General features: G+C 67.0%; 109 protein-coding genes, 1 tRNA gene and 1 pseudogene (1 of these 111 only partly in view). 60 read left to right on the top strand and 51 right to left on the bottom strand.

Going from position 1 to position 115,343, the window contains the following annotated elements; genetic code table 11:
* Positions 1-66, bottom strand: partial view of a dolichyl-phosphate-mannose--protein mannosyltransferase gene (locus ON32_RS18020; protein ID WP_040792109.1) — the 5' end (the start) only. The gene continues 1,548 nt to the left of window position 1, outside the view; 66 of the gene's 1,614 nt are visible here — the first part of the coding sequence; its start codon is at positions 64-66; its stop codon lies beyond the left edge, outside the window.
* A 373-nt stretch (positions 67-439) separates the two neighbouring features.
* Here ON32_RS18020 and rsmI point away from each other — a divergent pair, with 373 nt between their 5' ends.
* A complete protein-coding gene (gene rsmI / locus ON32_RS18015) occupies positions 440-1,324 on the top strand; it encodes a 16S rRNA (cytidine(1402)-2'-O)-methyltransferase (RefSeq protein WP_281032239.1) in 885 nt (294 codons plus the stop codon).
* Here rsmI and metG read toward each other — a convergent pair.
* Positions 1,303-2,886, bottom strand: coding sequence for a methionine--tRNA ligase (metG, locus tag ON32_RS18010; RefSeq protein WP_040792108.1), 1,584 nt, complete (start codon positions 2,884-2,886; stop codon positions 1,303-1,305). The genes rsmI and metG overlap by 22 nt on opposite strands.
* A 152-nt stretch (positions 2,887-3,038) precedes the next feature.
* On the opposite strand from metG, the gene ON32_RS18005 reads away from it, so the two are divergent.
* The 3 genes from ON32_RS18005 to rsmA all read left to right on the top strand — a co-directional run bounded on the left by ON32_RS18005 (position 3,039) and on the right by rsmA (position 5,194).
* Positions 3,039-3,866, top strand: a complete 828-nt coding sequence (locus ON32_RS18005; protein ID WP_040792107.1) for a TatD family hydrolase — start codon at positions 3,039-3,041, stop codon at positions 3,864-3,866.
* Positions 3,867-4,065: 199 nt separating this feature from the next.
* Positions 4,066-4,257, top strand: a complete 192-nt coding sequence (locus tag ON32_RS30855) for a hypothetical protein (RefSeq protein ID WP_040792106.1) — start codon at positions 4,066-4,068, stop codon at positions 4,255-4,257.
* 70 nt (positions 4,258-4,327) lie between these two features.
* Entirely contained in the window at positions 4,328-5,194 is an 867-nt protein-coding gene (rsmA, locus tag ON32_RS17995; protein ID WP_373284323.1) for a 16S rRNA (adenine(1518)-N(6)/adenine(1519)-N(6))-dimethyltransferase RsmA, read from the top strand.
* A gap of 66 nt (positions 5,195-5,260) precedes the next feature.
* Here the strand turns inward: rsmA and ON32_RS17990 are convergent, their stop codons facing one another.
* On the bottom strand, positions 5,261-5,467 hold the full coding sequence (locus ON32_RS17990) for a heavy-metal-associated domain-containing protein (protein WP_040792104.1): 207 nt from the start codon (positions 5,465-5,467) through the stop codon (positions 5,261-5,263).
* Positions 5,468-5,669: 202 nt separating this feature from the next.
* Here ON32_RS17990 and ON32_RS17985 point away from each other — a divergent pair, with 202 nt between their 5' ends.
* Positions 5,670-6,635 (top strand): 4-(cytidine 5'-diphospho)-2-C-methyl-D-erythritol kinase, encoded by a 966-nt coding sequence (locus tag ON32_RS17985; protein ID WP_040792103.1) that lies wholly within the window; start codon positions 5,670-5,672, stop codon positions 6,633-6,635.
* 142 nt (positions 6,636-6,777) lie between these two features.
* Positions 6,778-8,592: an ABC-F family ATP-binding cassette domain-containing protein gene (locus tag ON32_RS17980; RefSeq protein WP_040792190.1), complete on the top strand. Its 1,815-nt coding sequence runs from the start codon at positions 6,778-6,780 to the stop codon at positions 8,590-8,592.
* A 12-nt stretch (positions 8,593-8,604) separates the two neighbouring features.
* On the opposite strand, the gene ON32_RS17975 is transcribed toward ON32_RS17980, so the two are convergent.
* Positions 8,605-9,927, bottom strand: coding sequence for a hypothetical protein (locus tag ON32_RS17975; RefSeq protein ID WP_083874606.1), 1,323 nt, complete (start codon positions 9,925-9,927; stop codon positions 8,605-8,607).
* A 213-nt stretch (positions 9,928-10,140) separates the two neighbouring features.
* Between ON32_RS17975 and ON32_RS30130 the strand changes: the two genes are divergently transcribed.
* Both ON32_RS30130 and ON32_RS17965 read left to right on the top strand, forming a co-directional pair.
* Positions 10,141-11,040, top strand: coding sequence for an Abi-alpha family protein (locus ON32_RS30130; RefSeq protein WP_040792102.1), 900 nt, complete (start codon positions 10,141-10,143; stop codon positions 11,038-11,040).
* A 302-nt stretch (positions 11,041-11,342) separates the two neighbouring features.
* Positions 11,343-11,951: a nuclear transport factor 2 family protein gene (locus ON32_RS17965; protein WP_083874605.1), complete on the top strand. Its 609-nt coding sequence runs from the start codon at positions 11,343-11,345 to the stop codon at positions 11,949-11,951.
* A 52-nt stretch (positions 11,952-12,003) separates the two neighbouring features.
* Here the strand turns inward: ON32_RS17965 and ON32_RS17960 are convergent, their stop codons facing one another.
* Positions 12,004-13,647, bottom strand: coding sequence for a peptide chain release factor 3 (locus ON32_RS17960; RefSeq protein WP_051133388.1), 1,644 nt, complete (start codon positions 13,645-13,647; stop codon positions 12,004-12,006).
* 296 nt (positions 13,648-13,943) lie between these two features.
* On the opposite strand from ON32_RS17960, the gene ON32_RS17955 reads away from it, so the two are divergent.
* On the top strand, positions 13,944-14,534 hold the full coding sequence (locus ON32_RS17955) for a 50S ribosomal protein L25/general stress protein Ctc (RefSeq protein ID WP_040792100.1): 591 nt from the start codon (positions 13,944-13,946) through the stop codon (positions 14,532-14,534).
* Between the two features lie 15 nt (positions 14,535-14,549).
* A complete protein-coding gene (pth, locus tag ON32_RS17950; protein ID WP_040792099.1) occupies positions 14,550-15,125 on the top strand; it encodes an aminoacyl-tRNA hydrolase in 576 nt (191 codons plus the stop codon).
* Between the two features lie 46 nt (positions 15,126-15,171).
* Here pth and ON32_RS17945 read toward each other — a convergent pair whose 3' ends face one another.
* The 5 genes and pseudogenes from ON32_RS17945 to ON32_RS17925 form a co-directional block, all read right to left on the bottom strand.
* On the bottom strand, positions 15,172-15,549 hold the full coding sequence (locus ON32_RS17945) for a hypothetical protein (RefSeq protein ID WP_040792098.1): 378 nt from the start codon (positions 15,547-15,549) through the stop codon (positions 15,172-15,174).
* Positions 15,550-15,774: 225 nt separating this feature from the next.
* Positions 15,775-16,527 (bottom strand): nucleoside triphosphate pyrophosphohydrolase, encoded by a 753-nt coding sequence (locus ON32_RS17940; protein WP_083874604.1) that lies wholly within the window; start codon positions 16,525-16,527, stop codon positions 15,775-15,777.
* Positions 16,524-20,138, bottom strand: coding sequence for a transcription-repair coupling factor (gene mfd / locus ON32_RS17935; protein ID WP_040792097.1), 3,615 nt, complete (start codon positions 20,136-20,138; stop codon positions 16,524-16,526). Before mfd ends, ON32_RS17940 begins: the two co-directional genes overlap by 4 nt.
* Before the next feature lie 154 nt (positions 20,139-20,292).
* Positions 20,293-20,941, bottom strand: a pseudogene (locus ON32_RS17930) (ScbR family autoregulator-binding transcription factor).
* A gap of 215 nt (positions 20,942-21,156) precedes the next feature.
* The gene (locus ON32_RS17925; RefSeq protein ID WP_051133400.1) at positions 21,157-21,768 is read right to left on the bottom strand and encodes a TetR/AcrR family transcriptional regulator; all 612 of its coding nucleotides are present in this window, start codon (positions 21,766-21,768) and stop codon (positions 21,157-21,159) included.
* Between the two features lie 325 nt (positions 21,769-22,093).
* Here ON32_RS17925 and ON32_RS17920 point away from each other — a divergent pair.
* The 4 genes from ON32_RS17920 to ON32_RS27175 all read left to right on the top strand — a co-directional run bounded on the left by ON32_RS17920 (position 22,094) and on the right by ON32_RS27175 (position 26,054).
* Positions 22,094-22,164: transfer RNA gene (locus ON32_RS17920), tRNA-Gln, on the top strand.
* 40 nt (positions 22,165-22,204) lie between these two features.
* Positions 22,205-23,692, top strand: coding sequence for a bifunctional UDP-N-acetylglucosamine diphosphorylase/glucosamine-1-phosphate N-acetyltransferase GlmU (gene glmU / locus ON32_RS17915; RefSeq protein ID WP_040792095.1), 1,488 nt, complete (start codon positions 22,205-22,207; stop codon positions 23,690-23,692).
* A complete protein-coding gene (locus tag ON32_RS17910; RefSeq protein ID WP_040792094.1) occupies positions 23,692-24,672 on the top strand; it encodes a ribose-phosphate diphosphokinase in 981 nt (326 codons plus the stop codon). Before glmU ends, ON32_RS17910 begins: the two co-directional genes overlap by 1 nt.
* A 197-nt stretch (positions 24,673-24,869) precedes the next feature.
* Positions 24,870-26,054 (top strand): DUF4190 domain-containing protein, encoded by a 1,185-nt coding sequence (locus ON32_RS27175; RefSeq protein ID WP_051133387.1) that lies wholly within the window; start codon positions 24,870-24,872, stop codon positions 26,052-26,054.
* 15 nt (positions 26,055-26,069) lie between these two features.
* Here ON32_RS27175 and ON32_RS17900 read toward each other — a convergent pair whose 3' ends face one another.
* Together ON32_RS17900 and ON32_RS17895 are read right to left on the bottom strand one after the other, a co-directional pair.
* Entirely contained in the window at positions 26,070-27,722 is a 1,653-nt protein-coding gene (locus ON32_RS17900) for a fatty acyl-AMP ligase (protein ID WP_040792185.1), read from the bottom strand.
* 130 nt (positions 27,723-27,852) lie between these two features.
* Positions 27,853-29,025, bottom strand: coding sequence for an aminotransferase class V-fold PLP-dependent enzyme (locus tag ON32_RS17895; protein ID WP_040792093.1), 1,173 nt, complete (start codon positions 29,023-29,025; stop codon positions 27,853-27,855).
* 281 nt (positions 29,026-29,306) lie between these two features.
* On the opposite strand from ON32_RS17895, the gene egtA reads away from it, so the two are divergent.
* The 4 genes from egtA to egtD all read left to right on the top strand — a co-directional run bounded on the left by egtA (position 29,307) and on the right by egtD (position 33,938).
* Positions 29,307-30,611 carry an ergothioneine biosynthesis glutamate--cysteine ligase EgtA gene (egtA, locus tag ON32_RS17890; RefSeq protein WP_051133386.1) on the top strand — a complete coding sequence of 435 codons (1,305 nt, stop codon included), beginning with the start codon at positions 29,307-29,309 and terminating at the stop codon, positions 30,609-30,611.
* Between the two features lie 67 nt (positions 30,612-30,678).
* On the top strand, positions 30,679-32,019 hold the full coding sequence (gene egtB, locus ON32_RS17885; RefSeq protein ID WP_040792092.1) for an ergothioneine biosynthesis protein EgtB: 1,341 nt from the start codon (positions 30,679-30,681) through the stop codon (positions 32,017-32,019).
* Between the two features lie 54 nt (positions 32,020-32,073).
* Entirely contained in the window at positions 32,074-32,970 is an 897-nt protein-coding gene (gene egtC / locus ON32_RS17880) for an ergothioneine biosynthesis protein EgtC (RefSeq protein ID WP_051133399.1), read from the top strand.
* On the top strand, positions 32,967-33,938 hold the full coding sequence (gene egtD / locus ON32_RS17875; RefSeq protein WP_040792091.1) for an L-histidine N(alpha)-methyltransferase: 972 nt from the start codon (positions 32,967-32,969) through the stop codon (positions 33,936-33,938). Before egtC ends, egtD begins: the two co-directional genes overlap by 4 nt.
* Positions 33,939-33,949: 11 nt before the next feature.
* Here the strand turns inward: egtD and ON32_RS17870 are convergent, their stop codons facing one another.
* The 10 genes from ON32_RS17870 to ON32_RS17825 all read right to left on the bottom strand — a co-directional run bounded on the left by ON32_RS17870 (position 33,950) and on the right by ON32_RS17825 (position 43,827).
* Positions 33,950-34,237: a winged helix-turn-helix transcriptional regulator gene (locus tag ON32_RS17870; RefSeq protein WP_051133385.1), complete on the bottom strand. Its 288-nt coding sequence runs from the start codon at positions 34,235-34,237 to the stop codon at positions 33,950-33,952.
* A gap of 75 nt (positions 34,238-34,312) precedes the next feature.
* Positions 34,313-34,888 carry a TerD family protein gene (locus tag ON32_RS17865; RefSeq protein WP_040792090.1) on the bottom strand — a complete coding sequence of 192 codons (576 nt, stop codon included), beginning with the start codon at positions 34,886-34,888 and terminating at the stop codon, positions 34,313-34,315.
* A 35-nt stretch (positions 34,889-34,923) separates the two neighbouring features.
* A complete protein-coding gene (locus ON32_RS17860; protein ID WP_040792089.1) occupies positions 34,924-35,409 on the bottom strand; it encodes a pyridoxamine 5'-phosphate oxidase family protein in 486 nt (161 codons plus the stop codon).
* Between the two features lie 240 nt (positions 35,410-35,649).
* The gene (locus ON32_RS17855; RefSeq protein WP_040792088.1) at positions 35,650-36,108 is read right to left on the bottom strand and encodes a flavodoxin domain-containing protein; all 459 of its coding nucleotides are present in this window, start codon (positions 36,106-36,108) and stop codon (positions 35,650-35,652) included.
* Positions 36,109-36,216: 108 nt separating this feature from the next.
* Positions 36,217-37,623, bottom strand: coding sequence for an MATE family efflux transporter (locus ON32_RS17850; RefSeq protein WP_083874619.1), 1,407 nt, complete (start codon positions 37,621-37,623; stop codon positions 36,217-36,219).
* Positions 37,623-38,666, bottom strand: coding sequence for a PLP-dependent cysteine synthase family protein (locus ON32_RS17845; RefSeq protein ID WP_040792087.1), 1,044 nt, complete (start codon positions 38,664-38,666; stop codon positions 37,623-37,625). Before ON32_RS17845 ends, ON32_RS17850 begins: the two co-directional genes overlap by 1 nt.
* Before the next feature lie 51 nt (positions 38,667-38,717).
* Positions 38,718-40,157: an alanine racemase gene (locus ON32_RS17840; protein WP_373284319.1), complete on the bottom strand. Its 1,440-nt coding sequence runs from the start codon at positions 40,155-40,157 to the stop codon at positions 38,718-38,720.
* Positions 40,148-41,158 (bottom strand): ornithine cyclodeaminase family protein, encoded by a 1,011-nt coding sequence (locus ON32_RS17835; RefSeq protein WP_174361647.1) that lies wholly within the window; start codon positions 41,156-41,158, stop codon positions 40,148-40,150. The genes ON32_RS17840 and ON32_RS17835 overlap by 10 nt, the downstream gene beginning before the upstream one ends.
* The gene (locus ON32_RS17830) at positions 41,130-42,293 is read right to left on the bottom strand and encodes a TauD/TfdA family dioxygenase (protein ID WP_040792178.1); all 1,164 of its coding nucleotides are present in this window, start codon (positions 42,291-42,293) and stop codon (positions 41,130-41,132) included. Before ON32_RS17830 ends, ON32_RS17835 begins: the two co-directional genes overlap by 29 nt.
* A 328-nt stretch (positions 42,294-42,621) precedes the next feature.
* On the bottom strand, positions 42,622-43,827 hold the full coding sequence (locus ON32_RS17825) for a DUF7373 family lipoprotein (protein ID WP_040792086.1): 1,206 nt from the start codon (positions 43,825-43,827) through the stop codon (positions 42,622-42,624).
* Positions 43,828-43,969: 142 nt separating this feature from the next.
* On the opposite strand from ON32_RS17825, the gene ON32_RS17820 reads away from it, so the two are divergent.
* Positions 43,970-45,322: an FHA domain-containing protein gene (locus ON32_RS17820; protein WP_040792085.1), complete on the top strand. Its 1,353-nt coding sequence runs from the start codon at positions 43,970-43,972 to the stop codon at positions 45,320-45,322.
* Between the two features lie 29 nt (positions 45,323-45,351).
* Here ON32_RS17820 and ON32_RS17815 read toward each other — a convergent pair whose 3' ends face one another.
* Positions 45,352-46,794, bottom strand: coding sequence for a neutral zinc metallopeptidase (locus tag ON32_RS17815; protein WP_040792084.1), 1,443 nt, complete (start codon positions 46,792-46,794; stop codon positions 45,352-45,354).
* A gap of 187 nt (positions 46,795-46,981) precedes the next feature.
* Here ON32_RS17815 and ON32_RS17810 point away from each other — a divergent pair, with 187 nt between their 5' ends.
* The 10 genes from ON32_RS17810 to ON32_RS17765 all read left to right on the top strand — a co-directional run bounded on the left by ON32_RS17810 (position 46,982) and on the right by ON32_RS17765 (position 57,345).
* The gene (locus ON32_RS17810; protein ID WP_040792083.1) at positions 46,982-49,597 is read left to right on the top strand and encodes an FHA domain-containing protein; all 2,616 of its coding nucleotides are present in this window, start codon (positions 46,982-46,984) and stop codon (positions 49,595-49,597) included.
* 82 nt (positions 49,598-49,679) lie between these two features.
* A complete protein-coding gene (locus ON32_RS17805) occupies positions 49,680-51,272 on the top strand; it encodes a hypothetical protein (RefSeq protein ID WP_051133382.1) in 1,593 nt (530 codons plus the stop codon).
* A 211-nt stretch (positions 51,273-51,483) separates the two neighbouring features.
* Positions 51,484-51,927 carry a 50S ribosomal protein L13 gene (gene rplM, locus ON32_RS17800; protein ID WP_040792081.1) on the top strand — a complete coding sequence of 148 codons (444 nt, stop codon included), beginning with the start codon at positions 51,484-51,486 and terminating at the stop codon, positions 51,925-51,927.
* Positions 51,924-52,430 (top strand): 30S ribosomal protein S9, encoded by a 507-nt coding sequence (rpsI, locus tag ON32_RS17795; protein WP_040792080.1) that lies wholly within the window; start codon positions 51,924-51,926, stop codon positions 52,428-52,430. The genes rplM and rpsI overlap by 4 nt, the downstream gene beginning before the upstream one ends.
* A gap of 200 nt (positions 52,431-52,630) precedes the next feature.
* Positions 52,631-54,016, top strand: coding sequence for a phosphoglucosamine mutase (glmM, locus tag ON32_RS17790; RefSeq protein WP_040792079.1), 1,386 nt, complete (start codon positions 52,631-52,633; stop codon positions 54,014-54,016).
* A 149-nt stretch (positions 54,017-54,165) separates the two neighbouring features.
* Positions 54,166-54,360: a PspC domain-containing protein gene (locus tag ON32_RS17785; protein ID WP_040792078.1), complete on the top strand. Its 195-nt coding sequence runs from the start codon at positions 54,166-54,168 to the stop codon at positions 54,358-54,360.
* Positions 54,361-54,453: 93 nt separating this feature from the next.
* Complete coding sequence (locus tag ON32_RS17780) at positions 54,454-54,762, top strand: DUF6802 family protein (RefSeq protein WP_040792077.1); 309 nt, start codon at positions 54,454-54,456, stop codon at positions 54,760-54,762.
* A 138-nt stretch (positions 54,763-54,900) separates the two neighbouring features.
* Positions 54,901-55,215: a hypothetical protein gene (locus ON32_RS17775; protein WP_157224229.1), complete on the top strand. Its 315-nt coding sequence runs from the start codon at positions 54,901-54,903 to the stop codon at positions 55,213-55,215.
* Positions 55,216-55,250: 35 nt separating this feature from the next.
* Positions 55,251-56,894: a hypothetical protein gene (locus ON32_RS17770; RefSeq protein ID WP_157224228.1), complete on the top strand. Its 1,644-nt coding sequence runs from the start codon at positions 55,251-55,253 to the stop codon at positions 56,892-56,894.
* Between the two features lie 43 nt (positions 56,895-56,937).
* A complete protein-coding gene (locus ON32_RS17765; RefSeq protein ID WP_040792074.1) occupies positions 56,938-57,345 on the top strand; it encodes a hypothetical protein in 408 nt (135 codons plus the stop codon).
* A gap of 6 nt (positions 57,346-57,351) precedes the next feature.
* Here the strand turns inward: ON32_RS17765 and ON32_RS17760 are convergent, their stop codons facing one another.
* Entirely contained in the window at positions 57,352-58,227 is an 876-nt protein-coding gene (locus tag ON32_RS17760; protein WP_051133381.1) for a poly(ethylene terephthalate) hydrolase family protein, read from the bottom strand.
* Between the two features lie 36 nt (positions 58,228-58,263).
* On the opposite strand from ON32_RS17760, the gene glmS reads away from it, so the two are divergent.
* A complete protein-coding gene (glmS, locus tag ON32_RS17755; protein WP_040792073.1) occupies positions 58,264-60,147 on the top strand; it encodes a glutamine--fructose-6-phosphate transaminase (isomerizing) in 1,884 nt (627 codons plus the stop codon).
* A gap of 38 nt (positions 60,148-60,185) precedes the next feature.
* On the opposite strand, the gene ON32_RS17750 is transcribed toward glmS, so the two are convergent.
* Positions 60,186-60,602: a plastocyanin/azurin family copper-binding protein gene (locus ON32_RS17750; protein ID WP_040792072.1), complete on the bottom strand. Its 417-nt coding sequence runs from the start codon at positions 60,600-60,602 to the stop codon at positions 60,186-60,188.
* Between the two features lie 56 nt (positions 60,603-60,658).
* Here ON32_RS17750 and ON32_RS17745 point away from each other — a divergent pair, with 56 nt between their 5' ends.
* The 7 genes from ON32_RS17745 (at position 60,659) to tsaD (ending at position 67,280) form a co-directional block, all read left to right on the top strand.
* Complete coding sequence (locus tag ON32_RS17745; RefSeq protein ID WP_040792071.1) at positions 60,659-62,107, top strand: NAD(P)H-hydrate dehydratase; 1,449 nt, start codon at positions 60,659-60,661, stop codon at positions 62,105-62,107.
* 81 nt (positions 62,108-62,188) lie between these two features.
* Complete coding sequence (gene alr / locus ON32_RS17740; protein ID WP_083874617.1) at positions 62,189-63,337, top strand: alanine racemase; 1,149 nt, start codon at positions 62,189-62,191, stop codon at positions 63,335-63,337.
* Positions 63,334-64,413, top strand: coding sequence for an alpha/beta fold hydrolase (locus ON32_RS17735; protein ID WP_051133380.1), 1,080 nt, complete (start codon positions 63,334-63,336; stop codon positions 64,411-64,413). The genes alr and ON32_RS17735 overlap by 4 nt, the downstream gene beginning before the upstream one ends.
* A complete protein-coding gene (gene tsaE / locus ON32_RS17730) occupies positions 64,406-64,897 on the top strand; it encodes a tRNA (adenosine(37)-N6)-threonylcarbamoyltransferase complex ATPase subunit type 1 TsaE (protein ID WP_083874602.1) in 492 nt (163 codons plus the stop codon). Before ON32_RS17735 ends, tsaE begins: the two co-directional genes overlap by 8 nt.
* 111 nt (positions 64,898-65,008) lie before the next feature.
* Positions 65,009-65,737 carry a tRNA (adenosine(37)-N6)-threonylcarbamoyltransferase complex dimerization subunit type 1 TsaB gene (gene tsaB, locus ON32_RS17725; RefSeq protein ID WP_040792174.1) on the top strand — a complete coding sequence of 243 codons (729 nt, stop codon included), beginning with the start codon at positions 65,009-65,011 and terminating at the stop codon, positions 65,735-65,737.
* Positions 65,737-66,243: a ribosomal protein S18-alanine N-acetyltransferase gene (gene rimI / locus ON32_RS17720; protein ID WP_040792069.1), complete on the top strand. Its 507-nt coding sequence runs from the start codon at positions 65,737-65,739 to the stop codon at positions 66,241-66,243. The genes tsaB and rimI overlap by 1 nt, the downstream gene beginning before the upstream one ends.
* Positions 66,240-67,280, top strand: a complete 1,041-nt coding sequence (gene tsaD / locus ON32_RS17715) for a tRNA (adenosine(37)-N6)-threonylcarbamoyltransferase complex transferase subunit TsaD (RefSeq protein WP_040792068.1) — start codon at positions 66,240-66,242, stop codon at positions 67,278-67,280. Before rimI ends, tsaD begins: the two co-directional genes overlap by 4 nt.
* A gap of 31 nt (positions 67,281-67,311) precedes the next feature.
* Here the strand turns inward: tsaD and ON32_RS17710 are convergent, their stop codons facing one another.
* Positions 67,312-68,763 (bottom strand): DUF7159 family protein, encoded by a 1,452-nt coding sequence (locus ON32_RS17710; protein ID WP_051133379.1) that lies wholly within the window; start codon positions 68,761-68,763, stop codon positions 67,312-67,314.
* A gap of 498 nt (positions 68,764-69,261) precedes the next feature.
* Here ON32_RS17710 and groES point away from each other — a divergent pair, with 498 nt between their 5' ends.
* Both groES and groL read left to right on the top strand, forming a co-directional pair.
* Positions 69,262-69,564, top strand: a complete 303-nt coding sequence (gene groES, locus ON32_RS17705) for a co-chaperone GroES (protein WP_040792067.1) — start codon at positions 69,262-69,264, stop codon at positions 69,562-69,564.
* Between the two features lie 152 nt (positions 69,565-69,716).
* On the top strand, positions 69,717-71,321 hold the full coding sequence (gene groL / locus ON32_RS17700) for a chaperonin GroEL (RefSeq protein WP_040792066.1): 1,605 nt from the start codon (positions 69,717-69,719) through the stop codon (positions 71,319-71,321).
* Between the two features lie 125 nt (positions 71,322-71,446).
* On the opposite strand, the gene ON32_RS17695 is transcribed toward groL, so the two are convergent.
* The 3 genes from ON32_RS17695 to ON32_RS17685 all read right to left on the bottom strand — a co-directional run bounded on the left by ON32_RS17695 (position 71,447) and on the right by ON32_RS17685 (position 72,953).
* The gene (locus tag ON32_RS17695; RefSeq protein ID WP_040792065.1) at positions 71,447-71,698 is read right to left on the bottom strand and encodes an RskA family anti-sigma factor; all 252 of its coding nucleotides are present in this window, start codon (positions 71,696-71,698) and stop codon (positions 71,447-71,449) included.
* A gap of 1 nt (position 71,699) precedes the next feature.
* Positions 71,700-72,275, bottom strand: coding sequence for a sigma-70 family RNA polymerase sigma factor (locus ON32_RS17690; protein ID WP_040792064.1), 576 nt, complete (start codon positions 72,273-72,275; stop codon positions 71,700-71,702).
* A 384-nt stretch (positions 72,276-72,659) separates the two neighbouring features.
* Entirely contained in the window at positions 72,660-72,953 is a 294-nt protein-coding gene (locus ON32_RS17685) for a WhiB family transcriptional regulator (RefSeq protein ID WP_040792172.1), read from the bottom strand.
* 648 nt (positions 72,954-73,601) lie between these two features.
* Here ON32_RS17685 and ON32_RS17680 point away from each other — a divergent pair.
* From ON32_RS17680 to ON32_RS29630, 3 genes are all read left to right on the top strand, one after another.
* Positions 73,602-74,495 carry a hypothetical protein gene (locus ON32_RS17680; protein WP_040792063.1) on the top strand — a complete coding sequence of 298 codons (894 nt, stop codon included), beginning with the start codon at positions 73,602-73,604 and terminating at the stop codon, positions 74,493-74,495.
* Between the two features lie 121 nt (positions 74,496-74,616).
* Positions 74,617-75,195 (top strand): sigma-70 family RNA polymerase sigma factor, encoded by a 579-nt coding sequence (locus tag ON32_RS17675; RefSeq protein WP_040792062.1) that lies wholly within the window; start codon positions 74,617-74,619, stop codon positions 75,193-75,195.
* Complete coding sequence (locus ON32_RS29630; RefSeq protein ID WP_040792061.1) at positions 75,188-76,393, top strand: anti-sigma-D factor RsdA; 1,206 nt, start codon at positions 75,188-75,190, stop codon at positions 76,391-76,393. Before ON32_RS17675 ends, ON32_RS29630 begins: the two co-directional genes overlap by 8 nt.
* 219 nt (positions 76,394-76,612) lie before the next feature.
* Here the strand turns inward: ON32_RS29630 and ON32_RS17665 are convergent, their stop codons facing one another.
* Complete coding sequence (locus ON32_RS17665) at positions 76,613-77,017, bottom strand: DUF5319 domain-containing protein (protein WP_040792060.1); 405 nt, start codon at positions 77,015-77,017, stop codon at positions 76,613-76,615.
* Positions 77,018-77,263: 246 nt separating this feature from the next.
* Here ON32_RS17665 and guaB point away from each other — a divergent pair, with 246 nt between their 5' ends.
* Positions 77,264-78,808, top strand: coding sequence for an IMP dehydrogenase (guaB, locus tag ON32_RS17660; RefSeq protein ID WP_083874601.1), 1,545 nt, complete (start codon positions 77,264-77,266; stop codon positions 78,806-78,808).
* Between the two features lie 454 nt (positions 78,809-79,262).
* Positions 79,263-80,429, top strand: a complete 1,167-nt coding sequence (locus tag ON32_RS17655) for a GuaB3 family IMP dehydrogenase-related protein (RefSeq protein WP_040792171.1) — start codon at positions 79,263-79,265, stop codon at positions 80,427-80,429.
* Here ON32_RS17655 and ON32_RS17650 read toward each other — a convergent pair.
* Entirely contained in the window at positions 80,413-81,204 is a 792-nt protein-coding gene (locus ON32_RS17650) for an alpha/beta fold hydrolase (protein ID WP_040792058.1), read from the bottom strand. The two genes, ON32_RS17655 and ON32_RS17650, sit on opposite strands and share 17 nt — an antisense overlap.
* A 77-nt stretch (positions 81,205-81,281) precedes the next feature.
* Here ON32_RS17650 and guaA point away from each other — a divergent pair, with 77 nt between their 5' ends.
* A complete protein-coding gene (gene guaA / locus ON32_RS17645) occupies positions 81,282-82,856 on the top strand; it encodes a glutamine-hydrolyzing GMP synthase (RefSeq protein WP_040792057.1) in 1,575 nt (524 codons plus the stop codon).
* An 81-nt stretch (positions 82,857-82,937) separates the two neighbouring features.
* Here guaA and ON32_RS17640 read toward each other — a convergent pair whose 3' ends face one another.
* A complete protein-coding gene (locus tag ON32_RS17640; RefSeq protein ID WP_245551122.1) occupies positions 82,938-83,213 on the bottom strand; it encodes a hypothetical protein in 276 nt (91 codons plus the stop codon).
* Positions 83,206-84,831, bottom strand: coding sequence for a PspC domain-containing protein (locus ON32_RS17635; RefSeq protein WP_245551121.1), 1,626 nt, complete (start codon positions 84,829-84,831; stop codon positions 83,206-83,208). Before ON32_RS17635 ends, ON32_RS17640 begins: the two co-directional genes overlap by 8 nt.
* Before the next feature lie 232 nt (positions 84,832-85,063).
* Here ON32_RS17635 and ON32_RS17630 point away from each other — a divergent pair, with 232 nt between their 5' ends.
* Together ON32_RS17630 and ON32_RS17625 are read left to right on the top strand one after the other, a co-directional pair.
* A complete protein-coding gene (locus tag ON32_RS17630) occupies positions 85,064-86,428 on the top strand; it encodes an ATP-binding protein (protein WP_083874600.1) in 1,365 nt (454 codons plus the stop codon).
* A 76-nt stretch (positions 86,429-86,504) separates the two neighbouring features.
* Entirely contained in the window at positions 86,505-87,140 is a 636-nt protein-coding gene (locus ON32_RS17625) for a response regulator (RefSeq protein WP_040792168.1), read from the top strand.
* 9 nt (positions 87,141-87,149) lie between these two features.
* Here ON32_RS17625 and ON32_RS17620 read toward each other — a convergent pair whose 3' ends face one another.
* From ON32_RS17620 to ON32_RS17610, 3 genes are all read right to left on the bottom strand, one after another.
* Entirely contained in the window at positions 87,150-88,277 is a 1,128-nt protein-coding gene (locus ON32_RS17620; protein ID WP_040792055.1) for a serine/threonine-protein kinase, read from the bottom strand.
* Positions 88,278-88,338: 61 nt separating this feature from the next.
* Positions 88,339-88,869, bottom strand: coding sequence for an Rv2240c family protein (locus ON32_RS17615; RefSeq protein ID WP_040792054.1), 531 nt, complete (start codon positions 88,867-88,869; stop codon positions 88,339-88,341).
* Positions 88,870-89,034: 165 nt separating this feature from the next.
* A complete protein-coding gene (locus ON32_RS17610) occupies positions 89,035-89,598 on the bottom strand; it encodes an AMIN-like domain-containing (lipo)protein (RefSeq protein WP_040792053.1) in 564 nt (187 codons plus the stop codon).
* Positions 89,599-89,711: 113 nt separating this feature from the next.
* On the opposite strand from ON32_RS17610, the gene ON32_RS17605 reads away from it, so the two are divergent.
* From ON32_RS17605 to ON32_RS17585, 4 genes are all read left to right on the top strand, one after another.
* A complete protein-coding gene (locus ON32_RS17605) occupies positions 89,712-90,863 on the top strand; it encodes a class I SAM-dependent methyltransferase (RefSeq protein ID WP_040792052.1) in 1,152 nt (383 codons plus the stop codon).
* A 195-nt stretch (positions 90,864-91,058) separates the two neighbouring features.
* Positions 91,059-91,433: a hypothetical protein gene (locus ON32_RS17595; protein ID WP_051133376.1), complete on the top strand. Its 375-nt coding sequence runs from the start codon at positions 91,059-91,061 to the stop codon at positions 91,431-91,433.
* A gap of 65 nt (positions 91,434-91,498) precedes the next feature.
* Positions 91,499-91,762, top strand: a complete 264-nt coding sequence (locus ON32_RS17590; protein ID WP_040792050.1) for a hypothetical protein — start codon at positions 91,499-91,501, stop codon at positions 91,760-91,762.
* Complete coding sequence (locus ON32_RS17585) at positions 91,755-92,288, top strand: hypothetical protein (RefSeq protein ID WP_040792049.1); 534 nt, start codon at positions 91,755-91,757, stop codon at positions 92,286-92,288. Before ON32_RS17590 ends, ON32_RS17585 begins: the two co-directional genes overlap by 8 nt.
* An 876-nt stretch (positions 92,289-93,164) precedes the next feature.
* Here ON32_RS17585 and ON32_RS27170 read toward each other — a convergent pair.
* The 6 genes from ON32_RS27170 to ON32_RS17565 form a co-directional block, all read right to left on the bottom strand.
* The gene (locus ON32_RS27170) at positions 93,165-93,728 is read right to left on the bottom strand and encodes an MmpS family transport accessory protein (RefSeq protein WP_157224227.1); all 564 of its coding nucleotides are present in this window, start codon (positions 93,726-93,728) and stop codon (positions 93,165-93,167) included.
* A 334-nt stretch (positions 93,729-94,062) separates the two neighbouring features.
* On the bottom strand, positions 94,063-94,443 hold the full coding sequence (locus ON32_RS17570) for a hypothetical protein (RefSeq protein WP_040792047.1): 381 nt from the start codon (positions 94,441-94,443) through the stop codon (positions 94,063-94,065).
* Complete coding sequence (locus tag ON32_RS30560) at positions 94,440-94,571, bottom strand: hypothetical protein (protein ID WP_281032238.1); 132 nt, start codon at positions 94,569-94,571, stop codon at positions 94,440-94,442. The genes ON32_RS17570 and ON32_RS30560 overlap by 4 nt, the downstream gene beginning before the upstream one ends.
* Entirely contained in the window at positions 94,568-94,720 is a 153-nt protein-coding gene (locus tag ON32_RS28925) for a hypothetical protein (protein WP_157224226.1), read from the bottom strand. Before ON32_RS28925 ends, ON32_RS30560 begins: the two co-directional genes overlap by 4 nt.
* Positions 94,720-94,890 (bottom strand): hypothetical protein, encoded by a 171-nt coding sequence (locus ON32_RS28920; protein ID WP_157224225.1) that lies wholly within the window; start codon positions 94,888-94,890, stop codon positions 94,720-94,722. Before ON32_RS28920 ends, ON32_RS28925 begins: the two co-directional genes overlap by 1 nt.
* Positions 94,887-95,111 carry a hypothetical protein gene (locus ON32_RS17565; RefSeq protein WP_040792046.1) on the bottom strand — a complete coding sequence of 75 codons (225 nt, stop codon included), beginning with the start codon at positions 95,109-95,111 and terminating at the stop codon, positions 94,887-94,889. The genes ON32_RS28920 and ON32_RS17565 overlap by 4 nt, the downstream gene beginning before the upstream one ends.
* A gap of 197 nt (positions 95,112-95,308) precedes the next feature.
* Here ON32_RS17565 and ON32_RS17560 point away from each other — a divergent pair, with 197 nt between their 5' ends.
* Positions 95,309-96,676 (top strand): helix-turn-helix domain-containing protein, encoded by a 1,368-nt coding sequence (locus ON32_RS17560; protein WP_217998074.1) that lies wholly within the window; start codon positions 95,309-95,311, stop codon positions 96,674-96,676.
* A 10-nt stretch (positions 96,677-96,686) separates the two neighbouring features.
* Positions 96,687-97,157 carry a hypothetical protein gene (locus tag ON32_RS17555; RefSeq protein WP_174361644.1) on the top strand — a complete coding sequence of 157 codons (471 nt, stop codon included), beginning with the start codon at positions 96,687-96,689 and terminating at the stop codon, positions 97,155-97,157.
* Positions 97,158-97,692: 535 nt separating this feature from the next.
* On the opposite strand, the gene ON32_RS17550 is transcribed toward ON32_RS17555, so the two are convergent.
* Complete coding sequence (locus ON32_RS17550; protein WP_157224224.1) at positions 97,693-98,391, bottom strand: DUF732 domain-containing protein; 699 nt, start codon at positions 98,389-98,391, stop codon at positions 97,693-97,695.
* A gap of 176 nt (positions 98,392-98,567) precedes the next feature.
* Between ON32_RS17550 and ON32_RS17545 the strand changes: the two genes are divergently transcribed.
* Entirely contained in the window at positions 98,568-99,425 is an 858-nt protein-coding gene (locus ON32_RS17545) for a Bax inhibitor-1/YccA family protein (protein WP_174361650.1), read from the top strand.
* A 156-nt stretch (positions 99,426-99,581) separates the two neighbouring features.
* Here the strand turns inward: ON32_RS17545 and ON32_RS17540 are convergent, their stop codons facing one another.
* Positions 99,582-100,799, bottom strand: a complete 1,218-nt coding sequence (locus ON32_RS17540; RefSeq protein WP_040792043.1) for an acetyl-CoA C-acetyltransferase — start codon at positions 100,797-100,799, stop codon at positions 99,582-99,584.
* A gap of 134 nt (positions 100,800-100,933) precedes the next feature.
* A complete protein-coding gene (locus ON32_RS17535) occupies positions 100,934-101,404 on the bottom strand; it encodes a hypothetical protein (RefSeq protein ID WP_040792042.1) in 471 nt (156 codons plus the stop codon).
* 117 nt (positions 101,405-101,521) lie between these two features.
* Here ON32_RS17535 and ON32_RS17530 point away from each other — a divergent pair, with 117 nt between their 5' ends.
* From ON32_RS17530 to ON32_RS17520, 3 genes are all read left to right on the top strand, one after another.
* Positions 101,522-102,913 (top strand): cystathionine beta-synthase, encoded by a 1,392-nt coding sequence (locus ON32_RS17530; protein WP_040792041.1) that lies wholly within the window; start codon positions 101,522-101,524, stop codon positions 102,911-102,913.
* Between the two features lie 207 nt (positions 102,914-103,120).
* Complete coding sequence (locus ON32_RS17525; protein WP_040792040.1) at positions 103,121-104,062, top strand: mechanosensitive ion channel family protein; 942 nt, start codon at positions 103,121-103,123, stop codon at positions 104,060-104,062.
* 202 nt (positions 104,063-104,264) lie between these two features.
* Positions 104,265-105,407: a cystathionine gamma-synthase gene (locus ON32_RS17520; protein WP_040792039.1), complete on the top strand. Its 1,143-nt coding sequence runs from the start codon at positions 104,265-104,267 to the stop codon at positions 105,405-105,407.
* A gap of 82 nt (positions 105,408-105,489) precedes the next feature.
* Here the strand turns inward: ON32_RS17520 and greA are convergent, their stop codons facing one another.
* Entirely contained in the window at positions 105,490-105,984 is a 495-nt protein-coding gene (gene greA, locus ON32_RS17515) for a transcription elongation factor GreA (RefSeq protein ID WP_040792038.1), read from the bottom strand.
* A 299-nt stretch (positions 105,985-106,283) separates the two neighbouring features.
* On the bottom strand, positions 106,284-106,790 hold the full coding sequence (locus tag ON32_RS17510; RefSeq protein WP_051133374.1) for a DUF4307 domain-containing protein: 507 nt from the start codon (positions 106,788-106,790) through the stop codon (positions 106,284-106,286).
* Between the two features lie 103 nt (positions 106,791-106,893).
* Between ON32_RS17510 and mca the strand changes: the two genes are divergently transcribed.
* Both mca and ON32_RS17500 read left to right on the top strand, forming a co-directional pair.
* Entirely contained in the window at positions 106,894-107,778 is an 885-nt protein-coding gene (gene mca / locus ON32_RS17505; protein ID WP_174361643.1) for a mycothiol conjugate amidase Mca, read from the top strand.
* On the top strand, positions 107,778-108,080 hold the full coding sequence (locus ON32_RS17500; RefSeq protein WP_051133373.1) for a hypothetical protein: 303 nt from the start codon (positions 107,778-107,780) through the stop codon (positions 108,078-108,080). Before mca ends, ON32_RS17500 begins: the two co-directional genes overlap by 1 nt.
* A gap of 13 nt (positions 108,081-108,093) precedes the next feature.
* Here the strand turns inward: ON32_RS17500 and ON32_RS17495 are convergent, their stop codons facing one another.
* Positions 108,094-108,492 (bottom strand): NUDIX hydrolase, encoded by a 399-nt coding sequence (locus ON32_RS17495; RefSeq protein ID WP_040792036.1) that lies wholly within the window; start codon positions 108,490-108,492, stop codon positions 108,094-108,096.
* A gap of 143 nt (positions 108,493-108,635) precedes the next feature.
* Entirely contained in the window at positions 108,636-109,211 is a 576-nt protein-coding gene (locus tag ON32_RS28915) for a hypothetical protein (RefSeq protein ID WP_040792035.1), read from the bottom strand.
* Between the two features lie 1,579 nt (positions 109,212-110,790).
* On the opposite strand from ON32_RS28915, the gene ON32_RS17480 reads away from it, so the two are divergent.
* Positions 110,791-112,845, top strand: a complete 2,055-nt coding sequence (locus ON32_RS17480; RefSeq protein ID WP_245551120.1) for a thioredoxin domain-containing protein — start codon at positions 110,791-110,793, stop codon at positions 112,843-112,845.
* 27 nt (positions 112,846-112,872) lie between these two features.
* On the opposite strand, the gene ON32_RS17475 is transcribed toward ON32_RS17480, so the two are convergent.
* Entirely contained in the window at positions 112,873-114,426 is a 1,554-nt protein-coding gene (locus tag ON32_RS17475) for an adenylate/guanylate cyclase domain-containing protein (RefSeq protein WP_245551119.1), read from the bottom strand.
* 106 nt (positions 114,427-114,532) lie between these two features.
* Positions 114,533-115,204: a PAQR family membrane homeostasis protein TrhA gene (trhA, locus tag ON32_RS17470; protein WP_373284322.1), complete on the bottom strand. Its 672-nt coding sequence runs from the start codon at positions 115,202-115,204 to the stop codon at positions 114,533-114,535.
* Positions 115,205-115,343: the final 139 nt, after the last annotated feature.

The following is a 115,343-nucleotide window of genomic DNA, read 5'->3' as shown; positions in this document are numbered from 1 at the left end:
GGGGCTCGACCAGGGCCGCGGTGGCCGCGCGGGCGCAATGGGGCGCTGATCGGTCAGCTGGGTCACGACCCTGATCGTAAGCTGTGCCCGCCCACACCCTTGTGTCCGGTCGAACAGCCCGCTCCGTTGGTCAGGTGACCATCGGCCGTATCACCCGTTTCGAGGGTCGGTCGTCGACGCCGCGTCGAGGGCCTGGAAAACCTCGGCGGTCCGTCCCCCATAATGGTCGGGCCCGGCTCGACCGGAGTGAGTTCGTGTCGGTGGATTCACATGAAACATGTGATGATTCGGGGACCGAAATCCCGCGATCCACACGAGGGTGCGGTTCGATACGTGAAACGTGGGGCCGACGTGCGGGTCCCGGGCATCGAAACGGGGGCCCCACCGGGGCCCGCGACCTCGCCCCGGCCCAGGCCGAGGCCGGAAACACAGGAGTGCGGTGACAGAAGAACTCGGGTCGCTGATACTGGCCGCCACACCGATGGGTGATATCGGTGACGCCTCGCAACGTCTGCGCACCGCCCTGGCCGAGGCCGATGTCCTCGCCGCCGAGGACACCCGCCGTACCCGTGCCCTGGCCAAGGCGCTGGGTGTGGAGATCCGCGGTCGGGTGGTGAGTTTCTACGACCATGTGGAGGCGGCCCGGATTCCCGGCCTGCTCGCGGAGATCGAGGCCGGCCGCACCGTCGTACTGGTCACCGATGCGGGTATGCCGTCGGTGAGCGACCCCGGATATCGGTTGGTGGCCGCCTGTGCGGAACGCGGTCTACCGGTGACCTGCCTGCCCGGTCCCTCGGCGGTGACCACCGCATTGGCATTGTCGGCGCTGCCGGTGGACCGCTTCTGTTTCGACGGTTTCGCGCCGCGTAAGGCGGGCCCGCGGCGGGAATGGTTGCGCACACTGGTTGCCGAGCCACGCGCCTGCGTGTTCTTCGAGGCGCCGCACCGATTGGCCGAATGTCTGGCCGACGCTGTGGCGATCCTGGGCCCCGAGCGACGGGCCGCGGTGTGCCGAGAGCTCACCAAAACCTACGAGGAGGTAGTGCGCGGCACCGTGGCCGAACTGGCCGAGTGGGCGGTCGACGGCGCGCGCGGGGAGATCACCGTGGTGCTGGAAGGCGCACGTCGAGCGGCTGCCGATCCGGCCGACCTGGTGGCGCAGGTGGAGGAGCGCGCGGCGGCCGGACTGCGGTTGAAGGACGCCAGCGCCGAGATCGCGGAGATCTCCGGGGTCTCGCGCCGCGAACTCTATGATGCCGTGCTCGCCGCCCGCCGAGCCGCCGCGGACCGTGCCGGGGGTGGTCAGTCCTTCGGCTCCACGTAGCGCGGGAACACCGGTTCCGGGGCGGGCAGCGGGGTGCCGGGCACGAGCGGGGTGGCGATATCGGCGAAGGTTCGGTGCTGCTGGCCGAGCAGGTCCAACAGTTTGCCCGCGGAGGTGGGCATCACCGGCTGCACCAGGATGGCGACGATGCGCACCACCTCGAGCGTGACGTAGAGGACGGTCGCCATCCGGGCCAGGTCTTCGGGGGTGCCGGATTTGCGTAGCGTCCACGGTGCCTGCGCGGAGAAATACCGGTTGGTCTCGCCCAGGGTCAGCCAGATGGCCTCCAGCGCCAGGTGCATCTGCTGGACGTCGAACTCGGCCCGGCAGCGTTCCAGCAGCCCGTTCGCCCGGTCGAGCAGCGCCCGATCCTCGTCGGTGAACTCGCCCGGCGTCGGTACGGCAGCGCCGCAGTTCTTGGCGACCATGGTCAGGCTGCGCTGCGCCAGATTGCCGAACTCGTTGGCCAGGTCGGCGTTGATCCGGGAGACGATGGCCTCGTGGCTGTAGCTGCCGTCCTGGCCGTAGGAGATCTCGCGGAGCAGGAAGAAGCGCACCGCATCGAGACCGTAGGTGTCGACGAGGTCGATGGGGTCGACCACATTGCCGACCGACTTCGACATCTTCTCGCCCTTGTTGTACAAGAAGCCGTGTACGAAGACCCGCTGCGGAAGTTCGATACCGGCCGACATCAGGAATGCCGGCCAGTAGACCGTGTGGAAGCGGGTGATGTCCTTGCCGATGATGTGCACATTCGCCGGCCAGTAGCGCAGGAACGACTCGCTGTCGGTGTTCGGGAAGCCGACGCCGGTGAGGTAGTTGGTGAGCGCGTCCACCCACACGTACATGACGTGCTCGGGGTGGTCGGGGACCGGTACGCCCCAGTCGAAGGTGGTGCGGGAGATGGACAGGTCCTTCAGACCGGCCTTGACGTAGCTGACGATCTCGTTGCGCCGGGTGGCGGGCGCGATGAAATCGGGGTGCTCGTCATAGAGCGCGAGCAGTTTGTCCTGGTAGGCAGACAGCCGGAAGAAGTAGTTGGATTCCTCGGTCCAGGTGACCGGGGTCCGGGTTTCGGTGGAGATCCGGGTGCCGTCGTCGAGGAGAGTGGTCTCCTCCTCGGTGTAGAACGCCTCGTCGCGCACCGAGTACCACCCGGAGTAGTTGTCCAGGTAGATATCGCCGTTGTCCATCATCCGCCGCCAGATCGCGACGCAGGCCTCGTGGTGGTCGGCGTCGGTGGTGCGGATGAAGCGGTCATAGGAGATATCGAGTCGTTTGTCCAGCGCCTCGAAAACATCCGAATTGCGGGCGGCGAGTTCCCGGACGGGCACCCCTTCGGCATTCGCGGTCTGCTGCATCTTCTGACCGTGCTCGTCGGTGCCGGTCATGAAGAACACGTCGTACCCGTCGAGCCGCTTGAACCGGGCGAGGGCATCGGCGGAGATGTATTCGTAGGCGTGCCCGATATGCGGCGCACCGTTCGGGTAGGCGATGGCCGTGGTGAGGTAGAAGGCTGGTGCCTCGGCTCCGTGTGGTGCTGTGCGGTCGGCTGCGCTCATGGTGTGTCTACTCTAATGTGCGTGCCCGTCCTCGCTTGCGTGAATATCCCTTACCGGGCCGGCGGCGATATTCACGCAAGCGTTTTCCGCGCCCCGACCGCCGGACGCGCCGGGGGTATCGGGTCGGCGATCCGGTCGAAGGGAGCCCGTCGATGAATGCCAAACGCCCCGCTCCGCCACCGCCGGAGCCGCTGTCACCGCTGGTGGACGCGCATACGCATCTGGATGCCTGTGGGGCGAGTGATGCGGAGTCGGTCGCGGTCGTGGTGGACCGGGCGGCCGCGGCGGGGGTCGGGAAGGTCGTCACCGTGGCCGACGATCTGGCGGCGGCGCACTGGGCGGTGTCGGCGGCGCACTGGGACGAGCGGGTGTTCGCGGCGGTGGCGCTGCATCCCACTCGGGCGAATGCGCTGGACGAGCAGGCGCGGTCGGAGCTGGAGAAATTGGCCGCGGATCCGCGGGTGGTCGCGATCGGGGAGACCGGCCTGGATTACTACTGGCCCGGCAAACTCGACGGATGCGCCGATATCGAAACCCAGATCGAGGCCTTTCGCTGGCATATCGATCTGGCCAAACGGATCGGTAAGCCGCTCATGATCCACAATCGCGAGGCCGATCACGATCTGTTGACGGTGCTGCTGGACGAGGGCGCGCCCGAGACGGTGATCTTCCACTGTTTTTCCTCGGATACGAATATGGCGATGGCCTGTGTGGAAGCGGGGTATGTGCTCAGTTTCTCGGGGACGGTCAGTTTCACCAATGCCCATCGATTGCGGGAGGCGGTGCAGGTGGTCCCGGACCATCTGTTGCTGGTCGAGACCGATGCGCCGTATCTGACCCCGCATCCCTACCGCGGCGCGCCGAACGAGCCGTACTGCCTGCCCTACACAGTGCGTGCGCTGGCCGAACTCCGCGGTCGGGATCCGATCGAATTGGCGGAGATCAGCAGCGCCAACGCGCGTCGGGTTTACGGCATATGACCCGAATATGAGTAATTCGGCATACATGTGATCAAAATCACATAACACGCCGAGGGTATTTGCTACCTGCATTCTCTTCCGCAGCCTGGGTCTCGGTGGACGGTCTCGGTATATCGTCTCGGTTGTCGCGGATCACAACCTTCGTTATCGTCCCGTGACCATGTCGCCTTTTACGAGGATCAATTCCTCACGTTCGCCATTGCTGTACGCGGCGATCGCGGCACTGCTGCTGATATTGATCGTCGGTGCGGGCATGGCCATCGCGAACCACGAGAAGATCGCCGGCGGCGATTTCTCCTCCGATACGGATCGGGCCGTCGTGGAGCACGCGGACCCGTCCGATGCGGCGCCCGTGCTTCGCGCGGTCGTGGTCCACAAGGGCCACGAATAGCCCATTTCGCGTACGGGGTGTCCGGGCCGGTCGCATCCGTTGGTAGGTTTTGCCGGTGTCGGATGCCGAGATGATCGCGCGCGGTAGCGCCGAGTTGCTGGGACCCGTCCAGGTGCGGGAGTTGGCCGAACGGCTGGGGGTGCGACCGACCAAACAGCTCGGGCAGAACTTCGTCCACGACGCCAATACCGTGCGGCGGATCGTGACCGCGGCGGGAGTGGGGCGCGCCGATACCGTGCTCGAGGTCGGACCGGGGCTCGGCTCTTTGACCCTTGCCCTCCTGGATGTGGTGGACGCGGTGATCGCCGTCGAGATCGATCCTGTCCTCGCCGCCCGTCTTCCGGTGACGGTGGTGGAACGGGCCGCCGCATTGGCCGAGCGGTTGACCGTGGTGGAGGCCGACGCGCTGCGGGTCCGGGCCGGTGATCTGCCCGGCTCGCCGACCGCGCTGGTGGCGAATCTGCCCTATAACGTGGCGGTGCCGGTGCTGCTGCATCTATTGGCCGAGTTTCCCGGCATCGTCACCACATTGGTGATGGTGCAGGCCGAGGTCGCCGACCGGTTGGCGGCGCGTCCCGGCGGTCGGGTGTATGGGGCGCCGAGTGTGAAGGCGGGATTCTTCGGGTCGGTGCGGCGGGCCGGCTCCGTGGGGCGCCAGGTGTTCTGGCCGGTACCACAGGTGGAATCGGGGCTCGTGCGCATCGACCGGCATATAGACCCGCCGTGGCCGACCGATGACGAATTCCGGCGGCGGGTGTTCGAGGTGATCGATGCGGCCTTCGCGCAACGCCGTAAGACCTTGCGTGCCGCTCTGGCCGGTTGGGCGGGTGGTCCCGTCGAATCCGAGCGGCGGCTCCTCGCCGCCGGTATCGACCCCACTGCGCGGGGTGAGACCTTGGATACGGCCGCTTTCGTTCGGCTCGCCGAACAGGGGTGAATCCGGGCGGCCGCCCGGATATCGGCCGCCCGGATATCGGCCGGCGTTCGAGCCGGCCGGTTCGCGTCACTCGGTGAGTGCGTAGCCCGCCTCGTCGACGGCCGCGGCAACCGCATCGGCCGGGACGGGCGCCGTGCTCTCGACGGTGACGCGGCCGGATGCCAGGTCGACGTCCACGCCGGTGACGCCGTCGATCTTGCCGATCTCGCTCTGCACGGACTGGACGCAGTGCCCGCAGGTCATACCCGTGACCGTGTAGGTGGCTGTGGACATCTCGACTCCTTGGTCTCGCTACGGGTGTTCTCCATCGGGCGCGTGGCCCGACTCCAACATACCCCCGGGGGGTAATAGTGGCAAGCGACCCGGCGGTTGCTGCCGCCCGTGGGACGGCAACCGTTTCGCCGGCAGCGGGCGTAGTCCATGGGTCCACGACAGAAGCCGCGCCCCACGGCCGCGGCGGTTAGGCTAGGGCACCGTGCTGTCCGTTGTGCCCAGTCCCGTCACCGTGCGGGCGCCGTCGAAGGTGAACCTCCATCTCGGGGTCGGTGATATACGCGCGGACGGCTACCACGAGCTCACCACGGTATTCCAGGCGCTGTCACTGGCGGATGATGTGCGGATCACCCCGGCGTCCTCCCTCACCATTCGGGTCAGCGGCGAGAACGCGATCGAGGTGCCCACCGACCGGACCAATCTGGTGTGGCAGGCCGCGGTCCGCCTGGGACATCTGGCCGGACGGGCGCCGCTGGTGGAGATCGCCATCAACAAGGGGATCCCGGTGGCCGGTGGAATGGCGGGCGGCAGCGCCGATGCCGCGGCCACCCTGGTCGGACTGAACGAGCTGTGGGAACTGGGTCTGGGCCGGGACGAGCTCTCGGCGGTGGCCGCCGAACTCGGCAGCGATGTCCCCTTCTCTCTGCACGGTGGCACCGCCCTCGGCACCGGACGCGGTGAGCGCTTGCTCCCGGTGCTGTCCCGCAACACCTTTCACTGGGTGCTCGCCCTCGCCAAGGGCGGGCTGTCCACCCCGGCGGTGTTCACCGAACTGGATCGGTTGCGGGTCCAGGGCGACCCGCCGCGACTCGGCGAACCGCAGGAGCTCATGCAGGCGCTGGCCGCCGGCGACCCTGGACAACTCGCGCCCCTGCTCGGCAACGATCTACAGGCCGCGGCACTGTCCCTGCGTCCAGAACTGCGGCGTACCCTGCGCGCCGGTATCGATGCGGGTGCCCTGGCCGGATTGGTGTCCGGTTCCGGTCCTACCTGCGCCTTCCTCTGCGAATCCGCCGAGGCGGCGGTCGCGGTGGCGGCGGAACTGGCCGGGGCGGGCGTCAGCCGCAGTGTGCGCACCGCAACAGGTCCGGCCCACGGAGCCCGTGTCCTCGGCTCCGATGAGCCACCCCGATCCCATCCCGACGGCCCGGGACAGCGCCGCGCCTGATCTCGCGTTGCCCTGCCATGCCCCGGGGTCGGTGAGTTCGTTCCGTCCCCGGGTGATGCAATACAAGACGTTCACGGCCCGTCCCGGGCCCGACCGGCGCGATTTCACGTCAGCGGATTCGCGATCGACCACGGAGGATTCCATGGCCAACCTGATCAACCTCGAACAGGTCAGCAAGAGCTTCGGTATCACCCCGCTGCTCGACGGTGTCTCGCTGGGTGTGCACGCGGGTGACCGGATCGGGGTGGTGGGCCTCAACGGCGGCGGCAAGACCACCCTGCTGGAGGTGCTCACCGGTATCGAGCAGCCCGACAGCGGCCGGGTCAGCACCTTGGGCGGGTTGCGAATGGCGGTGGTGACCCAGCGTGGGACCCTGCCCGAGGGTGCCACCGTGGGGTCGGCCGTATTCGCGGGATTGACCGAGGACTCCTCCGGCGGGGTGCTCGCCGAGCACGAATGGGCGGCCGATCCGCGGATCCGTGCGGTGCTCGATGGGATCGGGATCGCCGCGCTCGGTCTGGACACGCCCGTCACCGCTCTCTCCGGTGGTGAACGCCGCCGGGTCGCGCTGGCCGCCGCGCTGGTCCGGGATCTCGATCTGCTGGTGTTGGACGAACCCACCAACCACCTCGACGTCGAGGGCGTGCAATGGCTGGCGCAGCATCTGCTCCAACGGCGGAGCGCCCTGGTGGTGGTCACCCACGACCGTTGGTTCCTCGACACCGTCGCCACGCGAACCTGGGAGGTCGTCGGGGGCCGGGTGGAAACCTATGAGGGCGGTTACGGCGACTGGATCTTCGCGCGCGCCGAACGCGCCCGCCAGGCCGACGCCATGGAGGCCCGGCGGCGGAATCTGGCCCGCAAGGAACTGGCCTGGCTTCGGCGCGGTCCGCAGGCCCGCACGTCGAAGCCGCGGTATCGGGTGGAGGCGGCCGAGGCGCTCATCGCCGATGTGCCGCCGCCCCGCGACACCGTTTCGCTCACTGCCTTCGCCCGGAAACGGTTGGGGCGGGTGGTGGTCGAACTCGAGAACACCACGCTGGCCACCCCGGACGGACGCACCCTCGTTCATGACCTGACCTGGCGGCTGGGGCCGGGGGAACGGGTCGGTCTGGTGGGGGTGAACGGTTCCGGCAAGACCACGCTGCTGCGTGCGCTGGCCGGTGATGTCGACCCGATCACGGGCCGGCGGATACAGGGTCAAACGGTGCGGATCGGCTGGTTGCGGCAGGAACTGGACGACCTACCGGGCGATATGCGGGTACTGGAGGCCGTTCAGGAAGTGGCCATGCGAATAACCCTGGGCGAAGGCAGCAAGGCGCTCGAACTGTCGGCGGGCCAGTTGGCCGAGCGGCTCGGGTTCAATGCGGCCCGGCAGCGCACACCCGTGCGGGATCTGTCCGGTGGGGAGCGGCGCCGGCTGCAGCTCACCCGCATTCTCATGTCCGAACCGAACGTCCTGCTGCTGGACGAGCCGACCAACGACCTGGACATCGATACGCTGCAGCAGCTGGAAGACCTCCTGGACAACTGGGCGGGCACCCTGGTGGTGATCAGCCACGACCGCTACCTGATCGAGCGGATCTGCGACTCCACCTGGGCCCTGTTCGGCGATGGGAAACTCACCAATCTGCCCGGTGGGATCGAGGAGTATCTGCGTCGCCGCGGCGAGCTCGCCGCCGGCGGGGGCAAACCGACCGGACGGGCCGAAACGGAGCGCTCCGGGACCGCGGCTCCGAGCGATTCCGCCGCCTACCGCGCGGCCCGCAAGGAATTGGCCCGACTGGAGCGCACCATCGACAAACTCACCGAACGTGAGGCGAAACTGCATGCGAGTCTCGCCGATGCCGCCACCGACCCGGAACGGCTCATGACCCTCGGGGCGGAGCTCGAACAGGTGCAGGCCGAGAAGGAAACGGCCGAGGAACGCTGGATGGAACTCGCCGATCAGGTCTGAGGCACTCCCGGCCTACATCCAGGTGGTGGCCACGGTGGTGCCGAAAACCAGGATGTGCGCGTACCCCGCGAAGAGCCCGAGTACGCCACCGTGCACGAACAACAGCCATTCGTCCTGTTTGATGGCGGCGCGCAGCATATCGACGAAGTCGTGTGGTGACAGCGCCGCCATCTGTTTGGCGATGTAGTTGTTGATCTGTTTGCCCTGGCGCAGGTTGAAGTCGGGGTCGGCGAAGGCGATCGGGGCGATGGCCATGGCCTCGTTGGTGAATGTTGTCTGCAGGGCGTCGTACTCACGGCTGCCCAGCACCAGTTTGACCGCGCCGCGCGCCGGACCCAGCGCCCGATCGGCGGCCGGACGCAGGGTGTCCTCCAGCATTTGCAGGGTGCGGTCCGAACGGGGACCGTTGAGCAATTCGTCGCCGATATTGGCCACCGTCATCACCTGGGTGGACACCAATTCCGCATAACCGGCGGTGATCTCGGGCTGCCGTTTGATCAGCAGACCCTGCCGCCACGGGCACCACCATTTCGGTTCGGCGGGAGCGAAGATCAGGTTGATACCCACCCAGTTGACCACCCAGCCGATGATCACTCCGCCGATGGGCAGAACCGCCAGTGTCGGCCAGCTGGTCAGATGCAGAACGGCGACCAGCACCAGGCCCATCGGGGCGCCGAAATAGAAGCCGAAGTTCTGCATGAACCGCAATTCCTTGGCTCCGAGAACCTGGAACAGTTGATTGAGCAGTTGGGGCCGGGCCTGGAAGTAGCGGATGACCATCTGCTTGACGTCCAGCAATTGATCGATATTGGCGCCGAGTTCATGGGTGAGTTCGCGCAGAATGGTGGGCAATTGCTGGCGCACCCGCTGATGCACCATTTCCCGAACCGGGGCGGGCAGGTTGTACCAGAGCTGTGGATGCTCGCGGCGCAGAATCTCCTCGACGATATCGCGGATCTGGGCCTCGGCGGTGACCGCCAGGTGCTCTGCCAGAGCGTCGGGCTCCAGCTCACGATAGAAATCGGCCACACTGCCGAGTTTCGAAAGTCCTTTGTCCACAGCGATACTGGCCATCTTGTCCGCCCGCGACGGAACGATGCCCTGCCAGCCGATACGGCCGTCGTAGCTCAACAGTGGCAGCACCTGGATCCGCTTGGGTAGATACGGATACACCATGCGCAGCCCGGGGAGCGAAACGCCGTGGAAGGCGATCGGACGGAACAACATCAGCACACCGGTCCAATTGGTGATGTACCCGATAACGCCGGTGAAGAGGGGTATCGTGACCAGTTCGAGGAGGATCGTCGGGTGTACCCCGAACACACTCTCCAACACGACACCCTCCTGTCCCGGTGATCGTCGACTCACCGGAACCTCAAATTAGCACCCTGATCATCACTTCTTCGCGGGGCGTCGACCGCTGCGTCGGGCGGTGCTGCGTTAGTGTCTTGAGACGTCGGCGCGAGTCACGACCAACCCCTGCGGATCGTGATCGGTGGGCGATAATCGGTGAGCGTACTCGTTCACCTGGCGATATCGGAGTAGGACGTGGCAGACGACAGGACCGGACACGAGATCACCCGGCCCGGTTCCCGCGCCGTGGAGCGCAGCGCGGACGCCGAGCGGCGCCAGATCAGCAACGAGGCCCGGCTGATTCGGGGATTCTTCCGAGCGGCCGGTATGGCGGCGGGCAGCGTGGTGCGCGGTGGGCAGTGGGCGGTGTCCACCTCTTACGAAGTGACCAGGGAGATCACCCAGGCCGCACTCGAGGGCGAGTCCTCGGCCGAGATCGCCGAACGCACCGGCAACGCATTGCGCTCCATCGCCCGCAGCGCGCTCGGGGTCACCGAGGGGTCGGTACGCGAGATCGTCAGCTATGTGCCGACCGGGCACGGCGATGTACCCCCTGGACGGCAGGCGCTGTCCGTCGGATCCTATCGACACTCGGCGACGGTGGCGGAGCTGCGCAAACGCGGTGACGCCCTACTGGCGCGGTCGGCCGATGTGTACTTCACCGAGGAGGTGCACCCCGCCTACGACCGGATTCTGGACGAACTCGCCCCCGACGAGGCGCGCATTCTGCGTTACATGGCGCTCAACGGACCGCAGCCCACGGTCGACGTGCGCACCAATCGGCCGCTCGGTATCGGTTCCGAACTGGTGGCCGGGGATCTGACCTCGGTACCGGAACAGGCGGGGGTCCGATACCCGGACCGGGCTCGTTCCTACCTGATCAACCTCAATCGGCTGGGGCTCACCATGACCTCCGACGATCCGGTGGTATTGAGCCGGTACATGGTGCTGGAGGTACAACCCGCGGTGGAGGCCGCGCTGAAGAAAGCGGGCCGGGCCCCCAAGATCGTGCGCAAGAGCCTACGGCTGACGGAGTTCGGCGAGGACTTCTGTCGCACCTGTTTCACCATAGGCAACGGGCAGCAATCCTCCTAGACCATCGATCTTCCTGGACCATCGATCTTCCTGGGCCATCGATCCTCCTGGCCATCGATATTGGTCGCGATCTGATACAGATCTGGTCAACCCCGCTGAATGCCCGTTTTCGGTGGGATGGTGGATGTATGGAGCAGGGCCATGAAGACAGGGACCGCACACAGCGGGTAGCAGGGTTCCCGCGTCACGCGGGGCAGAGTAGTGAAGCGATCACCGCCTCCGGCTCCGCACTCGCCGCCGCGCTGGGAGGAGGGACGGATATCCCGATACCACCACGACTGGACCAGGGGCCGGAACCGCCGATGACCGCGGGTCCGCGGGCACCCAACGTCAGGCGGGCCGGACCGAGGTCGGAGACCGCGCCGACCGATGACGTCTTCGCCATCGGGCGGCTCAAATTCCGGTATCTGCGAAGTCTGGATACCAAGCAGTGGGACGAACTCGTCGACACGATGATTCCGGAGGCGACCGCCACCTACAGCGAATATCTGCAATTCGAGTCCCGGGACGCGTTCCTGACCTTCGTACGCAACACCCTGGGACCCCATGTCATCACCGAACATCACTGTGATCACCCCGAGATCGATGTCGATGGCGATACCGCCACCGGCACCTGGTATCTCTCCGATACGGCGCTCATCCCGGAGCACAATATGCTGCTGCACGGCGCCGCCTTCTATTCCGACCGCTATGTGCGCTGCGATGACGGCCGGTGGCGGATCGCGCACACCGGCTACGAACGCACCTACGAAGTGGTGCTGTCACTCGACGATCTGCCCAGTCTGCGGTTGACCTCGAATCGGCTGGGGCTGATCGTCCGGGATTCCAGGGTCGAGCCCGCGGAACGGCAGCCGGGGGAAAACCTGGAAGCGGAGCCCGTCGAGGTGCAGCAGCAGCGCGAGGCCGGATAGCGGACAGACCCACTCGATCCCGGTGGGCTCGCCGCCGCCGGGGCGACCCCGGCTAGTCCGCCGCAGCGACCAATGGCTCCAGGGTGAGGTTCGGCAGTTCCTTCTCGATGTACTGCAGCCGCCATTTATCGCTGAACAGGGCCAGTATCGCCCCGTCGCTGCGGGTGAACACCTCCACCCCGCGCTGACGGTCCAGCTCCGGTGCCGATGTCGCATCGGTGCGGCGCGCCACCGTGTACCCGAGGTGCTCGAGGTGGGTCTCGACCCCGAACTCGGTCTGCATTCGGGCGGTCACCACCTCGAACTGCATCGGCCCCACGGCCGCCAGCACCGGGGAGGCGTCGCCGCGCGCATCGTTGCGCAACACCTGCACCACGCCCTCGGAGTCGAGCTGGTCGATGGCCTTGCGGAACTGTTTGTACTTGCCCGCGCTCGCCGCGCGCAGCACCGCGAAATGTTCCGGCGCGAAGGACGGGATCGGCGGGTATTCCACCTTCTTGTCCACGTACAACGTGTGGCCCGGGGCCAATGCGGTGGCATTGACCAGACCCACCACATCCCCCGGATAGGCGGTGTCCACGGTGGTTCGGTCGCGACCGAACACGGTCAGCGCGTATTTGGTGGCGAATGGTCGACCGGTCTGGGCGTGCGTGACCACCATGCCCCGTTCGAACTCGCCCGACACGATTCGCATGAAGGCCAATCGGTCGCGGTGCGCGGCATCCATACCGGCCTGCACCTTGAACACCACCGCGCTGAACGGCTCCTCGGGAGCGCGCGGATTGCCGGCAACATCGATGCGCGGGCCGGGCGGGGGCGCCAGCTCGACCAGCGTTTCCAACAGTTGGCGCACCCCGAAGTTCAACATGGCGGAGGCATAGATCACCGGGGAGGTCTGCCCTGCCAGGAACAGTTCCTGATCGTGGATCTGCCCGGTGGCCGCGAGCAGTTCGCTCTCCTCGGCCGCGGTGGTCCAGGCCGCGCCCTCGCGAGCCTCGGCGGCATCCGGGCTCAGCGATTCCTCCGGGGCAATGGTGGCGCCGCCCGCGGTGCGGGTGAAGTGGATGTATTCGGTCGCCAGACCATCGGGACCGCGGCGCAGCAGACCGCGGAAATCACCGGCGATACCGACCGGCAGGAACAGCGGCGTGGGGGTCAGGCCGATGCGTTCGTCGATCTCGTCCAGCAGTTCCAGCGGGGCGCGGCCGGGCCGGTCCCATTTGTTGATCACGGTGATGACCGGGATACCGCGGTGGCGACACACCTGGAACAGCTTCAATGTCTGAGGTTCCAGGCCCTTGGCCGCGTCGATGAGCATTACCGCGGCGTCCACGGCGGTGAGCACCCGATAGGTGTCCTCGGAGAAATCCGAGTGACCGGGGGTGTCGACCAGGTTGATCACATGGTCGATATCGGAGCCGGCCGCCCGGTAGTCGAATTGCAGCGCGGTCGAACTCACCGAGATACCGCGCGCCTTCTCCATTTCCATCCAGTCCGAGACCGTCGACTTGCGACCGGCCTTGCCGTGGATGGCGCCCGCCTCGGAGATCTTGCGGGCATGCAGCGCCAACGCTTCGGTGAGTGTCGACTTGCCCGCGTCCGGGTGGGAGATCACGGCGAAGGTGCGACGCCGCGACACCTCCGCGGCCAACCCGCGGGCGGCGGGTGCGACGGAGCCCTCGGTGGAGGCGGTCAACGGTAACAACCTTTCGGCGGGTGAGCGGTGGCAACCTGTCCAGGGTACGCGACCCCGCGAATCGCCCGGAGTCGGTGCCCTGACCACCCGATTCCTGTGCGGGCGACCGGCTGCGCTACAGTGTCCGGGTTGTCTCGGCGAGGGTGTCCGCAGACTTGCGGCACCGTAATCGACGCGGCGCGGCTCCCGGCCGCCTCCGCGCGGTTGTCGCGTGACGAGCAGACCATCGTCAGGGCGCACGATCCCTGGCGTACCAGTCCATCAGCCCGGAAGAGCCGTAGGAGTAGTTCCGTACCATGTCCGACGTCAATCTTCTCGAAGCGACCATCCGCACCGAGTTCGGCAAGGGCGCCGCCCGGCGCACCCGCCGCGCGGGCAATGTCCCGGCGGTGCTGTACGGCCACCAGGCCGAACCGCAGCACCTGGCGCTGAACGCCCAGGAATTCGCTGCCATCCTGCGCCGGCACGGCACCAATGCGGTGCTCAACCTGAACATCGAGGGCAAGAAGCAGCTGGCGCTGACCAAGTCCGTGACGGTGCACCCGATCCGCCGCTACATCGAGCACGCCGACCTGCTGATCGTGCAGCGCGGCGAGCAGGTCACCGCGGAGGTTCCGATCACCCTGACCGGAGAGGCCGGCCCGGGCACCCTGGTGACCCAGGAAGTCACCGTCGTGTCCGTCTCCGCCGAGGCGCTGAACCTGCCGGAAACCATCGAGGTATCCATCGAAGGTGCCGAGGCCGGCACCCAGATCACCGCCGGATCGCTGGAGCTGCCCAAGGGAGTTGGCCTGGTCGACGATCCCGAGACCCTGATCGTGAACGTGCTCGAGGCCAAGACCGTGGCGCCGGCCGAGGAAGGCGCCGAGGGCGAAGCGGCCGAATAAGCGTCCCCGCACCCGATGCCCGAAACCGCACCGGCGCTCGTCGTCGGGCTGGGTAATCCCGGACCCGGCTACGAGCGCACTCGGCACAATGTGGGCTTTCTGGTCGCCGACACGCTCGCCGAGCGGGTCGGCGACCGGTTCACCGTGCACAAGAAGTCCGGGGCCGATCTGCTGACGGCCCGGCTGGACGGCCGGCGGGTGTTGATCGCCAAACCACGGTCGTATATGAACCTGTCCGGTCGCCCGGTCGCGGCATTGGTGAAATTCTTCTCGGTGCCGTTGGGCGAGGTGATCGTCGTACACGACGAACTGGATCTGCCATTCGGCACGATCCGACTCAAGCGTGGCGGCGGTGAGGGCGGACACAATGGTCTGCGCTCGGTGTCCAACGCACTGACCACCAAGGATTATCTGCGCGTCCGTATCGGGATCGGTCGTCCGCCCGGGCGGCAGGACCCGGCGGATTTCGTGCTCAAACCGTTCTCGGCGGCCGAGCGCAAAGAAGTGCCGGTCATCGTCGAACAGGCCGCGGACGCGGTCGAACTACTGCTGCGCGTAGGGCTCGAGGCCGCGCAGAACCGATTGCACTGAGCCGGATTTCCCGGCGGTCACCTCTCGAAATATCCTCGAGTGGGCGTCACCCGTGACGGAACCCGACTCCCACCTTGTTCTCATGTGGTGGTGTCGATACCGTCTGCACGGCCACCGAGGTCGGCCGCCACTGCGCTCCGTCGAAGCGCAGGAATACCTTCCGGGCACCGAACGATTGTCGGTAGGTTGTTCCCGAACCACCGTGATAGTCGAGTTGCACCCTCGGATCGGGCATCGGGATGGTGGTCAACTTCTCCCACTGGAACTCGGGCCGGGTGCGGTACCCGCTCCAGCGTTGGCTTTCGGCTTCGAATTCCTTGGCCAGTTCGTGCCGAGCCGTGACCCGCAATGTCTTCACCGGCTCGGCCACGGTCGGAAAGTGCCGCAGGAATTCGTGGACAATCTGTTGGCCACCTGCTGCCACATCGCCCGCGTATGCATGCTCGGTCCCTGAGTCACGGTCGATATTCTGTCGCGTTTCGCCGAATCCTCGGTCGGGTCACCGTGCGAGTAGGTGCTATGCGAGTCGGCGTGGCCCGATGACCGGTGCGTGACGAACAGCGCAGAGGGTCTCTGCCCTGTCAGGGTATTTCAGAAACACCTGGGGAAAACCGGGATTGCCCCGATACGTCACGGTGGAGTGGAGTTGTCAGCCCCGTGGCCAGTATTCGAACCAGTCCTGCCGGGTCAGTGGTGCGCGGGCGCCGCGGGCGGCCTCGGCGGCGTCCTCGGCCGCCCGGATGTCCTCGGCAAAGGCCAGTGTCGCCTTGCGGAGTCGTCCCTCCGCGCTTTCCGGCCCGCCCAGGTGGACGACGCGCAGGGCGTCGGGGACGAGTTCGTCCGGCAGGCCCGCCTTGGCGCTGCGGGCGCGTACCTTCTCCGCCAAGGCCAGCGCGGGTTGGGCCATGGCTATGCCGTCGAGACAGGACCGGCGGGATTTCTCCGCGGATTTCCGTTCCTCCCAGGCCTTTTCCTGGGCGGCGATCTTCTCCTGCATCGACGCGTCCGGATCGATTTCCGCGGTCACCAGATGCGGGCTGCGGTTCACGAGCTTGGTGACCAACGCCGCGGCGACATCGTCGACCGTGAATTCGCCCGCCGCCTCGGCGATCCGGGAATGGAACAGCACCTGGAGCAGCAGATCGCCGAGCTCCTCTTTGATGGTCTCGGCGTCGCCGTGCCCGATGGCGTCGAGCAGTTCGTAGGTCTCCTCCAGGAGATACGGGCGCAGCGAATCGTGGGTCTGCGTGACCTCCCATCCGCCGAACCGCCACAGCCGGTCCATGATCTGCACCGCCTCGGTGAGCCCGGCGGCCACCGTGGCGGTGTCGGTGGCCAGGGTGGGCGGCGGGGGATCACCGGCGTGGAAGCGAGCGGGGTCGGGCGCGGTGTTTGGACTCATCGGAGCGCCATCACCTCGGTGGCCACGGTGAGGTCGACCGATCCGGCGGCCTTGCCGTCCAGGGCGAGCAGTAGGTCGGCGATGTACTGGAGCAGCGCCACATCACGCAGTCGGTCGGCGCCGACACTGTCCTGCACGCGCGGCAACGGCAGCTGCACCACCCCGCTGGCGGCGCGGTAGCCGGCGGCGGGGTAGATCCGCTTGAGCCGAAGCTGTTTGGAATCCGGAAGATTCAGCGGCGAGATCTTCACCGTCGTTCCGGTGACGGCGATTTCCGTCACACCGTATTCGCGGGCCAGCAGCCGCAACCGGGCCACCGACACCAGCCGCCCGACCTCCACCGGCAGCGGTCCGTACCGGTCCACCAGCTCTTCGGTCACCTCGTTCAGCGCGGCGTCGTCCTGTGCGGTGGCGAGTTTGCGGTAGGCCTCCAGACGCAGCCGATCGCTGGCGACGTAGTCGGGCGGGATATGCGCGTCCACCGGAAGATCGATGCGCACCTCCTTGGGCTCCTCCATGGTGATCGGTTTGCCGTCGGCGGCGGCCCGATAGGCCTCGACCGCCTCCCCGACCAGCCGCACATACAGGTCGAACCCGACCCCGGCCACATGCCCGGACTGTTCGGCGCCCAGCACATTGCCGGCCCCGCGGATCTCCAGGTCCTTCATGGCCACGGCCATCCCGGCGCCCAGATCGGAGTTCTGCGCGATGGTGGCCAGCCGGTCGTAGGCGGTTTCGGTGAGCGGTTTCTCCGGGGGATACAGGAAATATGCGTAACCGCGTTCCCGGCTGCGCCCGACCCGGCCGCGCAGCTGATGCAGTTGCGACAGGCCCAGGGTGTCGGCGCGCTCCACGATCAGGGTGTTGGCGTTGGAGATGTCCAAACCGGTTTCGATGATGGTGGTACACACCAGCACGTCGTATTCGCGCTGCCAGAAACCCTGCACCGTGCGTTCCAGGGCGTCCTCGTTCATCTGACCGTGCGCCACCGCCACCCGCGCCTCGGGCACCAGGTCGCGAATCCGTTTGGCCGCCTTCTCGATCGAGGACACCCGGTTGTGCACGTAGAACACCTGGCCGTCGCGCAGCAGTTCGCGTCGGATCGCGGCGGTGACCTGTTTGTCGTTGTAGGCCCCCACATAGGTGAGCACCGGGTGTCGTTCCTCGGGTGGGGTGAGGATGGTCGACATCTCCCGGATGCCGGCCAGGCTCATCTCCAGGGTGCGCGGGATCGGGGTGGCCGACATGGTGAGCACGTCCACATGGGTGCGCAGGGCCTTGATGTGTTCCTTGTGCTCCACCCCGAACCGCTGCTCCTCGTCCACGATCACCAGGCCGAGGTCCTTCCACCGCACCCCCGTCTGCAGCAGCCGGTGGGTGCCGACGACGATATCGACCTCCCCCGAGGCCATCCCCTCGAGCACCTCTCGCGATTCCGCGGGGTCGGTGAACCGGGACAGCCCCTTCACCGTGACCGGGAATCCGGCGACCCGTTCGGTGAACGTCTGCAGATGCTGTTGGGCCAGCAGGGTGGTCGGTACCAGCACCACCACCTGTTTCCCGTCCTGCACCGCCTTGAAGGCCGCCCGCACGGCGATCTCGGTTTTGCCGTAGCCGACATCGCCGCACACCACGCGGTCCATCGGCACCGGCTTCTCCATATCCGCTTTCACATCGGAGATGGCGGTGAGCTGGTCGACGGTCTCGGTGAACGCGAACGCGTCCTCCATCTCCCGCTGCCACGGGGTGTCCGGACCGAAGGCGTGGCCGGGCGCGGCCTGTCGGGCGGCGTAGAGCTGGACCAGCTCGCCCGCGATCTCGCGGACCGCCTTACGAGCCTTGCGTTTGGTGTTCGCCCAGTCGGCGCCACCCAGTTTCGACAGGCTGGGCATTTCCCCGCCCACGTACCGGGACAGTTGATCGAGCGATTCCATGGGTACGTAGAGCCGGTCGCCGGGCCGGCCGCGTTTGCTGGGCGCGTATTCGATCACGAGGTATTCGCGCCGGGCACCGCCGACCGTGCGTTCGATCATCTCCAGGAATCGACCGATGCCGTGTTGATCGTGGACCACCAGGTCCCCGGCGTTCAGCGCCAGCGGGTCGACCTGATTACGGCGTTTGGCGGGCAGCCGTTTGCCCTCGCCGGGCGCGGTGACCCGGTTGCCGGTGAGGTCGGATTCCGCGACGATCACCAGTCCGGCGTCGCCGAGGATCAGGCCGTCGTGCAGGGAACCGCACAGCACCCCCACCACCCCTGGCTTCGGTTCCGCGCCCGGGGTCAGTTCCGCGGCCGGTACCTCGGCGTCGCCGAGTCGTTCCAGGGTGCGCTGGGCGGTGCCGTGCCCGGTTACCACGATGACGGCGCGCCCGCCGCTCGCGACGTGCGCGCGGAGCGAGGCGAAGATCGTCGCGACGAGCTCGTCGGAGCCGCGGGCGGTGGGGCCGGCCTGCACCGGAAGCACCACTTCGGTCGACTCGCCCGCGGACAGGGGGCTCAGGGTCCACCAGGGCAGGCCGTGGCGGTCGGCGTCCTCCCGGACCACCGGCAGCGGTCGGTACGCCGATGCGGCCAGATCGAGGCCGCCTGCGCCCAGTGGGGCGTCGCCCCCGAAGGACGCCGCGGTCCACGAGGCCTCCAGGAACTCCTCCCCGGTGCGCACCAGATCGGCCGCGCGGGTGCGCACCTTCTCCGGATCGCAGATCACCATGTGCGTGCCTGACGGCAGGATCTCGGTGAGCAGCCGCATTTGTCCCGGTTGCAGTACCGGCATGAGGGCTTCCATCCCGTCGACCGGGATGCCTTCGGACAATTTGCCCAGCATATCGACGAGAGCGGCATCGGCGGGATTGGCCGCCGCGACCTCGGCGGCCCGCTCCCGCACCGCGGCGGTGAGCAATAGCTCCCGGCACGGTGGGGCGAGGACCGTATCGATGGTGGTTTCCGGCAGTGAACGCTGGTCGGCGATGGAGAAGGCGCGTAGTTCGGTGATCTCCTCGCCCCAGAACTCCACCCGCACCGGATGGGCGGCGGTGGGTGGGAAGAGGTCGAGGATACCGCCGCGCACGGCGAACTCACCGCGTTTGCCGACCATGTCGACACGTGTGTAGGCGAACTCGACCAGCCGCTCGAGCAGTTCGTCGAAGTCCCATTCCGCCCCGCGTCGCAGCACGATCGGCTCGATATCCCCGAGCCCGCTCGCCATCGGCTGCATCAGCGAGCGAACGGTGGTCACCACCACCCGCAGCGGCTCGGGGAACACCGGATCCTCCGGATGCGCCAGCCGCCGCAACACCTCGAGCCGGCGCCCGACGGTATCGGCCCCGGGCGAGAGTCGCTCGTGCGGCAGCGTCTCCCAGGACGGGAACTGCGCCACCGCCGCGCCCAGCATTTCGGTGAGCTCGACGGTCAGATCGTCGGCCTCCCGTCCGGTGGCGGTCACCATCACCACCGGACGTTCCGCGGCAATGGTCGCTGCCACGAACGCCCGCACCGCACTCGGCGCGACGAATTCCACCGACGATTTCCCGAGCAACCCGGAAACGGTCCGCAGTGCGGCATCGGTTCCGGCCACCGCGGCCAGTCCCGCCAGAGGTGGACGAGGGGCAGACATGGGAATCTCCTGAACGCAGACGAGCGAATTCGACCGGCTCGCCGAGTCTAAATCCCCACCCCGATCCCTTTTCCGCCCGCACCCCCGCCACCAGCACCGTCCCCGCCGGCGGTCGCGTCGTCGCGAATACGCCGCGCCGAAGGTATGGCCATGGTTACGGCACGTAGCGGCGGAGGCGGCGAGCGGCGAATTCGCGGAAGTAGGAGAGTTTGTCTTCCGGGACGATCGAGGGGAGTAGGAAGTACCAGGCACGTTCCATCCGGGTCGCCATCTGGTCCACGGTTTCGGTGCCGACCGCGACGATATGCACCCCGGTGGTGAGTTCGTGCAGTAGCCGCCCGATCACTTCCGGGTCGAGGTCGGGTAGTAGGTCCCCCTGCGCGATCGCCCGTTCGGTGAGAACCCGGTAGGTCTCCCCCCCAGGTTTTGGAGATGTTCTCCCCGTTCGCGCCGCGATAGTCGCCGATCTGGTGGGTGAGTTTGAGCATGGCCCCCACCATGGGGTCGTTCATGGACAGATCGGCGACCACATAGGTGATTCCGATACATGCCTCCAGGGCGGGCACCCGAGAGTCGAAGAATCCTTGGCAGGAGCTGACCAAACGCTCATGGCCCTGGTCGACCACGGCGCGGGCGAGTTCTTCCTTCGAGCCGAAGTGGAAGTACAAGGCGCCCTTGGTCACATTGGATTGCGCGATGATCTCGCTGAGGCTCGCGTTGGCGTAGCCCAAACGTAGAAAGACATCGGCAGCTCCGGCCAGAACGGAATCGCGGGTGATCTCCGCACGCGCTTGCCTAGCCATCAGATCCGCCTGTCATCCCAATAACCAGCCATCCTGAAGTAGACCGACATCCCGAAGTAGACCGACTTACCGCTCGAACAGCACCCAAAGGATGGGTGAACCGTACCATCAGCGCGCGGTCGGTCCATTGATTCGAGCGCAGGAACGAACACCGCGGACAATTCACCGGCTACGCTTTCCGCCCTCGCGCGGTCGGGTGGTCGTTCGCGCGACACTCATCCGGCACCGGAGGGCCACTCCGAGCTGAGTTGCGGGTCGGCCTCTAGGTGGCTGAGCCCGTTCCAGCAGAGGTTGACCAGGTGCGCGGCGACGACTTCTTTCGACGGGGAGCGCACGTCCAGCCACCAGGTAGCGGCGGTGGACACCATACCCACCAGGGCCTGCGCGTACAGCGTGGCCAGGCTGGTGTCGAAGCCGCGGCGGTCGAAATCGCCGGCGAGTATGTGCGCGACCTGGTTGACGGCCTCGTTGAGCAGGCTGGAGTAGCGGCCGTCGCCGGAAGAGGCCGGTTGGTCGCGGACCAGGATCCGGAAGCCGTCGGTGCGCTGCTCGATGTAGGTGAGCAATGCCAACGCCACCTGCTCGAGCCGTACCCGGGATCGGTTCTGGGTGAGCGAGGAGGTGATCATGTCGAGTAGCATCGACATCTCCCGGTCCACGACGACGGCGTAGAGCCCTTCCTTGCCGCCGAAGTGTTCGTACACCACCGGCTTGGACACCTGGGCGCGTTGGGAGATCTCCTCGATGGAGGTGGCGTCGTATCCGCGTTCGGCGAACAGCGCCCGGCCGATCTCGATCAGCTGCTGTCGGCGTTGGGTGCCGGTCATGCGCGGTCGGTGTGCCCGCCCGGTCTCCCCACCGTTCTTGTGTTCGGTCACCTATCGCACCGCCCCCGCGGGTTTCGATTCGTCGGCCGACCTGGCTCCATCCACTGACACCGCTTTTGCCTCCCTGGCTCCGGGGTCGCCTGCGCTGTCCCCTTGCCACAGCGACCACCACCGTCGACCGTCAACTGTTCCAGACGGCCCCTCGCCGGGGGGCAGTCGGGCGCGCCGTTGCGGTGGGCGGTTCGACGGACGGCGGGTCGGCATGCGAGTATCTTTGCCGTGCCGGGACGCAGTGGTGGGTTTGCGTGACCCGCCGGTGTGACAATCCGCCGTAGTGTAATGGCAGCACCTCTGATTTTGGTTCAGATAGTTCAGGTTCGAGTCCTGGCGGCGGAGCTCGCGAGCACTGTGACCGATGTCGGCCCGAGGGAGATCCATGCCACAGCAGACCGCCGTTGTCGTGCTCGCAGCGGGAGCCGGGACGCGAATGCGGTCGAAGACCCCCAAGGTTCTGCATTCGCTGGCCGGACGCAGCATGCTGGCACATGCGCTGTATGCCGCGAACGATATCGATCCCGCCTATCTGGTGACCGTGGTCGGTCACGACCGGGAGCAGGTGGGCGCCGCAGTGGCCGCGGTGGCGAGCGAGATGAGTCGCGAGATCATTCCCGCGGTGCAGGAGCAGCAGCTGGGCACCGGGCATGCGGTGCAGTGCGGGTTGAGCGCGTTGCCGGATGATTTCACCGGCGATGTGCTGGTGACCTCCGCCGATGTTCCACTGCTGGACGGACACACCCTGTCGGCGCTGCTGGACGAGCATCGAAGTTATACCGATCGGCCCGCCGTGACCGTGTTGACCTTCGTTCCGCCGGACCCGAATGGTTACGGTCGGATCGTGCGTGATGCCGACGGCCAGGTCACCGAGATCGTCGAACATGCCGACGCCACCCCGGAGCAGGCGCAGATCACCGAGGTCAACTCCGGTGTGTACGCCTTCGACGTCACCGTGCTGCGCACCATGTTGGGCCGCTTGTCCACGGCGAACGCCCAGCACGAGCTGTATCTGACGGATGTGCTGCGGTTGGCCCGGGAGGCGGGACATCCGGTGCAGGGGGCCCGGTTGGTGGACTGGGCCAAGGTCACTGGCGTCAACGACCGGGTGCAGTTGGCCGAGGCGGCGCGCACGCTCAACCGCTACATCCTGGAACGGCATATGCGGGCCGGGGTCACCGTTATCGATCCCGCTACCACCTGGGTGGACGCCGGTGTGCAGATCGGCCGCGATGTCGTCCTGCGGCCGGGTGTGCAATTGTTCGGCACCACAGTGGTCGGCGAGGACGCCGAGGTGGGGCCGGACTGCACCCTCACCGATGTGGTGGTGGGTGAGGGCGCGAGGGTGGTCCGCACGCACGGCGAGAGCGCTCGGATCGGCGCCGGGGCCACGGTCGGGCCGTTCAGCTATCTGCGGCCGGGTACCGTCCTGGGCGAATCGGGTAAGATCGGCGCGTTCGTCGAAACCAAGAATGCCGATATCGGCGCGCATACGAAGGTGCCGCATCTGACCTATGTCGGCGATGCCACCATCGGCGAGTACAGCAATATCGGCGCCTCCAGTGTCTTCGTCAACTACGACGGGGTCGATAAGCACCGCACCGTGATCGGCTCCCATGTGCGCACCGGCAGTGACACCATGTTCGTCGCACCGGTGACGGTGGGTGACGGCGCATATACCGGAGCGGGTACTGTACTGCGCAGAGACGTTCCGCCGGGTGCCCTCGCGGTCTCCGGGGGAGCGCAGCGCAATATCGAGAACTGGGTGCAGCGCTACCGGCCGGGAACCGCTGCAGCGCGCGCGGCGGCGGAGGCCATCGCCGCGGACGAGACGTCGGATCGGGCAATAGAGCTGAAGGATGGCAAGCAGTAGTGACCGCGTCATGGATCGATAACCAGAAGAACCTGATGCTCTTTGCCGGGCGTTCCCACCCCGAGTTGGCCGAGCAGGTCGCCAAGGAACTGGACGTCCAGGTCACACCGCAGACGGCGCGTGATTTCGCCAACGGCGAGATCTTCGTCCGTTTCGAGGAGTCGGTTCGCGGTTCCGACGCCTTCGTACTGCAGAGTTATCCGGCGCCGCTGAATCACTGGCTGATGGAGCAGCTCATCATGCTCGACGCGCTCAAGCGCGGTTCGGCCAAGCGCATCACCGCGATCCTGCCGTTCTACCCCTACGCCCGCCAGGACAAGAAGCACCGCGGCCGCGAGCCCATCTCCGCTCGTCTGGTCGCCGATCTGCTCAAGACCGCGGGTGCGGATCGCATCATCACCGTCGACCTGCACACCGACCAGATCCAAGGCTTCTTCGACGGTCCGGTCGACCATATGCACGCCCAGTTGCAGTTGGCCGAGCACATCCGGACCAACTACAGCCTGCAGGACATCACGGTGGTCTCGCCCGATTCGGGTCGGGTCCGGGTGGCGGAGAAGTGGGCCGACTCCCTGGACGGCGCTCCGCTGGCGTTCATCCACAAGACCCGGGATCCGCTGGTCCCCAACCAGGTGAAGTCCAACCGGGTGGTCGGTGAGGTCGAGGGCCGGACCTGCATTCTGATCGACGACATGATCGATACCGGTGGCACCATCGCGGGTGCGGTGAAGGTGCTGAAGGAGGCGGGCGCCGGGGATGTGGTGATCGCCGCGACCCACGGTGTGCTGAGCTCGCCCGCCGCCGAGCGGCTGGCCTCCTGCGGTGCCAAGGAGGTCGTGGTGACCAATACGCTCCCCATCACCGAGGACAAGAAGTTCCCGCAGCTGACGGTGCTGTCCATTGCTCCGCTGCTGGCTCGCACCATTCGTGAGGTTTTCGAGAACGGCTCGGTGACCGGGCTGTTCAACGGGCACGCCTGACCCGCTCACATTTTCGGCAAGCGCTTCGACGATTCTTTCGAACGGTCCGGATCATCGATCCGGACCGTTCGCCGTTTCAAGGTCCCGTATCGCCGCCGATGCGGAGCATACTGGCAGGTATGCACCGCTGATTGGTTCACCGCAGCCCTGCCGCTCGCTCCACCGATATGTCGTGACCGACGAACGAGGAGAGCGTTATGAGCACGCCAGAGGACCCGCGCCCCCCCGATCGACCACCGGGGTCGCCCGATGACATCCCGTCGGAGGAGTCGGAGACCGCTCCGGAAGGCTCCGGCGCCGCCGAGCACCGTCCGAAGACGAAGGGCGGACAACCCGGCGTGGTGAACGAGCCGGATGCCGATCTGCCGACCGAGGTGTGGCCCGCCCCACCTCCGGAGGAAACACCACCGCGCGCTTGGTCCGAGCAGTCGCCGGAGGATGTGCCGACGCAGGCGTGGTCGGCCGAACATCCCTCGGAGGAACGCGGTGGGGAGGAAAGCCCCCCTTCGCGGAAGGGACTCGACACTCCGGCGAGCACGACCTCGCACGAGCCCCCGGCGAGAGCGCCGAAACCGCCGGACCTCGGTGCTTCCGATATCGACCGTCCTCCGCCGCCGTCCGGCCCACCGCCGTCCGGCCCGCCGCCGTCCGGCCCACCGCCGGGTGGGGTGCCGCCGGGTGGGGTGCCGCCTGGACCCCCGCCGTCCGGCCCGCCGCCGGGTGGACCGCCTGGACCCCCGCCGGGCGGCCCACGGTGGGGACCCGGGCCGGCGAGTGGCTATCCGCCGGGCGGACGGCCGCCCGAGGCGCCATGGGGACCCGGACCGGGCGGTCCCTACCCGCCGGGCGGACGGCCGCCCGAACAACGGTGGGGTCCCGGTCCAGGGCCCTATCCGCCCGGTGCGCCCCCGGGCGGACCCGGACGGTCGCCCGAGCCCCGATGGGACCCGGGTCGGCCGGGCGCCTATCCGCCCGGTGGCGCTCCCGGTTATCCGCCGCCACCCGGCGCGCCCGGTGGTCGGCCGGAATGGCGGGCACAGCAACCCTGGCAGAGCGGTGAACCGGACTACGGCGCTTCCGAGCCCGGCCACGGCGAGGGCTACCCGTCATACCCCGAACAGGCGTACGAGCCCTACGGCGAAACCGAACAGGAGCGTTCGGGTCCGCAGATCTTTTCCATCCTCGGCTTCCTCTGCGCCGCTGTCAGCCTGCTGTTCTGCCCCATCCTGTTCGGCCCCGCCGGAATAGTCCTGGGCCTGATCGGACACAACAAGGGTGAGCCGTGGGGTAAATGGGCCGCGATCGCCGCCGGTGCCGGCCTGGTGGTCGGTTTGGTGCTCGGCATCCTCGTGTACAACGCCGATATGGTCCCCACCGGCTGAGTCGTCCGGCGGTGGTCAGTTTCCCGACAGATGCGCCGCCGTCGCCGCCCGGCGCAGTTTGCCCGAGGACGTCTTGGGCAGGGCGCCGGGCCCGAGCACGGTGACCGAGCGTGGGCGTGCCCCGACCTCGCCGAAGACCTCGTGCACGATTTCGTGTTCGATGCGTTTCACCTCGTCCGGGTTCTGGTGCTCATTGCTTTCCACCACCACCGCGAAGCTTTCCCGTTTTTCGCCGGCGTCCAACCGAACCGCCACGGCATTGCCCGGACGAACCCCGCGAACCCGCAGGGCGGCGCGTTCGATATCGGTGGGGAAGATATTGCGGCCGCCCATGATGATGACGTCCTTGATCCGGCCGCACACCACGATCAGTCCTTCTTCGGTGAAATAGCCGATATCACCGGTGTCGAGCCAGCCGTCCGCGTCCTGGGCGGGGCGGAAACCGTCCACGGTGACATAACCGGAAGTGACCGCCTTACCGCGGAGTTCGATGACGCCGACCGAACGGATGGGCAGCGGCTGCCGTTCGGCGTCGACGATTCGGCCCTCCAGATCGTCGACGAGATACCCCAAGGTGGGCAGCCGGCGCGCCGTGTGCCGGCCCGTCTCGTCCTCGTGCACCGGAACCGCCTTGCCGATCGCCTCCAACAGATCGGCGTCCACGGTGTCGAGCACCAGGCCGCGGCCCGGGTCGGGAATGGAAACGGCCAGGGTGGTCTCGGCCATGCCGTATACGGGGGTGAGGGCCGCCGGGCTGAGACCAAAGGGTTTTCCGGCCTCGGCGAGGTCTTCCATGGTGGCCGGATCGACCGGTTCGGCTCCGTTCCACATGTAGCGGACGCTGCTCAGGTCCAGTGTTCCCGGCGTGGTACGGCGCAGCCTGCGGGCCAGTAGGGCGTAGGCGAAGTTCGGTGCCGCGGTGACCGTTCCGCGATATTTGTCGATGAGTTCTGCCCACAGGATGGGGCGAGCCAGGAAGTCCATCGGCGTCACGCACACCACCTCGGCGCCGAATTGCATGGGCACGCTGAGGAACCCGATCATCCCCATATCGTGAAACAACGGCAGCCAACTGACCATCACATCGTTGTCCAACTGGAACTTGACCCGGTTGAACATGGCGTAGGCGTTGACGAAGAAGTTCTCGTGGGTGATCTGCACGGCCTTCGGAGACCCGGTGGAACCGGAGGTCAACTGTTGGAGCGCGATATCGGTTTCCGCGGTGGGCACCGGGTCGATGTCGTGGCCCTCGCGCAGGCGGTCGACATGGACCACGGTGATCCCGCGTTCCCGGAGCAGGGGTTCGGCGGCCTCGAACGGGGAGCCGAGGACCACCGCTCCCGCGTCGATCATGGTCAGTACGGTTTCGGTGTCCCGGGCCCAGACCGCCAGATCGGTGCGCGGCGTCGGCTGATGCAACATGGTGATGGAGGCCCCGCGCATCCAGATCGCCTGGCAGGTGGGGGCGATATCGACCGGTAGTCCGGCCAGCACCCCAACCGCGTCTCCATGGCCGATTCCGGCGGAGGCCAGGCCCCCCGCGATCCGACGAGCGATGGTATGGATCTCGGCCCAGGTCTGCCGGAGGGGAGAGTCCGGCTCACCGGTCACCAGACCTCGGGTTGTTTCCCTTGCGGTCGCATACATCTCATCGGTGAACCTGCTCAACGTCACGCTCCTCGGCCGTAGTAGTCGGCCCCTTGTGGGCCTCTCTCCACTATCCAGACGGATGCGAAGACTGTTAACTCCCTTCGGCTTTTCGTATTCGACCCCGCGCGTCGGGCGGGTCGAGGATCGGTCAGAACGCGGCCACGGCGGTGACGAACCGGTCGAGTTCGTCGAAATCGACGAAATAGTGCGGTGAGGCGCGGACCACCGCGTCCAGTCCGCGTGCGGTCATATCGAGCAGGGTGGACCCGCGGTGACTCACGGTTACCGTGATATCTCGTTCCAGGAGTCGGTCACGTACCTCGACCGGTTCGACACCGTCGACGGTGAACGAGACGATGCCGCTGTGTCGTACCCCCAGATCGTGTAGCCGTACCCGCGGCAGATCGGCCAAGGCGGTGCGCAGGTATTCGGCTCGGGCCGCAACGGCGGCGTACACCTCGTGCGGCCCGAGTTCGAGCAGATATCGGACGGCGGCGCCGAGACCGAGGCGGGCGGCCACATCGTGCTCCCAGAACTCGAAACGGGTGGCGTCGGCAGCCGGGCGGTAGTCGTCGGGCGCAATCCACCGAGCGCTGTGCAGATCCAGCCGCCCTGGTTCCAGCTTGGAGACGAGTCCCGCGCGTACGTACAAGAAGCCGGTGCCGCGCGGCCCGCGCAACCATTTACGTCCGGTGGCCGAGAGAGCGTCGACACCGAGTTCGGCGGTGTCGAGCGGGAGCTGGCCGGCCGACTGGCAGGCGTCCAGCAGGACCAACGCGCCCACATCGTGTGCGATCCGGGTGGCCTCGGCGACCGGATTCACCAATCCGCCATTGGTCGGGACGTGCAGCAGCGATACCAGCGCCACCCGCTCGTCGACCATTCGGGCGAATGCGTCCAGATCGATCTGGCCGGTGTCGTCACCGGGAATGTGCTCGACCTCGGCGCCGATCGCTCGGGCCCGGTGCAGGGCCGCGATGGCGTTACTGGCGTAGTCGGAGCCGGAGATGAGGATGCGATCGCCCGGTTTCAACGGCACCGAGTAGAAGAAGTCGGTCCAGGCGCGGGTGGCGCTATCGCTCAGGGCGATGGTCTCGGGCACGGTACCGAGCAATGCGGCCACGGCGTCCTTCACCGCGGCCAGATCACCCAGACGTTCGTTCGCGGCCCGGTAACCACCGATCTCGGCCTCTCGGCGCAGATGCGCGATCACGGTGTCGGTGACCACCCGGGGAGGCAACGACGAGCCCGCGCTGTCGAGAAAGACCGTGCCCGAGCCCACACCGGGGGTGTCATGGCGTACGCGTTGTCGATCAAGCATGTCATCGACCCTATGTGGACCCTATGCGACCTCGATGTCCTCGCCGGGATGATGAATGTCGTTTTCCGCCGCTACCCTGGTTTGCACACCGGTTTCCGAGGCGGCGCCGCGACAACCGAACGAGCGAATCGAGTCCCCAGATCGAACGAGACGGGGGCCCACCCGACCCTCCGGTCCCCTCCCCGGGATCGGCGAATCCACCCAGCGACGAACCCCAGTACGCATATCACGGCGACCGACAACCCCGATACGAAGATGTGAGCACCCCACGGGAGGTTGGTATGGCGGTCACGCTCGAACACCCGAAACCGGACGGCGGTAGCCGGGTGAGCGGAGAACTGTCGGCGCGCGCCGCGGCCGAGGCGTACACAGGGGGCGTCTGCTTCAAACTGGGTCCCCCGACGCTCATCGGGGCCGAACTGGAATGGCTCAGCGCCTGGGGATCGGCGCCGCCGACCCGGCCCCTCGCCGCCCCGCGTCCGCCACTGGCCGTGCTGGCCGACGCACTCGGACCGTATGCGCCGCGGTCCATCGTCCCCGATTCCCCCGCCTCGGCGCTTCCGGGAGGCAGTCGGGTCACCATCGAACCCGGTGGGCAGATCGAACTCTCCAGCGCCCCTTACCCCTCCGCCACCGTATTGTGCGCGCGGCTGAGTGCCGACCACGCTCGGCTGCGCGACCTGTTGGCTGCCCGATCCATTCGCCTGGTCGCCGCCGCAGCCGACCCCGAACGCCGCGCCCGCCGCCTGCTGCGGCTACCGCGTTATGGGGCCATGGAACGTCATTTCGCCGGTATCGGCCCCTTCGGCAAGCTCATGATGTGCAATACCGCGGCCACCCAGGTCAGCGTCGACAGCGGTGCCGATCGGACCGAACTCGCCGCCCGCTGGCGCGCCCTCTACACCGTCGGACCCGCTTTGGTAGCGGCCTTCGCCTGCTCGCCCGTTCTGCGCGGCGCACCGGTGGGGGACTGGGCATCCCAGCGGATGCGCACCTGGCTGCGCCTCGACAATGCCCGCACCCGTCCTCCCGCGGTGGAGTGGGCCGATCCGGTGGTCGGCTATGCCCGGTGGGCTCTGGACGCCCCGTTGCTGTGTGTCCGCCGCCGCGGCTCGGCCGATGCGGCGGGGGAATGCGAGTGGAGCGCACCGCCGGGCGCCACCTTCGCGGATTGGATATCCGGTGCGCTGGACGACGAGATCGGTCGTCGCCCTGATTCGAATGATCTGGACTACCACCTGACCACCCTGTTCCCGCCGGTCCGCGCGTCGGGGCATCTGGAGGTCCGATATATCGACGCCCAGCCGGGTGCCGGTTGGGCGGTTGTCGCCCAGGTGTTCGAGGCGCTCATGTCCACCCCGACGGCCGTGGCCGATGCCACGGCGGCCGCCGAGTCGACGGCCGAACGCTGGCTCGACGCCGCCCGCCACGGGCTGACCGACCCCGAGCTGCGCGCCTCGGCGGTGGCCGTGCTGGAAGCCGCCGCCGCGCACACCTGCGAGCCCGCATCGCGTATCCATGCCGCTATTCGGCGCTGCCGGGCCGGTACGGCGCCCGGGGTGGAGGACGCCGAGGAGCGAACGTGACGATCCGGAGATTCCCGAGGTCCGCCCGCACCTTTTCCGACAGTCCCCGATCGAGCGGAGCACCATTGTGACCATCCACCATCCGGGTACCGACCGATCCGATACCGAGCGGCTGCGCGAGCACATCGCCGAAAGCCTCACCCGGGCCAGGAACCGCACCGCCGCCCTCACCGACTGTGTGAACGAGACCGAACTCGTCGCCCAGCATTCCCGGTTGATGAGTCCGCTGGTCTGGGATCTGGCGCATATCGGCAACCAGGAGGAGCTGTGGCTGGTGCGTGGTGTCGGTGGTCGGGAGCCGGTGCGCACCGATATCGACGAGCTCTATGACGCCTTCAAACATGCCCGACCCGACCGGCCCGCTCTGCCGCTGCTGGGCCCGGCGTCGGCCCGCGACTATGTGCGAGCCGTGCGGGAAAAGGTCTGGGACGTATTGGAGCGCAACCCGTTGCGGGGCGATCCGCTGGTGGCCGGCGGTTTTGCCTTCGGCATGATCGCCCAGCACGAACAGCAGCACGACGAAACCATGTTGGCCACCCACCAGTTGCGCGCCGGCGCGCCGGTGCTTTCGGCGCCCGCCGCTCCCGCGGGAAGGGCCGAGGTGGGCGGCGAGGTGATCGTCCCGGGCGGGGAATTCGTCATGGGCACCTCCACCGATCCGTGGGCTCTGGACAACGAACGGCCCGCCCATCCGGTCCAGGTGCCCGGTTTCGCCATCGACGCGGCGCCGGTCACCAACGAGCAGTATCTGGCCTTCGTCGACGACGGTGGTTACCGACGGCCCGAACTGTGGTCGGAGCGTGGGTGGGCGTATCGGCAGGAGGCCGGGCTGGTGGCACCGCAGTTCTGGGAGCGGGACGGCGACGGACGCTGGTGGCGGCGGGTGTTCGGGGTCCGGACCCCGCTGCGTCCGCGGCAGCCGGTGGTGCACGTGTGCTGGTACGAGGCACAGGCCTACGCCACCTGGGCGGGTAAACGCCTGCCCACCGAGGCCGAATGGGAGAAGGCGGCGCGGTTCGACCCGGTCACCGGCCGGTCCCGCCGCTATCCCTGGGGCGACGAGGCCCCGGGGCCGGAAACCGCCAATCTCGGCCAGCGTCATCTCGAGCCTGCCGATATCGGCGCCTATCCCGCGGGCGCGACTCCCGCCGGGGTGCATCAGCTGCTCGGCGACGTATGGGAGTGGACCGCATCGGGATTCCACCCGTATCCCGGCTTTCGGGCGTTCCCGTACCGGGAGTATTCGGAGGTCTTCTTCGGCGGCGACTATCGGGTGCTGCGCGGTGGCTCGTTCGGTACCGATCCCGTCGCCTGCCGAGGCACGTTCCGCAACTGGGATCATCCCATCCGTCGGCAGATCTTCGCCGGGTTCCGATTGGCCCGCGACCTGCGTCCGGGAGAGGCATGAACCCGGCGGTGGTCGGGGACGGGACCGTTCGACGAGATATCGGGGCCGGTGGATATGTGTAGACATCTCGGTTATGTGGGTTCGCCGGTGCCGGTGGGAGAACTGCTCGTGCGGGGGCCGTATTCGCTGCGGGTCCAATCCTGGGCACCGCGGCAGATGCGCGGCGGTGGGACCATCAATGCCGATGGTTTCGGGGTGGCCTGGTGGCGCGCCGCCGATCCGACGGTGGAACGGGGCGCGCCTGTGGTGAGCCGATACCGCAACCCCGCTCCGATCTGGACCGATCCGGCCGTGGAGGAGGTGCTGCCGCAGCTGGTCTCGACGGCGGTACTGGCCGCGGTGCGCTCGGCGACGGTCGGAACGCCGGTGGAGCGCGCCGCCTGCGCGCCGTTCGCCCACGGACGCTGGGCGTTCAGCCACAACGGACTCGTGCCGGACTGGCGGTCGGTACTACCCGCCGTCCTGACCGAGTTCGACGACACCGCCGACCGTTCCGGCCGGCAGCAACCGTTTCGGACCGTCGATCTCCTGGCCGCCGAGTCACCCACCGATTCGGCGGCCCTGTGGGTGCTGCTGTGTCGGTTGCTCGACCCGGATATCGCCACCGCCGCGGCGGGTCTTGCCGACACTCCGACCGATCCGACCGCGACGGCCTTGCGGTTGCTTGTCACCACCGTGCTTCGGCACGCCCCGGATTCCGGTCTCAATTTGCTGCTCGGCAACGGTGACATACTCTGGGCGACCACCTGGTTCCACACCCTGTGGGCCCTGGTCACCGACGATTGCGCGATCCTCGCCTCCGAACCCTACGACGATGATTCGCGTTGGCAGGCCATTCCCGATTGCTGTGTGGTCCGCGCCGAACCCGGCCGGCTGACCGTAGAACCGCTCGATTCCCGCGACACCGCCCGGCCCGAGGCCGGCACCCGTATCGAAAGGGCCGCCCGATGACCGCACCTATTGTGGAAGTCCAGCTGACCGATGCGGATCTCACCGCCGCATTACGCGCCGATGTGCGTCGTGGACTCACCGCCGATCCCAAATGGCTACCACCGAAATGGTTCTACGACGCGCGCGGTAGCGAACTGTTCGAGCGGATCACCGCTTTGCCGGAGTACTACCCGACGCGCACCGAACGCGCTCTGCTGGAACACGTCGTCGGCGATATCACCCGGATCGCGCAGGCGGAGGTGCTCGTCGAACTCGGTGCCGGCTCCGCCGCCAAAACCCGCCTGTTACTGGATGCCCTCACCGCCGAGGGGGCGCTGAAGATCTACGTTCCCCAGGATGTATCGGCGGCGGCTCTGAAAGAATCCGCCGCCGCGATCGCCACCGAGTTCCCGGGTCTGGCGGTGCACGGGGTGGTCGGTGATTTCACCGGCACGCTGAACAATCTGCCCCGCGGCGGCCGACGAATGATCGCATTCCTCGGCGGTACCCTGGGCAATCTGGTGCCCGAGGAACGAGCGGAATTCCTCGGCGGCATCCACGATCTGCTGGAACCGGGCGAACGACTGCTGCTGGGCGTCGGGCTGGTCACCGACCCCGAGGTCCTCGTCGCGGCCTACGACGACTCCGCGGGGGTCACCGCGGAATTCAATCGAAACATACTGCGTGTGCTCAACACTCGGTTGGGCGCCGATTTCGTCCCGGAGAAGTTCCGCCATATGGCGCTCTGGGACGACGACCACGAGTGGATCGAGATGCACTTGGTCGCGACCGAACCGATGACGGTGAGGGTGCCCGCCCTCGACCTCACCGTCCGTTTCACCGCCGGGGAGCAGCTGCGCACCGAGATATCCGCCAAGTTCCGTCCGGCCGGATTGGATGCCGAACTGCGGGCCGCGGGCTTCGTCGCGGAACGCACCTGGACCGACCCCGACGACCGTTTCGCCCTGGTTCTCGCCGCCAGGGTCTGAATGTCGCGCACCTATCCGAAGATCCGGTCCGCAGGCGTCGCTTCCCGATACAACACCAGGACAGACCGTTTCGGAGAAGAATTCGATCTGCATATCCGCAGCGCCACCATCTTCTCGGTGATGCCCTGTACGTGCTCACGCAATGCGTGGAAGCGCAAGGGTCCGTTGCGGAGTGCTACCAGGATCAGCGTTGCCCGAGTGCTGGTGACCCGGCCGAGGATGGTCCGGGTCGGGCCCTTCTCGGCGAAGAGCTCTCCTCGGCGGCCGGCACCCGACGGCGGCGATGGAAGTGAACTCATGGTTCGGAGTGGCCGGAACGCATCGGACGGCGCGCGGTCGTGTCGAGCCGACGACCGCACGCCGTCCGCGACGAATCAGACGTTCACGCCGTAATCGCGGGCGATTCCGGCCAGGCCGGACGCGTATCCCTGGCCGATGGCGCGGAACTTCCACTCGTTGTTGTGCCGGTAGAGTTCGCCGAAGATCATGGCCGTTTCGGTGGAGGCGTCCTCGCTGAGGTCGTAGCGGGCCAGTTCGGCATTGGTTCCGAGGTCCACGACCCGGATGAACGCATTGCGGATCTGGCCGAAGTTCTGGCCGCGGGCGTCGGCCTCGTGGATGGAGACGGCGAAGAAGATATTGGTGATCGTCCCTGGCGTATTCGCCAGGTCGACCGTGATCACCTCGTCGTCGCCCTCGCCTTCACCGGTGAGGTTGTCGCCGGTGTGTTCGATGGTGCCCTCGGGGGAGCGAAGGTTGTTGTAGAAGACGAAGTGCTGGTCGCTCAACACCTTGAGGTTCGGGCCGGTGGCCAGGGCGCTGGCGTCCAGGTCGTAGTCGGCGCCGGTGGTGGTGCGCACATCCCAACCCAGGCCGACTGCCACCCGGGTGAGGTTAGGGGTCTGCTTGGACAGCGAGACATTACCGCCCTTGGCAAGCGTGACGCTCATGATCTCCTTCCTCGCGGCCCACTACGGCCGCCTCGTCAGTTCTTCTCCTCCTCCGCCCAGGACCGCAGAGTAGCCACCCGACCCTCCAAGGCGTGCAGTTCGCTCGGGTCGAGCACGGTGCGCTGAATGCCCTGGGCGACGGCGAAGGCGGACTGCCGATGATCATCGATCACGTCGACATCGATACGAACCGCCACATAGTCCGCAGCGTCCGGCATCTCTTCGGCGATCACCTTGGCGGAGCCACGTGCGCAGAGCGCAACATTGCCACCGCCGAGAATGAGCAGGGCCACCTGCGGGCGTTCACGCAACCGGGCCAGGGAACCACGATCGAATTTGAGGCTGATGAAGATCCGACGGTCACCGGCGCGTACCGGCCAGGATACCGGAATGGCATGGGGCGCCGGATCGGTGGTCACCAGGACCGCGATCGTGTCCTGTGGCCATTCGGGCAACACTTCCAGTTCGGGATGGTCGGTCGACGGGGTGTGCTGTTCCGTGGAACCAATTCCGGTTGCCATATCGTCCCCTCCTGGTCGGGCGTGCGCGACGGACTGTGCGGCACCGTTATCCAGTCTAGAACGCGACCACGACACCGTCCGGGGAAGTTCCCACCCGTGATACTGCGGAAACCTCGCTGTCCAAGCGGGATCCGGGCGCGGTGGGACGGAGCGTATCCCGGATTCCCGCCCGGTCGGTGTTCGCCGGTGTGGCAACCGATTCCGTGGCCCGGAGTGATCACGGGTCGGCGGGGACCATGCTCAGACGGTGGCGAGCGCCTCGGTGGGCAGCGGGAGGGTTCGAACCCATTCGCGCGCCATATCGGTGGGTTTCACCTCGGTCGAGGCATCGTGGCGAGCGTGTTCGCCCACCTGAACGGCGCCGAACGCGCGCAGCTTCTCGGCCGCTATCTCACCGCCGCGATTGAAGGTGTGGTCGTAGACGGAATCGCCCAGACCGAATACCGCGAATCGTAGACCGGTCAGATCGGGCGTATGGACGTCGAGGGCGTCGAAGAAGGGCTCGGCGCCGGTCGGTAGCTCGCCGTCGCCGTAGGTGGAGCAGACCACGATGTGGAAATCGCGGGCATCGAGCTCGGCAGGGTCGAAATCGGTCATATCGAAGATTGATACGTCGAGCTCGGTGAGTTCTTCGGCGATGCTCTCGGCGACCGATTCGGCCGTGCCCATCTCCGTACCGAACAGGACGACAACACGCATCGAACATGCTCCTTTCCATGGAAGTTTGGAAAGGCAATCCTAATCCGTGCTATCGAGGTGGTACACGACACCTCGACACTGGCGTGCGACCACCTCGGCGACCCTGTTTCAAGGCGAGGTATCGATGGCCTCCCGGGGCCGGGCGACGGCTATCCGCTCCCGCTCGGCGAGCAGGGCGAAATATCGGCGAAGCATGAGAATCGCGGTGGTGGCCAGGCCCGCGGTCAGGCCCCACCACACCCCGCCCGCACCCAGACCGACCGGGAACGCCAGCGCCAGTGCGCTCGGCAGGCCGACCAACCAGTACCCGATCAACGACAACCGGAAACCCGCATCGGTGGCCTTCAGCCCGCGCAGCAGACCGTTGCCGATGTTCTGCGCGGCGTCGAAGAACTGCAACACGATCCCGATCAACAGCAGTCCGCGCGCGATATCCGCGGTCGCGGTGTCGGCGGGATCCAGAAATGGTCGGAGCACGGCGTCCGGCGCCACCACGTACATCAGCCCGGTAACCGCCGCGACCACTCCCGCATACTGCAGGGCCAATCGGGCCAGGGCGCGGGCACGGGCCACCTCGTCCCGGGCCACGGACCGGCTGACCAGGATGGACACGCCCTGCGAGATACCGATCGCGACCTGGAAGACGATGTAGATCACCTGATAGACCACATTGTGCGCGGCCAGCGCGGCCGGGCCCAAGGTGCCCATCGCCAACGCCAGTACCGAGAACATTCCCGCCTCGGAACCATAGGTGAGCGCGATCGGGGTGCCGAGGCGCAATTCGGTCCGAACCGTCGCCGCCCGCACCGGCCAGGGCCGGATCGAGAGAGTGCGGCCGAGGTCGGCATCGTGGTGGACCATGGCCCACAACACCCCGAATGTGACGAGGAAAACCAGTGAGGTCGCCACCCCGATCCCGGTGAGTCCGAGCGCGGGCAGGCCCGCCCAACCGTGGATGAAGGCCAAGGCCAGGCCCAGGTTCAACGCGATGGAGCCGAGCGTCACCAGCAGCAGTGCCTGCGGACGCTGCATCCCGACGGTGTATTGACGCAACACCTGAAACCACAGGCACGGCAGCAGTCCCGGCGCCAATGCGACCATCAGCGGTCGGGCCTCGGCGAGCACCTCGGCGTCCTGACCGAGCCGGCGCAGCGCCCAACCGAGACCGACGAGGATCAGGCCGCCGAGCAGACCGGCCGCGGTGGCGATGAGAAAACTGGAGCGCACCACATCGCGGACCTCGTCGTCGGCGTCGACGCCGCGTTTCTCGGCGGCGCTCACCACGGAGGCCACCTGATTACCGCTGGCGGTGATCAGCCCGACACACATGGTGCGGATCTGGTTGAACAGCACCAGCGCCAGCCCGCCGGCGGCGACCTGTCGCACGCCGAGGGTGCCCATCAGGGCGATATTGGTGGTGGACACCGCGATCTGGGCGAGTTGGGTGGCGGCGATCGGGGCGGCCAGGGCGGCCAGGCGATAACCGTCGCCGCGGGAGCGAGTGAATGCCCCGATCACCGCGCTCGCACCATCGCACCACGGGATGGGCGCCGTCGGCCCGCGGGAACATAGCGGGTGAGCATGTCGTGTACCTCTTGTTCGGTTTCGGGGTCGAGCAGGTCGCGGACGGCCATCCATTCGTCGTCGAAAACGGTGTCGAGGTATTTCTCCCCACCGTCGCAGACGATGGTGACCACGGTGGAGCCGGGCGGAAACTCCTCGAGACGGGTCAGTGCCGCGTACACCGAACCTCCCGCGGAACCGCCGATCATCAGGCCGACTTCCCGCGCGAGGGCACGTGCGGTGGCGAAGGCCGCGCGGTCGGAAACCTTCAGTCCTTCGTCGAGCAACGAATAGTCGACGGCGGTGCCGATGGTCGCGCCGGGCGGGGTTCCGGTCCCGGACTGCCAGTACGGCCCACCCGGGCCGCCGAAGGCGATGGAACCGACCGGCTCCACCCCGATCACCCGCGGATAACAGCCGAGCTGGCGTAATCGGGTCGCGGTCCCGAACAGCGATCCACCGGTGCCGACCGCGGACAACAGAATGTCCACGGTATCCACATCGTCGAGCAACTCCTCGGCCACCGCGTAATAGCCGCGGGCATTGGCGTCATTGTTGTGCTGCTCGGTGAAATAGGCACCCGAACTCGCCGCCATGGCCTCGGCGCGGTCCTCTCGCGCGGAGGTGGCCAGGCTGTCGTCGCCCTCATCGGCGACGAACACCAGTTCCGCACCCATCGCTTGCATCGCGCGCAGTTTGTCCTTACTCGCGTGGTGATCGACAACCGCGGTGAAACGATAGCCGCGTTCGGCGGCCACCACCGCCAAGCCGAGCCCGGTGTTACCGGATGTCGATTCGATGATATGGCCGCCATCTTTCAGCAACCCTCGCTCTTCGGCATCGTCCACCATCTCCCGGGCCATGCGGATCTTGGCCGCCCCGGTCGGGTTGAACTGCTCCAGTTTGAGTAATAACCGGGTTCCGGTGGTGGTGATCGCCAATTCGAACAGGGGGGTGCGGCCGATCAGGTCGGTCACACGGGTGACCAGCGGCATGAGATCTCCTCGGGCGGTGGGCAGGTTATCGGACGGACGGCCGGCGACCGTTCAACCGGCGTCCAAGGTCCAGCGGAAACGACCACCCGGTGCGTCGTGCAGTACCACCTTCGGTGGGATGGGCAGTTCGTGGAACATGGATTCGTTCGAGTCCATCTGATATCCGGCGGTATTCGGATAGATGAGCAGGTCACCGGGTTCGGCCGGGCGCGGTAGCGGGATTCGGCGCCAACTGAGCATGTCCGATTCCAAACAGGTCGCGGCACCCACCACCGTCGGCGTGGGTGTACCGGGGCGGTCGGGCCACAGCAGCGGATCGGGCAGGTATTCGCTGTCGAACCACTGCTCGGAGAGGCTGAGGCTGGATCCGTCGACGGTGAGCAGGCGATATGGTTGCCCGTGCTCGTGTCGGATCTTGACCCCCTGCACTCGGAACACGGTGCTACCGGCACGGTCGACCAGGGCGCGTCCGGGTTCGATGGCGAGTCCGATTCCCGCGCGGCGCAGTCGATCGGCGAGCCCACCGTGGTCGAGGATCGCCGTGAGCATGGCAGAGCCGGGGTCGGGGAAATGGTAGGGGTAGTACGACTCGAATTTCTTGCCGGAGTGGAACCACCGGCGGGTGGCCTGCTCGCGGAATTTTATCCAGGCGGCCGCCGGCACATAATCCACGCCGAAGCCACCGCCGATCGAGATGGTATCGGCCGGATGCCCCGCGGAGCGGGCGGCCAGACAGCGGTCGATCAGCTCGGCGGCCAGCTCGGCGCGGGGGATCGAGTCGTATCCGGACAGGTGGAAGCTGAAGCCCGCGAGCCGAATCGATGGGTGATCGTGCGCGTCGCGGACCGCCCGGTCGAGTTCGTCCGGTGTCATCCCGAACCGACTGGTCGAGGCGGTCGGTAGCACGCGCAGCAGCACCCGTGTCGGAATGTCCAGGGCCGCGAGCCGGTGAAGTTCGCCGAGCGTGTCCAGGGCGATCAGCGCGCCGTGCCGCGCGGCCAACCACAGCAGGTCGTCGGATTTCTCCGGTCCGGTCACCATGAGATCCGCGCCGCGCACCCCCTGCGCCAGGGCCGAGGTGAGCTCGCCGATCCCGGCGACATCGACCCCCGCGCCGTATTCGGCGCAGGCGCGGGCCACACAGCGGGCCTTGTTCGCCTTCTTGCCGAAATAGACGGTCCCCCGGATGCCCGCGGCCTCGAATGCCCGGTGGAAATCGCGGATATTGCGGCCCACTCGCGGCGGATACATCAAATGGAACGGGCCGCCCACCGCGAAGGCGATATCGTCCAACAGGTTCGGATCATCGAAGACGCGCCGTTCCCAGGGATCGCGATGCGCGGGTAACGGGAGGGCCACGGTCCCGGCGTGATCCGACCGCGTGGGGGACGCCGTACTCGGCCGGGCGGGATCGTCATCCGCAGGAGCACCCTCGCTCGAGGGCCGGCCGTCGCCGTCGGCGGATACCGTTTCGGTCCGGCTCAATCCCACAGCGCGACCTCCGTGCCTCGGCCTTCGGCGATGGCGCGTTGGGCGAGGGCGTGCGCGACCGCGATATCGGTGAGTACCAATCCGCTGTTGTAGACGAAGATTCGTTCGTCCTCATGACGTCGGGCCACCGCTCGGCGGGCGAGTATCTGCGGGAGCTCGGCGTCCACCCCACGCAGCACACCCTGATCATCGGCCATATCCGTGCCGGTCAACGCCATTTGCGCGGCGCTGGTGGCGATTACGCGGTCGGCATCGTGCAGGGTCGAGGGGGCCAGTCCGTAGCCGACCAGCACCACCACCGCACCCGGTTTCAGGTCGGTCGATTCCACGGCGACCTCGGTGCCGGGGCCGGCGGTGGCCAGGATGACATCGGCGGTGCGGGCCGCGGCATAGGGGTCGTCGACGGTTTGCAGCACCGCGTGCGGTTGGTGGCGGGCCAGTTCCCGGTGTACCGCCTCGATTCCCTCGGGGTGGGTGCCGAACAGCATGAGTTTGCGCAGCTGCGGGTTGGCGGCAAGTAGATGCGGTAGTGCGTTGCGGCCCTGGGTGCCGGTGCCGATGATCAGTGCGCTGTCCGCTTCCCGGCGCACGGTCTCGCGGACCAGCAACGCCGAGACCGCGGGTGTACGAAGTGCGCCCACACGGGCGCAATCCATCATGGCGATGGGCGCGCCGGTGGTGTCGTCGTAGAGGGTGATGGTGGTGTAGTAGCGCTTGGTGCTGCGATCGTGTCCGGGATCGAATTTGTAGGAGGTCTTCATCGCGACCACCCGGCGCCGGCCGTCGCGTCCGAGCATGGCGTAGGCCACCGACCATCCATCGGGGTTGGCCACACTGAGTTTGCGTGGATTATCCGAATCACCGGCGGCGAGGGCGATATACGCGTCCTCCACCGCGCGTACCACTTCCGCGGGGGAAATGGGGACATCGGCGAGATCGCTGCGGCTCAGCACCCGTAGGGGGGTCGTCCGGTCACGTGTGCTCAACGGATCCTCGATCATCTGTGCCGTCCCGCTGTGTCTGTGCCGCGACCGTTTCCGGCCGGGCCGCCCCGAAGGGGGCGACGATCTGCTGACCGTATCCATTCTCCCTGGATTCGGTTGGGCGGCGCCGGCGTTCGGGTAACCGGATGTTCACACGTTTCAGCCAGCGGTCGGTGCCGTCGTAGCGCGCGGTGAACGGCACCCGCCCGTGGACGGCGACGTCGTTGTCGACGAGCAGCAGTTCACCGGGTTCCAGGACGGCCAGGATGCATACTCGTTCCAGTTCCTCTTCCAAATGTCGGTATGCGGCTCGGAAATCGGGGTCGGCCGCGTCGAGTGGGGTGTAGGCGGGATCGAAGCGAAGGGTGAGATCATCGGGGGTGGTATCGGTTTCGAATTCGTCGCTTTCCGACCAGATGGTGGGCACGGCGGGTGCGGTGGCCCGGTCGAAGCCGCATCCGTAGGAGACGTCGGGCAGGATCGGCAGGGTGGGGGTGCCGAGGATACGACGTTGCCGGGCATCGAGTTCCACCTGCCGCACCGACGAGACGGTGGTGCCGACGCGGTCGGGATTGCGCAGACAGGCGAGCATCAGCAGATTGGCGCGCCGTGGGTGGAACGCGTCCTCGGTATGCGGGCTGAGCAGTGTGCTACTGCTCGCCCCGGACTGTTCGTCCTCGTGGCCGATGGCGGGGATGATGTTGTTGACCAGGCGGCCGTTCTGCTGCCCTTGCCAGCCGAATGGTTCGCCCGCGAGCGTGGCCAGCAACAGCATGGCGATATCGATTTGGAACGAGCACGACCGATGGTCCGGATCGCCGCTCCACCGCGCGGCCATCCGCCAGTCGGGCGGGGTGGGGCCGCATTCGTCGTCGGTCAGGGGGAGACCGTGCACCACCGTGGCGCCCGTGGCGGTGGTGGGGGGACGCATGACCATCCGCGCCTCGGCAGGGAGTTCGCCCGCGCGCGCGGTGATCCGCTCGATCAATGCAGGATCGGTGAGGGTGTGTGCGGTGGCGCCGGGGGCGGGGTCGAATGTGATTGCGATCTCATATGCCAGCTCGCGGACGGCCTGTCCGGTCGCGGGGGACAGCTCACGGTGTTCGATACTGTGTGGGTGAAGCGTTTTACGTTCGGGAAGAACGCTTTTCACCAGGTATTCCCTTCTTCGCATCGGGTCGAAAAGCGGAGGCGACGATTCGATCTGCGAAGCTAATGCTTCTGTTCAGCTGGGGCAAGGCTTACCTAAGTGCCGCGTGGTGATAGCGATGCAGCATAGCGTGGAACGCATCGGGTGATCGGCTACGCGGCGGCTTCGGCGTGCTGCCTCGCTGTGAGATGGAACACGCTCAGGTTAGCCTGGCCTTAGGCTGTGCGCCAAACTGGGACATGGCGCGAGAAGCTCGACACCACAACGGATTCGGACGTATAGGACGAAGCGTTTCGGGAAGGGGCGGCGTCCGGGGATCGCAGAGACCGTCTCAGAGGCTATTGGCCAGTAGGGCGTACTGGGCGGCGACCTTCTGTCGCACCTCGGTCTCGTTGTCGCCGGACACCGTGGCCACATAACGCTTGTACAGCACGAAGCAGCGGAATCGGTATTCGCGCTGTGGGTCGCCGTCATCGTTGAGCCGCACGCATTTCGCGTCGGGCACATCGCTGGGGGCGGTATGTGTGTCGTAGTGATCACCCACGGTGTCGACCAGCCCCCGGAGCAGCCGTTCGGCGCCCGCCGCGTCCCGGGTTCGGGTGACCGAGCCGTTGTCGACGAGCGCGATCCGCTCGAAACCCGACTCCTCGAGCAGACGTCGTCGTTCGCGCTGGCGATACGCGGAATGGATCATGTAGGTGGGACCGTAGACGGCGAAGTTCTTCGGATCGGGGGTCCGTCCCTCACGATCGGCCACCACGACCCGGGCGAGCAGATTTTCCGGATCCACCTTCAGTGTGTCGAGTTCGTCGAACGGGGTCGGGTCGAACTTGCGCAGCCGGTCGAGTACCGCGGTGTAGGTCTTGTCGACCCAGTCCACCAGATCGGCGCTGTCGGCCCTCGGTCGTTGGATGAACAAGGAGACCACGAATTCCTCGTGTGCGAGGAACGAGCCGATCGTCGGGATGCCGGGCCGCCAGTGGATATACGCGGTGGGATGCTCGGTGGAGCTCAGGGCGCGGTTCTCCGGCGACACGCCGATATCGGCGTCCTCGAGTTCCCGTGCCGCAAGGCGCGCACCGGAGGCATCGGGGAAGCGGAGCAACACCGTGGTGACCACGGTGGCGCCGGGGGTGGGGCGTGATTGTCCCTGCGGATCGGGTCGGTCGGCGCCGCTGGCCCCGTAACCGACCACCATCCCGCGTTTGTCCAGCACCGGCTTGGAGACACCGGCCAAAAACTTGATCGCGGTCTGCGAATCGGGCACCAGTAGGCTGCCGCGACCGTACTCGAGCGAGGAATCGATCTCCACCGCCGGGGCGAGGGCTTCCGCCATTCGGATACCCTCCAACACCGGACCGCTGTCCACCGCATCCTGTGGATAGGTGTGTCGATCGGTGGGGAAATCACCGACGGCCAGGGTTCGCACATCGATTTCGGCGGCTGTGGGAACACCTGTTGTCCCACCGCATCCGGACAGAGTGCCCATCAGAACCGCGGCCGCCACGACGGCAATGGTCTGCGATGTCCGAAACATTGCGGCCTCTCGCTCCTCTCGACACTGCTCACGAAATTACCGGACCGCGGTCGAGATGGGGAGCGGGTTGTCGCAACGGCGTGCAATACCCTGATCGAGTGGCGACGAACCGATACCGCGATCGTGGTGGAGGCCGATTCCCATGAGGAATCGGCAGGTCGAGGTCGTCTCCGGCAGCCATGTCCTGGCGCTGGTCTCGGGTGTATTGGTGCTGGTCGCCCACCGGGAGGCGGGGCGCCCACACCCGGAGTCCACGGCTGTGGTGGTGGCGGAGGCCCTGGTGCAGGTGATCCGTGAGGTGAACGCCCGGGAACCGGATAACTCCGGCGAATCCATCACCCGGGCCGCGACCCGCTGGCTGATGCGGGACGCCGGACGGATCGGTTCGGCGCAGTCTCTCGATTTCGGCATCCTGGCCGCCGCCGACCCGGACCGGTTGACGATCTTCCTCCACGGGGCGGTCACCGCGGTATGTGCCGGAGAGCGAGTGGAGCACCACCGCGGCCGGGAGGCCCCGTTCACCGTCGAGCGTGCCGTGGCGATACCGGCCCACGCGGCGGCTCTTTTCGTCGACGATGCCGCGGGCGGTGTTCCCGAACTGCCGGCCGAACGCGGAATCGGTTGGCTGGTCGAAGGGATCGCCCAGGCCGGCGGGGCGATCCTGTGGTCGGACCGGGCGCGGTACCGGCGCGGCGCGGCGATGGTCGAGGCCGCCGAGACCGAGGAATCCGGCGCCGAAACGGCACCCACCGGATCCGGTGACCGGAACGAACCCGCGGGTCTCGAACAGACCGGAGGCAGGCATTCCACGGCCGTACCACCGAGGCGAACCACCGACACCCCCGTTGCGCCGATGGCCGTACCCGCTCCCGAGTCGTACGGGGCCGATATTCCCGACCTGCACCGGGCCGCCACCGAGCATGCCGACAGTCTGCCTTCCCCCCGACCGACCTCGTCGCCGACGGTCGACCCGGAACTGCGGCGTCGCACCGAGGCCACCGCAAAGGGCACGGCTCTGACCGGGAAGGTGTTGGGTTTCAAATGCGCCCGTGCGCATCCCAGTGACCCGCGCTCGGCGTTCTGCACCGTCTGCGGTATCCCGGTCGACCAGACCCAGCCGCTGATCGAAGTGGTGCGTCCGCCGCTGGGCATGCTGGTCCTCGACGACGGCACGCCCTATCTCATTACCGGAGACACCGTCATCGGGCGCGATCCCGAACACTCCGAGCAGGCGCGGCGCGGACTCGTACCGCTGCGGATACCGGACACCTCCGGCGGAATGTCGCGGGCGCATGCCGAGCTGCTGCTGGTCAACTGGGATGTGACCCTGCTGGACCGGGGGTCGACCAACGGTACGCACACCCGGCTACCCGGACAGCCCACCTGGGTGAGGCTCCTGCCCAATGTGCCCATGGTGTTGGTGCCGGGCACCGAGATCTCGATCGGCAACCGGATGCTGCGTTTCGAACCGGCCGCGCCCCCACCGTTCGGTTAGCTCGTCGGGGCCCTGCGTGATCGGCGCGATCAGTCGGAATACCTTGACATACAGGTGGTTTCGCCATTGAGGACGCCCGCGCGGAAAGCGTCCACCCGAGCGAAACCGCTCGGCACGGTCCGTCCCTCGAGATCGCTGGCCGCCAGGCCGTCGGCGAGCAGTCCCGAGACGGCCTCGTCCAGATCACCCGCCGCCAGGGTGATATCGCCTCGGTCCCGACCGGGCTCGGCCAACTTCGCCGTCACCACCCCGGACAGGCAGGCCGTGCGCAGACCGGTCTTGGCGCCGACCAGATCCTGGCCCTTGCTGTGCTGGACGGCCAGCGCGTAGCGGGCGATGAACACCACATAGCCGTTGTAGTCGCCGTCCACCTTGACCGGCAGCGGGTCGTCGGGGTCGATGTCGGAATCGCCGCGGGCGGCGAGTGCGTCGACATCGGTGGCGATGGTGTTGGTCGTCGGACAGTAGGAAACCGGGCGGGTGCTCGGCCCGTCCGCGCAGTCGATGGTGAAACCGCTGTAGCTGTAGGTCGGGCGCTCCGGGAGCGGAAGGATCACATCCAAGGCCTTGGTGAGTTCGACCAACGCCTGTTGGGTGATGGGATACTCGCCCCCACCCGGGTCGTTGCGGAAACTCTGGGGCAGATCACCACGGCGCTGCTCGATCTCGGCCATATCGATGCCCTCGCACGCTCGAGGGCCGTCGGTGAAACCGATCTGCACGGCGGTGACCCGTTCGAAGGCCGAACCGTGCACGCTGTCGGGGTCGTCCGGATCGGAATCGCGAATGGCGACGGTGGCGGCGAGCACCGAATTCAGGCCGTCGGAGGTGTTGATGGTGAAGTGCTTGGAGTTGCCCTCGGCCACATGGCGGATGAACGCCCCCGCGAAACAGTCGGCCTGCTGCTCCTTGACGATCACCGGTTCGTCTCGCTCGACGATCTCGGCCATGGTCTGAATGGCGTGTCCGTACTCGTGGGCCAACACCATCACCACCGACATCTGCCCGAAGGTCTCCGCCATGGTGGGGAGCAACAGTGCCCGGTCCCAGCCGATGGAATTGTCCAGCCGGCAGTAGCCGGCGTTGATCAAGCGGTGGGTCGATTCGGTGCAGAACTCGATCGACCTGTCGCGAGGAGCCTTGGCGCTCCACGAAACCAGCTTCTCCACCGGGCGGAATTCGCCGTCGAATTCCTGGTCGAAGCGCTCGCGCCAGTATTCCTGGATGTCCTCGACGGCATTGAGGGCCAGGGTGTCGATCTCTCCGCCGTCGGAGTTGTAGGCGGTCAGCGAACTGTTCTCGACATCGGGGCGGGGGCCGTTCGGGCCGCTGGTGGTGGGCAATCCGGCCACTTTGAACGGATCGTCGTAGACGGATACCGCATGGCCGCCCACCGACCGGGTGCATCCCGCGGAGAGAGCCAGGGCGCACAGCAGAACGGCGATGATCGCGGTGGCGCGGAGTCGTGGCATGAACTCCCCCTCGTCGGCCCCTGGGGGCGTCTGGTGTGGCTCTCCGGAACGAACGGTGGGCACCCCGAGGCGATCGGTCGCGCATGACCGCCGAGAGCGTCCGTTCGGATGGAGTGGACGCGGACCGGACTTCACGCCGAAACCAGGGGCACCTCCCATGTCCCGATGATCGAATAGTATCCGCTGCATGTCTTCACCGGGGGTACGCACCATAACAGTGCGTCATGATGGAACCGAACGTGTCTTCGATTCGAGTCAACGGATCACCCTGGGACGTGCTCCCGAGGTGACCTTGTTCGTCGACAGTCCGCTGGTCTCGCGGGTGCACGCCACCCTCGCCTGGCAGTCGGGCGCCTGGGTGCTCACCGACAACGGCAGTACCAATGGTGTTTTCGTCGATGCGCGGCGAGTAACCCGGCCCGTGCAGATCGATCGGCCGACCCAGGTGAGGCTCGGTGACGCCCTCATCGGTCCGCTGCTGTCGCTCATCCCGACCGGCGTTCCGCAGACACCGCAACCACATGTGAGTGGGCCCGCCCCGCAGGTCCACACCCCGATCTCGCAGCAGCGTCCGGCCGGACCCCGACCTTCGGCCCCGCATACCGGCCCGCCGGCCGGTCACCACACCCCGCCACACGGTCGGTCGACGCCCACCGGACATCGGCCACCGGCCGGGCCGACACCGCACAGCCGGCCGATCCCGGCGCACAGCGGACCCATCTCCCAGCCGCCGCGCAGCGGGCCGCAACCCGTACCGCCGTCGCCACCCACCATGAACATGACGGCCAAGGCGAGTATCGCGGCCATGCCGCCGGTGCGCGCCAGGACCGGTACCGAACCCGTCGCCCGCGCCGACCGGCTGCCGCCCGGCGGGCTGGCCATCGGCCGTACCGCGGACAACCAGATCGTCGTCAACGATCCGCTCGCCTCCCGCAAACACGCCCGCCTCGTCGCCGGCGCCGAGGGCCTCACCATCGAGGACCTGGGCTCCGCCAACGGAACCTTCGTCAACGGCATTCGGCAGCAGCGGGCGCTGCTGCACGAACGCGACATCATCACCATCGGTAATGTCGACTTCGAGGTACAGCAGGGCACCCTGGTGCACCGGCAACGGCCGGTCGCCGAGCAGGGCCTGCAGGTGCACGGGGTCGGGTTCACCGTCGAGGGCAACAAACAACTGCTCGTCGACGTCAACATGCAGGCCGGACGGGGTACCCTCACGGCGCTGATCGGCCCGTCCGGAGCGGGTAAGTCCACACTGTCCCGGCTGATCGCGGGGACGACCCAACCCTCCGGCGGTGTGGTGACCTTCGAGGGGCGCAATCTGCACGCCGAGTACGAGGCGCTGCGCTCCCGAATCGGTATGGTGCCGCAGGACGATGTGCTGCACCGGCAACTCACCGTGCGTCAGGCCCTCGGCTACGCCGCCCAACTGCGCCTGCCGCCGGACACCACCAAGGCCGACCGGCAGCAGGTGATCGACGGTGTGTTGCGGGAACTATCGCTCACCGAGCACGCGAACACCCGAGTCGACCGGCTGTCCGGTGGCCAGCGCAAACGCGCGTCGGTGGCCTTGGAGCTGCTCACCGGTCCCTCGCTGCTGATCCTCGACGAACCCACCTCGGGACTGGATCCGGCGCTGGATCGCCAGGTCATGATGATGCTGCGCGAACTGGCCGACGCGGGCCGCGTGGTGATCGTGGTGACCCACTCGGTGGCCTGCCTGGACATGTGCGATCAGGTGGTGCTCTTGGCTCCCGGCGGTAAAACCGCCTACGCGGGCAACCCCGCCGGTGTGGAAGCGGCGCTGGGCACCGGCGACTGGGCGAAGATCTTCGCCGATGTGGCGGCCAACCCGGATCAGGCGTTCGCCGCCTATCGGGCGCGGCAGGCGGTGAACGCGACACCTCCGGCGCCGCCGTCCAGGCCGCCCGGCGGTACGGGTTCGCCACCCAAATCGAGCCGCTGGAAACAGTTCTCCACCCTGTCGCGGCGACAGATGCGGCTGGTCCTCGCCGACCGCGGTTATCTGGCGTTCCTGATCCTCCTGCCATTCGTGCTGGGAGCTCTGACTCTGGTCGTGCCGGGGGACAACGGTCTGGCTCGTGGACCGCTCACTCAGACCGACGACGGTTCGTTCATCCCCACCGGTGGCAGCGAGAGTCAGCAGCTGCTGGTGGTGCTCATCCTGGGCGCCTGCTTCATGGGGTCCACGCTGACCGTGCGCGATCTGGTCGGTGAGCGCACCATCTTCCACCGGGAGCGCGCCGTCGGACTGCACCCCTCGTCATATCTGTTGGCCAAGGTCGTTGTGTTCAGCGTTTTCGCGCTGCTGCAATCGGCCGTGCTGGTCGGATTCGTCCTTCTCGGCAAGAAGCCGCCGGGCGAAGGTGTGATGCTCATCTCCGGCTCCGCCGAGCTGTACATCGATATCGCCGTCACGGCGGTGTCCTGTGTGGTGCTCGGGCTGCTGCTGTCGAGTCTGGCCAGATCCAACGAGCAGGTGATGCCATTGTTGGTGGTGGCGATCATGTGCCAGTTGGTGATGGCGGGTGGCATGATCCCGGTCACCGATCGGGTGGTTCTCGAACAGCTGTCCTGGCTGTTCCCGGCCCGGTGGGGCTATGCGGCGGGCGCGGCGACGGTGAACATCCGCGAACTGTTCATCCAGGCCCAGCAGGACTCGTTGTGGGAGCACAGCAAGGACATCTGGACCTTGGACGTCGGCGTGCTGGCCGCGCTCACCCTGGTGATGGCGGTACTGACCTGGTATCGCCTGCGGTTGCGGAAGTCGGCCGCGTGAACGGGGGAACGGGGCCGAAGCGGTGCGTCGACCGCGAGTCCGTGGGGGCGACGAGCGTGTCGCGCGCCCACCAGGCACACTGATGCCTGTGACGGTGCGAATAGGGGCAATACATCTCGGGTGGGATGTGGTGTCCGTGGCCGCGGGTGGTGGTGGGATGCCCATCCGTCCGGTTCAGGTCGAGGGTAGCTACACCACCCCGGCGTATCTGTTGGCCGATTCCTCCGGGCGGCTGTACACCGCAGGTGTGGAGCGACGGCCCGATCTGGGACTGGCGATCTCGGATGTCCGCGACATCCTCGGACATGCGCAGATCGTGGTCGCGGGGGCGACCTGGCCCGCCGAACTGGTGTTCCGTGCCCGGCTGTACAACCCGCTCGCCGCCGTGGGCTCCTACCTGCGCGGTAAACCCGATCTACTCGCCCTGCCGTACCCGGACGGATGGCCGGACGAGAAGGTGGACCTCTACTGCGCGTTGGTCGAGCAGCTCGGCGTCGCGGTCGAACCGATCCCGGAGTCCATCGCGTTGTCGGGGTATATGCGGGCATTGGGTCTGGTTCGGCCGCCGGACGGCCGGTCGCCGAACGGAACCGGCGCGACCGGTGTGTACAGCGACGGACGCACCGTGCTGGTGGTCGCCGTGCACGGGGACGACGAACAACCCACCGCGTCGACGGAACTGGAGCTGAATCCCGACGCCGCCCGGGAGACCCGGATAGCCGACGATATGGTGATCGAGGTGATGGCCGCGGCGCGGCAGATCGGCGCCGACACCTCCAGCGTGCTGTTCGCCGGGAACGCCAGTGGCAACGAACGGTTGAAGTTCGCGTTCCGCAACCAGTTGGGTCAGCGGTTCCATGCCGCCGACCATCCCATTCACGCGCTGGTTCTCGGCGCCACCCATCTGCTGCTCAACGAGAACGCCGCCGAGCCGCCGGGTGGTCACCCCGCGGAGCCGGAGCCGCCACGATATCCCACTCCACCGGGCCACTATCCGCCCGGCGGTGGGCCGCAGTATCGTGCGCCGGGGCCCGCGCCGCAGCAGGGAGGCGACCCCGGACAGCCGGCACCCGGGCCGGGAGGGTATTCCTCGCATGGCCCGGCCGGTCCGGACGGGGGTAATGATCCGACCGTTCGGATGAGTTCTGCGGACATGTCCGCCGCTCGGCCCGTCCGGGTGGGGGAACGCGGTGAAGATCGACACGGACACGCCGAGTTCGCCGTCGCCGAACATTCGCAGCACAGGGGCAAGATCTGGGACAAGATGAAGGACAATCTGTTCGGTGCCCATTCGGTGGTCGGTGCGATGGCCCTCGCGGTGGTGGCCCTGCCGTCCCAGGGCACGGTCATCGCTCCGATGAGCGTGCACACCGACCTCGGGTCCGCCGTGGTCGGGTCGGATCGGATCGTGTCTTCGGTTATCACGCCGGTCGGCTGTTCCCCCGCTCCCTGGGTGATGATCGACCCACAGGACGACATCGTCCCCGGCGGCATGGTGACGAGCGATCGCGTCGACGATGCCGATCCCTCGGGCACCCCGCCCGCGCGCTCCGACGCGACCGCCGCCCGCGATGGTTCGGTGCAGGACTGTGTGGAAGCGGGGATCGATACCCTCCGCTACCTCATACCCGGGCCGCCGGGCGCGGTCGATCCCGGTCCGCCGATCGATATCTAGTCGGGTCGGGATCCGCTCGGCCCGTGTGTGCCGAGCACGGTTTCGCCGTGCCGCGGCCTGCGGGCACAGGCGTGTGCCCCGGTGTGATTCTCGGCTGGTATCGTGGCCTGCCGGTGTGTGGAGTACATCGAGGCCCGGGTCTCAACCGGCCGCCGGGGCCACCTCGACCACGCACCTGGCCGGCAGCACCGACGACAGACAGGGAAACACTGTGCCTACGTACAGCCCCAAGGCAGGTGACGTGACCCGCAAGTGGTACGTCATCGACGCCACTGACGTAGTGCTCGGCCGTCTTGCCGTCCAGGCAGCGAATCTGCTGCGTGGCAAGCACAAGCCGACCTACGCCCCGCACGTGGATGGTGGCGACTTCGTCATCATCATCAACGCCGACAAGGTTGCCGTCAGCGGCAACAAGAAGCAGGACAAGCTCATCCACCGGCACTCCGGGCATCCCGGCGGCCTGAAGTCCCGCACTGTCGGGCAGGTGCTGCAGACCCGACCGGAGCGCCTGGTGGAGAAGGCCGTCAAGGGCATGATCCCCAAGAACAAGCTCGGCAACTCCATCGCCGGCAAGCTGAAGGTCTACGCGGGACCGACCCATCCGCACGCGGCGCAGCAGCCCGTTCCGTTCGAGATCAAGCAGGTGGCCCAGTGACCGCTCCCGAGGAATACAACGAGTACGACGAGGCGGTCGTCGAGGACGCCGCCGCCGAGGTCCTCACCGGTGAAGGCTACGTCGAGGAGTACACCTACGCTGCCCCGGCGCCGATCGATCGGCCGGTGCAGGCCGTCGGTCGCCGCAAGGAGGCCGTGGTCCGGGTGCGGCTCGTGCCCGGCTCGGGCAACTTCGTCCTCAACGGCCGGTCCATCGAGGACTACTTCCCGAACAAGGTGCATCAGCAGCTGGTCAAGTCGCCGCTGGTGACCGTCGAGCGCACCGAGACCTACGATGTGCTCGCCCGCCTGCACGGTGGCGGCCCGTCCGGTCAGGCCGGCGCGCTGCGCCTGGCCATCGCCCGTGCACTGATCGTGGCCGCGCCCGAGGATCGTCCCGCGCTCAAGCGCGCCGGGTTCCTCACCCGTGACCCGCGTGCCACCGAGCGCAAGAAGTACGGTCTCAAGAAGGCGCGCAAGGCGCCTCAGTACTCGAAGCGCTGATTTCGGCTTTGCCGCTGCCACCGCCTCTCGGTCGCGCCCCCTTTCCGGGTGGTGGTGCGGTTTCGGCGGCAGCCGCTATGAGAGCAGGCAACCGGCTCCGGCCGGCTGCCTGCTCTCATGCTATGGAACGCGTGCCGGGCCGCAGTGCTCGGCGAGAACCTCGACAACGCCGATAAGGGCAATCGCCGGTAAGGGCAGATATGGGACGTTTGTTCGGTACCGATGGGGTACGCGGGCTCGCCAACGATTCGCTGAGTCCGGAGCTGGCGCTCCGGGTGTCCGGCGCGGCGGCGCAGATACTGGGTGCGGACGCGCGCGGTCGCCGCCGCAAAGTGGCCGTGGTGGGCCGAGATCCACGGGCCAGCGGGGAGATGCTGGAGGCCGCGGTCACCGCCGGTCTGACGGCCGCCGGGGTGGATGTGCTCTCGGTGGGGGTGCTGCCCACACCCGCGGTCGCCTATCTGACCGACCTATACGACGCGTGCCTGGGTGTGATGATCTCCGCCTCGCACAATCCCATGCCGGACAACGGCATCAAGATCTTCGCCGCGGGCGGTCTCAAACTCGACGACGCCGTGGAGGACCGAATCGAGGCCCTGGCTTCCTCCGGTGATCTCGTCCGGCCCACCGGGGCCGGGATCGGGCGGGTGCTCAACGCGCCCCGGGCCGGTGAACACGGCCTCGATGTTCCGGAACAGTACGACCTCGCGGGCACCCACGAGCGATACGTCGAACATCTGGTGGAGGCGACCGGACGGGACCTGCGCGGGCTGACCGTGGTCGTGGACTGCGCGCACGGCGCCGCCTCGGAGGTCGCTCCCGCCGCGTACCGGGAGGCGGGAGCGACGGTGATCGCGATCAATGCCGAACCCGATGGGCTCAATATCAACGACGGTGTCGGTTCCACCCATCTGGACCCGATCCGTCGCGCGGTCCGTGAGCACGGCGCCGACCTCGGGCTCGCCCACGATGGCGACGCCGACCGTTGTCTGGCGGTGGACGCCGCAGGGGAAATCGTCGACGGCGACGCCATCATGGCGATTCTCGCGCTCGCCATGCGGGAGGCGGGAACCCTGGTGGAGGACACCCTGGTCGCCACCGTGATGAGCAATCTCGGCCTGCACATCGCCATGCGGGAGGCCGGGATCACCGTGCGCACCACGGCGGTCGGGGACCGCTATGTGTTGGAGGAACTACGGCGCGGCGGATACAGCCTGGGCGGAGAACAGTCCGGGCATGTGGTCATCCCGCAGTTCGGCACCACCGGCGACGGGATTCTCACCGGATTGCAGCTGATGGCCCGAATGTCTGCGACCGGTCGCTCCTTGACCGAGCTGGCGGGGGTGCTGAAGACGGTACCGCAGGTGCTGGTGAACGTTCCGGTTACCGACAAAACCGCCGCCACCACCGCGCCCGAGGTGCGCGCGGCCGTCCGAGAGGCCGAGCTCTCGCTCGGCGACACCGGCCGAATCCTGTTGCGGCCCAGCGGTACCGAGCAGCTCGTCCGGGTCATGGTGGAGGCCACCGACCGCGCCCGGGCCGAACTGCTCGCCGACGATATCGCCAAGCTGGTCGCGGGGGTGTAGTAGATCGGCGTGTCCCGGCGGACTGGGGAAGAACCCTGATACCGCACCGAACGAAATCAGGGTGCGATTCGGTAGCGGGACCGATGCGCGAAGGCCCGGATTCACGGATGGTGGAAAGGGAAAGTCCATTGCGTCCGAAAGGGAACACCATGACCGCGCCGGCCCGCCGTTTCGCCCGATCCACCACCGACAAGTGGATCGGCGGAGTATGCGGCGGTATCGCCGAATACTTCGGCTGGAGCTCCACCATCGTCCGCCTGCTGTTCGTCCTGTCCTGCCTGTTGCCGGGGCCGCAGTTCGTCATCTATCTGGCGTTGTGGCTGTTGATGCCCAAACAGCGGTGACCGAGGCTGCGTCCGGAACGTTCGGATGACAGTATTGGGAGTGGTGCGGTCCGCGCCGGTCCGCTGCTGTCACAAGGCCGTTCAGGAGGAGCCATGGTCGTCCCGAGCGAGTTTCCGGGTGTGGATACGTCCGGTCTCGACGCGTCCTCGTCACTGGAGGGGCTCGGTCCGGTGGAACTGACCCATCCCACCCAGGACATCGATGGCGACGGCATCCCGGATACCATCACCGCCATCGATGGCGGTGTCTCGTCGGTGTGGACCGATACCGATCTCGACGGGCTCGCCGACCGGGCGAGCATCGTCGACAGCGATGGCGACTACTCCTCCTGGGAGTATCACCGCAACCCCGACGGCACCGGGGAGTGGCGCAAGACCGACCAGGGAACCTTGGGGGAGTAGTAGCCGCCCGAGGCGATATCGCTGTTTCCGGTTCGGAGGGGAACCGAATCGCCATGGGGCGCGTCGAAGTAAACAGTAGATGCCGCTCGGCTTTACGGGAGGCCCGGTAGAGGCGGTGCAGGATGGAGGGGACGACCCATGAGTACGGGACAGCCGGTCGGTATGGAGCCCGATGCGCTGGGGAAGATGGCGAACGATTTTCGCAGTAGCGCGAGTGTGGTGAAGGCTCAGGGCGAGAAGGTATCCACCAATATGGTCGGACCTGGGGATGTGGGTCACGCCTACTCCGAGAAGGGCAAGCGGATCCAGAGCGGCCTCGAGGCGGTGCAGGCCTGGCTGAACAACTGGTCCGAAGCCACGGATCTGACCGGTGATGCCATCGGCCAGAGCGTGGTGGAATTCTCCAACGTCGACCGGGAGAATGCGAACCAGAATCAGAAGGCGGCGAGCTGAACGCCATGGCAGAGAACAATTCTCCCTCCGCGACAATGAATTCGTCCGTCACACAGATGCTCGACGAGGCCTCGCACGCCCTCCTCTTTTTCGAGCATTTCGAGCCGCTGTATCGCAAATGGGTGGGAGACACCGAAGTGAGCAGTGTTCCCACTTATCAACAGTTGCACGCGATGTTCTATCAGCAGAACGGCTTGAACGAGGACAAGTTCGTACATGCCGCGAGTACGCTGAAGGAAGTACTGGAAAAGACGCGTCCGCAACACGATCAACAGAACCGATGGGCGCAGAACCTGCCATCGATCTGGTCCGGACAGGGTGCGGCCAACGCATTGGACATGATCACGACCCAGTTGTCCATGGCAAACAGCGATATCAACGCTGTACAGAAAATCCAGGAAACGCTGGAGGGCACATCCACTGCGCTACGGGCGGCGGTCAAGCACAAATACGATGTGGTGATCAACATCCTGGAGAACGGCCGTGAAATCAAGTGGGATGGCAAGACTCCCGAGGATGTGGACGTTATTATCCAGGGTGCCCGGGGTATCGGTTTCACCACTTTTTACCCCGGATCGATCCTGTACAAGATCGAGAAAATATTTCCCGGAATCAATTACGGATTCGAGGGGGGTCTCAGTTTCTTCCTCTCGGTTCCGATGGCGGGCATAGTGACGCCTATGTCGCCGGTGCTCTTCGAGATAAAAGATCACTGCCGGGCCTGGATGGACAAATTCAAAGAAGGCTACGAGCAGAAGGCCGATATCTTCGAGCAAGCGTGTAGGAACACCGACGATTTGGTGAACCAGCAGTACGACAAGATCATCGCGACGTTCTCGGGTCTGAACGAGGCCCCGTACCCGTGCCCGCAGTCGACGCAACCACAGAATCCATCCCAGCAGACTCAACCCGGTTCGCCGAGTAGTCCGGGCACGTCGACGAGTACGCCGAGCACCCCCGGTCTTTCCACGACTCCATCGAGTACCACGACACCGAGTGCCGAGAATCCGCTCAGCGCCCTGTCGAATCTGAGTGAGTTGGGGACTCAGGCCGCATCCTTGGTCACGGGAATCGGTCAGGCGGTGCAGCAAGGGCTGGGGCAGTTGCTGGGAACGGGGGACCAGAATATCGGCGATACGGTCGCCAGTACCTTGGAGCAATTGCGTGAGGAGGCCGAGAAGTACCTCGACACCGATGGTGACGGTACTCCGGATTCCGAAGACGAGGACGCTTCCGAGGGTGAGGACAAGGACGAGGATGAAAAGTCCGACGATGAGTCGGCGGCACTCGTACTCGGCGATAAGAGCGTCAAACTCGAAATGGGCCCCGACGGTCGGTTGAAGCTGGTGTTGACCGGTGCGGACGGTGAGTCCAAGGAGTATCGGATCGGGCTCGGCGACAATGGCGAACCGGTTTTCCTCAACGGAGAGCCGGAGGGCGACGAGTCCGCACCCGAGTCCACCGATTCAGGGGAAACCGAACAGCAGCCCTTGCAGCAGCCGTCCGTGGCCCCGGCTGCTCCGAGCGGGCGTACGGAAGAAGACGGCGAGCACCGGCCACAGTCCGTATCGGCGCCGCAACCCGAGGAAGAACCAGAGCGGGAACAGCAACCGCAGTCCCCGCCACCGGCCGCGCCGATCGACAGTGGTGTGCGCCTCGCCGAGGCGGGCCCGCTGTGATACGCCGGCGGTATCCGAGAGGCAGTGGCCGAGGAGGATCGGGATGGTGAACCACAGCGACGATATCGTGGGCCAGGCGGAGCGGCTCACCCGAAACCTGTTGGCCACGTTGGAAGAGCAGAAGCGCAGATCAGCGGCTGAAATGCGTGAGCTGAACGAGCAATCGGCCCAGCGTATCCAGGCGGCGATGAAACAGCACGTTCAGGAAACGGCCACCAAGCGCGCCGAAGTGCGGGATCAGCCGTCGGTGGAACAGCCGCGGCCGGCGGCCGACACGCAGGTTCCGCGCGTCGACGAAAGCTACCGGCTGCGTGACGAAGAGATTCGTGAACAGCGTGAGGCCATGGCCCGCTCCGCCGCTGCACGCCGCGCCAATAACGTTGTCACCCCCATCGACGACGACGGCGACGAGGAGGCGGAGTACTACCGCCGCTCGAGCTGGCTGGTGTGAACCCCGTTACTTCCGCAGCGTCTCGAGCAGCTGAGCGAGCACCAGGGCCGGCGGTTGCCGTCTGTCCTCTTCGGCCTCCGCTCGGGCTGCCTCGGGATCGATGACGTGTGTGCGCGTGATCTTGGTGGTGGGGTCGGTGAACGGCGCATAGGTTTTGTCGCCGAGCAGGGTGTGCAGAAGATAGCCGGTGAGCAGGGCACGGGTCAGCCGGGTGGTCTTGGCCTCGTGTTTGCCGCCGCCCAGTGCGGCCGGGATGCGCCGGCCCTCGATTATGCCGTTGCGGCTCGCGTGGTCCAGGGTGCGCAGGATCGACGGGCCGCCCCAGGCGCAGGCCAGCGGAACCGCGTTGGAGGCGAGGGAGTCGATATCGCCGGAGGCGGTGATGATCAGGGCGGGTGTGTCGATCTCTGGGGCCACGGATTCCGCGGCGGGGGAGGTCGGCGCCGGGAACAGCGCGGCGACCGCGGCCACTCGGCGCTGCGCGGCGGCGAGGACGGCGGCGCCGGCGCCCATACCGTGTCCGGCCAGGGCCAGCCGCTCCGGGTGCACGGTGATGGTGCCGTCACCGAGTCGGACGCCGGTGCAGATGTCGAGTGTGGTGAGCAGGTCGGTGGCCAGGCCGCGGTGGGAGGGGACCGGGCCGCGTTCGGTATCGGGTGCGGCGGTGACGATTCCCCAGGACGCGAGGTGTTCGAGGAAGGTCCGGTAGTTGTTCGGGCCGGTCAGCCAGCCGTGTCCGAAGGCGACGGCGGGCAGGTCCCGGCCGGTTTCCGGGGTGTAGACGACACCGGGCTGGCCCGCGATGGCCAGGTTGCCGCGTAGCACCCGGTGCGGGCCGCGGACCGTCAGGGTGCTCAGAAGTGATTTCACAGACGCCGACACGACGTGAACGTTATCCGATAAGTACTCTGGTGAGCCATGTGCGGAATCGTGGGGTACGTCGGGTACCGGGACGCCTTGAGCGTCGTTGTCGCCGCCTTGCGCCGCATGGAGTACCGCGGCTACGACTCCGCCGGTGTGGCGATTCTCGACGGTGCCGGTGGCATCGCGGTGGAGAAGCGCGCCGGTCGGCTGGCGAATCTGGAAGCGGAACTGAACGGATCGGAGCCCGGCCGTTGCGCCGGGACCACCGGTATGGGGCACACCCGCTGGGCCACCCACGGGGCGCCGACGGATCGCAACGCGCATCCTCACCAGGACCTCGGCGGCAAGGTGGCGGTGGTGCACAACGGCATCATCGAGAACTTCGCCCCGTTGCGCCGGGAGCTCGAGGACTCCGGGATCGAGTTGCGCAGCGATACCGATACCGAGGTGGCCGTGCATCTGGTTGCCCGCGCATACGCCGAAGGGCCGACCGCGGGTGATTTCGCGGCCAGTGCACTGGCCGTGTTGCGACGGTTGGAAGGCGCGTTCACGTTGGTGTTCGCGCACGCCGACCACCCGGACATGATTATCGCCGCCCGTCGTTCCACCCCGCTGGTGGTGGGTGTCGGCGAGGGTGAGATGTTCGTGGCCTCCGATGTGACGGCCTTCATCGAGCACACCCGTGAAGCCGTCGAACTGGGGCAGGACCAGGCGGTGGTGATCACCGCGAACGACTATCGGGTCGTGGATTTCACCGGCTCCGGCGAGGAGGTGCAGATCCGGCCGTTCACCATCGACTGGGATCTCGCCGCCGCCGAGAAGGGCGGCCACGACTATTTCATGCTCAAGGAGATCGACGAGCAGCCCGCGGCGGTCGCCGACACTCTGATCGGGCACTTCGATCAGAGCCCCGCCGGGTCCGGCCGGATCGTGCTGGACGAGCAACGGCTGTCCGACCAGGAACTGCGCGATGTGGACAAGGTGTTCGTCGTGGCCTGCGGCAGCGCCTACCACTCGGGGTTGTTGGCCAAATACGCCATCGAGCACTGGACCCGGTTGCCGGTCGAGGTGGAGTTGGCCAGCGAGTTCCGCTATCGCGACCCGGTCCTGGACCGCTCCACCCTGGTGGTGGCGGTCTCCCAGTCGGGTGAGACCGCCGACACTCTCGAGGCGGTCCGCCACGCCAAGACACAGAAAGCGCGGGTGCTGGCGATCTGCAATACCAACGGCGCCCAGATTCCCCGTGAATCCGACGCCGTTCTCTACACCCGGGCCGGGCCGGAGATCGGTGTCGCCTCCACCAAGGCGTTCCTCGCCCAGGTGACCGCGAACTACCTGGTGGGTCTGGCGCTGGCGCAGGCGCGGGGCACCAAGTACCCGGACGAGGTGGCGCGCGAGTTCAGCGAACTCGAGGCGATGCCGAAACTGGTGAGCCGGGTGCTGGAGACAGCGCCGCAGGTGCGGGCCGTGGCCCGGGAGTTGGCCCATGTGTCGACGGTGCTGTTCCTCGGCCGCCATGTGGGGTATCCGGTGGCGTTGGAGGGTGCGCTCAAGCTCAAGGAGCTGGCGTACATGCACGCGGAGGGGTTCGCCGCCGGTGAACTCAAACACGGTCCGATCGCGCTGATCGAGGACGGGCTGCCGGTGATCGTGGTAATGCCCTCGCCGAAGGGGCGCGGGGTGTTGCACTCGAAGTTGCTCAGCAATATCCGGGAGATCCAGGCTCGGGGTGCGCGCACCATCGTGATCGCCGAGGAGGGTGACGAGACGGTTCGTCCGTTCGCCGACGATCTGATCGAGATACCGTCCGCGCCGACCTTGTTCCAGCCGCTGTTGTCGACGGTGCCGTTGCAGATCTTCGCCGCCGAGGTGGCGCAGGCGCGCGGCTACGACGTGGACAAACCGCGCAACCTGGCCAAGTCGGTCACGGTCGAATAGCGATACGGCGATCGCCCGATTCGGGCGATCGCCCCCCGCTACTCGATAATGATCGTGCCCTGCATACCGGGGTGGATCGGACACAGGTAGCGGTACCTGCCCGGGACGGTGAAGGTGTAGCTCCACTCGCCTTTTTCGAACAGCGGGCTGTTGATCCCCATCGCCTTGTCGCCGATGCCCTGGACGCCGTGCGGTGCGCTGTCGTCGAACTGCCAGGTGACGGTGTCGCCCACCGACAGGGTCAATTCGGCGGGGACGAAGCTGCGGTCGGTGACCCGAACGGTGACCGTGGTGCCCGCTCCGGTGGGCCGGTCGATTCGCGTCGTCCCCGGCGTCTCGGTCTGCGAGGCGCCGGGAGAGGAAGACGTCTCCTCGGAACCGCACCCGGACAGCAATGTCGCGATCAGGACCAGGCCGGTGATCGGAATGGAGACGGTTCGATGACGCTGGGACATGACGGCCAAGCGTAGTCTGCTCGCGATACCGCTCAACGAACAATGGAGGTGTGCGCATGGCCGGCGGGCGCGGATACTTCACCGTCGAGCAGGTGCGAGCAGCCGAGGCCGAACTGTTCACCCGGGTGGCCGCCGGGGTGCCGATGCGGCGCGCGTCCTACGGGTTGGCCGCGGTGGTGGCCGCGGAACTGCGGGCCCGTACCGGGGGTATCGCAGGGCGCTCGGTGGCCTTGCTGGTCGGTTCGGGCGACAACGGCGGTGACGCGCTGTGGGCCGGGTCGTTTCTGCGTCGGCGCGGCGTGGCGGTGACGGCCGTGCTGCTGAACCCGGACCGGGCGCATCCGGAAGGGCTTGCGGCGCTGCGGAGAAACGGTGGCCGGATCGTCGACGAGATCGGCGCCGTCGATCTGGTGTTGGACGGCATCGTCGGTATCTCCGGTAAGGGGCCGTTGCGGCCGCGGGCCGCGGAAATTGTTGCCGGCCTGGATGCTCCGATCGTCGCGGTGGATCTGCCCAGTGGGGTGGATCCGGATACCGGCGCGGTCACCGGGCCGGCGGTTCGAGCGGCGGTCACGGTCACCTTCGGCGCCCATAAGCCGGTGCATGCCCTGGCCGCGCCGTGGTGCGGGCGTATCGAATTGGTACCCATCGGATTACGGCTGCCCCGGCCGATGCTGGTGGCGCCGGAACCGGCGGATATCGGTGCCCGGTGGCCGGTGCCGGGCCCCGCCGACGACAAATACACCCAGGGGGTCACCGGTATCTGCGCGGGTAGCGCGACCTATCCGGGCGCGGCTGTGTTGTGCGTCGGCGGCGCGGTCGCCGCCACCTCGGGAATGGTGCGCTACACCGGAACGGCCGCGGCCGAGGTGGTCGGTCACTACCCGGAGGTCGTGGCCGCGCGGGAGCTCGCCGACACCGGGCGCGTGCAATCGTGGGTCTTCGGCCCCGGCGCGGGCACCGACCGATCGGCGCGCGATCGGCTGGCCGAACTACTCGCCGGTGAACTGCCGGTCGTGGTGGACGCGGATGGTTTGACGTTGCTCGCCGCCGAACCCGAGTTGGTGCGCGGACGTTCCGCCCCCACGGTGCTGACCCCGCACGCCGGTGAGTTCGCGCGACTGACCGGCCGGGAACCCGGCCCCGATCGGGTGGCCGCCGTTCGCGCGCTCGCCGAGGAATGGCAGGTCACCGTGCTGTTGAAGGGTCGTGCCACCTTGGTAGCCGCACCCGACGGTGGTCCGGTCCTGGTGAACGAGGCGGGTGGGTCCTGGGCCGCCACCGCGGGGGCGGGTGATGTGCTGGCCGGAGTGATCGGCGCCCTGCTCGCCGCCGGTCACGAGCCATCCTGGGCCGCGGCCGCCGCCGCCCGGGCCCATGCCCTGGCCGCCAATATCGCCGCGCATTCCGGTCGTCCCGACGCCGCCGCCATCTCCGCCACCCCGCTGCTGCGGCATCTGCCCGACGCCGTCCGCACACTACGCGCGTTGCGTCACGCTTCCTGATCCCGGTGTGGTCTGTCGGTCGTTCGATCCCGAGCCGATATGGGGACCCACGGGTGGCGCGTACCGCGTGGTTCGGCGGAGATGGCAGGATCGGCAGATGTGAACGCGCAAGTGGAGACGATCGTCGATCTGGATGCCATCGCGCATAACGTGCGGATTCTGCGCGAATATGCGAATGGGGCCGCCGTGATGGCGGTGGTGAAGGCCGACGGTTACAACCACGGCGCGGTCGAGGTGGCGCGTACGGTCTTGGCGGCGGGCGCGGCCGAACTCGGTGTCACCACGGTGGAGGAGGCGTTGCAGTTGCGGAGTGCGGGGATAACCGCGCCCGTGCTGTGCTGGCTCAATGTGGCCGACGCGGACTACGCGTCCGCCATCGCCGCCGATATCGAGATAGGGGTGTCTTCGCAGCGCCAGTTGCTGGCGGTCGCGGCGGCGGCGCGCCGAGTGGGCCGCACCGCCACCGTCACGCTCAAGGTGGACACCGGGTTGAACCGCAACGGCATCGCCGCGGTCGAATATCCGACGGTGCTCACGACGTTGCGGAAGCTGGTCGACGAGCAGGTGGTCCGTTTCCGGGCCATCTTCTCCCACCTCGCCCACGCCGACCAGCCGCATCATCCGATCATCGATGTGCAGCGCGACCGGTTCCTGGAGGCCATCGCCACCGCAAAGGAACACGGGTTGGAGCCGGAGTTGGTGCATCTGGCGAATTCGGCCGCCACGCTCACCCGCCCGGATCTGGCCTTCGATATGGTCCGGCCCGGTATCGCGGTGTACGGGCTCACCCCGCTGCCCGATATGGGGGATTTCGGTCTGGTGCCGGCCATGACGTTCCAGGCCGAGGTCACCCTGGTCAAGCGGATCGCCGCCGGCGAAGGGGTCTCCTACGGACACGAATGGGTCGCCCCCGCGGATACGACCGTGGCATTGATTCCCGCCGGATACGCCGACGGGGTCTTCCGCCCCCTCGGTGGGAGGATGCAGGTCTGGTTGGGCGGTGCGCGCCGGCCTAATGTCGGACGGGTGTGTATGGATCAGCTGGTGGTCGATCTCGGCGACAATGCCGCCGGTGTCGTCGAGGGGGATACCGCGATCCTGTTCGGCTCCGGCGCGTCGGGAGAGCCTCGTGCCCAGGATTGGGCGGATCTGCTCGACACCATCCACTATGAGATCGTCTGCGCGCCCCGCGGTCGGGTTGTGCGCGGCTACCGGGGGGATGGGCGGTGAAGCCCTGGTCCGCCCTGTTACGTGGCGGTCTGGCCACCGTGGGCACCGTGGGCGCGCTCGCCGGGTTGCATGCCCTGCGGCGCGCCGGTTCGCAGGTGCTGTGGCCCCCTGTCCCGGATCGATACCGCGACGAAAACTTCGGCCTGATCGACGCCGACCGCCCCGGTGAGGTGATCGCCGACGACGGTGTCTGCCTGGCCACCCGGGAATGCGGGCCCGGCGACGCACCTGCCACCGTCGTCTTCGTGCACGGTTTCTGCAACAGCATGGAGTCCTTCCATTTCCAGCGCCGGCATCTGGCGCGGCGTTGGGGCTCCCGATTGCGGCTGGTGCTGTTCGACCTGCGCGGTCACGGTCGTTCCGGCACCCCGGAAACCGCGCGCTGTACCGTCACCCAGCTCGGTGACGATCTGCTCACCGTCATCGATGCATTGGCACCGCGTGGTCCGCTGATCCTGGTCGGGCATTCCCTGGGTGGGATGGCCGTACTCGCCGCGGCGGCCCGCGCCCCCCGATTGTTCGCCGCCCGGGTGCGCGGGGTGGCGCTGCTGTGCACCTCCGCTACGGAGGTGACCTCGTCGGGAGTCGGACAGTTACTGCGCAATCCGGCGATCGACGGATTCCGGCTGGCCGTGCGGGTCGCTCCCGCGCTGGTGCAGGCGGGTCGGGTCGCCGCTCGGCATGTGATCACCCCGGTCCTGCACGTGAGTTCGTTCCACGGTCCGGTGAGCCCGAGCCTGGCGCGGTTCACCACCATGATGATCGACCGCACCGCGGTGGAAACCATCGTGAAGTTCTTGAAGGCGTTGGAACTGCACGACGAATCGGCGGCGTTGCCGGTATTGGCGCGGATCCCGGCGCTGGTGGTCGGTGGCGGACGGGATCTGGTGATACCGTTCCGCAATTCGCGCGCCCTGGCCGAGGAACTGCCCGACTGCGAACTGGTGCGGGTTCCCGACGCCGCGCATATGCCGCAGTTGCAGTATCCGGAGATCGTCGACGCCGCCTTGGACCGGCTGCTGGTCCGGGCGGGTGTGGTCGACGAGGACGACCCGCGGGCGGTGGCCGATGGCTGACCGTGCCGAACGGCGGACGCGGACGGAGGACGCACTCGCCCGGCAGCACCGCACGCTGCCCACCGTTGCCGATACCGAGGCGCTGGGGCGGGAGTTGGCGCGCGACCTACGCGCCGGTGATCTGGTGGTATTGGACGGTCCGCTGGGCGCGGGCAAAACCGCGTTGACCCGGGGTATCGCGGCCGGTCTGGGTGTCGAGGGCCGGGTCAGTTCGCCGACCTTCATCATCGCTCGTCGGCATCGGGCCGGGGTGCGCCCGGATGGTCCGCCGGTCCCGCTGGTCCACGTCGATGCCTACCGGCTCGGTGGCGGCCTGGACGAGCTGGATGCCCTCGATCTGGACACCGACCTACACGACGCGGTGGTCGTGGTGGAATGGGGCAGTGGCGTGGTCGAGCACCTGGCCGAGCGTCATCTGCTGGTGCGACTGTCGCGGGAACCGGATTCGGAGGTGCGCACCGCCACCTGGGAATGGGTGGGGTGAACCCGGCCCGGGATCGGTGTCCACGACCCGGTGGTGATACGTGTGTGGACCGTTGCCCATCGGGAGCTACCCGCGGTGGTCGGTGACCGTACCGGTATCGTTGACCGAATCATGCTCGTACTAGCCCTCGACACCGCGACCCCCGCCGTGACGGCCGGCCTGGTGGAACTGGGGCAGGCGGCGACCGGTGTGGATACCCGTGAATCGGCGGACACCTCGGTCTCCACCGGTCCGCGTACTCTCGCCGCCCGAGTACATGTCGACGCCCGTGCCCATGCGGAGGTTCTCACCCCGCAGATCCTCGACTGTCTCGCCGAGGTCGGCTGTGCTCGCACCGATATCTCGGCCATCGTGGTCGGTGTCGGACCCGGCCCCTTCACCGGGCTGCGAGTGGGAATGGCCACGGCGGCGGCATTCGGTGACGCCTTGGGGATCCCGGTGTACGGCGTGTGCAGTCTGGACGGGATCGCCGCCGATTGTGCCCCGGACCTGGCTTCGGACGCCGAACTGCTGGTGGTGACCGATGCCCGGCGGCGCGAGGTCTACTCGGCGCGCTACCGCGACCGGGGCGCGCGGCGGGTGGCGGGGCCGCAGGTGGGCAAACCCGGCGGATTGGATCTCGGCGCGGCGGATGTCATCGCCGGATCGGCATCCCATGTCGACCTGTTCGATCTGCCCGTGCTGCCGGTGGAGACCCCCTCGCCGGCGGGACTGGTGCGGGTCGCAGCCCCCGCGATCATGGCGCGCGCGACGCCGGAACCTCTGGTCCCGCTGTATCTGCGCCGACCGGACGCGGTCGAACAGAGTTACCGCACCGTGGATCGGACGGGAGTCCGCTGATGGGTATCGATATCGAACCCATGGTGGCCGCCGATATCGCGCGCTGCGTCGAACTGGAGCATCTGCTGTTCGCCGGCGACGATCCGTGGCAGGCGGCGGCCTTCCGCGCGGAGCTGGCGGCGAAGCACAATCGGTATGTCGTCGCCCGGGACGAGACGGGCGAGTTGATCGGTTACGCCGGAATCGCCTTGCTCGGTGACGCCGCACATCCGGAGGCCGAGGTGCACACCATCGGGGTCGATCCGCGCCGGCACCGGTCCGGTGTCGGAACCCGATTGCTCGAGGCGTTGCTCGCCGCGGCCGATCGCCGCGGCGGGCCGGTGTTCCTGGAGGTTCGCACCGATAACGAACCCGCTATCGCGCTGTACACCAAGTACGGATTCCACATCATCGGATTGCGTAAGAACTACTACCATCCCAGCGGCGCCGACGCCTATACGATGCGCCGTCCCGCGGCGGCGACCGTCGCGCCGGGGAACCCCGAAACGAGCGAGGTGCTGTCGTGATCGTCATGGGAATCGAGAGTTCCTGCGACGAAACCGGAGTCGGTATCGTGCGCCGGAAGCCGGACGGTACCTGTGAACTGCTCGCCGATGAAGTCGCCTCCAGCGTCGATCAGCATGCCCGTTTCGGCGGTGTGGTACCCGAAATCGCTTCCCGTGCACATCTGGAGGCGATCGTCCCGGCCATGCGTCGTGCCTTGTCCACGGCCGGGATCGTGGCGCCCGATGCCCTGGCGGTGACCATCGGTCCCGGTCTGGCCGGCGCCCTGCTGGTTGGGGTGGCGGCCGCGAAAGCCTATGCCGCGGCGTGGGATATCCCCTTCTATGCGCTCAACCACCTCGGCGGACATGTGGCGGTGGACACCATAGAGCACGGCCCCATGCCGCCGTGTGTCGCATTGTTGGTCTCCGGCGGCCACACCCATTTGCTTCATGTCACGGACCTGGCCGAACCGATCGTCGAATTGGGCAGTACCGTCGACGATGCCGCGGGAGAGGCGTTCGACAAGGTCGCCCGGCTGCTCGGGCTCGGTTTCCCGGGCGGTCCCGCATTGGACGCGGCCGCGGCCGGTGGCGATCCGAACGCCATCGCCTTCCCCCGCGGTATGACCGGTCCGCGCGATCCGCGCTACGACTTCTCCTTCTCCGGTCTGAAAACCGCTGTCGCCCGCTATGTCGAGGCGGCCCAACGTTCCGGTATCACCCCCGATCGTCTGCCGATTCCGGATATCGCGGCTTCCTTCCAGGAAGCAGTGGCCGATGTGCTCACCATGAAGGCAGTGCGTGCGGCGCAGGATGTCGGGGTCGACACGCTGGTATTGGGCGGCGGGGCGACCGCGAACTCCCGTATTCGATCTCTGGCCGAACAGCGGTGCGCTGCGGCGGGTTTGACGCTGCGGGTGCCGAAACCACGGCTGTGCACCGATAACGGTGTGATGATCGCGGCTTTGGGCGCGCATGTGATCGCGGGCGGGGCGAAACCCTCGTCGTTGGGTGTGGCATCGGATCCCGGTCTCCCGGTCTCCGTCAGCTGTGTGTGACGGCCCACCTTCGGGCCCCGGTGGTTCGGGTTCAGCCGGACGAACCGGTGCCCGGTAGTACCGGTCGGCTCGTGGGAGTGGTGCTCTGTTCGTCGTTGGTGGGAGCGCTCGGAGGATACGGCGGGCCAGGTGCGGAGCTCTCGGGGCTCAGCAGTTCGGGGAACGGGATGTGCGGCAGGTTCGGATCGGGGCGCAGCGTCGGCTGGGCGTGCGTCTCGGTCGAGGACTCGGTTGTCGTCGTGGGATCGATGGTGATGGGATCGGGATCGATATACGTCGGGTCCTGTGCCGGGTAGGTCACGGTCGGTGTGATCGTCTCCGCGGGCGGCGGAACGGTGGTCGGCTCGGCCGTGTGGGGGACCGTCGAGGTCACCGGAGGTGCGGGTGTACTCGACATCGGCGGCGGTGGGAGCCGGGCGCCGCTGGTCGTTCCCGCGGGCGAGACCTCCTCGTCGGAGCCGGAGGTCATGGTGTTCACGCCGTAACCGATGATCAGGCCGACCACGACGGCCGCGCCGACCATGGTGCCCAGGACCTTGGCCAAGGTGTTCGACGACTCGGATGAGCGGGCGGTCAGCGGCAGTGCCGAGGGTCGGGCGGCATCGGCGACCAGGGCGGCTCCCTTGGCGATCACCGCGTCGGGATCCGGCAGTGTCAGCACGGGGATGTCGAGTCCGCGTTCGAGTGCGGTGAGTACCGCCGGGATATGCGCACCCCCACCGATCACGACCACCGCTTCGGGTGCTCGGTCCCCGCGGCGGAACGACAATGCGGTGAATGCGGTCAGATCGCGCAGCAGACCGGCGATCAGTTCCTCGAAGTCGGCGCGGGTCAGTTTGAGCGGACGGCCCGCGACGTGGTCGATGGTGACGGCCGGCGCGATGGACAGATGTTCTTTGGCGGCGCGGGAGCGGTTGACCAGGGTGCTCCGGTTGGGACGGGTGCCGCGCCGGGCGTAGTGCTGGTCGAGCAGATGGCGGTAGATCAGGTCATCGATGGCTCGACCGCTCACGGCGGTGGTGCGGGCGGTGTGCAGGATCTCACCGCCTGCCCGGTCGGCGACGCTGACACTACATCCGGAGGCGCCCAGATCCACCAGGGCGATGGTGTCGTAGCGGTCGACCAGGCCGGTGCTGCGTAGGTAGGTCAGGGCGGCAGTGGTTTCCGAGATCAGGTGCGGGTTGTGGCGTCTGCCGACGGCCAGCCGGATCGCCTGTGCCTGCTCCTGATCGCGATAGGCCACCGTGACACCGGTGGGCGGACTGTCGATTTCGGGAGACGAGTAGTCGTACTGCGTGGTGGGCAGCTGTGTGGTCATCAGCTCGATCGAGGAGGCGACGAGATCGCCGAGATCGGAATGCGCGTCTGCGGAGACGACCCGGTAGTCGAAGGTCTGCGCGCCGTTCGGCGCGGTGGTGACCAGTGCCGAGCACACGACCTCGTTCCCGGCGGAGACACCGAGTGATTTTCGCAATGTGTTCACCTCCCTTCGAGTGGAATGGGCGCTGCTCGCGGTACCGGTATGCAGCTGTGTCGGGCGGCTGGGTGACGCTGGGCTGTGCTGTTCGTTACCGACGGTCGTTCCGGTGGTCGTTTGGCGTCCAGGCTGTTTCGAACAATATCGTCTCGAACCGTTATGCGAACGTTACAGACTTCGGGAACCGTTGGGAAGTCCTGAGCCTCTCCAAGATCAAGACCGGTCGGTCCGTGAATTCTGGCAGGAGTTCATCCGGCTTCGGTAACCGCCTCCGAATATGTTCAAACCACCGACTTTGGCACCTGCGGGCCTTGAGCGCTGGCACTCTCACGTATAGAGTGCTAGTCGGCACCAATCGTTGCCCGGTGCCAGGCTTGACACTGAGCAGGCGGTCCCGGCACCCGCGACGACGGGGCTATGCGCAGGGTCAGCATCGTGACCGAATCGATGGTCCGGGACAACAGTTCCGGACGACCGTTATCCCCTGAAAGTGGAGGGCTCAACGTGGCGAGCGTGAACATCAAGCCGCTCGAGGACAAGATCCTCGTCCAGGCCATCGAGGCCGAGACGACGACCGCCTCCGGCCTGGTCATCCCCGACACGGCAAAGGAGAAGCCGCAGGAGGGCACCGTCGTCGCCGTCGGTCCAGGCCGCTGGGACGACGAGGGTGAAAAGCGCATTCCGCTGGATGTCCAGGAGGGCGACACCGTCATCTACAGCAAGTACGGCGGTACCGAGATCAAGTACCAGGGTGAGGAATACCTGATCCTGTCCGCGCGCGACGTGCTGGCCGTCGTCGGCAAGTAATCCATCGCCGCGCATGCGTTCCGCCCCGGTGCCGACCCAGGTCCGGGGCGGAGTGCGTTGTACCGCGCAACTGGACAGCACGGTCGGGGACATGAGGGCGGTCCCGACCCGCGCCGCCACGAGCGGCGCAATCGAACACAGGAGCGAAACTTATGGCAAAGCAGATCGAGTTCGACGAGTCGGCTCGCCGGGCTATGGAGCGCGGTGTGGACAAGCTCGCCGACGCGGTCAAGGTCACCCTCGGTCCGCGCGGTAGGCATGTGGTGCTCGCCAAGTCGTTCGGCGGCCCCACCGTCACCAACGACGGCGTCACCATCGCCCGCGATATCGACCTCGAGGATCCGTTCGAGAATCTCGGCGCTCAGCTGGTCAAGAGCGTTGCCACCAAGACCAACGATGTCGCCGGTGACGGCACCACCACCGCTACCGTGCTGGCGCAGGCTTTGGTGCGCGGCGGCCTGAAGAACATCGCCGCCGGCGCCAACCCGATCGCGATCGGTTCGGGTATCGCCAAGGCCGCCGACGCGGTCTCCGAGGCGCTGCTCGCGGCGGCCACCCCGGTGTCCGGAGAGAAGGCCATCGCCCAGGTCGCCACCGTCTCCTCGCGTGACGAGGAGATCGGCGAGATGGTCGGCAAGGCGCTGACCACCGTGGGCAAGGACGGTGTGGTCACCGTCGAGGAGTCCTCGACGCTGCACACCGAACTGGTCGTCACCGAAGGCGTGCAGTTCGACAAGGGTTATCTGTCACCCTATTTCGTGACCGACCCCGACAGCCAGGAAGCCGTGCTCGAGGACGCGTTCGTCCTGTTGCACCGCGAGAAGATCAGCTCGCTGCCGGATTTCCTGCCGTTGCTGGAGAAGATCGCCGAGGCCGGCAAGCCGGTGCTGATCATCGCCGAGGACGTCGAGGGTGAGCCGCTGTCCACCCTGGTGGTCAACTCCATTCGCAAGACGCTCAAGGCCGTGGCGGTCAAGGCACCGTTCTTCGGCGACCGGCGCAAGGCGTTCCTGGAGGATCTGGCCATCGTCACCGCGGGTACCGTGGTCAACCCCGACCTGGGCATCAGCCTGCGTGAGGCCGGTCTCGAGGTGCTGGGCAAGGCCCGTCGTGTGGTCGTCACCAAGGACGAGACCACCATTGTCGACGGTGCCGGCTCCGCGGAGGACATCGCCGCCCGCGCCGCCCAGCTGCGACGGGAGATCGAGACCACCGATTCCGACTGGGATCGGGAGAAGCTCGAGGAGCGGCTGGCCAAGTTGGCCGGCGGTGTCGCGGTGATCAAGGTCGGCGCGGCCACCGAAACCGCACTCAAAGAGCGCAAATACCGGGTCGAGGACGCGGTGAGCGCCGCCAAGGCCGCCGTCGAAGAGGGCATCGTGCCCGGTGGTGGTACCGCGCTGGTGCAGGCCGCCGCCAAGCTCGACGAGCTGATCGGTTCGCTGTCCGGCGACGAAGCGGTCGGCGCCGAGGTGGTGCGCGGCGCGTTGAAGGCTCCGCTGTACTGGATCGCCACCAATGCCGGTGTGGACGGTTCCGTAGTGGTCAGCAAGGTCGCCGAGGGCAAGGAAGGCTTCAACGCCGCCACCCTCACCTACGGTGATCTGCTCACCGAGGGTGTCGTCGACCCGGTGAAGGTGACCCGCTCGGCGGTCATCAACGCGGCCTCGGTGGCCCGGATGGTGCTCACCACCGAAAGCGCCGTGGTGGACAAGCCGGCCGAAGAGAACGAGCAGGGCCACGGTCACAGCCATTGATCGAGAATTCGGTCGAGAAGATCGAAATCGACGGGCCGTTCATGTTCCCCAGCGGACGTGAACGGCCCGTTCGGGTATCGGGGACCGTTCGCCGGTCGGAACGCTGGGTAAATGCCCGAGAGGATTCAGGAAGCGACAGGAGGCTGTTCGGCCGAGATCGCCTGTAACAGCCGGTCGCGCAATCTGGGAGGCGGCGTGACGGCGGTGGCGACGGCCAGGGTAGCGACAGCTTCCCTGGCCTGCTGGACGAGCGTGAGGAACTCCGTGCGCTCGACTGGGTCGGCGCTGTCGAGCAATTGCTGTACCGCAGGTAAATCTTCGTCGTCGATCGATCCGAGCGCGACGGCGTGCGCGAGATCGATCCGGTTCAGGTGCATCTCACGTCACCCCCAAACTTTTCTTCAGTCGTGTCAATCCATCCCGAATACGGGATTTCACGGTGGGTAGACCCACGTCGAGGTGCAGAGCCACCTCCGAGTAGGTCCGCCCGCCGTAGTAGGCGAGCGATATGGCCTCGCGCTGGGTTGCGGTCAACGAGGCGAGACCTTCCAGTACGGCTCGTTGTTCGAATTTACGTTCCACCTCCTCGGTGACCTCGTCGAAATCATTGCCGAGCACCCGGATCCCATAGGCGACCTCGCGTTGGGTATGGGCTTGTTCGGCGCGGACCCGGTCGACGGCGCGGCGGTGTGCCAGCGTCATCAACCAGGTCACGGCAGATCCCTTCCCGGGGTCGAAGGTCGACGCGGTCCGCCAGACCTGGAGGTAGACCTCCTGGGTGGTCTCCTCCGCGTACCCCGGGTCGTGCAGGATGCGCAACACCAGACCGAAGACACGGGCGCATGTCCGGTCGTACAGCTCGGCAAAGGCTTTCTGATCCGACTGGCCGCAGCGCTGCAGAAGAGCTGCGAGCTCGATACTTTCGGCCGCGCGTGCCGAAACCGCAGATTCCACCTCCGGTGGAAGGGCTTCCCCACGGAACGAGTCGCCCTCTGCGGCCGGCGGCCGCGTTGTCACAACGCTCCATTCTGTGTCATCAATCACTACCATAACGCTTCGCTATGACCTTCCTGCACAAGGGTGTCCGCGACAGCGCGCGACGCCGCTCGACAGGCCGATTCGGTGGTGACCGAAGTCCTGGCGCACGCGGTGTGGGTCGGGCGTGTTCGCAGGTACGAGGCTCGACCGTTGTCTCCGATGTGGCCGGAGTTGCTGTGCTAGGGATTCGGCACACCGCGGTTCGCGGATGGGAACGGATCGCTGCCGAGGGGTTCGTACGGTGGATCGACGACCGGGCGTGTGGGTTGTGCCTTCCGGCTATATCGCGATACGGCCCGGCTATACCGCCATACGGCGGCGGGTGCGTCGGGTGTACATCTCCCGCTCGGTTTCGGACATGCCGCCCCAGATGCCATACGGTTCGCTGACCTTCAAGGCATGCGCGCGGCACTGCATGAGCACTGGGCAGGTACGGCAGATCTCCTTGGCGCGCATCTCCCGGGCGGTGCGGGCGCGACCGCGTTCACCGTCGGGATGGAAGAACACCGCCGAGTCCACACCACGGCAGGCACCGCGCATCTGCCAGTCCCAGACATCGGCGTTCGGTCCGGGGAGGTGGGTGGGCATAGGCATGAGATTGAACTCCTCGTGACGCGAGCTCGTCGGCATTGTCGAGCGAGTGATCGGTAACGGTCGACGGCGCTCGGCGGTCGTCCGGGCGCCGGCGCCACATTCGGCGGTACCGGTGGGTCCGCCTTGGAAGGTCGCTGCGATTTCGCGCTGCGCCGTCTGTGGCGTGGGGCTACGTTAGGGCTATCGACGAAATTCCGTCAATAGTTCGGAGCATCCGATTTCGGGAAGCTTTTGATCGTGGAATTTAACCTGAAAGCTGTTTACTTTCGCTAATCTTCCGGGGATACTGGCCGATTGGCCATGAATCGGATCGGGGTGCTTCCTGCCCTTCTGGTATCACCGCAGGCAGATGTCTTTTCCGGAGTCGACGTGGCGAAGCGGTGCGCCGCCGCCCGCGGGGCATCGATCGAACCGGAGTCGATACTCGCCACTCGGCACGATCGTGATGACCTAATCGCGGCGTTCAGGTTAATTGCGAGAAACGCCTTCGAATTTCATGCGCATATACGCACGGTTTGCCGTCTGGGATTTACATCGTGGAAACGTGACGCAACGAGTGAATGCTGGGTGATAGCTATCACAGTGGTTCGGGAGTGGGAGCTCGCCGTCGACATTACCGCCGAATGGCGCGCGGGATAGGGTGCGACGGTGTTCGTCCCTGCTCCGAGCTTCGAAACCCGCTCCGCTCTACTCGCCGACGCGGCATTCGGCGCCCATCCCGACCGGTCGGCCGATGAGTTGCCGATGGCGAAAAACGCCCTCGAAATCTGGTGGCGGGCCGTCGCTCTCGGTGGGCAGGGCCGCTATGCCGCCGCGCGGGTCGAATTGTCCCGACTACGTGTCGATACAACCGATCCGATACTGCTCGCCGTGGGAGCCGCCACCGAAGGATCGCTGCTGCGGCAGCTGGGTTGGCACGCTCGTGCCGCGCACCACGACGGGTGTGCCGCCGCATCGGTCCTGCCGCTCCTGTCACGAACTCACCCACGGCAGGAACGAGATACCCCCGGACCGGACGCCCTCGAGGCTGCCGCCGACGCGCTGACGGGTTTGGCCGCAGATGCTCTCGGCACCGGGCGGATCGAGCTCGCCACTCGACTGTTGGACCGCTGCGCCGCCCTCCTGGACCGCGACTCGGCGGCACCCCGCTGGCGGCCGTCGGTGCGCCTGGGGTGGGTACGCGCCGAAACCGCTCTCGCATCCGGGCAGGCGGCGCGGGCCCTCGCCGAGGCCGAAGCGGCGCTGCGACTCGCCGAGTGCTCTCCATCGCTGCGGCACGAGGTGAAATCCCGGTTGCTGGTCGCCGCATCCGCCGCTGCGGTCGGTGATATCGAACGCGCCCGGGTGCTCGCCGAGACGGTTGCCGGGCAGTGTCGGGACCACGACCTGTTGCCGTTGCGCTGGGCATCCGCCATGCTGCGGACCGGTCTTCCGGCCGAGGAGGGCGCGGGTCCGGATACGTCGGCCGGTCGGGAAGTGGCGGTATGCGCTGTCGCTATCGCCCGGCGTGGCGGTCGGTTCCGTCCGACGACGATGTCATGAGTGTCCCCCGGCTGCTCCGGTTCCCGGGCCGGTATCGCTATTGTTGAACCGTTCCGCCGGCCGGCGGAAGCATGGGTCGAAACCGGCCGTGCCACTTGTAACGCCAGGAATTCCGCTGACGATGACGCACACGGGCGAAGAGTTGGACCTCGCCGTCGCTGCCGCTGCGCAGGGCGACAGATCTGCTCTAGCTCAGGTATTGGAGATGATCCGCCCGATGGTGGTGCGTTATTGCCGAGCGCGGATCGGCTCCGCGGAGCGTGGTCAACTCTCCGCGGACGATGTTGCGCAGGAGGTCTGTCTGGCGGTCATGACAGCTTTACCCCGGTATCAGGACCAGGGCAGGCCGTTCATGGCCTTCGTTTACGGAATTGCTTCGCACAAGGTTGCCGACGCCCATCGCAATGCCTCGCGTAACAAGGCGGAGGCGATGGCCGAAGTACCAGATGTCATATCCACAGACCAAGGGCCGGAGCAGCGAGCTCTCGAATCGGAAACGAGCCGGCAGATGAACCGCCTGCTGGCCACGCTTCCGGAAAAGCATCGGGAGATCCTGGTCCTGCGCTTGGTCGTGGGTATGTCGGCGGAAGAAACCGCACTCGCCGTGGGCAGTACGGCGGGGGCGGTACGAGTTGCCCAGCACAGGGCGCTCGCGAAACTGAAAACACAAGTGGCGAGGGCAGGTGAAATGTATGGCTAGGGATGGCGGGCGCGGTCGTGGCGACCGGAAGTCGCGACGTGAACCGCAGGGTACCGGTCCCTATGCCGAGGGTTCCGGCGGCGACACCGGACCGGTTGACATCGTGGCGGTGCGCCGCGACGATGCGCTGATCGATGCCATCGCCGCGGGCGGCCCGGTTCCGACCGAGAGCACCGAGGAGTTCCAACTCGCGGCTCTGCTGGCCGATTGGCGAACGGAGATCATCACACCGCCGTTACCCGACGCTCCCGACCTCGATACCGTGGTTGCGGCGGTCAATCAGGAGATCGGCGCCCGCCAGGCCCGGATGGCCGCGCGCTCGGGTGGCAGACTTCGGCTGCTTCGGCCGATCGCGGGCACCGCGGCGGCCGTGGCATTGGTGATCGGCGGTATGACCGCCTTCTCCTATGCGGCCGAACCCGGCGATCCGCTGTGGGGTGTCAAAGAGGTGGTGTTCAGCCAGCAGGCCCAGGCGACCGTGGTGCAGCGCGCCGACAACGATATGGCCGCCGCGCAGACCCTGATCGATCAGGGCGATCCCGAGCAGGCCCGGGTTCGGCTGGAACAGGCGGCGGCCAATGCCGCCCGGGTGGACGACCCGGAGAAGCGCACCGATCTGATGGACGTCTGGCAGCGGCTGCTCGCGGAACTGCGCAATATCGCTCCGGAGGCAGCGCAGCAGCTGGAGCAGAGCGTGCCCGTTGCTCCGCCGTCGGTCGATTCGAACCGGACGCAGTTGCCGGCGCATCCGGGGAATGTGGCCCCCGAAACCTCGGATAGAACGCAGGTGCCGGGTGCGCCCGCGCCGACCACCTCCGAGGGTCCGTCCATTCTGCGGACCGGGGAGCCCGGGCAGTCGAGCGGTACGCAGCCGACCCGACCCACCGGGCCGCGGCCCACCCGCCCGGAGGGGCCGGGTGCGACGATTGCTCCTGGCCCGGGCACCGGCGGTCCGAGTGGTCCCGATATTCCGGATACCACCGCGGTCCCGACCCCGTCCGAGGATGTCTCCCAGCCCCCGGCGACCCCGTCCACCGTGAGTTCACCCACGCCGGCCGAACCTACGCCGGTGCAGCCTCCGGTGGACAGCGAGACCGAGGCTCCGACACCATCGACCGTCCCCGACACCAACAGCGGCCCGTCGCTGCCGCCGGGCATACCGCAGATTCCCGGTATCGGGCCGGGCGGAGTCAACTGAGGCCGGGCGCGAGGACCGAAGACGAGACAGGGCCGACCGCCGCGGCGGTCGGTTTTCTGTGTTCGGGTTCTTGTTGTATGTGATCAATATCTCGAGAATTCATACTCCGAGATCAAACCGTGGCCGACGTCACGAGGGCGCGATCGAGCCCCGTGCGCGGTTCCCGGTCGTGCTCCACCGGAGAACCGCGACGGTTCGCGCGAACGGACCTATGTCCGTCTAGGCGTCGAATCCGTCGCCGTGAAACGCCTCGTTCATCGACGCGTCGGCGTACCCGCGGCAATAGTCCCAGGTGACATACGCCTCCGGGGTCGGGTCGTAGGCCGGTTCATGGGGGCGCACCGTGCCGTCGACCAGTAGTTGCAGCAGGTTGGCGCGCAACATGTCCCAGTCGTGGTAGTGATCTTGCCTACAGTCCTCGCAGCTCACTACCAGGCCGCGAATCCCACGATGGGCCAGCAGCGCTTCGTAGACCGCGAGGTCGGCGAGATCCTCCTCGACCGCAAGGCGCTCATGAGGATCCAGCGGCTCCCCCGGCTCGATGGCGTCGAGCGCGGCGGACGGGTCGGAGGGGTCCCCGGCGAACGGATCCGGCGGCAAGCCAGGTGGTAGATGGTCACGCACACACCCACGGTACGCAGAACAGGGTGGTCTGCGCCAGCGCTGCGCGCCGTCAGTTTGCCGATGGCCTCGGTTGATCCGGTGTTCACCCCGCCCGATACCATGGGATCCATAGGTCGACGAGTATCCGATGTCCCCTATCACCTCGGTGATGCGGGCCGGGCTCGCGCCTCAGTCCATCCCGAGCAACAGTTCGTTACCCGGTCGTACCGGTGTAGCCCTGTCGACGTCCAGGAGGGGTCGATCCGAATGAGTACTCCCGTGCCGGGCGAGCAAGTCACTGTCCGCCCCTCAACGGGTGGTGACGATCCGAACAAGGTGGCCATGCTCGGCCTCACATTCGACGATGTGTTGCTGCTACCCGCCGCCTCGGATCTGATCCCCAGTTCGGTCGACACATCGAGTCAGCTGACCAGGGAGATCCGGCTGCGCACGCCGCTGGTGAGTTCCGCCATGGACACCGTCACCGAGGCCCGGATGGCGATCGCCATGGCCCGAGCGGGTGGTATGGGTGTGCTGCACCGCAACCTCTCCGCGGCCGATCAGGCGAGCCAGGTGGAAACGGTGAAGCGGTCCGAGGCCGGCATGGTGACCGATCCGGTGACCTGCCGCCCCACCGACACCCTCGCCGAGGTCGACGCCATGTGCGCGCGATTCCGGATCTCCGGTCTTCCGGTGGTGGACGAGACCGGTGCGCTGGTGGGCATCATCACCAACCGCGATATGCGGTTCGAGGTGGATCAGAATCGCCGGGTCGCCGATGTGATGACCAAGGCCCCGCTGATCACCGCCCAGGAGGGTGTGACCGCGGAGGCGGCGCTGGGCCTGCTGCGCCGGCACAAGGTGGAGAAACTGCCCATTGTGGACGGTAACGGCCGACTGCGCGGGCTCATCACCGTCAAGGACTTCGTCAAGACCGATCAGTACCCCGACGCCACCAAGGACCGGGACGGCCGGCTATTGGTGGGCGCGGCCGTCGGTGTCGGCGACGACGCCTGGTCGCGGGCCATGAACCTGGTGGATGCCGGGGTGGATGTGCTGGTGGTGGATACCGCGCACGGCCATCAGGTGCAGGTTCTGCGGATGGTATCCAAGCTCAAGGCCGAGGTCGGCGATCGGATTCAGATCGTCGGTGGCAATATCGCCACCCGCGCGGGCGCCGCCGCGCTGGTCGAGGCCGGCGCCGATGCGGTGAAGGTCGGGGTGGGCCCCGGTTCCATCTGCACCACCCGAGTCGTGGCCGGTGTCGGCGCGCCGCAGATCACCGCGATCCTGGAGGCCGTGGCGGTCTGCAAACCCGCCGGAGTTCCGGTGATCGCCGACGGTGGTATCCAGTTCTCCGGTGATATCGCCAAGGCCATCGCCGCCGGCGCCTCCACCGTGATGCTCGGATCCCTGCTGGCCGGCACCGCCGAATCCCCGGGCGAGCTGATCCTGGTCAGTGGTAAACAGTTCAAGAGCTACCGCGGTATGGGCTCGCTGGGCGCCATGCAGGGCCGAGGCCAGGCCAAGTCCTTCTCCAAGGACCGTTATTTCCAGGACGACGTCCTGGCCGAGGACAAGCTGGTTCCGGAAGGCATCGAGGGCCGGGTGCCGTTCCGCGGGCCGGTGCGTCAGGTTATCCACCAACTCGTCGGCGGTCTGCGTGCCGGTATGGGCTACACGGGTGCCCAGACCATCCCGCAGCTGCAGGAGGCGCAGTTCGTGCAGATCACCGCGGCAGGTCTGAAGGAAAGCCACCCGCACGACATCACCATGACCGTCGAGGCCCCGAACTACACCGGTCGCGCATAGTTTCGGTTCCGGGTCCCGGACCGGGGCCCGGAACCACTCGTCGTCCGCCCGTGCCGTTCCGGCGTCGGCGGTCTCGCATCACCGGACGACCCGAAGCCGTCCCCGAATGCCCGGAAAAGCTCGCGTGTCGTCGTGCCCGTTCGCGAATCCACCGTCGATTCCGCGGGTTTCGCGTCCGTTTCGGCCTGCCCGGCCCCTACTCTCACGCCGCCGCCCGAGCCACCCACACCCCCTGTGTATCGTTCATACCTGGACATGCGCGGCGGCACCCGCCCGAATCGACCCCGCCGGGAGCCGCGCCGTCGCGGCCGGAGTTCGCGGCCTTTCTCGTGTTTTCGAACCCCGAAGCGCCGTGCCGAAGGCGCTGATTCCGGGGTGTGGAAACCCGGGACGTCGAGGGGACGTGGACACGCCCGTGCGAACGCGCGGGCCCATCAACATCAGGAGAATGCAAGTGCGCGATATGGTCGAGATCGGTATGGGGCGGACAGCGCGTCGCACCTACGAGTTGGACGATATCGATATCGTCCCCTCGCGCCGTACCCGTTCGGCCAAGCTGGTATCGCTGGCCTGGCAGTTGGACGCCTACCGCTTCGATATCCCGTTCCTCACCCACCCCACCGACGCGGTGGTATCGCCGGAGTTCGCGATCGAAATGGGACGCCAGGGCGGCCTCGGTGTCATCAACGGTGAGGGGTTGTGGGCGCGGCATGCCGATGTCTCGGCCAAGATCGACCAGTTGATCGAGTTGGCCCATAAGGACGGCCACGACGGACAGGACCGCGCCGTCGCGTTGTTGCAGGAACTGCACGCGGCCCCGATGCAGCCGGATCTGTTGGCGGCGGCGGTGGCGCAGGTGCGCGGGGCCGGGGTGACGGTGGCGGTACGGGTGAGTCCGCAGAACGCGCAGACGCTGACCCCGGCGTTGGTGCAGGCCGGAATCGACCTGTTGGTGGTGCAGGGCACCATTATCTCCGCCGAACACGTCGGTAACGGCGAACCGTTGAACCTCAAGACGTTCATCGCGGAACTGGATGTTCCGGTGGTCGCCGGCGGGGTGAGCGATCACCGGACGGCACTGCACCTGATGCGTACCGGTGCGGCCGGGGTGATCGTCGGTTACGGCTCGTATCCGGGTGCCACGACGACCGGTGAGGTACTCGGTATCGGGGTGCCGATGGCCACGGCCATCGCCGATGCGGCCGCCGCTCGTCGGGACTATCTGGATGAGACCGGCGGGCGATATGTGCACGTCATCGCCGATGGCGATATCGCCACCTCCGGTGACCTGGCGAAGGCCATCGCCTGTGGCGCCGATGCCGCCATGCTCGGTGTGCCCCTGGCGGTGGCGGCGGAGGCGCCGGGCCGCGGCTGGTATTGGCCATCGGCGGCCGCGCATCCGTCGGTACCGCGGGGTTCGCTGCTCCAGGTGGACGATCCGTGGAGTGGAGAGGGAGCGGCAACCGCCGCGCGCCCGAGCCTCGAGCGGGTGCTGTTCGGCCCCTCCGACGACCCCTACGGTTCGTTGAACCTCGTGGGTGGATTGCGGCGGTCCATGGCCAAGGCCGGATACTCGGATCTGAAGGAGTTCCAGAAGGTCGGGCTCAGCGTTCGAGCTTGATACCGCTCAGGAACTGGCGGATGGCGCGGTTCATCCGTTCCGGATGGGTGAGGGTGACCGCGGGGCGGCCGCCATCGATTTCGAGATAGGTGGAGTTGCCGATCCGCTCCGCCAGCTGTTGCACCCGGGTGCGGTCGATTCCGCTGTGTGTGGCGTGAACTACCAGGGTGGGGCAGGTGATCTCGGGAAGCCGTTCCAGCACGGAGTCACGGCCGAGGAGACAGGCCGCCGCGGCCTCTATGCCGTCCCGCTCGGGTGCGCTCCAACGTTCGATCCAGAATCGACGGTGCCGTTCGTCGTCGCCGAGCAGCCAATGGGCCAGTTGCTCGGCGGCGCGCGGCCGGGAGGTCTCGTCGTACCACTCGTCCAGGAACCGGCGGGTGCCGGCGGCCTGTTCGGGGGCGGCGGCGTGGGCGTCGGTGCTGATCAGGATGAGCGCGGAGACCCGTTCCGGAGCCACGAGAGCGGTACGCAGCGCGGTGAAGCCGCCGTGGGCGCTGCCGCCGATCACCGCGCGTTCGACACCGAGATGGTCGAGCACGGTCAGCGCGTCGCGGGCGGAGGTCCAGTAGGTGAACGGGAGTCCTTGGTCACGCGTGCGTCCGTGGCCGCGTGCGTCCCAGGACACCACCCGGAACTCCGGCGCCAGGGCGGACATCTGGGCGGCGAACATGGTCCGGTCCATGAGGAATTCGTGCGCCAGCAGCACTATCGGCCCGTCTCCCCCAGTGTCCTCGTAATGGATATCGGCATCGATCGCACGAGCGAATGGCACGCCGTCGAGAATAGCCAGGCGGTGCCGGTGGTGGCGGCCGATTCCGGCTCGCCGACCCGGCTCAATAGACTGTTCGGGTGACCCAATCGCAGAGACCCGTCCTCGTTGTCGACTTCGGTGCGCAATACGCGCAGTTGATCGCCCGCCGGGTCCGTGAGGCGAGTGTCTACTCCGAAGTGGTGCCGCATACCGCGTCGGTGGAGGAGATCGCCGAGCGGAAGCCACTGGCGGTGATTCTGTCCGGTGGTCCGGCCAGTGTCTACGCCGAAGGTGCACCGCGGCTGGATTCACGACTGTTCGACCTGGACGTGCCGGTCTTCGGTATCTGCTACGGCTTCCAGGCCATGGCGCAGGCACTGGGTGGCACGGTGACCAATACCGGCACCCGGGAATACGGTCGCACCGAGCTCGACAGCGATGGAGGACTGCTACACGGTGGGCTCCCGACGGTCCAGCCGGTGTGGATGAGTCACGGCGACGCCGTCACCGACGTTCCGGAGGGTTTCGAGGTCACCGGCACCACCCCGGGTGCGCCGGTCGCGGCGTTCGAACACCGGGAGCGGCGGCTGGCCGGGGTGCAGTACCACCCCGAAGTGCTGCATTCCCCGCACGGTCAGGTGGTGCTGAGCCGCTTCCTGCACGAGATGGCGGGTATCGCCCCGACCTGGACGCCGGCCAATATCGCAGAGACCATGATCGAGCAGGTCCGCGCGCAGATCGGGGACGGGCATGCCATCTGCGGTCTGTCCGGCGGTGTGGACAGCGCGGTGGCCGCGGCCGTGGTGCAGCGGGCCATCGGTGACAGACTGACCTGCGTTTTCGTCGATCACGGCCTCTTGCGGGCGGGTGAGCGCGAACAGGTGCAGCAGGATTTCGTCACGGCTACCGGCGCCCGGCTGGTGACCGTGGATGCGGTGGACAAGTTTCTCGGCGAGTTGAAGGGCGTCAGCGACCCGGAGGAGAAGCGCAAGATCATCGGCCGGGAATTCATCCGGTCGTTCGAGGACGCGGTCGCCGAGGTCGTCGGCGAGCACACCACCGCCGACGGCGAGACGCCGACGGTGGAGTTCCTGGTGCAGGGCACGCTGTATCCGGATGTGGTGGAGTCCGGCGGTGGCAGCGGCACCGCCAATATCAAATCACACCACAATGTCGGCGGGCTGCCGGAAGATCTGGAGTTCGAGCTGGTCGAGCCGCTGCGGCTGCTGTTCAAGGACGAGGTTCGGGCCGTCGGCCGGGAACTGGGACTGCCCGAGGAGATCGTCGCCCGGCAGCCGTTCCCGGGACCGGGGCTGGCGATCCGCATCGTCGGCGAGGTCACCGACGACCGGCTGCGTGTGCTGCGGCAGGCCGATGCCATCGCCCGCGAGGAACTCACCGCCGCGGGACTGGATGGGCAGATCTGGCAGTGTCCGGTGGTGCTGCTCGCCGATGTGCGCAGCGTCGGTGTCCAGGGCGACGGCCGCACCTACGGTCATCCGATCGTGCTGCGCCCGGTGTCCAGTGAGGACGCCATGACCGCCGACTGGACCCGACTGCCCTACGACGTGCTGGAGCGGATCTCCACCCGCATCACCAACGAGGTCGCCGAGGTCAATCGAGTTGTCCTGGATGTGACGAGCAAGCCGCCGGGCACTATCGAATGGGAGTGAACGCCCGACCGCCTCGAATGGGAGTGAACGCCCGACCGCCGCGGGCGGGCGACACCATGTCGCGGTAGGGGAAGGCCCCCGTCACGAGGGGCCCGATCCACGCCGCCCACGGCCCGGGTACAGCACCAACATCAGCCCCACCACGATGGCCGTGCCCACCATGATCCAACCGATGGGGATCATGCTCGCGGCGGGCCAGGCCGCCGGTCCGATCAGCGTCCAGATGCTCAGCGCGAGCGCCGCCAGTCCGACGGTCAGCAGCGGGAACGACGGGCCCCGAGAGTCTCGGGGTGCGGGGCGCTTGTCGATATGCGATGGCGCGATATGCGATGGCGCGATATGCGATGGCTCAGCCACGGGTCACCTCCGCTTGTCCGGTTCGGACCTGCACGTTCAGATTCAATATCGGGCCATCGCCGGGACCGGTGGTGCCATCCGGACAGTGCGCTTCGCCCATGTTCACCGAGCATTCGGTGCGTACGGTCATGTTCTCGGGGAGTAGGACCCGTGCCTGGCCCATCTGAACCGATACGTCGACCGATCGGTCCTCGGTCAGGGTCAGTCCGCGCAGGTCGAGTGTGCCCGAACCCATGGTTACGGTGTATTGCGGCCGTAGATCGGCAACTGTGGTCGGGGCCCAGTCGCGTTCGCCCATGACGGCGCCCTCCCAGTCGACCGGACCGACCACCGAGGCCATGACGACGAATCCGGCCACGGGGACGGCCGCCACCAGGAGTCCGTGACCCCGCCGCCGGAACGCGCCGATCACCAGACCTATTCCGATCACCGCCAATGCCACCGCCGCAATACGGGCCGGTGTCATCCACTCCACACCGGCGACGGCCGCCGCACCGGCGCCGGCGGCAGCGAGCACGGCCGCACCGAGCACGACGGGGGTGAACCGGGACGGGGGTTTGGGTGGCGCGGTCCGGACCGGGCCACCGGACGGCGCGGGTTCGGGCAGGTCCCAGGCCAGAGGGGCGACACCGAGCGGATCCCAGGACGGCGGGGTCCGATCCGCGAAAGTGGTGGACGCGGAGCCGACGGTGTCGGTCTTGTCGAGACCTATCCGGGCACTCGGGGGCGTGTGCTCGGAGCCTCCGGTCTCGGCGGGACCGGGAAGGTCGGTGGGGATGGCCGTCGAGTGTGCGGAGTCCGCAGCGAGAACGGTGGTGTCGCCGGACGCCGTGGCGGTATCGGACGAGGTGCGGTCGGCGTCGGTTTTCGCGAGGTTCGGTTTCGCGGCTTCGTCGGCGACCGGCTCGCTTTCGCTCCGGGCGGTGTCCGTACCGGTGGACCCGGTCGAGGACATTTCCTGTGGGGACCGGGCAGAGGCGCTTCCGGGGAGATCGTTCCCCTCGGCGTCGGTGGTCGAGGCACCTGGGGCGGGGGACCCGGGGACATACCGGTCGGGCAGTTTGGTGTAGGGGGTGTACGGGCCGTACGGGAACGCCTCCGGGGTGGTGGGCGGGAAGGCCGTTCCCGGATAGCCGGTGCCGGTCCGCGTGCTCGTCTCCGCCGCGGGGACGGCATCGTGCGGCAACGGCGGTGGTTGCGGGTTGCGTAGATACAGCATCCACCACCCGGCCAGCATGAGTGCCAGGGCGATGACCCCGGAGCCGCCCATCCCGGCGCCCACCGGCCCCAGGGTGCCGGCCGCAATGGCCAATGCCACGACCAGCGCGATCGCCTTGGCCTGGGATTGTGAGTCGTCGCCTTTGCCGGTCAGCGCGTCGGCCATCGAGAGCCGGCCGTCCGGCTGAGGGAACAACAGCCACCCGAGGAGGTAGAGGACGATACCGGCGCCGCCGAAGATGGTCGAGACCACGAACGCGACCCGGATCAGCACCGGGTCGACCCGATAGCGGTGTGCGAACCCGGCCGCCACTCCCGCGATCGGCCCCTGTCGCGGCAATCGGGTCGGCCGCGTCTGCCACATGTGCCGAAGCTGATCCCCGAAGCTCGTCTTGGTCATGAATCTCATGGTCCGCCGGATCGGGCCGAATGCACATCGGGGGGAACCCTGAACTATGTCGTTTCGGTTCGCGCCCGCGATCGGGTCGGCCGGGACGGGGAACCGTCGCGTATGAGCATGGGATCCGGTGGCCGGCAGCGGGCTCGGTGCCCGGTGATGGGGTGGGTTCCGGAGCGCATCTCAGGGTGTTTCCCCATGGCTGTGGGATGGGAACCCGTGTCAGGATCGGGGTATGTACCCGTTTGTACCGGCATTCGATTCGCGTGGGTTCGATTCGCGTGGCGGTGGTTCGGGGAGCCGGACGGAACCGGCGGTGGATGGTCCCGGTCGGTTGGTACGACGGTCGGGGGGCCGGATCGTCGGCGGGGTGGCCGGTGGTATCGCCGACCATCTCGGGGTCGACGTCATCAAGGTACGTATCGCCTTCGTGCTGTTGGCCGCGTTGACCGGGGCCGGCATCGTCGCCTACGGGCTGCTGTGGATCTTCGTGCCGGGCGGTGCCGACGACGAACGTCCGTCGGGGCAGGAACAGCGACAGGCGATCGGCCTGGCGCTTTTGGGTGTGGGCCTGTCGGTGGGGGTGTCGTGGGCCCTCAGCGGTACCGTGGCGCGGGTGGTCGCGCCGATCGTCGTGGTGGCGGTCGGCGCCGCGTTGGTATGGCGGGAATACGACACCGATGGCCCCCGATCGCTGGTGGGGTCGCCCGCCCGGCCCTCCGTGGTGACCTGGTCGCGAATCATCGCCGGTGTCATGCTGGTCGTCGCCGGTCTCGTGGTGGTGGTGCTGGCCCGGGTCGACTGGAGCGCGCTGGGATCGGTGCTGCTGGCCATGGTGGTCACCCTGATCGGCGCGGGTCTGTTGACGGTTCCGTTGGGGCTGCGCATGATGCGCGCGCTCAACGAGGAGCGCACGGCCCGTATCCGCAATGAGGAGCGGGAGGAAATCGCCTCGCATCTGCACGATTCGGTTCTGCAGACACTGGCCCTGATCCAGCGGCAGGCCGATGATCCACAGGAAGTGGTGCGGCTGGCCCGTAGTCAGGAGCGGGAACTGCGGCGATGGTTGTTCGAGGACACCGGCCCCGCCCAATCCAGTCTGGCCGCGGCGCTGCGCACCATCGCAGGCGAGGTGGAGGATCACCATGGGGTGAAAGTGACTCCGGTGACCGTCGGCGATGTGTCGATGGACGGCACCGACAGCGGTTCCGGGTTGCCGCGGGAACATTTCACGGCCGTTCTGGGCGCCACGCGGGAGGCGCTGGTCAATTCCGCCAAACACGCGGGTGTCACGGAGATCGACCTGTTCGCCGAAGTGGAACCGCACCAGGTGAGTGTTTTCGTCCGCGACCGTGGTATCGGTTTCGATCCAACCGCGGTGCCGCCGGATCGGCAGGGATTGGCGAAATCCATTCGCGCCCGGGTGGAACGTCGCGGTGGTGAGGTGGAGATCCGGTCCACTCCCGGACGCGGGACCGAGGTGCGGATTCTCATGCCGCGCAACGATTCGGAGGGAGGCGGATCAGGGACCGGGGACTCCGATGTTCTCGCGGATGCCGGCTCCGCCGCGACCGGTCCCGAACCGCCGGCGGGCGAGTGACGGTGGCAGAGTTGGAAGCGCCCGGGTCCGGCGAGTCCGCGGTCCGGAATCGTCCGGTGAGGAGAAGTAGGTGAGTGTGCGGGTTTTTCTCGTCGACGACCACGCGGTGTTCCGTTCCGGGGTGCGGGCGGAGCTGAGTCGGGAACCCGATATGGAGGTGGTGGGGGAGGCCGGTGGGGTGGCCGAGGCGGTGGCCGGTATCGATTCCACCCGACCGGATGTCGTTCTGCTCGATGTGCATATGCCCGACGGTGGCGGAGTCGCCGTGCTCAATGGCATCGAGGAGGGGCCCGTCTGTTTGGCGCTGAGCGTCTCCGACGCCGCCGAGGACGTGATTGCGGTGATCCGGGCCGGTGCCCGCGGTTATGTCACCAAGACCATCTCCGGAGCGGAACTGGCCGACGGCATCCGGCGGGTCGCAAGCGGTGACGCGGTATTCAGTCCGCGGCTGGCCGGTTTCGTTCTGGACTCGTTCACCGGGAAATCCCCGGTGCCGGAGCCTCCCTTGGATCCGGAACTGGATTCGCTGACCCCACGCGAATTGGAGGTATTGCGTCTACTCGCCCGCGGCTACACCTATCGGGAAATCGCCGAGACCCTGTTCATCTCGGTGAAAACCGTGGAGACGCACGCCTCCAATGTGCTGCGCAAAACCCAGCAGTCCAACCGCAATGCCCTGACCCGATGGGCGCATCGGCGTCGGATCGATTGACCGGCCGAGCTACATCACCGCTATCAGGATCACGATGATGATCGCGAGGCCGATCAGCAGGCCGATGGTGACGGCCGCGGTCGTGCTGTTGCCCGGACGGATGCCCGCGCCACGGTGAGCCGATGAGCCACCGGTGGAACCGGGGCGGGCCGAGACGGCGCGGCGTGGCAACGGCACCGAATACGGGCTGCGCAGGCCGGGCGCCGAATTGCGGGCGGCCCAGGCCGGGATGGTGCCGTCCATGGTGCGCACCGGGGCGCCGATGATCTGTGGGGCGGTGCCGGGACCGAATACGGCGGCGAGGATTTCGTCGCGGGCCTCGGCCATGGTCGGTCGGCGGCGCGGATCCGGTTCCATCATGTGCAGTAGTGCGGCGGTGAGGTCGCCGCTGCGGGTGGGCGGAATGATCTGGGCCATGGCCGCGCGGGTCACGATGGCGTCGCTGTTGTCGTCGAAACCGAACGGTGGTTGTCCCTCGACCGCCGTGTAGAGGGTGGCGCCAAGGGAGAACACGTCACTGGCCTCGGTCGGTCGCGCCCCGCGGGCCACCTCCGGGGGGAGGTAGGCGGGAGTTCCGGTGATCACGCCCTCCGGTTCTTCGCCGGTATCGCCGATGGAGCGAGAAATACCGAAATCGCTCAGCTTGGCCATACCGATGGCGTCTCCCCGATCGGCGACGAGGATATTGCCCGGTTTTATATCCCGGTGCAGAATGCCCGCGGCGTGCGCGGCGGCCAGTGCGTCGGCCACTTGGGCGCCGATCTGGGCCACCTCGATCACCGGCAGGGCATCGACCAGCCCGAGCGCCTTGGCCACACTGCGGGACGGCAGATGCTCCATCACCAGCCACGGCTCGCCGGCCTCCAGTACGACGTCGTAGACGGCGATGGCATGTTCGTGGGAGAGCTTTGCCGCGACCCGTCCCTCGTGCACGATCTGGCTGCGGATGCGTTCGGCTTCCGCGGGGTCCAGCCCAGCGGTGGAGAGCACCTGTTTGATGGCCACGGCGCGGTCGAGCAGTCGATCGCGGGCGAGCCATACCGCTCCCATACCACCGCCGCCGATTTTCGACTGCAGACGATATCTACCGGCGACCAGGTAATCCGGGCCGACGGTGGGACGAGGGCGATCAATCATGGTGCGAGACTATCCGAATTCCGTGGTAGTCGTCCCGATTCGCGGCACGGCGACACCGATATCAGTAATCGTCACATGCGTGGACCGCTCTGTTCTTGGTGGCGTTGAATTTATCGATATGGGTGTTCATCTCCGCGCTGGGTGCATTGCGCTCCACCATATTCGCCAGGGTGGTGCTGTCGGAGATATAGGCGCGCAGTGCGACCGTCACCGCGCTGGGCACCGAAGCGGTCAGCTCGGATCCGATCCTGCTCGATGCGGCGCGGAGGGCGGTCGTGGCCGCGGCCGCCTTGGCGGGTATATCGGGGGCGCGGGAGTTACCGGCGTCGATATAGGCATTGAAAGCATCGATCGAGCGCTTGTTGGTGTCGCGGAACGCGCGGCATGCGCTGCGGGCGGCCCGTTCGATTACCGCCGCGCGCGAAGAGGATGCCGCTGCCGAGGAAGCTCGAACCTCGGAGGTGTAGAGGACGAGTTCTTCCTGGTTCACCTGCGCGGTGCCGGTCACGGTGTTCGAACATGCCGCGATCACTCCACCCACCGCCAGTGCGGCAACGGTAGCGGCCAGGCCCGTGCGTTCGAGTCGTCGCATGGCGGTTGGGACCTCCCCTCGGATACCCGACGGCCCCGCCCTTCCGACGTGCCGGGCATTCGAGGTCGTCGGTCTTGACAACCGTACTGGGTCGCAGCCGCTTTCGCGCGGTTCCGTCGGGAGAGATAACCGATCGAAACGATCCGCCCTCCGGGAACCGGGCCGCTACGGGGTGGCGATATCGATGACGAGTCGAGTGGGATCGCTGCCGGTGGTCACCGAGAAACCGGGTCGATCGGCGTCGACGCCGATGAACGATTGGGTCACACCCTCGTACACCGTGGTGCGGTGGACACCGGTGATGGCCGGTGTGGCGGGGTCGGTGGCCGGGTCGGGACCGGAATAGGGAGAGACCCCGCTGTCGAACGGGTACGCCGATCCGGTGATCCGCACCTCGAGGATGGAGCGCCCGGCGATATCGAGGCCGGCGCCGCTACCGTCCTGAACCGCCCGGTCGATATAACGCACATCCCATCCCGGTGTGCCCCTCCCGCCCAACAGGTACTCGACCCGGTCGACCCCGTTGTGGCGACCGATCCGGATATCGGTGACGGTCAGCGCGGCACCGGCGGATTCGTCGGCCTGTTTCGGTCCCGCGTCGGTGGGTGCCGCCGCGTCGGAGGCGGGCACGGCGATGGGTTCGGATGGGCCCGGCGCCGACTCGCTGCTCGCGCAGCCCGTGAGTGCCCCCAGGACCGCCACGGCGATCATTACCCCTCTGATGCGCATGTGACAGAGGTTACTCGTGGTGGCGGTTCCCGCCGGGGAGGCATGCGGTTCCGTCGACGAACCGTACCCGGCCCGATGACCACGGCGCGGCAACGATCTAGCACACTTGAGACGTGCGAGATGTGGAGGAGCTACTGGGGCAGTTGCGCCGGTATCCGGATGTGGAGGCGGCCAATCTGTATGCCGCCGATGCCGCCGACCGGCTGATCCTCGATGTGGCGGCCGAATCGCTCGCGACCGCGCGCGACGGCGAGGTCGTCGTGATCGGTGACGGCTACGGCGCGTTGACCCTCGGCGCGGCCGTTGCGCACGACCTGCACGACATTCGGGTGCATCAGGACCTGCTCACCGGGGAACTGGCCTTGGCGGGCAATGCCCGCACCCACGGGTTGGCCGATCGGTATACCGCGCATGGACTGGATGAGAAGTTGCTCGCGGGGGCCCGGGTGGTGCTGCTTCGGTTGCCGCGGGCGCTCACCGGTCTGGCCGAGATCGCCGATGCCATCGCCCGCTACGCCGAGCCGGATGTCCAGGTGTACGCGGGTGGCCGGGACAAGTACCTGACCAAGGCCATGAACGATGTGCTGGCCGAATCGTTTTCGCAGGTGCGGGCCAGCCGGGGCCGGCAGAAATCGCGTGCCCTGCTGGTCAGTGGCCCGAAACCGGTGGGTGCGGTGCGGTTTCCGGTGCGGGAGCGGATCGGCGAGTTCGGTATCGATGTCGTCGCGCACGGGGCTGTGTTCTCCGGGGCCCGCCTGGATATCGGTACCCGGTTTCTGCTGCGGTATCTGCGGGCGATGAAACCCGATGCCCGCGACGCCATCGACCTCGGTTGTGGGACGGGCATCCTGGCGGTGGCGTTGGCGAAGGCCCGCCCGGGTATCGCGGTGGTCGGCACCGACCAGTCCGCGGCGGCGGTGGCCTCGGCCTCGGCGACGGCCGCGGCCAATCGGGTGACCGACCGGGTGACCGTGGTGCGGGACGACGCCATGTCCACCGCCGCGGACAACAGTGCCGATCTGGTGGTGTGCAATCCGCCGTTCCATGTGGGCGCGGCCGTGCACACCGGTTCGGCGATCAAGATGTTCGCCGAGACCGGGCGGGTGTTGCGTCCGGGTGGTGAGCTGTGGACGGTCTACAACAACCATCTCAACTATCGGGGTGTGGTGGAGCGAATGGTCGGGCGCACCGAGGTGATGGGACGTAATCGGAAGTTCACCGTCACCCGTTCGGTGTGTGGGCTACATGACTCCATCCGGGGGTAAGGTCCGTTTTGTCTGTTTGCCCTCGACGCCGGGGAACTGTCCCGGGGTGACATACGTTGGATAGAACAGTTGGATATCGAACAGCGGCTCGTCATACCGGCGGCGGTATTCGCCCCTGGTCGGCGAGGCGAGTGGCGGTTCGACACCGACGGCCACGTTCGTCGTGGGCCACGAACTCCAAGAACGGGACCTGCGGTGCGCGCCACAAGCAAGGCGATGCTGTGCACCTCGTCCTACACCCCCGACCAGGACGCGCATCAGTACAAGAGCGATGTCACCAACGAGGTCACCGGCACCGGATACAACGCGGGTGGTGTCACACTGACCGGCTGCGCGATCACCTACGACGGCGGCACCAACACACTGAAGCCGGACTGCGACGACTTCTCATGGGGACCAAGCGCATCATTCACCGCCCGCCACCTGGTCATCTACGACGCCACCCCCGGATCGGACGCCACCCGGCCGCTGATCATGTACGTGACCTTCAATGACAACATCCCGGTCACCTCGTCGACCTTCAGCGTGACGGTGAATGCCGGCGGCCTCTGCACAGTCACCATCTCCTAGGGGACTCTGTGTCCATATTCGGCAAGCGCGCGGCACCGAAATACCTTCGACTGGGGGAAGAGCCGGTGCCGTTCCTATATCTGGGCGAGGATCCCGTCTACGACGGGACGACACCGGCGATCACCCAACTGCCGCGCGCCACCGCCACCGCTACCGCTCGCGTTCCGGTCGCCGGCGGCGGCGGTACCCTCACGTCCCCCATGGCGGCGGCGGTGGCGGAGGCGGTGGTACCGACCTTCCGCGCCGGTGGCGCGCCTGCGCCTGCTGTCGCCACCGCCGCTGCGGAACTGCTGCAGATCGCTGCGGGGGCGGCGGTGACGCATGTCTGATGCGTTCGCGCTAGGGCAGGCGATACCGCCGGAGATACAGGTGACATCGGAAGGCGAAGCCCTGCTGCCGCGTGCCGAGGCGGTGGCGGAAGCGCTCGTACCGACAGTATCGGTCGTCGCGGTCGTCACCCCACCGGTCGCTATAGCGGTCACGGAGGCATTGGCGCCGACCATCACCGTGACCGGGGAGGTGTCGGCCCCGACTGCGACCGCGACCGCGGAAGCGCTGGCTCCCACCATCACTGCAGGGGCCGTGATCACCCTGCCGACCGCCACAGCCACGGCCACAGCGCTCACCCCGACCGTCACCGTACGCACGTTCCCGCAACGGGTGGCGGCAAATGGGAACGTCACCGCCGCGGCGGGAACCAACGGCGCCACCTCTGCGACATTTAACTATCCGAGTGGTTCGGCGTCCGGTGACCTGCTGGTGATGATGGTGCAGATCAGCCGGACAGTGGCCGGAGCGTACTCGATCCCCACCCCCACAGGTGGTGGAAACATGGACTCGGATCATGGCCCGTGACGACTCGGCCGGCAACGGGGTTCATTTCGGATTCTTCTACTGCATCCACGGCTACTGCATCCGCGGCGTGGAAACGTCCGTCACCGTCACCGCCACGTCGACCTCGTCTCTGCGCCCGATCGTCGTGTCGATCCAGGCATACCGGTCTGGGTCTTTCGACCCGGTGCTGCCGGTGGGGGATGCAGGTAACACATACGCTCTCGGCGCCGCGACAGGCGGTCTCACCAGCCCGTCCGTGTCACCCATCGCGGACAAGAGTGAGGTACTGCTGTTCTCCGCGTGGGCGATCAGCGGCAACACCGCGCTCACCACCACCTGGAGTTCGCCGGCAACCGAGCTCACCGACAACCGGACCTATGTGTCGGCGGCGTCGATCTCATGGAATCACTCGATCGCCTACGAGCAGCGCAACAGCGCGGGCGGGTCGCTCGCGTATACAGCGACACCGAGCGCCAGCGTATTCCAAAAGATTGTGGCTGCGATCGTCATCAACCCGACGGAAACAGCGACGCTTGTAGCCGAGGATGATTTCAACCGGACCTCGCTCGGGTCGAATCGGAATACCGAGGGTGGAGGCACCCTCTACATTTCCAGTAACCAGCTGTGCGGTGTCGGGATGCCGAGCGAGCCGATGTCCTATGCGTTCTGGCACCAGGAGGTCGACTTCGACACCCAGATGGTAGAGGCCATGGTCCGATGGAACGGGCGCACACCGGGACATTCCGCAGTCGCGGTTGTGGTGCGGGCCAACCCTTCAGCCAACCCGGCTGTGGGATGGGACGGTGTCCAATTCTGGGCCACCGCAAACCTGATGGGGATTCTGTACATCGATCCGACGGCCCCCGATGGTTTCAGGCCGGCCATAGGCACCGCTGACTACGTGTCGACGTCGCAGTTCCCTGATGGGGCGGTGATGCGACTAGTGGCCAGAGGGACGACATACACCGCGTACTTACCGGTGGCCGTCTGCTCGTCCTTCACCTTGCCGTCCACGGTGATCCGGCAGGTGACCGAGGTGCCCGTGGTTTGCGCGCCCAGTCCGATGATGGCGTAGGTGCTGGTGTTGACCACGGTTTTCGTCCACGGTGCGGTCGCAGAGGATCCCTGTTGCAGGTCGGACATCTCGTCGTAGTAGGTGACATGCAGCAGTTCCCCGGAGTCGGAGATGATCTCGTACACCACTTCCTTGCCATCCGTCTCGGGCTTGGGTACCAGCGGCGGGGGAGCGCCGTTGTCCGCAGGCCGACCAGCGGCTTCCGGGGGCCGGTTGGCGGAGGAGACGGCGGAGTCGATCGCCTCGCTCGCTTCCTTCGCCGCGGTGCCGACGAGTGCGAAGCACCCGCCGAAGAGCAGGACTACCACCGCGATCAGGACCCAGGGCCATATCCGGCGCTTACGTCTGGGTGGCTGCGGGTAGGACATGGCAGAGATTCCCCTCATGATGGATCCCGCCCCGATGGCGGGACCGTTGATCTGCAATAGAAGTTCGAATCGGGCCCATTACACGCTGCGGCGTGTCGAGCCTCGTGTCGCTGGTAGAGCGCCCCGCTGGTCCCGAAGCCTGGGACCAGCGGGGCGTTTTCCGGGTTTTACTGCACGGTGCCGTGCGGATTCCGCCGCTTCCCGTGCGGACTGAAATGGTCGCCGCGATCCTCCCGGGGATCCTCGTTCCACAGGAGGCTGGTATCGGCGGCAGGCCCGTCAGGGCCGGGTTTTGGCAGTGTGTCCGTCATCGATTTCCTTCCTCTTTCACCCGGCCTGGTGGCCGGGAGTCTCATGCGGGCCATCCGGGCCGGCCGTCCAACCACATCGCGGGCATCGAGATCGTGTGGTCCTCGACGATCGCTTTCCACAGCAGGTCGCGGGTGACACCCCACTTCTCCTGCATCTGCGCCGCATTCAGGAACTTGGCCGGCTCCGGCCGGTCCACTCCCGGCAGGCCCGGCTCCCACTTCTCGGCGGCTTCCCGCTCCCAGCCCGATATGTCGCGCTTGCCGAGGACGACGGCCGGGCGGGGTACCCACACGGAGCCGTTGTGCAGCCACCGTGACAGGGAGCGGGCGTCGGCGCCGGTGATGGACGCGAACTCGGACAGCCCGATGTATCGGGGTGCGTCCGAGATACGGTCGGCCTTGGCCCGCAGAGACTCTCTCACTCGGTCTCTTCCTCCTCCTCGTCGAGGATCTCGGCGGGGTCGACCGGGAATCCGTCGGCGCCGAGGAAACTCACGCTGCCGTCGTTGCCGATCAGCACGCCGCGGTACTTGTCGTCGTCGTAGCTCACCGTGTCTCCCGTCCAGGAGCCGGCGCATTCTCCAGGGATCGCAGGTGTTCGACGATCCGGTGGAGGATGACCGAGTGGGGGACGTAGTGCAGGAACGACATCCGCCCCTTCTCGTGGTCGGGCAGACCGCGCCGCTGGGGGAGTGTCATCACATCACCGCCGTGGAGTAGGCGAGCCCGTCCAGGAACCGCTGGCAACCGTGCCCGGCGTGGAAGGTGAGCTCGAACCGGGCGTGCTCGATGCTGGACGGCGGGATGCGATCCTCGCACTTTTCCATGCGCCACCGGTTGATCTGATCGGCGGGGGCGACGGGGGTCACGACGATCTCCCGGCGTCCGGGACGATGGCGCCCAGAGCGACGAGGGTGGCCCAGGCGGCGCGCTTACGGGCGCACGACAGGACATCGCAGTCGATGTGGGCCTGCATGGCCGCGTGGGCTTCGAACCGGTCGAACGGGACTTCTGGCGCTTCGTGGGGCCAGCCCGGCGCCCACACGCCCGACCGCGCCTCGGCGGTGGGATCGATGCCGATCTCTGTCATCGGAGACCTCGGTGTGTTGTGTGTTGTGGTTGTGTGGTGGTGCACCACCCCCGCGCCGGAGAGTCGGGGGGCGCAGCCGGCGCGGGGTGGTGTGTCAACCATCGCGTTACAGATCGATCGCAGAAAGACGAAAGCGGTATCCCAGGGGATGCCGTGGGATACCGTCCGGATATCGGATCTCCCATCAGAGGACACGAATGGGTATGCAGATCAAGTGGACCGGAGCCGAGGCGACGGAACTCCGCAAGGCGCTGGGGATCTCTCAGAGGGAATTCGCCGAGATATCCGGCATCAAAGAACCCACGATCAAGAAGTGGGCACAGCGGGGTTCATGGCTGACGCTGTCCGAGGAATCCGCTCAGATCATGGACATAATGCTGGCTCGGGCTACACCCGCTCAGCGGGCGCGGTTCGAGGCGGCAACAGGCCCCGGCCCCTCCACTACGGTGACCGTTTGGTGCGCGGACGATTCCGTGGACTGCGTAGACGCCACCGCGGAATTGACACGGAAGGATCTGATGCTGGATCGCCGTCAGGCCACACAGGCACTATTGGGTGTCGCGGTGGGGACCGGACTACTGGAGAATATTGAGCGCTGGATATTCTTCGACAATCGACCGTCTATGGCGGACAAGCCCACCGGTTTGGGGTTGGCCGAGGTGGAGCAGTTGGAGAATGTCGCCCGAGTATTCCGGGACTGGGACGACCAGTTCGGGGGAGGATTGCGCCGCAAGGCCGTTGTCGGGCAGTTGGCGGAGGTGAACGAATTCCTCCGGGAGCGGCAGACCGCGCAGGTCGAGCAGCGGCTGTGGGGGGTGATGGCTCAGTTGGCGGAGACCGCGGCGATGATGAGCTGGGATTCCGGGCAGCAGGCTTCGGCGCAGCAGTACTATGCGCTGGCGGCGCGGGCGGCCGGCCACGCCGACGATCCGGCGTTCTGCGCGAACGCGCTGGCGGGGATGGCGCGGCAGCTGCTGAGCCTCGAAGGCGGTGCCGGCGCTGGAGATGCGTTGGAGTTGATTCGGATAGCGCAGGACCGTGGTGCTGGTGGGATGACGCCGACGGTGGAGGCGATGCTGTACACGCGGGAGGCGTGGGCGTACGGGCAGTTGGGGCGTCCATCTGCGTTCCGGCGGGCGTGCGATAAGGCCAAGGATCGGTTCGCCGAGTCCCGTTCGGAGGATGACCCTTTCTGGGTGCAGTACTTCGATGCTGCGGAGTTGGCGGGGACGATCGGTGGCCGGCTGTTGGAGTTGGCGCGGCGCACGCCCGCGCTGGCGTCGGAGGCGGCCGAGCATATCGAGGCGGCGATCGAGTTGCGGCGGCCGGACCGGTTGCGTAGCACCGCCCTGGACCGGCTCGGTCTGGTGGAGGCTCGTTTGATCGAGGGCCGAGTCGAGGAAGCATGCCGGGTAGGACATGATGCGTTGACGATGGTCGAGCGCACCCAGTCCGATCGGGTGCGTGTGAAGGCCGTCAAGGTCTACAAACGCACAGAGCGGGTGAAGAACGTCGCCGCGGTGGCCGAGCTGCGAGACAGGATGCGCCCGCTCGTCAACGTATAGGGAGAAGTGGATGCGGGTCGCCGTCACCGGGCACATGAACATCACCGAAGCGACGAAGGCCCTGGTGTATGACGAGATCCTGGTCCTGTTGTCGGAGGTCCCGGATCTTGTTGGTGTCAGTTGTATCGCCCGAGGGGCGGACTCGGTGTTCGCTCAGGCAGTGCTGGCCGTGGGGGGACGGCTGGAGGTGGTGCTGCCGTCTCGGAACTATCGAGAGGCGAAGGTGAAGCCGGACCACGCTCCGGTGTTCGACGATCTGATTGCTCGCGCCGCCGAGGTTCGGGTGATGGATTTCGACGATGCGGGGAAGGAAGCGTACGAGGCGGCGAACGAGGCCCTGGTGGGGTCGGCGGACCGACTCGTGGCGGTGTGGGACGGTAAGGACGGGGGGCGCGGCGGCACGGGCAGCGTGGTCGAGCTGGCGCGGGATCGTGGGGTCGCGGTGGATGTGGTGTGGCCGGAAGGGTCGGCGCGCGGATGAGCTGATCGACAGCACATCCGCAAGGATTGCCACCAGCCTTCGGCCCCGCCATCGTGCGGGTCCTCGTGCGGTTATGGGCGGCTGCCCGCTCTGCGGGTCGATTACCGGCCGGCGATGCCAAACGCGTCCCGCGCGGTCGCCACCTTCATCACGAGTCGGTTCGGATTGTTCCTCACCGGCACGAAATCATACTTCCTTTGACGTCCTCCCCGTCCTTCAGTGCGGGGAGGACGTCGACTTGCATAAAAAGAAGCTTGCATAAAAAGAAGAAGGCGCCCCATACGGAGCGCCCTCTACGAGCTCTTGCCTGCCTCGGATCAGGGGATCACGCCGGCGATCCTTCCATGGGTCGGTAGTACTGACCGATGGCCGTCCACACCAGCTCGGCATGGAGGGAAGTCCATTGACCGGTACGCGCCTGCTCGGCCAAATTGTCGAAGTCGCAGATTGTCGAAGTCGCAGCCGGCGTACTCCAAACCCACCTGAATGATGGCGACCTCGCGGTCGGTGGTCGTGATGGGGTCGATCGGCGGGATCATCTGAGCGCACCGATCATTTCCGGGCAGTACACGTCTACCGCGGTGCCGAGTATCCATCCATCCTGGAAGCCTTCCTGTACCCCGGAAGCCCTGAGGTACGCGCGGGCAGCGGCCTTACCCGTCGGCGTCGGGGTGTCGCGCAGGATCGCACACACCCGATCGGCCAAGGTCACGGCATCCGGCCGGTCGGCCCCCGCCATGGCAAGCCGCGTGTGCAGCTGTGCGTCCATGGGGATGAGCAGACCGCCCGTGAGGATCCCGATCACCATGCCGAGGAAGCCACCGACCAGAGCGCCCGTGAGTCCACCGATGCCGATGCCGGCACCGATGCTGCGCTCCCACGGGAACGTCATGCGCCACGTGCCGATCTCCTTCGCGGACACGTCTGCGATGAGCGTGGAGCCGTCCACTGTGAGGGTGATCTCGGCGTCGTGGCGCTCGTCCACGGCGATCACGAGAGGGAGGTGGGCGATCGTCCGGCCGTCGGCCGTGAGGACATCGATACCCTCGGGCGTGCGGCGGAATGTCCCGCCGGCGAGCGTGGTGGTGATGGTGTCCGCGTCGGTGCGGATGATGGTGTAGCCGACGCCGTCCGTCGTGCCGGAGATCGTGTCGGGGACGACCGGGTCGGCCGTCGCGGTGCCGGAGGTTATCGCGAGGGCGGCAGTGGACAGCGCGGCAGTGACGATTGCCATGCGGATTTTCATGTGCTTCCTGGCGTGGATGTGACCGGATTTCGGCTCGTCAGAGTGGTCGGGAACCGATTGGCGATACCCGATCGTTGAACGGACATACCGGACCTTCTGACGGGCCTGCCCCGAGATATCGCGGGTAGCATCCGGTGCAGACTTGAACAAAGGAGATGAGTGCTTTGCGCGCCACGAGCAATCCGGTTTTCAGAAACCTCCCCAGACAGGAAGGCGGCTACGCCAACTTCGGTTCGGGCATGGCCGGAGCGGGCCAGATGGGGTACCAGTACGGCAATCAGCATTCGCAGTACCCGCAGTACCAGCAGCCCTACCAGCAGGTGCCGGCCATCCGGTCGCTGACCATCGATGACATCGTCACCAAAACCGGTATCACCCTCGGTGTTCTCGCTCTCTCGGCGCTCGTCTCCTACGTGCTGGCCAGTGCCAACCCCGGTCTGGCGCCGCTGTTCGTGATCGGCGGCGGTCTGATCGGTCTGGTACTGGTCCTGGTCGCCACCTTCGGCAACAAGATGGACAACCCGGCCCTGGTGCTGTCCTATGCGGTGGCCGAGGGTGCGTTCGTGGGTGCGCTGTCGCTCATGTTCACCAATGTCACCTTCGGTGGTGTCGGTGGCGCGGGCATGATCGGGCAGGCGGTCCTCGGCACCTTCGGGGTGTTCGCGGGCATGCTCGTGGTGTACAAGACCGGCGCCATCCGGGTCACCCCCCGATTCACGCGCATGATCGTCGGCGCCATGATCGGCATTCTGGTGCTCGTCGTCGGTAATCTGATCGCGAGCCTGTTCACCGACGGAGGTTTCGGCCTGCGCGACGGTGGTCCGATCGCGATCATCTTCAGCCTGGTGGTCATCGCGGTGGCCGCGTTCAGCTTCCTGCTCGACTTCGACGCCGCCGACCAGCTGATCCGCGCCCAGGCGCCGGAGAAGGCCGCCTGGGGTGTGGCCCTCGGTCTGACCGTCACCCTGGTCTGGCTCTATGTCGAGATCCTGCGTCTGCTGAGCTACTTCCAGAGCGAGTGAGCGCGTGTGCCCGCGCCGCTTTTTTCGGCGGCGCGGCAGTGCAGCCCTGACGGTTTCCGGATACTTTCCCGGCCACCGTGCGAAACGGCCCCCATCCCTCGAGATGGGGGCCGTTTCGCTGTCTCGACAGAGTGTTGCGGGTATTTCCGCGTGCGATCAGCTCAGTCGTTCGAGCACCATGGCCATGCCCTGGCCGCCGCCGACGCACATGGTTTCCAGACCGAACTGCTTGTCGTGGGTCTGCAGGTTGTTGATGAGGGTGGCGCTGATCCGCGCACCCGTCATACCGAACGGGTGACCCAGGGCGATGGCGCCACCGGAGACGTTCAGCTTGTCCAGGTCCATGCCCAGTTCCCGGGCCGAGCCGAGCACCTGCACCGCGAACGCCTCGTTGATCTCGTAGAGATCGATGTCATCGATGGTCATCTTCGCCGGCTTCAGGGCCTTGCGAACGGCCTCGATCGGCCCCAGACCCATGATCTCCGGGGACAGACCCGACACCCCGGTGGACACGATCCGCGCCAGCGGGGTGAGGCCGAGCTCGGCGGCCTTGGCATCGCTCATGATCACCAATGCCGCGGCGCCGTCGTTGAGCGGACAGGCATTACCGGCGGTGACTGTGCCATCGGGGCGGAACACCGGCTTGAGCTGGGACACCTTCTCGTAGGTGGTGCCCGGTCGGGGCCCGTCGTCGGTGGAGACCACGGTGCCGTCGGGCAGGGTCACCGGGGTGATCTCCCGTTCGAAGAAACCGTTCTTGATGGCTTCTTCGGCGCGGTTCTGCGAGCGCACTCCCCAGTGGTCCTGCTCCTCCCGGGAGATACCGGTGAAGCTCGCGACATTCTCCGCGGTCTGTCCCATGGCGATGTAGATATCGGGCAGCTTGCCGTCCTCCCGCGGATCGTGCCACTCCACACCACCCTGCGCCGCGGTCGCGGTGCGCTCTTCGGCCTCGGCGAAGATGGGGTTGTGGGTATCGGGCCAGCCGTCGGCGGTGCCCTTGGGGAAGCGCGAGACGGTCTCCACCCCCGCGGAGATGAACACGTCGCCCTCTCCGGCCTTGATGGCGTGGAAGGCCATTCGGGTGGTCTGTAGCGACGAGGCGCAGTAGCGGTTGACGGTGGTGCCCGGTAGATAGTCGTAGCCCAGTTGGGTGGCCACGGTCTTGGCCATGTTGAAGCCGGCCTCGCCGGCGGGCTGTCCGCAGCCGAGGATCAGGTCGTCGATCTGGTTGGGCTCGAGTGCGGGCACCTTGTCCAGTGCGGCGCGCACCATCTGCGCGGCGAGGTCGTCCGGCCGCATGCTCACCAGAGAACCCTTGCCGGCGCGACCGATCGGGGAGCGAGCGTAGGAGACGATGACGGCCTCAGGCATGAGGACTCCTTTGTCGAGGAGTGTGCCCGGGCCGAGAACTCCGGCCCGTGCACTACTCATGGGTAGAATCCCCTCGAATCTACGTCGCGTCCGGCCGCGGGGGAACAGTTGCGGGTGCGGCCTGTCGACAGCCGTCAGGCCGGGACGACAAAAGTGCCGTGGGCGGGAATGCTCGCGTGATCGGTGGTGACCGTGACCTCTACCCGTCCGGGACCGGTGTCCTGGAACAGCGAGTACTGAATACTGCCGTAGATGCCGGTCACCACGGTGTTCTCATAGATCCCGGTCGCCCCGGTGTCGAGATTGCGCCAAGCGACGGTGGTGCGCACCTCGCACAGCGGCGCCAGCGGGTGGCGGCCCGGTCCGATACCGCCGAGGGGGTTCGCCCGGACGTTCAGAATCGCCCGTCCCGGATAATCCGGACTGGTATCGGCCCAGGTGCGGATGCTGGTCCAGCACAGCCCGCCGTAGGCCATGGTGGGAACATCGGGGAAGGAGACGGTGGTGGTCGCTCCGGCCTGGGCCTGGGCACCGGATCCGGCGATCAGCGCGACCGCCGAGCCGGCCAGGACCGCAGCGGCGCGAGTGAGCGTGGGCCATTTCATAGCTTCGCAATCCTAAGGCCGATCGGTGGTGGCCGCAGGGGGGCGCCCGGGTCGGCGGACGGTCGATGTGGGCGACCACACCGCACCCGCCGGCAACGTCTCTGCAACGATGGAGGCATGCGCATCGCGGATCATGTCGTCGACCTCATCGGCAATACTCCCCTGGTCCGATTGAACTCGGTGGTCCCCGCCGGTTCCGGACTGGTCGCCGCCAAGATCGAATATTTGAACCCGGGCGGTAGCTCCAAGGACCGTATTGCGGTGAAGATGATCGATGCGGCCGAGGCCTCCGGACAGTTGCGGCCCGGCGGCACCATTGTCGAACCCACCTCGGGTAATACCGGTGTCGGCTTGGCATTGGTCGCGCAACGGCGTGGTTATCGTTGTGTCTTCGTCTGCCCCGACAAGGTCAGCGAGGACAAGCGCAATGTGCTGCGCGCCTACGGGGCCGAGGTGGTGGTCTGCCCGACCGCGGTGCCGCCGGACCATCCGGACAGCTACTACAGCGTTTCCGACCGGTTGGTCGAGGAGATCGAGGGGGCGTGGAAGCCGGACCAGTACTCCAATCCGCAGGGTCCGGCCAGCCATTACGAGACCACCGGTCCGGAGATCTGGCGCGATACCGACGGTAGGGTCACCCATTTCGTCGCCGGGGTCGGAACCGGCGGCACCATTACCGGCGCGGGCCGATATCTCAAGGAGGTATCCGGCGGGAAGGTGCAGGTCATCGGTGCCGATCCGGAGGGGTCGGTATATTCCGGAGGTAGTGGTCGGCCCTATCTGGTCGAGGGCGTGGGTGAGGATTTCTGGCCTTCGGCCTACGACCCCTCCATACCGGACGAGATCATCGCCGTCTCCGACGCCGACTCCTTCGATATGACCCGCCGGCTGGCGCGCGAGGAGGGGTTGCTGGTCGGCGGTTCGTGCGGTATGGCCGTGGTGGCGGCACTGCAGGTGGCCCAGCGCGATCCGGACGCCGTGGTGGTCGTCCTGCTGCCGGACGGCGGTCGCGGCTATCTGTCGAAGATCTTCAACGACCAGTGGATGAGCTCCTACGGTTTCCTGCGTACCCGGCTCGACGGTTCGACCTCCGAACCGTTGGTCGGTGAGGTGTTGCGCGGTAAATCGGGAGAGCTGCCCGCCCTGGTGCACACCCATCCGTCGGAGACCCTGCGGGATGCCATCGAGATTCTGCGTGAGTACGGCGTTTCGCAGATGCCGGTGGTGGGCGCCGAGCCACCGGTGATGGCCGGTGAGGTGGCCGGAAGTGTCTCCGAACGGGATCTGCTCTCGGCCGTGTTCTCCGGTCGGGCCCAGTTGACGGACTCGGTGAACGATCACATGAGTCCGGCGTTTCCTCTGATCGGCGCAGGCGAGCCCATCTCGGCGGCCACCAAGGCGCTGTCGGAGACCGATGCGTTGATGGTGGTCGAGGACGGTAAACCGGTGGGTGTGATCACCCGGCACGATCTGCTCGGCTTCCTCAGCACCGGCGCCGCCCGCCGGTAGCAGCGGCCCACCGTTTCGCGCGGTTGCGATCGGCGCTCGGATTTCCCCTCGGATCTCGATGGAGATCAAGCGACCGATCGGCAACCGTCATCGGCAATTCTTTCGCAATCCGCCATTTTGGCTGATCCGACCGTGTATAACGGCCCTGAAAGCGGCAGTGGCAAATGTGCCAGCCGGTCGGGGAGCGAAGGAAGGGCTACAGAAACGGTGTACACACCCAGTTTGGCCATTGATTTCCGGCAAGGGTTTTCCGACGCCTGGAGCGCGGTCGCGACGTTCGTGCCCGAGCTCGTCGGATTCCTGGTCATCCTGCTGGTCGGCTGGCTCGTCGCCCGCATGGCCGCGAAGATTGTCGGCACGGTATTGGCGCGGGTAGGTTTCGATCGCCTCGCCGATCGTGGCGGGGTGAAACGGATACTCACCAAGAGCCGCTACAAAGCCTCCGACCTGCCGGCGAAACTGACGTTCTACGCGATTACGCTGATCGCCCTACAGCTGGCCTTCGGTGTCTTCGGACCGAATCCGGTCGCCAACCTGATCGATGGTGTCGTCGCCTGGCTACCCAGGGCCGCGGTCGCCATCGCGATCATCGTGGTCGCCGGTGCGATCGCCCACGCGGTCGGGGAAGTGGTGGGCGATATGCTCGGCGGCCTGGATTACGGCGTGTTCATCGGGCGGATTGCGTCGGTATTCGTCTGGGCCCTCGGCATCATCGCCGCCCTGAACCAGATCGGTATCGCCACCACGGTCACCACCCCGGTGCTGATCTCGGTCCTGGCCACCATCGGCGGCATCCTCGTCGTGGGGGTGGGGGGCGGTTTGGTGCAGCCCATGCAGCGGCGCTGGGAGGGCTGGCTCAACGGTTTCGAAGATCGGCTGCCCGCCCTGCGGGGGCAGGCCGAGGCGTACCGACGGGGACGCGAGGAGCGCGGGGAACGGCAACGAACGGGTGCGCACAGCCGAGATCAATGGGATCGGGAGCAATGGGAGCCGGACCGGTGGGACCCATCCGTCCCGGGTGACCACCGCGAACCGTGGACCGTCGGCGAGTACCACCCGCCAACGGTGAGCGGCGGGGAATACCCCCAGTACGGCGATTACGGCAACCAGTACGGCCGACACTACGGCGATCCGCGTCACATGCGGTGAACGGTGCGCCCCGACGATCCGCCCGCAGCGGTCCTTTTCCGTCCGTTGTTCGGCCGAGTGCAGACATTCCGGGACGAACCGTGGTGCGGCGCCACGCCTTTCGCGCCTTCATGACCGGTTTGCGACCGGTTTGCGACCGGCCGTCGGCCGGGTGTGGGCCGGCGGCGAGAGGTCCGTTCATCGCGTCCATTAGGCTGAGCTCATGAGCGAGCTCGGATTCACTACCAGGGCCGTGCATGCGGGCTATGATCCCGATCCCCGGACCGGCGCGGTGAACGTGCCCATCTATGCCAGCTCCACCTTCGCCCAGGATGGTGTCGGTGGTTTGCGGGAGGGGTACGAATACGGCCGAACCGGTAACCCCACGCGGACGGCGTTGGAGGCCAATCTCGCCGCCCTCGAATCCGGTCGTTACGCTCGTGCGTTCGCCTCCGGTATGGCGGCGAGCGACTGCGCGCTGCGGGCCATGCTGCGGCCCGGTGATCACATCGTCATCCCGAACGACGCCTATGGCGGCACGTTCCGGCTGATCGACAAGGTGTTCACCCAGTGGGGTATCGAGCATTCACCCGCACCGGTCTACGACATCGACGCCATGCGCGCCGCCATACGACCGAACACCAAGCTGATCTGGGTCGAGTCACCCACCAACCCGCTACTGAGCATCGGTGATATCCCGGCGTTGGCCGATATCGCGCATACCTCGGGCGCCAAGCTGGTCGTCGACAACACCTTCGCCACCCCGTACCTGCAGCAGCCACTGCTGCTCGGCGCCGATGTGGTGGTGCATTCGACCACCAAATACCTGGGCGGTCATTCCGATGTGATCGGCGGCGCGCTCGTCACCGACGACGCCGAACTCGACAGCGCCTTCGCCTTCCTGCAGAACGGCGCCGGTGCGGTACCCGGCCCGTTCGACGCCTTCCTCACCCTGCGCGGCACCAAGACGCTGGGGCTGCGCATGGACCGGCACTGCGACAATGCCGAGACACTGGCCGACTTCCTGTCCCGGCAGCCGGCGATCGCCCAGGTGATCTACCCGGGTCTGCCCGAACATCCGGGGCATGCCATCGCCGATAAGCAGATGCGCCGGTTCGGCGGCATGATTTCGGTGCGGCTGGCCGGTGGCCCGGACGCCGCCCGCGATCTGTGCTCCCGCACCACGGTGTTCACCCTCGCCGAATCATTGGGTGGGGTGGAATCGCTGATCGAACACCCGGCCGCCATGACACACGCGTCCACCGCGGGTTCCGATCTGGAGGTGCCCGCCGATCTGGTGCGCTTGTCGGTCGGTATCGAGGACATCGGCGATCTGCTCGCCGATCTCGAACAGGCCCTGCGCTGAGGTATCCGGAGGAAAACGCATGACGGAAGACGGCCGCATCCGATCGATCGGATGCGGCCGTCCGCGTTCCGGGGTAGGGGTATCAGCTGTGGTAGGGCTCCGCACTGACCAACGTCACCTTCATGGTGTTGCCATTGGGCAGGGTGTATTCCCGGGTCTCACCGACCTTGGCGTTGATGAGCGCGCCGCCGAGTGGAGAGTTGGGCGAGTAGGTCTCCAGGTCGGAATTCCCGAGGCCCTCCTCGCGGGTGGCGATGAGGAAGGTCTCGGTGTCGGTTTCGTCACCGTCGTAGTAGACCTTCACCACCGAGCCGGGCAGGGCGACGCCCGACTGAGTGGGTGGCTCGCCGACCTTGGCGTTGTTCAACAGCTCCTGCAGCTGGCGGATCCGGGCCTCCTGCTGGCCCTGCTCCTCCCGAGCCGCGTGGTAGCCGCCGTTTTCCTTGAGGTCGCCCTCTTCGCGGCGTTCGTTGATCTCGGCGGCGATGACCGGACGATTGGCGATGAGCGCGTCGAGTTCGCTCTTGAGCCTGTCGTGCGACTCCGGGGTCAGCCAGGTCACGTGCGTCTCAGTCATCTCGATCACTCCCTAGTAGTTGTCCCCGGCGAGCCGGGATTCCCTGGTTACTGCGGCAATGCCCCACAGGGGGTGGACAGGCATCAGCCGACGGTCAGAACGATCCTGGGAAGTTCTGTGACCCCCGACAGGTCTGGGTCCGGGACATCTCGCCGACCCGCACCCGACCGCGCTGACCGCCAATGCAGCAAACACGGCTCCGGGCCCCGGAACCGTGCGTCAGGCCATTTTAACATGAATCACAAAGATGCAGGTCGGAGATATTTTCTCGGCCGCTCACCACGGCGTGGCGGGTCGATTCACTCGGTACGCAGGTACGCGGGCACCTTATCGGTGCAGGTGTAGATCGTGCCTGTGGACGGCCGGGCGGTGGTTTTGATGACGGAAGTCACCTCCACCGTGCCGTGTTCGGACGGCTGGATCAACACCTCGCGCCGTCCCACTTCCGCGACATCCTGATCCATCGCCCGCAGCACACACACCACCGCCTTCGACGGATCGGCGCGGGTGACCTTGATCCGGACCCGAATGGTCGAATCGTCGAGCACGGTGTAGCCGAGCTGCTCGGAGCCGATCTCCTCCGGCCCGAACTTCGTCCAGCCCAGATATGCGACCCCGATACCCGCCGCCACCACCACGACACCCATCAAGAGCGCGAGCAGCCGTCGGGAGCCCGGTGCGCGCGTGGCGGTGCCGTACCGGTCGGCATACCGGGCCCGCGCGTCGGAACCGCCCGCTGGTCCGGACGACTCGGGGGCGGTATCGCCGCTATTCGCCCGAGCGGTTTCCGGCGTGGGCTCGGTCATGAGTGGTTGCTCCCGGGGGGTAGGTCGGAACAGGATCCATCCGGATGGAACTATAGGTAACGAAGTCCAGACACCCGCGACGGAGAGCGATGGTGAACGAGAAGTGAGTGGCCTTCGCCTCATGGCGGTGCACGCCCACCCCGATGACGAATCCAGCAAAGGGGCCGCGACCACCGCTCGATACGCCGATGAGGGGCATGAGGTCCTGGTCGTCACGCTGACCGGTGGCGAACGCGGCAGCATCCTCAATCCGGCCATGGACACCCCCGGCGTCCTCGAACGAATCCACGAGATCCGGCGCGAGGAGATGGCCGCCGCGGCCGCCGTACTGGGGGTGCGCCATACCTGGCTGGGCTTCGTCGACTCCGGGCTGCCGGAAGGTGACCCGCCGCCCCCGCTACCGGAGGGCTGCTTCGCGTTGGTGCCGCTGGAGGAGGCCACCGAGGCGCTGGTCCGGGTGGTGCGCGAGTTCAAACCGCACGTCATAACCACCTACGACGAAACCGGCGGCTACCCGCACCCCGACCATATCCGCTGCCATGAGGTGTCGATGGCGGCGTTCGAGGCCGCGGGTGACCCGGAGCGCTTCCCCGACGCCGGTGAGCCGTGGACGCCGCTCAAGCTGTACTACGACCACGGCTTCATCCTGCGTCGCCTGGAGGTGTTCGCCGAGGAGTACGAGCGCTTGGGCGAACCCTTCCCCCTGCAGGAGTGGTTGGACCGGTCGCGTAAATACGCCATCGAGCGCGGCGACATCATGGCGCGGGTGACCACCCAGGTCGAATGCGCCAAGTACTTCCCGCAGCGGGACGAGGCGCTGCGAGCACACGCCACCCAGATCGATCCGAACGGTGCCTTCTTCGCCATCCCGATGGAGATACAGCAGCGGGTGTGGCCGACCGAGGAGTTCGAGTTGGCCCGGACCCGGGTACACACCGCCATTCCGGAATCGGATCTATTCGCCGGTATCGAGGACGAACACCGCTGATGTACGAGTCATCCGTTCGGCTGCTCTGGCTGGCCCAGACACCCGGAACCCCCACCGGCCCGGAATTCGGCAAGGCCTCCCCGCTGGGCCTGATCATCGTATTGCTGTTGCTGGCCGGCACCTTCCTGCTGGTCCGCTCGATGAACCGGCATCTGAAGAATCTGCCGGAGACCTTCGAGCCGGAACACCCGGAACCGGACCAGGAGGCCGACGAGGGCACCGAACACGGGATCACCCGCCGGGAGGCGCAGACCTCGAAGTCGGACGATGCCGCGGAGAAGGAGTCACGCGGTTCGAGTTAGTGGCGCGCCACCGTCACCAGTCGATCAGGCCGAGCTCGTGCAGTCGCCGGAACACCAGCAGTGAGCCGGGGGCGACCTCGGGCATGGCCGCGTATTCGCCGCCGGTGAAATAGCGCAGTTCGGCGATTTCGCCGGTGGCCCGGGGTTCGCCGGTGAGATCGGCGAGGAAACAGGTCATATGCAGCCGGGTTCCGGCCGTATGTCCGTAGGCCTCGGCGTGGAAGACGCCGAGTTCATCGATTGCGGTGACACCGACACCGAGTTCCTCCCGTATCTCGCGGTGCAGTGCCTGCACCGGTGTCTCACCGGGATCGATCTTGCCGCCGGCCATGTAGAAGACCGATTTACCGACCGAGCGGGTTTGGATCAGGCGGCGATCACGGATATGGGCGAGGGCAGCGGTCCTGATCACCGATCCACTGTAAAACCGGGCCCGACGGTGTCGAACCGCACGGGTCGGCGGTGGATGGCCCGTTGCCCGGACGTATCCCCACCGGACGGCGTCCGCTCGAGAAGGTCGGGCCGCGATTCGCCCCGGCATCGATGGGTCCGTTGTCAGGCCGGAACATCGCTGGACTCGGGACGGGACATTTTCACGAGGATCTCATGCAGGGTCTTCGCCAGTTTTCCGGCTCGGTCTCCCCGCAGCTCGACCTCGGCGAAGGCATCGAGCAGCGCCCCCACCGGATCCAACGGACTGAAGGTGAGCCCCCCACCGGCATGCAGGGATTCGGCGATCAGCAGCCGCTGGGCCTCCTGGCGTGCTCGGAAATTACCCGCTATCTCGAGGGCGCGACCGTATTCCCGAACAACCGCCGTGTACACCACTCGATCGGTGCCGCGGTTTCTGCGCAGCCATTTCCGTGGTAACGCACTATCATCCGTGCGCTCCGGTGGGGCGAATGAGGCTCTGTCGAGGACCAACCAGATCGACTCGACTCCTACTCGCGGTGCCGCGGGGGGCGCTCCTCGCCCGCCGCGTGCAGGCACGGCGGTGATCTCGATACCGCACAGCGCGATCGGATACTTCGGGAGCAGGTCGTCGATGGCGGCGGCGATCTCTCGTACGACATCCGTCTCGATACCGGTCTCCTCGAAACCGACGATCTGCACCCCGTGCCGCGTGCTCATCTCCGCGGCGATCGGGTGAGGCGCGCCCTCGGTCCGTCGAGGTGTGGGCTCCTCATGCCGGTCGGTCGCTGACCGGATCGGCTCGGATCCGCCGATATCGGTACGGGGACGTGGTATCTCCAGGGCCGGAGCGAGAGGTTGTGATCGGGGTGTTTCCCGGGGTGTGTCATCGGCGGTGGGAGGCTTTGTCGCGGTGGTCGGCGGTTCGACCGGTAGTTCGATCGGTGGTTCGGCCGGTGACGCGATCGGCGGCTCGGGCGATGGCTCGACTCGGGGGTGGATCGTTGGTCCCGGGTCCTCGGGTGTCGTCGGTTCTGGTGCGGTGTGGTCCGAGCGGAGGGCGGTGGATTCCGGTATCTCGGCGGGGACAACGGGCTTCGACATGGGTGGGAAGGATTGCCGAGGAACGAGGGGCGACACCACGGGCACCTCCGTGGTGGGCGGGACGGGTTGTGGTCGGGGTGTTTCCCGAGGTGTGTTGTCGGGGGTGGAGCGGTTTGTCGCGGTGGTCGGAGGTCCGGCCGGTAACGCGGTTGATAACACGACCGGCGGTTCGATCGGCTGCACGGCCGTTGGTTCCGTTGGCGGTTCGGCGGATGACAGGTCTGGTGACTTGACTGGTGGTTCGGCCGACGACTTGGCGGGTGGCACGGCCGGTGGTTCGGCGGGTGACGGGGCCGGTGACTTGACTGGTGGTTCGGCCGCTGACTTGGTGGGTAGCTCGGGCGATGGCTCGACTCGGAGGTGGGTCGTTGGTCCCAAGGCCTCGGGTATTGCCGCTTCGGGCGCGGAGTTGTTCGCGCGAGGCTTGGCGGGGTGTGGTGGAGCGGTCGCAGGTCCCGTGTTCTCCGGCGTTGCCGGCTCGGGGGTGATGTGGTCCGCGCGCAATGTGGTGACCGACGGTATCCGAGGAACGACGGTGGGTGGTGGAACAACCGTGGGTGGCATGGCCGGCCTGGGGAGTTGCCGGGCGGGCGGTGATACCGGTGGTACGGATGGCTGCGTACCCGACACGGCGATCGCCGCCGGTCGGGCCGATGCCTCGGCCGGTTGCGGCTGTGGCCGTACAACAGGGCGAGCCCCCGCTTTTCGCCGAGACCACGGTGTCGGTCCCGGCTTGCGTCCCGCGGGAGAGCATCGCGACGGCGCCGCTGTCGCGGGGCCGAGATCGGTGGCGGTCGGTTGCGATGGCTCGGCGCGGCCGGTCTCGGGGGCGGCGTCGGAATGCGCCGCTTCCGCGGTCGCGATGGCGGCCTTCAGACCAGCGGCGGCCCGGGTGGCTTCGGCGATCAGGCGTTCCAGGTTCGTGACGAGTGCGCGAAGTTCGTCCAGGTTGATCGCCGGCCGTTGACTCATCGCGCTCTCCTGCCTGTTGTTATCACCGGACAGGTGACGCCGGATTTGAGGCCGGCCTGTAACAATATTCCGACCACGGCAGACCCGACCAGGGACGATGGCACACACAATTCTCACCCGGGCCGCATATCCTCACCAGAGCGGGTAGTCCCATCACGGCCGTCCCGGACGGGGGTTCGGGCAGACCGTGTATCTCATCCGCCGGGTGTGGGAGGCTGGCAGAGTGAACCGTTTGGGCAGCGCGACATCGCCGTATCTGCGCCAGCATGCCGATAATCCCGTTCATTGGCGGGAGTGGGACGCCGAGGCATTGGCCGAGGCGGCCGCCCGGGACGTGCCGATTCTGCTGTCGATCGGCTACGCGAGCTGCCATTGGTGCCATGTGATGGCGCACGAGTCGTTCGAGGACGAGGCGACCGCGGCGCTGATGAACGACAACTTCGTCTGTGTCAAGGTGGACCGGGAGGAACGCCCCGACCTGGATGCGGTGTACATGAACGCCACTGTCGCCATGACCGGTCAGGGCGGCTGGCCGATGACCTGCTTCCTCACCCCCGACGGTGAACCGTTCTACTGCGGCACCTACTACCCGAAGGCGCCGCGCGGGGGTATGCCGTCGTTCACCCAGTTGCTCACGGCGGTCGCCGATACCTGGCGCACTCGTCGCGACGAGGTGGACCGGGCCGCCGGGCAGGTCTCCGCCGCGCTGCGGGAACAGGCCGGCGGGCTACCGGAAACGGATCTGACCCTCACGCCCGAACTGCTCGATCACGCCGTCGCGGCGGTGCTGCGGGATATCGACGACGAGCACGGTGGTTTCCGGGGAGCGCCCAAGTTCCCGCCGTCGGCCCTGATGGAAGGCCTGCTGCGACATTGGGAGCGCACCGCGAACCCGGCCGTGCGGGCGGCGGTGGAGCATACGGCCGAGGCCATGGCCCGCGGCGGTATCTACGACCAGTTGCGCGGTGGTTTCGCCCGTTACTCGGTGGATGCCGCCTGGGTGGTGCCGCACTTCGAGAAAATGCTCTACGACAATGCCCAACTACTGCGCGCCTATGCGCATCTGGCCCGGCTCGACCCGGCGCGGGATTCGCTGTCGTCGCGGGTCACCCGGGAGATCGTGGAGTTCCTGCTCGACGATCTGGGAACCGAGCACGGTGGTTTCGCCTCCGCCCTGGATGCCGATACCCATCTGGAGCCCGGCCTGCCCGGGGTCGAGGGCGCCACCTATGTCTGGACCCCCGCCGAACTGACCGCCGAACTCGGCCCCCTCGACGGCACGTGGGCGGCGGAGGTCTTCGGCGTCACCACCGGGGGGAATTTCGAACAGGGCAGTTCGGTGCTCACCCGATACACCGATCCCGACGACCGCGAACGGTTCGAACGGGTCCGCACCGCCCTACGTGCGGCCCGGGACCGTCGGCCGCAGCCCGAACGCGACGACAAGGTGGTCACCGCCTGGAACGGTATGGCGATCACCGCGCTCACCGAGGCCGCCCTCGCCCACGGCCGCGAGGATTGGTTGTCCGCGGCGATCCGCTGCGCGGAATTCCTGTTGGCCGAGCATATCGTCGACGACCGGGTGCGGCGCGCGTCGCTGGGTGGGGCGGCCGGAGCAGCTCCCGGCATTCTCGAGGATTACGCCTGGTTGACCACCGGCCTACTCGCCCTGCATCAGGCCACCGGCTCGGTGATGTGGCTCGAGCGTGGATTGCGACTGTTGGACGCCGCCATCACCCATTTCGCCGATCCGGATGCTTCGGGCAGTTGGTTCGACACCGCCGACGACGCCGAGACCTTGGTCGCCCGTCCCCGGGATCCCATCGACGGAGCCACCCCCGCCGGCGTCTCGGCACTCGCCGAAGCGCTGCTGACCGCCTCCGCCGTCGCCGATCCCGCGCGGGCCGGGCGCTATCGCGAGCTCGCGGATCACACATTGGCCCGTGGGGCGGTGGTGTTGGCCCGAGCTCCCCGTTCGGCGGGGCAGTGGCTCACCGTGGCCGAAGCGGCCCTGCAGGGCCCACTCCAGATCGCCGTGGCGGTCCCGTCCGGCGCCGACTCCGCCCGGAGCCGGGCCGGTGAACTACTCGTGGCCGCGCATGCCCATGCGCCCGGTGGCACGGTTATCGTGGCGGGCGAGCCCGACGCGGTACCGCTGCTCGCCGAGCGCCGGCCGGTGGACGGGGGTCCGGCGGCCTATGTCTGTCGCGGTTCGGTGTGCGATCTGCCCGTGACCACGGTGACCGACCTGCGGTCGCGCCTGGCGCAGGGACGCTGAGCGCGGGTGGGTCGCCGTGGCGCGGCGCTACCGAGCCGCCCGTTCGTTCGGTCGTGGATCGGGTTCGATATCGCTCCAGGACGGGATGGGCTCGGCCATTCCACGGAGCTCGACGTTCCCGTAGGGCGTCCATCTGGCCTGCTCGCCCGGCTCCGCGGCATCGATGACGCTCTGACTCACCAGAATGCGGCGCGGAACCTGCTTGGCGCGGTCGGTGAGGCGGGCCGCGGCATTGACCGCGTCGCCTATAACGGTGTATTCGCGTCGGGTGTCGGTGCCCACATCACCGGCGAACACCCGACCGCGGGCCACCCCGATACCGATGTCGAGTTCACCGCCCGCGAAAACCTCGTCGCGAATCCTGCGCGCCGCCCGGAGGGCGGGGGTGGCGTTATCGGGTAGCGCGATGGGCGCGCCGAAGATGCACAGTGCCGCGTCGCCTTCGAACTTGTTGACCAGTCCGTCGTTCTCCTCGGTCGCGGCCACCACGATGGACATGAGCCGGTTGAGTTTGGCGACGAACTCCTGTGGCGGTAATCCGGTGGAGATCGCCACCGAACCGGTGACATCCACGAACAGGGCGGTCACCTCGCGCACATCGCCGACCAGGTCGGCCCCGCCGGCCAGTGCCCGCTCGGCGACCTCGTCTCCGACGTGGCGGCCGAACATATCCCGCATCCGCAGCCGTTCCCGCAGCGTGGCGGCCAGTTCGTTGACCGAGTGCTCCAGACGCCCGATCTCGTTGGCGCTGCCCACCGGTACCCGTACATCCAGTTCGCCCCGGGTTATCCGATCCAGCGCCAGATGGAGTGTGCGTAGCGGCACGGCCACCGCCCGGGCCAGGGTGGCGGTGGCCAGGGCGCCCACCACGAGACCGAGCACGGCGACATAGATACCCGTGCGAATGCGGTCCGGGGTGTGCGTCACCGGATCGGCGAGGACGACGATCAGCGCGCTCAGCGGCATGGCGCCGGCCAACGCCCAGGCCAGCACCACGCGCACGAATACGGTGGAACTCCAGTGCATGGTGGGGCCGAGCACCGCGGCCACGAGTGGAATCGCCGGTTGGATCATCCGGTCGACGATCAGATAGGTCAGCCCCGCTGTCTCCAGCCCACCGATGGTGAACATGGCCCCCATGACGAGGAGATCGTTTTCGGGAGTGATGCGCGCCAGGAGCAGAGCGGACAGAACGACCCCCGGAAGCCACAACGCCATGGCTCGGAAGGTGATGGCGATGGGCAGCCGCAGCAGCCGTCGGGCCTCCCGCGGCGTCGGGCGGCGGGTCTGGTCGAGCCAACCGAAGTAGACGATTCGGTCCCGGATGGCCAGTCCGACGCCGATGAGGAATCCGATCACCGGGTAGATGGACACCAGGATCAGGTCGTTCAGATTGTCGGGGCCGAGGCGGGCGGTGAACCCGCTCAGCCACAACTGCATGACGATGACCACCAGACCGGCGAGGTTGCCCGTGACGACCATTGCCGCCAGCCCCCAGGGCGCCCGCAGTGCCCGGACCACCAGTCGGGAGGTCATCGGTCGGGAGGTCATCGGTCGGGAGAACATCGGTGGGGAGAACATCGATGCCACTCCGATCGGGTGGGCACCTGGTCGTGGTCGGGCGCCCGACTACCGCCGGCGACGGTGAGAAAGAACACGATCGAGCAGCATAGAGCGGTTGCCGCGCTCAGCGCAGCAGCACCAACCATACGGCGATGTAGTGGGCCAGGGCGGCGAGCACGGTCGCGGCGTGGAAGAACTCGTGGTGCCCGAACACCGTGGGCCAGGGGTTCGGCCACCGGGTGGCGTAGAGAACGGCGCCTGCGCTGTAGGCGAGTCCGCCGATCAACAGGAGCAACACCGGCAGGGCTCCCGCCGCGTCGAGCAGTTGTCCTATCACCGGCACGATCGCCCAGCCGAGCAGCAGATACAGTGGGACGCCCACCCAGCGCGGCGCCATCGGCCACAGCAGTTTCAATGCCACGCCCGCCAATGCGCCCGCCCACACCACGGTGAGCAGGATGCGTCCGGTGCGTTCGGGTAGGCCCAGCAGCGCGAACGGTGTGTAGCTGCCGGCGATGAACAAGAAGATCATCGAGTGGTCCAGACGTTTCATCCGGATACGGGCCCGAGTGGTGGACCAGGTCACCCGGTGGTAGACGGCGCTGGTGCCGAACAGCGCGCAGACGGTGAGTCCGTAGACGAGGGTTGCCCATATCGCGGTGGTCGACACACCGGCGGCGGCGATGACCAAGGCGACGACGGCCAGGGCGGCGACCCCGGTCGCCCAGGTGTGGATCCAGCCGCGCATTCGTGGTTTGACCAGCGCGGCCAATGACTCGGCCGGGTTGGGACCGATGACATCGTCGTGTGTGGCATCGGTTGCCGGGTCGGACACGGCATACCTCCTGATTAACCCATCGGTAACCTACGCTTCCGTAGGTTTCTCGGAGTGCCTACTGTACCGGTACCCGCCGCAACCGAGGACCCAACGCCGA

It is taken from the genome of Nocardia paucivorans NBRC 100373 (assembly GCF_000308675.1).
Classification (GTDB): domain Bacteria; phylum Actinomycetota; class Actinomycetes; order Mycobacteriales; family Mycobacteriaceae; genus Nocardia; species Nocardia paucivorans.
This window is presented reverse-complemented; position numbering and strand designations above follow the sequence as displayed.

What these genes read in the sequence shown, in the direction of transcription:
- metG (WP_040792108.1), bottom strand. Translation starts at nt 2,886, where the DNA reads ATGAGCGCAGCCGACCGCACAGCACCACACGGAGCCGAGGCACCAGCC.
- ON32_RS18005 (WP_040792107.1), top strand. Translation starts at nt 3,039, where the DNA reads ATGAATGCCAAACGCCCCGCTCCGCCACCGCCGGAGCCGCTGTCACCG.
- rsmA (WP_373284323.1), top strand. Translation starts at nt 4,328, where the DNA reads ATGATCGCGCGCGGTAGCGCCGAGTTGCTGGGACCCGTCCAGGTGCGG.
- ON32_RS17990 (WP_040792104.1), bottom strand. Translation starts at nt 5,467, where the DNA reads ATGTCCACAGCCACCTACACGGTCACGGGTATGACCTGCGGGCACTGC.
- ON32_RS17980 (WP_040792190.1), top strand. Translation starts at nt 6,778, where the DNA reads ATGGCCAACCTGATCAACCTCGAACAGGTCAGCAAGAGCTTCGGTATC.
- ON32_RS17965 (WP_083874605.1), top strand. Translation starts at nt 11,343, where the DNA reads ATGACCGCGGGTCCGCGGGCACCCAACGTCAGGCGGGCCGGACCGAGG.
- ON32_RS17955 (WP_040792100.1), top strand. Translation starts at nt 13,944, where the DNA reads ATGTCCGACGTCAATCTTCTCGAAGCGACCATCCGCACCGAGTTCGGC.
- pth (WP_040792099.1), top strand. Translation starts at nt 14,550, where the DNA reads ATGCCCGAAACCGCACCGGCGCTCGTCGTCGGGCTGGGTAATCCCGGA.
- ON32_RS17940 (WP_083874604.1), bottom strand. Translation starts at nt 16,527, where the DNA reads ATGAGTCCAAACACCGCGCCCGACCCCGCTCGCTTCCACGCCGGTGAT.
- mfd (WP_040792097.1), bottom strand. Translation starts at nt 20,138, where the DNA reads ATGTCTGCCCCTCGTCCACCTCTGGCGGGACTGGCCGCGGTGGCCGGA.
- ON32_RS17925 (WP_051133400.1), bottom strand. Translation starts at nt 21,768, where the DNA reads ATGACCGGCACCCAACGCCGACAGCAGCTGATCGAGATCGGCCGGGCG.
- glmU (WP_040792095.1), top strand. Translation starts at nt 22,205, where the DNA reads ATGCCACAGCAGACCGCCGTTGTCGTGCTCGCAGCGGGAGCCGGGACG.
- ON32_RS27175 (WP_051133387.1), top strand. Translation starts at nt 24,870, where the DNA reads ATGAGCACGCCAGAGGACCCGCGCCCCCCCGATCGACCACCGGGGTCG.
- ON32_RS17895 (WP_040792093.1), bottom strand. Translation starts at nt 29,025, where the DNA reads ATGCTTGATCGACAACGCGTACGCCATGACACCCCCGGTGTGGGCTCG.
- egtA (WP_051133386.1), top strand. Translation starts at nt 29,307, where the DNA reads ATGGCGGTCACGCTCGAACACCCGAAACCGGACGGCGGTAGCCGGGTG.
- egtC (WP_051133399.1), top strand. Translation starts at nt 32,074, where the DNA reads ATGTGTAGACATCTCGGTTATGTGGGTTCGCCGGTGCCGGTGGGAGAA.
- egtD (WP_040792091.1), top strand. Translation starts at nt 32,967, where the DNA reads ATGACCGCACCTATTGTGGAAGTCCAGCTGACCGATGCGGATCTCACC.
- ON32_RS17870 (WP_051133385.1), bottom strand. Translation starts at nt 34,237, where the DNA reads ATGAGTTCACTTCCATCGCCGCCGTCGGGTGCCGGCCGCCGAGGAGAG.
- ON32_RS17865 (WP_040792090.1), bottom strand. Translation starts at nt 34,888, where the DNA reads ATGAGCGTCACGCTTGCCAAGGGCGGTAATGTCTCGCTGTCCAAGCAG.
- ON32_RS17860 (WP_040792089.1), bottom strand. Translation starts at nt 35,409, where the DNA reads ATGGCAACCGGAATTGGTTCCACGGAACAGCACACCCCGTCGACCGAC.
- ON32_RS17855 (WP_040792088.1), bottom strand. Translation starts at nt 36,108, where the DNA reads ATGCGTGTTGTCGTCCTGTTCGGTACGGAGATGGGCACGGCCGAATCG.
- ON32_RS17845 (WP_040792087.1), bottom strand. Translation starts at nt 38,666, where the DNA reads ATGCCGCTGGTCACCCGTGTGACCGACCTGATCGGCCGCACCCCCCTG.
- ON32_RS17835 (WP_174361647.1), bottom strand. Translation starts at nt 41,158, where the DNA reads ATGATCGAGGATCCGTTGAGCACACGTGACCGGACGACCCCCCTACGG.
- ON32_RS17825 (WP_040792086.1), bottom strand. Translation starts at nt 43,827, where the DNA reads ATGTTTCGGACATCGCAGACCATTGCCGTCGTGGCGGCCGCGGTTCTG.
- ON32_RS17820 (WP_040792085.1), top strand. Translation starts at nt 43,970, where the DNA reads ATGAGGAATCGGCAGGTCGAGGTCGTCTCCGGCAGCCATGTCCTGGCG.
- ON32_RS17815 (WP_040792084.1), bottom strand. Translation starts at nt 46,794, where the DNA reads ATGCCACGACTCCGCGCCACCGCGATCATCGCCGTTCTGCTGTGCGCC.
- ON32_RS17810 (WP_040792083.1), top strand. Translation starts at nt 46,982, where the DNA reads ATGTCTTCACCGGGGGTACGCACCATAACAGTGCGTCATGATGGAACC.
- ON32_RS17805 (WP_051133382.1), top strand. Translation starts at nt 49,680, where the DNA reads ATGCCTGTGACGGTGCGAATAGGGGCAATACATCTCGGGTGGGATGTG.
- glmM (WP_040792079.1), top strand. Translation starts at nt 52,631, where the DNA reads ATGGGACGTTTGTTCGGTACCGATGGGGTACGCGGGCTCGCCAACGAT.
- ON32_RS17785 (WP_040792078.1), top strand. Translation starts at nt 54,166, where the DNA reads ATGACCGCGCCGGCCCGCCGTTTCGCCCGATCCACCACCGACAAGTGG.
- ON32_RS17780 (WP_040792077.1), top strand. Translation starts at nt 54,454, where the DNA reads ATGGTCGTCCCGAGCGAGTTTCCGGGTGTGGATACGTCCGGTCTCGAC.
- ON32_RS17775 (WP_157224229.1), top strand. Translation starts at nt 54,901, where the DNA reads ATGAGTACGGGACAGCCGGTCGGTATGGAGCCCGATGCGCTGGGGAAG.
- ON32_RS17770 (WP_157224228.1), top strand. Translation starts at nt 55,251, where the DNA reads ATGAATTCGTCCGTCACACAGATGCTCGACGAGGCCTCGCACGCCCTC.
- ON32_RS17765 (WP_040792074.1), top strand. Translation starts at nt 56,938, where the DNA reads ATGGTGAACCACAGCGACGATATCGTGGGCCAGGCGGAGCGGCTCACC.
- glmS (WP_040792073.1), top strand. Translation starts at nt 58,264, where the DNA reads ATGTGCGGAATCGTGGGGTACGTCGGGTACCGGGACGCCTTGAGCGTC.
- ON32_RS17750 (WP_040792072.1), bottom strand. Translation starts at nt 60,602, where the DNA reads ATGTCCCAGCGTCATCGAACCGTCTCCATTCCGATCACCGGCCTGGTC.
- ON32_RS17745 (WP_040792071.1), top strand. Translation starts at nt 60,659, where the DNA reads ATGGCCGGCGGGCGCGGATACTTCACCGTCGAGCAGGTGCGAGCAGCC.
- alr (WP_083874617.1), top strand. Translation starts at nt 62,189, where the DNA reads ATGGCAGGATCGGCAGATGTGAACGCGCAAGTGGAGACGATCGTCGAT.
- tsaE (WP_083874602.1), top strand. Translation starts at nt 64,406, where the DNA reads ATGGCTGACCGTGCCGAACGGCGGACGCGGACGGAGGACGCACTCGCC.
- tsaB (WP_040792174.1), top strand. Translation starts at nt 65,009, where the DNA reads ATGCTCGTACTAGCCCTCGACACCGCGACCCCCGCCGTGACGGCCGGC.
- rimI (WP_040792069.1), top strand. Translation starts at nt 65,737, where the DNA reads ATGGGTATCGATATCGAACCCATGGTGGCCGCCGATATCGCGCGCTGC.
- groL (WP_040792066.1), top strand. Translation starts at nt 69,717, where the DNA reads ATGGCAAAGCAGATCGAGTTCGACGAGTCGGCTCGCCGGGCTATGGAG.
- ON32_RS17695 (WP_040792065.1), bottom strand. Translation starts at nt 71,698, where the DNA reads ATGCACCTGAACCGGATCGATCTCGCGCACGCCGTCGCGCTCGGATCG.
- ON32_RS17685 (WP_040792172.1), bottom strand. Translation starts at nt 72,953, where the DNA reads ATGCCTATGCCCACCCACCTCCCCGGACCGAACGCCGATGTCTGGGAC.
- ON32_RS17675 (WP_040792062.1), top strand. Translation starts at nt 74,617, where the DNA reads ATGACGCACACGGGCGAAGAGTTGGACCTCGCCGTCGCTGCCGCTGCG.
- ON32_RS29630 (WP_040792061.1), top strand. Translation starts at nt 75,188, where the DNA reads ATGGCTAGGGATGGCGGGCGCGGTCGTGGCGACCGGAAGTCGCGACGT.
- guaB (WP_083874601.1), top strand. Translation starts at nt 77,264, where the DNA reads ATGAGTACTCCCGTGCCGGGCGAGCAAGTCACTGTCCGCCCCTCAACG.
- ON32_RS17635 (WP_245551121.1), bottom strand. Translation starts at nt 84,831, where the DNA reads ATGACCAAGACGAGCTTCGGGGATCAGCTTCGGCACATGTGGCAGACG.
- ON32_RS17630 (WP_083874600.1), top strand. Translation starts at nt 85,064, where the DNA reads ATGTACCCGTTTGTACCGGCATTCGATTCGCGTGGGTTCGATTCGCGT.
- ON32_RS17620 (WP_040792055.1), bottom strand. Translation starts at nt 88,277, where the DNA reads ATGATTGATCGCCCTCGTCCCACCGTCGGCCCGGATTACCTGGTCGCC.
- ON32_RS17615 (WP_040792054.1), bottom strand. Translation starts at nt 88,869, where the DNA reads ATGCGACGACTCGAACGCACGGGCCTGGCCGCTACCGTTGCCGCACTG.
- ON32_RS17610 (WP_040792053.1), bottom strand. Translation starts at nt 89,598, where the DNA reads ATGCGCATCAGAGGGGTAATGATCGCCGTGGCGGTCCTGGGGGCACTC.
- ON32_RS17585 (WP_040792049.1), top strand. Translation starts at nt 91,755, where the DNA reads ATGTCTGATGCGTTCGCGCTAGGGCAGGCGATACCGCCGGAGATACAG.
- ON32_RS27170 (WP_157224227.1), bottom strand. Translation starts at nt 93,728, where the DNA reads ATGAGGGGAATCTCTGCCATGTCCTACCCGCAGCCACCCAGACGTAAG.
- ON32_RS28925 (WP_157224226.1), bottom strand. Translation starts at nt 94,720, where the DNA reads ATGACACTCCCCCAGCGGCGCGGTCTGCCCGACCACGAGAAGGGGCGG.
- ON32_RS17565 (WP_040792046.1), bottom strand. Translation starts at nt 95,111, where the DNA reads ATGACAGAGATCGGCATCGATCCCACCGCCGAGGCGCGGTCGGGCGTG.
- ON32_RS17560 (WP_217998074.1), top strand. Translation starts at nt 95,309, where the DNA reads ATGGGTATGCAGATCAAGTGGACCGGAGCCGAGGCGACGGAACTCCGC.
- ON32_RS17555 (WP_174361644.1), top strand. Translation starts at nt 96,687, where the DNA reads ATGCGGGTCGCCGTCACCGGGCACATGAACATCACCGAAGCGACGAAG.
- ON32_RS17550 (WP_157224224.1), bottom strand. Translation starts at nt 98,391, where the DNA reads ATGGCAATCGTCACTGCCGCGCTGTCCACTGCCGCCCTCGCGATAACC.
- ON32_RS17540 (WP_040792043.1), bottom strand. Translation starts at nt 100,799, where the DNA reads ATGCCTGAGGCCGTCATCGTCTCCTACGCTCGCTCCCCGATCGGTCGC.
- ON32_RS17535 (WP_040792042.1), bottom strand. Translation starts at nt 101,404, where the DNA reads ATGAAATGGCCCACGCTCACTCGCGCCGCTGCGGTCCTGGCCGGCTCG.
- ON32_RS17530 (WP_040792041.1), top strand. Translation starts at nt 101,522, where the DNA reads ATGCGCATCGCGGATCATGTCGTCGACCTCATCGGCAATACTCCCCTG.
- ON32_RS17520 (WP_040792039.1), top strand. Translation starts at nt 104,265, where the DNA reads ATGAGCGAGCTCGGATTCACTACCAGGGCCGTGCATGCGGGCTATGAT.
- greA (WP_040792038.1), bottom strand. Translation starts at nt 105,984, where the DNA reads ATGACTGAGACGCACGTGACCTGGCTGACCCCGGAGTCGCACGACAGG.
- ON32_RS17510 (WP_051133374.1), bottom strand. Translation starts at nt 106,790, where the DNA reads ATGACCGAGCCCACGCCGGAAACCGCTCGGGCGAATAGCGGCGATACC.
- ON32_RS17500 (WP_051133373.1), top strand. Translation starts at nt 107,778, where the DNA reads ATGTACGAGTCATCCGTTCGGCTGCTCTGGCTGGCCCAGACACCCGGA.
- ON32_RS28915 (WP_040792035.1), bottom strand. Translation starts at nt 109,211, where the DNA reads ATGAGCACGCGGCACGGGGTGCAGATCGTCGGTTTCGAGGAGACCGGT.
- ON32_RS17475 (WP_245551119.1), bottom strand. Translation starts at nt 114,426, where the DNA reads ATGTTCTCCCCACCGATGTTCTCCCGACCGATGACCTCCCGACCGATG.